This window comes from Pseudomonas sp. 31 R 17 (assembly GCF_900004915.1).
GTDB classification, from domain to species: Bacteria; Pseudomonadota; Gammaproteobacteria; order Pseudomonadales; family Pseudomonadaceae; genus Aquipseudomonas; species Aquipseudomonas orientalis_A.
Genome location: NZ_CVTN01000042.1, coordinates 1 through 115343, shown reverse-complemented (window position 1 = coordinate 115343; position 115343 = coordinate 1). Strand labels below are relative to the sequence as shown.

Annotated in this window: 97 protein-coding genes, 1 tRNA gene and 4 pseudogenes (1 of these 102 running past the window's edge); 62 read left to right on the top strand and 40 right to left on the bottom strand. The window is 58.3% G+C overall.

Features of this window, described 5'->3' with window-relative positions:
• The 9 genes and pseudogenes from BFP89_RS04450 to BFP89_RS29545 form a co-directional block, all read left to right on the top strand.
• Positions 1-869, top strand: partial view of an efflux RND transporter periplasmic adaptor subunit gene (locus BFP89_RS04450; RefSeq protein WP_065884368.1) — the 3' portion only. The gene continues 133 nt to the left of window position 1, outside the view; the window shows 869 of its 1002 coding nt (coding positions 134-1002); its start codon lies beyond the left edge, outside the window; it ends in the stop codon at positions 867-869.
• A 38-nt stretch (positions 870-907) separates the two neighbouring features.
• Entirely contained in the window at positions 908-1591 is a 684-nt protein-coding gene (locus BFP89_RS04445; protein ID WP_176718389.1) for an ABC transporter ATP-binding protein, read from the top strand.
• On the top strand, positions 1588-2733 hold the full coding sequence (locus BFP89_RS28865; protein ID WP_065884366.1) for an ABC transporter permease: 1146 nt from the start codon (positions 1588-1590) through the stop codon (positions 2731-2733). The genes BFP89_RS04445 and BFP89_RS28865 overlap by 4 nt, the downstream gene beginning before the upstream one ends.
• Positions 2730-3929: an ABC transporter permease gene (locus BFP89_RS04435; protein ID WP_176718388.1), complete on the top strand. Its 1200-nt coding sequence runs from the start codon at positions 2730-2732 to the stop codon at positions 3927-3929. Before BFP89_RS28865 ends, BFP89_RS04435 begins: the two co-directional genes overlap by 4 nt.
• Positions 3922-5838 carry a S9 family peptidase gene (locus BFP89_RS04430; protein ID WP_065884364.1) on the top strand — a complete coding sequence of 639 codons (1917 nt, stop codon included), beginning with the start codon at positions 3922-3924 and terminating at the stop codon, positions 5836-5838. Before BFP89_RS04435 ends, BFP89_RS04430 begins: the two co-directional genes overlap by 8 nt.
• Before the next feature lie 57 nt (positions 5839-5895).
• Positions 5896-7044, top strand: coding sequence for an SbmA/BacA-like family transporter (locus tag BFP89_RS04425; RefSeq protein WP_065884363.1), 1149 nt, complete (start codon positions 5896-5898; stop codon positions 7042-7044).
• On the top strand, positions 7041-8759 hold the full coding sequence (locus BFP89_RS04420; protein WP_065884362.1) for a hypothetical protein: 1719 nt from the start codon (positions 7041-7043) through the stop codon (positions 8757-8759). Before BFP89_RS04425 ends, BFP89_RS04420 begins: the two co-directional genes overlap by 4 nt.
• Positions 8752-9216, top strand: coding sequence for a toxin-activating lysine-acyltransferase (locus BFP89_RS04415; RefSeq protein WP_065884361.1), 465 nt, complete (start codon positions 8752-8754; stop codon positions 9214-9216). Before BFP89_RS04420 ends, BFP89_RS04415 begins: the two co-directional genes overlap by 8 nt.
• 200 nt (positions 9217-9416) lie before the next feature.
• Positions 9417-9663: pseudogene (locus BFP89_RS29545) on the top strand (NAD-dependent deacylase); the annotation flags it as partial.
• A gap of 12 nt (positions 9664-9675) precedes the next feature.
• On the opposite strand, the gene BFP89_RS04410 reads toward BFP89_RS29545, so the two are convergent.
• The 5 genes and pseudogenes from BFP89_RS04410 to BFP89_RS04395 all read right to left on the bottom strand — a co-directional run bounded on the left by BFP89_RS04410 (position 9676) and on the right by BFP89_RS04395 (position 15201).
• Positions 9676-10281, bottom strand: a complete 606-nt coding sequence (locus BFP89_RS04410) for a TetR/AcrR family transcriptional regulator (RefSeq protein WP_065884360.1) — start codon at positions 10279-10281, stop codon at positions 9676-9678.
• 17 nt (positions 10282-10298) lie between these two features.
• Entirely contained in the window at positions 10299-11519 is a 1221-nt protein-coding gene (locus BFP89_RS04405; protein ID WP_065884359.1) for a multidrug effflux MFS transporter, read from the bottom strand.
• Positions 11520-11737: 218 nt separating this feature from the next.
• Positions 11738-11842: pseudogene (locus BFP89_RS29230) on the bottom strand (transcriptional regulator FeaR); the annotation flags it as partial.
• Positions 11843-12060: 218 nt separating this feature from the next.
• Positions 12061-13686, bottom strand: coding sequence for a methyl-accepting chemotaxis protein (locus tag BFP89_RS04400; RefSeq protein ID WP_065884358.1), 1626 nt, complete (start codon positions 13684-13686; stop codon positions 12061-12063).
• 324 nt (positions 13687-14010) lie between these two features.
• The gene (locus BFP89_RS04395; RefSeq protein WP_065884357.1) at positions 14011-15201 is read right to left on the bottom strand and encodes an acyl-CoA dehydrogenase family protein; all 1191 of its coding nucleotides are present in this window, start codon (positions 15199-15201) and stop codon (positions 14011-14013) included.
• A 259-nt stretch (positions 15202-15460) separates the two neighbouring features.
• On the opposite strand from BFP89_RS04395, the gene BFP89_RS04390 reads away from it, so the two are divergent.
• Positions 15461-15988, top strand: a complete 528-nt coding sequence (locus tag BFP89_RS04390) for a flavin reductase (RefSeq protein WP_065884356.1) — start codon at positions 15461-15463, stop codon at positions 15986-15988.
• Between the two features lie 56 nt (positions 15989-16044).
• Here BFP89_RS04390 and BFP89_RS04385 read toward each other — a convergent pair whose 3' ends face one another.
• The 5 genes from BFP89_RS04385 to BFP89_RS04365 form a co-directional block, all read right to left on the bottom strand.
• Positions 16045-16986: a LysR family transcriptional regulator gene (locus BFP89_RS04385; RefSeq protein WP_065884355.1), complete on the bottom strand. Its 942-nt coding sequence runs from the start codon at positions 16984-16986 to the stop codon at positions 16045-16047.
• The gene (locus BFP89_RS04380; RefSeq protein ID WP_065884354.1) at positions 16987-17544 is read right to left on the bottom strand and encodes a cytochrome b; all 558 of its coding nucleotides are present in this window, start codon (positions 17542-17544) and stop codon (positions 16987-16989) included. It abuts the gene before it with no gap.
• A complete protein-coding gene (locus tag BFP89_RS04375; RefSeq protein ID WP_065884353.1) occupies positions 17544-18620 on the bottom strand; it encodes a catalase family peroxidase in 1077 nt (358 codons plus the stop codon). Before BFP89_RS04375 ends, BFP89_RS04380 begins: the two co-directional genes overlap by 1 nt.
• 259 nt (positions 18621-18879) lie before the next feature.
• On the bottom strand, positions 18880-19833 hold the full coding sequence (locus BFP89_RS04370) for a PDR/VanB family oxidoreductase (protein ID WP_065884352.1): 954 nt from the start codon (positions 19831-19833) through the stop codon (positions 18880-18882).
• Between the two features lie 66 nt (positions 19834-19899).
• On the bottom strand, positions 19900-21420 hold the full coding sequence (locus tag BFP89_RS04365) for an aldehyde dehydrogenase family protein (protein ID WP_065884351.1): 1521 nt from the start codon (positions 21418-21420) through the stop codon (positions 19900-19902).
• Positions 21421-21802: 382 nt separating this feature from the next.
• Here BFP89_RS04365 and BFP89_RS04360 point away from each other — a divergent pair, with 382 nt between their 5' ends.
• Entirely contained in the window at positions 21803-22435 is a 633-nt protein-coding gene (locus tag BFP89_RS04360; protein ID WP_065884350.1) for a TetR/AcrR family transcriptional regulator, read from the top strand.
• Here the strand turns inward: BFP89_RS04360 and BFP89_RS04355 are convergent.
• The 4 genes from BFP89_RS04355 to BFP89_RS04340 form a co-directional block, all read right to left on the bottom strand.
• Entirely contained in the window at positions 22419-23417 is a 999-nt protein-coding gene (locus tag BFP89_RS04355) for a LysR family transcriptional regulator (protein ID WP_256097314.1), read from the bottom strand. The two genes, BFP89_RS04360 and BFP89_RS04355, sit on opposite strands and share 17 nt — an antisense overlap.
• A 236-nt stretch (positions 23418-23653) precedes the next feature.
• A complete protein-coding gene (locus BFP89_RS04350; protein ID WP_065884349.1) occupies positions 23654-24958 on the bottom strand; it encodes an NAD(P)/FAD-dependent oxidoreductase in 1305 nt (434 codons plus the stop codon).
• A gap of 71 nt (positions 24959-25029) precedes the next feature.
• Positions 25030-25470, bottom strand: coding sequence for a Rid family hydrolase (locus BFP89_RS04345; RefSeq protein WP_003173919.1), 441 nt, complete (start codon positions 25468-25470; stop codon positions 25030-25032).
• A gap of 53 nt (positions 25471-25523) precedes the next feature.
• Positions 25524-26663, bottom strand: coding sequence for a tyramine oxidase subunit B (locus tag BFP89_RS04340; protein ID WP_065884348.1), 1140 nt, complete (start codon positions 26661-26663; stop codon positions 25524-25526).
• Between the two features lie 483 nt (positions 26664-27146).
• Here BFP89_RS04340 and BFP89_RS04335 point away from each other — a divergent pair, with 483 nt between their 5' ends.
• The 10 genes and pseudogenes from BFP89_RS04335 to BFP89_RS04290 all read left to right on the top strand — a co-directional run bounded on the left by BFP89_RS04335 (position 27147) and on the right by BFP89_RS04290 (position 39364).
• Complete coding sequence (locus BFP89_RS04335; RefSeq protein ID WP_065884347.1) at positions 27147-27653, top strand: nuclear transport factor 2 family protein; 507 nt, start codon at positions 27147-27149, stop codon at positions 27651-27653.
• Positions 27650-28750: an amidase gene (locus BFP89_RS04330; RefSeq protein ID WP_065884346.1), complete on the top strand. Its 1101-nt coding sequence runs from the start codon at positions 27650-27652 to the stop codon at positions 28748-28750. Before BFP89_RS04335 ends, BFP89_RS04330 begins: the two co-directional genes overlap by 4 nt.
• Positions 28751-29337: 587 nt before the next feature.
• A complete protein-coding gene (locus tag BFP89_RS04325) occupies positions 29338-30762 on the top strand; it encodes an APC family permease (protein ID WP_065884345.1) in 1425 nt (474 codons plus the stop codon).
• Positions 30763-30927: 165 nt separating this feature from the next.
• Positions 30928-32211, top strand: a complete 1284-nt coding sequence (locus tag BFP89_RS04320) for an aromatic ring-hydroxylating oxygenase subunit alpha (protein ID WP_065884344.1) — start codon at positions 30928-30930, stop codon at positions 32209-32211.
• Positions 32212-32688, top strand: a complete 477-nt coding sequence (locus BFP89_RS04315) for an aromatic-ring-hydroxylating dioxygenase subunit beta (protein WP_065884343.1) — start codon at positions 32212-32214, stop codon at positions 32686-32688.
• A gap of 502 nt (positions 32689-33190) precedes the next feature.
• A complete protein-coding gene (locus tag BFP89_RS04310; RefSeq protein WP_065884342.1) occupies positions 33191-34516 on the top strand; it encodes a hypothetical protein in 1326 nt (441 codons plus the stop codon).
• An 803-nt stretch (positions 34517-35319) separates the two neighbouring features.
• Positions 35320-35490, top strand: a pseudogene (locus BFP89_RS04305) (alpha/beta fold hydrolase); the annotation flags it as partial.
• Positions 35487-36683 (top strand): multidrug effflux MFS transporter, encoded by a 1197-nt coding sequence (locus tag BFP89_RS04300; RefSeq protein WP_065884340.1) that lies wholly within the window; start codon positions 35487-35489, stop codon positions 36681-36683. The pseudogene BFP89_RS04305 and the gene BFP89_RS04300, both read left to right, overlap by 4 nt.
• A gap of 122 nt (positions 36684-36805) precedes the next feature.
• Positions 36806-38113 (top strand): NAD(P)/FAD-dependent oxidoreductase, encoded by a 1308-nt coding sequence (locus tag BFP89_RS04295; protein ID WP_065884339.1) that lies wholly within the window; start codon positions 36806-36808, stop codon positions 38111-38113.
• Positions 38114-38119: 6 nt separating this feature from the next.
• On the top strand, positions 38120-39364 hold the full coding sequence (locus BFP89_RS04290) for an MFS transporter (protein WP_256097313.1): 1245 nt from the start codon (positions 38120-38122) through the stop codon (positions 39362-39364).
• 16 nt (positions 39365-39380) lie between these two features.
• On the opposite strand, the gene BFP89_RS28860 is transcribed toward BFP89_RS04290, so the two are convergent.
• Entirely contained in the window at positions 39381-39557 is a 177-nt protein-coding gene (locus BFP89_RS28860) for a hypothetical protein (RefSeq protein WP_176718387.1), read from the bottom strand.
• A 43-nt stretch (positions 39558-39600) separates the two neighbouring features.
• On the opposite strand from BFP89_RS28860, the gene feaR reads away from it, so the two are divergent.
• The 3 genes from feaR (at position 39601) to BFP89_RS04275 (ending at position 42583) form a co-directional block, all read left to right on the top strand.
• Positions 39601-40500, top strand: a complete 900-nt coding sequence (feaR, locus tag BFP89_RS04285) for a transcriptional regulator FeaR (RefSeq protein ID WP_065884338.1) — start codon at positions 39601-39603, stop codon at positions 40498-40500.
• Between the two features lie 217 nt (positions 40501-40717).
• A complete protein-coding gene (locus tag BFP89_RS04280; RefSeq protein ID WP_065884337.1) occupies positions 40718-41182 on the top strand; it encodes a DUF4440 domain-containing protein in 465 nt (154 codons plus the stop codon).
• Positions 41183-41251: 69 nt separating this feature from the next.
• Positions 41252-42583 carry a hypothetical protein gene (locus tag BFP89_RS04275; protein WP_065884336.1) on the top strand — a complete coding sequence of 444 codons (1332 nt, stop codon included), beginning with the start codon at positions 41252-41254 and terminating at the stop codon, positions 42581-42583.
• A 128-nt stretch (positions 42584-42711) separates the two neighbouring features.
• On the opposite strand, the gene BFP89_RS04270 is transcribed toward BFP89_RS04275, so the two are convergent.
• Both BFP89_RS04270 and BFP89_RS04265 read right to left on the bottom strand, forming a co-directional pair.
• Positions 42712-44196 carry an aldehyde dehydrogenase family protein gene (locus BFP89_RS04270; RefSeq protein ID WP_065884335.1) on the bottom strand — a complete coding sequence of 495 codons (1485 nt, stop codon included), beginning with the start codon at positions 44194-44196 and terminating at the stop codon, positions 42712-42714.
• 137 nt (positions 44197-44333) lie between these two features.
• On the bottom strand, positions 44334-44810 hold the full coding sequence (locus tag BFP89_RS04265; RefSeq protein ID WP_065884334.1) for a MarR family winged helix-turn-helix transcriptional regulator: 477 nt from the start codon (positions 44808-44810) through the stop codon (positions 44334-44336).
• 192 nt (positions 44811-45002) lie between these two features.
• On the opposite strand from BFP89_RS04265, the gene BFP89_RS04260 reads away from it, so the two are divergent.
• From BFP89_RS04260 to BFP89_RS04215, 10 genes are all read left to right on the top strand, one after another.
• Positions 45003-46127, top strand: a complete 1125-nt coding sequence (locus BFP89_RS04260; protein ID WP_065884333.1) for an amidase — start codon at positions 45003-45005, stop codon at positions 46125-46127.
• A gap of 1 nt (position 46128) precedes the next feature.
• A complete protein-coding gene (locus BFP89_RS04255) occupies positions 46129-46659 on the top strand; it encodes a nuclear transport factor 2 family protein (RefSeq protein WP_065884332.1) in 531 nt (176 codons plus the stop codon).
• A 91-nt stretch (positions 46660-46750) separates the two neighbouring features.
• The gene (locus BFP89_RS04250; protein ID WP_065884331.1) at positions 46751-47374 is read left to right on the top strand and encodes an NIPSNAP family protein; all 624 of its coding nucleotides are present in this window, start codon (positions 46751-46753) and stop codon (positions 47372-47374) included.
• A 416-nt stretch (positions 47375-47790) separates the two neighbouring features.
• Entirely contained in the window at positions 47791-48963 is a 1173-nt protein-coding gene (gene iacA, locus BFP89_RS04245; protein WP_065884330.1) for an indole-3-acetate monooxygenase, read from the top strand.
• A gap of 16 nt (positions 48964-48979) precedes the next feature.
• Positions 48980-49342: a hypothetical protein gene (locus BFP89_RS04240; protein ID WP_003232696.1), complete on the top strand. Its 363-nt coding sequence runs from the start codon at positions 48980-48982 to the stop codon at positions 49340-49342.
• A 19-nt stretch (positions 49343-49361) separates the two neighbouring features.
• Complete coding sequence (locus BFP89_RS04235) at positions 49362-50636, top strand: aromatic ring-hydroxylating oxygenase subunit alpha (RefSeq protein ID WP_065884329.1); 1275 nt, start codon at positions 49362-49364, stop codon at positions 50634-50636.
• A gap of 15 nt (positions 50637-50651) precedes the next feature.
• Positions 50652-51128 (top strand): aromatic-ring-hydroxylating dioxygenase subunit beta, encoded by a 477-nt coding sequence (locus BFP89_RS04230; RefSeq protein ID WP_065884328.1) that lies wholly within the window; start codon positions 50652-50654, stop codon positions 51126-51128.
• An 11-nt stretch (positions 51129-51139) separates the two neighbouring features.
• The gene (locus BFP89_RS04225) at positions 51140-51880 is read left to right on the top strand and encodes an SDR family NAD(P)-dependent oxidoreductase (protein WP_065884327.1); all 741 of its coding nucleotides are present in this window, start codon (positions 51140-51142) and stop codon (positions 51878-51880) included.
• Between the two features lie 50 nt (positions 51881-51930).
• Entirely contained in the window at positions 51931-52890 is a 960-nt protein-coding gene (locus BFP89_RS04220; protein WP_065884326.1) for a PDR/VanB family oxidoreductase, read from the top strand.
• 11 nt (positions 52891-52901) lie between these two features.
• Complete coding sequence (locus BFP89_RS04215; protein ID WP_065884325.1) at positions 52902-53399, top strand: flavin reductase; 498 nt, start codon at positions 52902-52904, stop codon at positions 53397-53399.
• Between the two features lie 65 nt (positions 53400-53464).
• Here BFP89_RS04215 and BFP89_RS04210 read toward each other — a convergent pair whose 3' ends face one another.
• Complete coding sequence (locus BFP89_RS04210) at positions 53465-54340, bottom strand: LysR family transcriptional regulator (RefSeq protein WP_003173903.1); 876 nt, start codon at positions 54338-54340, stop codon at positions 53465-53467.
• Between the two features lie 114 nt (positions 54341-54454).
• Here BFP89_RS04210 and BFP89_RS04205 point away from each other — a divergent pair, with 114 nt between their 5' ends.
• The 6 genes from BFP89_RS04205 (at position 54455) to BFP89_RS04180 (ending at position 60382) form a co-directional block, all read left to right on the top strand.
• A complete protein-coding gene (locus BFP89_RS04205; protein ID WP_065884324.1) occupies positions 54455-55582 on the top strand; it encodes a muconate cycloisomerase family protein in 1128 nt (375 codons plus the stop codon).
• Positions 55583-55594: 12 nt separating this feature from the next.
• Entirely contained in the window at positions 55595-55885 is a 291-nt protein-coding gene (gene catC, locus BFP89_RS04200; protein ID WP_065884323.1) for a muconolactone Delta-isomerase, read from the top strand.
• Between the two features lie 41 nt (positions 55886-55926).
• Entirely contained in the window at positions 55927-56856 is a 930-nt protein-coding gene (catA, locus tag BFP89_RS04195; RefSeq protein WP_065884322.1) for a catechol 1,2-dioxygenase, read from the top strand.
• Positions 56857-57080: 224 nt separating this feature from the next.
• Positions 57081-57155: transfer RNA gene (locus BFP89_RS04190), tRNA-Lys, on the top strand.
• A gap of 55 nt (positions 57156-57210) precedes the next feature.
• On the top strand, positions 57211-59499 hold the full coding sequence (locus BFP89_RS04185) for a hypothetical protein (protein WP_065884321.1): 2289 nt from the start codon (positions 57211-57213) through the stop codon (positions 59497-59499).
• Positions 59500-59944: 445 nt separating this feature from the next.
• Entirely contained in the window at positions 59945-60382 is a 438-nt protein-coding gene (locus BFP89_RS04180) for an N-acetyltransferase (RefSeq protein ID WP_065884320.1), read from the top strand.
• A gap of 135 nt (positions 60383-60517) precedes the next feature.
• Here the strand turns inward: BFP89_RS04180 and deoC are convergent, their stop codons facing one another.
• Positions 60518-61201: a deoxyribose-phosphate aldolase gene (deoC, locus tag BFP89_RS04175; protein WP_065884319.1), complete on the bottom strand. Its 684-nt coding sequence runs from the start codon at positions 61199-61201 to the stop codon at positions 60518-60520.
• Positions 61202-61329: 128 nt separating this feature from the next.
• Here deoC and deoR point away from each other — a divergent pair, with 128 nt between their 5' ends.
• On the top strand, positions 61330-62088 hold the full coding sequence (deoR, locus tag BFP89_RS04170) for a DNA-binding transcriptional repressor DeoR (protein WP_065884318.1): 759 nt from the start codon (positions 61330-61332) through the stop codon (positions 62086-62088).
• Here deoR and BFP89_RS04165 read toward each other — a convergent pair.
• From BFP89_RS04165 to BFP89_RS29655, 5 genes and pseudogenes are all read right to left on the bottom strand, one after another.
• Positions 62085-63131: an aldose 1-epimerase family protein gene (locus BFP89_RS04165; RefSeq protein ID WP_065884317.1), complete on the bottom strand. Its 1047-nt coding sequence runs from the start codon at positions 63129-63131 to the stop codon at positions 62085-62087. The genes deoR and BFP89_RS04165 overlap by 4 nt on opposite strands.
• The gene (gene fucP, locus BFP89_RS04160) at positions 63128-64459 is read right to left on the bottom strand and encodes an L-fucose:H+ symporter permease (RefSeq protein ID WP_065884316.1); all 1332 of its coding nucleotides are present in this window, start codon (positions 64457-64459) and stop codon (positions 63128-63130) included. The genes BFP89_RS04165 and fucP overlap by 4 nt, the downstream gene beginning before the upstream one ends.
• Before the next feature lie 28 nt (positions 64460-64487).
• Positions 64488-65411, bottom strand: coding sequence for a ribokinase (gene rbsK / locus BFP89_RS04155; protein ID WP_065884315.1), 924 nt, complete (start codon positions 65409-65411; stop codon positions 64488-64490).
• Positions 65412-65653: 242 nt separating this feature from the next.
• Positions 65654-66379 (bottom strand): methyl-accepting chemotaxis protein, encoded by a 726-nt coding sequence (locus BFP89_RS29660; protein WP_370671202.1) that lies wholly within the window; start codon positions 66377-66379, stop codon positions 65654-65656.
• Positions 66380-66511: 132 nt separating this feature from the next.
• Positions 66512-67267 (bottom strand): annotated as a pseudogene (locus tag BFP89_RS29655) (MCP four helix bundle domain-containing protein); the annotation flags it as partial.
• A gap of 151 nt (positions 67268-67418) precedes the next feature.
• On the opposite strand from BFP89_RS29655, the gene BFP89_RS04145 reads away from it, so the two are divergent.
• Entirely contained in the window at positions 67419-68615 is a 1197-nt protein-coding gene (locus tag BFP89_RS04145; protein ID WP_065884313.1) for a multidrug effflux MFS transporter, read from the top strand.
• A 14-nt stretch (positions 68616-68629) separates the two neighbouring features.
• On the opposite strand, the gene xerC is transcribed toward BFP89_RS04145, so the two are convergent.
• On the bottom strand, positions 68630-69544 hold the full coding sequence (xerC, locus tag BFP89_RS04140) for a site-specific integrase (protein WP_065884312.1): 915 nt from the start codon (positions 69542-69544) through the stop codon (positions 68630-68632).
• Positions 69545-69652: 108 nt separating this feature from the next.
• The gene (locus BFP89_RS04135) at positions 69653-70465 is read right to left on the bottom strand and encodes a M949_RS01915 family surface polysaccharide biosynthesis protein (RefSeq protein WP_065884311.1); all 813 of its coding nucleotides are present in this window, start codon (positions 70463-70465) and stop codon (positions 69653-69655) included.
• A 412-nt stretch (positions 70466-70877) separates the two neighbouring features.
• On the opposite strand from BFP89_RS04135, the gene arnC reads away from it, so the two are divergent.
• The 12 genes from arnC to BFP89_RS04080 all read left to right on the top strand — a co-directional run bounded on the left by arnC (position 70878) and on the right by BFP89_RS04080 (position 83920).
• Complete coding sequence (gene arnC, locus BFP89_RS04130) at positions 70878-71912, top strand: undecaprenyl-phosphate 4-deoxy-4-formamido-L-arabinose transferase (protein ID WP_065884310.1); 1035 nt, start codon at positions 70878-70880, stop codon at positions 71910-71912.
• The gene (arnA, locus tag BFP89_RS04125; RefSeq protein ID WP_065884309.1) at positions 71909-73900 is read left to right on the top strand and encodes a bifunctional UDP-4-amino-4-deoxy-L-arabinose formyltransferase/UDP-glucuronic acid oxidase ArnA; all 1992 of its coding nucleotides are present in this window, start codon (positions 71909-71911) and stop codon (positions 73898-73900) included. Before arnC ends, arnA begins: the two co-directional genes overlap by 4 nt.
• Positions 73900-74784, top strand: a complete 885-nt coding sequence (gene arnD, locus BFP89_RS04120; protein ID WP_065884308.1) for a 4-deoxy-4-formamido-L-arabinose-phosphoundecaprenol deformylase — start codon at positions 73900-73902, stop codon at positions 74782-74784. The genes arnA and arnD overlap by 1 nt, the downstream gene beginning before the upstream one ends.
• Positions 74781-76436: a lipid IV(A) 4-amino-4-deoxy-L-arabinosyltransferase gene (arnT, locus tag BFP89_RS04115; protein ID WP_065884307.1), complete on the top strand. Its 1656-nt coding sequence runs from the start codon at positions 74781-74783 to the stop codon at positions 76434-76436. Before arnD ends, arnT begins: the two co-directional genes overlap by 4 nt.
• Positions 76433-76780 carry a 4-amino-4-deoxy-L-arabinose-phosphoundecaprenol flippase subunit ArnE gene (gene arnE / locus BFP89_RS04110; protein WP_065884306.1) on the top strand — a complete coding sequence of 116 codons (348 nt, stop codon included), beginning with the start codon at positions 76433-76435 and terminating at the stop codon, positions 76778-76780. The genes arnT and arnE overlap by 4 nt, the downstream gene beginning before the upstream one ends.
• Complete coding sequence (gene arnF, locus BFP89_RS04105) at positions 76777-77190, top strand: 4-amino-4-deoxy-L-arabinose-phosphoundecaprenol flippase subunit ArnF (protein ID WP_065884305.1); 414 nt, start codon at positions 76777-76779, stop codon at positions 77188-77190. Before arnE ends, arnF begins: the two co-directional genes overlap by 4 nt.
• Positions 77187-78566, top strand: coding sequence for a UDP-glucose dehydrogenase family protein (locus BFP89_RS04100; protein WP_065884304.1), 1380 nt, complete (start codon positions 77187-77189; stop codon positions 78564-78566). The genes arnF and BFP89_RS04100 overlap by 4 nt, the downstream gene beginning before the upstream one ends.
• 3 nt (positions 78567-78569) lie before the next feature.
• On the top strand, positions 78570-80192 hold the full coding sequence (locus tag BFP89_RS04095; protein WP_065884303.1) for an ArnT family glycosyltransferase: 1623 nt from the start codon (positions 78570-78572) through the stop codon (positions 80190-80192).
• A 290-nt stretch (positions 80193-80482) separates the two neighbouring features.
• Entirely contained in the window at positions 80483-80659 is a 177-nt protein-coding gene (locus BFP89_RS28855; RefSeq protein WP_122464181.1) for a hypothetical protein, read from the top strand.
• Positions 80660-80822: 163 nt separating this feature from the next.
• On the top strand, positions 80823-81530 hold the full coding sequence (locus BFP89_RS04090) for an HPP family protein (RefSeq protein WP_065884302.1): 708 nt from the start codon (positions 80823-80825) through the stop codon (positions 81528-81530).
• A 131-nt stretch (positions 81531-81661) separates the two neighbouring features.
• Positions 81662-82765 (top strand): enoyl-CoA hydratase/isomerase family protein, encoded by a 1104-nt coding sequence (locus BFP89_RS04085; RefSeq protein WP_065884301.1) that lies wholly within the window; start codon positions 81662-81664, stop codon positions 82763-82765.
• Positions 82766-82768: 3 nt separating this feature from the next.
• Positions 82769-83920 (top strand): acyl-CoA dehydrogenase family protein, encoded by a 1152-nt coding sequence (locus BFP89_RS04080; RefSeq protein ID WP_065884300.1) that lies wholly within the window; start codon positions 82769-82771, stop codon positions 83918-83920.
• 1051 nt (positions 83921-84971) lie between these two features.
• Here BFP89_RS04080 and BFP89_RS04075 read toward each other — a convergent pair.
• The 5 genes from BFP89_RS04075 to BFP89_RS04055 are packed head-to-tail and all read right to left on the bottom strand — an operon-like array spanning position 84972 to position 90530.
• Positions 84972-85745, bottom strand: coding sequence for an enoyl-CoA hydratase (locus BFP89_RS04075; protein ID WP_065884299.1), 774 nt, complete (start codon positions 85743-85745; stop codon positions 84972-84974).
• Between the two features lie 11 nt (positions 85746-85756).
• Positions 85757-86884 carry an acyl-CoA dehydrogenase gene (locus tag BFP89_RS04070; RefSeq protein ID WP_065884298.1) on the bottom strand — a complete coding sequence of 376 codons (1128 nt, stop codon included), beginning with the start codon at positions 86882-86884 and terminating at the stop codon, positions 85757-85759.
• 9 nt (positions 86885-86893) lie between these two features.
• Entirely contained in the window at positions 86894-88078 is a 1185-nt protein-coding gene (locus BFP89_RS04065; RefSeq protein WP_065884297.1) for an acetyl-CoA C-acyltransferase, read from the bottom strand.
• A 13-nt stretch (positions 88079-88091) separates the two neighbouring features.
• The gene (locus BFP89_RS04060; RefSeq protein WP_065884296.1) at positions 88092-88859 is read right to left on the bottom strand and encodes an SDR family NAD(P)-dependent oxidoreductase; all 768 of its coding nucleotides are present in this window, start codon (positions 88857-88859) and stop codon (positions 88092-88094) included.
• Positions 88860-88880: 21 nt separating this feature from the next.
• The gene (locus tag BFP89_RS04055) at positions 88881-90530 is read right to left on the bottom strand and encodes an AMP-binding protein (RefSeq protein WP_065884295.1); all 1650 of its coding nucleotides are present in this window, start codon (positions 90528-90530) and stop codon (positions 88881-88883) included.
• 204 nt (positions 90531-90734) lie between these two features.
• Here BFP89_RS04055 and BFP89_RS04050 point away from each other — a divergent pair, with 204 nt between their 5' ends.
• The 4 genes from BFP89_RS04050 to BFP89_RS04035 all read left to right on the top strand — a co-directional run bounded on the left by BFP89_RS04050 (position 90735) and on the right by BFP89_RS04035 (position 100079).
• Positions 90735-91793, top strand: a complete 1059-nt coding sequence (locus BFP89_RS04050) for a tetratricopeptide repeat protein (RefSeq protein WP_065884294.1) — start codon at positions 90735-90737, stop codon at positions 91791-91793.
• A 134-nt stretch (positions 91794-91927) separates the two neighbouring features.
• Entirely contained in the window at positions 91928-93430 is a 1503-nt protein-coding gene (locus BFP89_RS04045; protein ID WP_065884293.1) for an ATPase domain-containing protein, read from the top strand.
• Entirely contained in the window at positions 93427-95097 is a 1671-nt protein-coding gene (locus BFP89_RS04040) for an ATP-binding protein (protein WP_065884292.1), read from the top strand. The genes BFP89_RS04045 and BFP89_RS04040 overlap by 4 nt, the downstream gene beginning before the upstream one ends.
• A gap of 161 nt (positions 95098-95258) precedes the next feature.
• Complete coding sequence (locus tag BFP89_RS04035; RefSeq protein WP_141689032.1) at positions 95259-100079, top strand: hypothetical protein; 4821 nt, start codon at positions 95259-95261, stop codon at positions 100077-100079.
• 24 nt (positions 100080-100103) lie between these two features.
• Here BFP89_RS04035 and BFP89_RS04030 read toward each other — a convergent pair whose 3' ends face one another.
• From BFP89_RS04030 to BFP89_RS04010, 5 genes are all read right to left on the bottom strand, one after another.
• Positions 100104-100481: a response regulator gene (locus BFP89_RS04030; RefSeq protein WP_017528049.1), complete on the bottom strand. Its 378-nt coding sequence runs from the start codon at positions 100479-100481 to the stop codon at positions 100104-100106.
• Positions 100482-100559: 78 nt separating this feature from the next.
• Complete coding sequence (locus tag BFP89_RS04025; protein WP_065884290.1) at positions 100560-101753, bottom strand: hybrid sensor histidine kinase/response regulator; 1194 nt, start codon at positions 101751-101753, stop codon at positions 100560-100562.
• Complete coding sequence (locus tag BFP89_RS04020; protein WP_065884289.1) at positions 101747-102346, bottom strand: chemotaxis protein CheB; 600 nt, start codon at positions 102344-102346, stop codon at positions 101747-101749. The genes BFP89_RS04025 and BFP89_RS04020 overlap by 7 nt, the downstream gene beginning before the upstream one ends.
• Positions 102343-103173, bottom strand: coding sequence for a CheR family methyltransferase (locus tag BFP89_RS04015; protein ID WP_170827544.1), 831 nt, complete (start codon positions 103171-103173; stop codon positions 102343-102345). Before BFP89_RS04015 ends, BFP89_RS04020 begins: the two co-directional genes overlap by 4 nt.
• A complete protein-coding gene (locus BFP89_RS04010) occupies positions 103174-106671 on the bottom strand; it encodes a response regulator (protein WP_065884288.1) in 3498 nt (1165 codons plus the stop codon). It lies immediately after the preceding gene.
• 236 nt (positions 106672-106907) lie between these two features.
• On the opposite strand from BFP89_RS04010, the gene BFP89_RS04005 reads away from it, so the two are divergent.
• A complete protein-coding gene (locus tag BFP89_RS04005; protein ID WP_065884287.1) occupies positions 106908-107267 on the top strand; it encodes a response regulator in 360 nt (119 codons plus the stop codon).
• A gap of 110 nt (positions 107268-107377) precedes the next feature.
• Complete coding sequence (locus BFP89_RS04000) at positions 107378-108778, top strand: DUF1254 domain-containing protein (RefSeq protein WP_065884286.1); 1401 nt, start codon at positions 107378-107380, stop codon at positions 108776-108778.
• 82 nt (positions 108779-108860) lie between these two features.
• Here BFP89_RS04000 and BFP89_RS03995 read toward each other — a convergent pair whose 3' ends face one another.
• The gene (locus BFP89_RS03995; protein WP_065884285.1) at positions 108861-109355 is read right to left on the bottom strand and encodes a hypothetical protein; all 495 of its coding nucleotides are present in this window, start codon (positions 109353-109355) and stop codon (positions 108861-108863) included.
• A gap of 267 nt (positions 109356-109622) precedes the next feature.
• Between BFP89_RS03995 and BFP89_RS03990 the strand changes: the two genes are divergently transcribed.
• The gene (locus BFP89_RS03990) at positions 109623-110315 is read left to right on the top strand and encodes an aspartate/glutamate racemase family protein (protein ID WP_065884284.1); all 693 of its coding nucleotides are present in this window, start codon (positions 109623-109625) and stop codon (positions 110313-110315) included.
• On the opposite strand, the gene BFP89_RS03985 is transcribed toward BFP89_RS03990, so the two are convergent.
• From BFP89_RS03985 to BFP89_RS03975, 3 genes are all read right to left on the bottom strand, one after another.
• Complete coding sequence (locus tag BFP89_RS03985; RefSeq protein ID WP_065884283.1) at positions 110312-110824, bottom strand: GNAT family N-acetyltransferase; 513 nt, start codon at positions 110822-110824, stop codon at positions 110312-110314. The two genes, BFP89_RS03990 and BFP89_RS03985, sit on opposite strands and share 4 nt — an antisense overlap.
• 85 nt (positions 110825-110909) lie before the next feature.
• Positions 110910-112049, bottom strand: a complete 1140-nt coding sequence (locus BFP89_RS03980; RefSeq protein ID WP_065884282.1) for a glycerate kinase — start codon at positions 112047-112049, stop codon at positions 110910-110912.
• Between the two features lie 97 nt (positions 112050-112146).
• Positions 112147-113247 (bottom strand): sugar diacid recognition domain-containing protein, encoded by a 1101-nt coding sequence (locus tag BFP89_RS03975; RefSeq protein ID WP_065884281.1) that lies wholly within the window; start codon positions 113245-113247, stop codon positions 112147-112149.
• Positions 113248-113407: 160 nt separating this feature from the next.
• Here BFP89_RS03975 and BFP89_RS03970 point away from each other — a divergent pair, with 160 nt between their 5' ends.
• On the top strand, positions 113408-114718 hold the full coding sequence (locus BFP89_RS03970; RefSeq protein ID WP_065884280.1) for an MFS transporter: 1311 nt from the start codon (positions 113408-113410) through the stop codon (positions 114716-114718).
• Positions 114719-115343 lie beyond the last annotated feature (625 nt).

Sequence of the window (115343 nt, the reverse complement as noted above, 5' to 3'; positions counted from 1 at the left end):
TCTGGGTATTTTCTGCGCAGCCTCAACCTGTGCCTTTGGCCGATAAACGCGAGGTCGGTACACCGGACTCAGTGGAAACGGCCCCTGTACCCGGTGCGGCCAGGCAAATCACCGCTGCAGGTTTTATCAAGGCCGATCAGTTGGCGACGGTTTCCGCCGAGGTGACCGGAACCTTGAAGAAAACCTATGTACAACGCGGTGACCGGGTAAAAAAAGGCGATGCCATTGCCGCTTTGGATACGGCGTCCTTGAGCAGCCAACTGAAGTTTGCGCAAGTTCAACTGAAAGTCGCGCAGAACAACGAGCATCAAGCGCGTGAGCGCTTGCCTCTGGCAGAGGCGCGTTTCCGGCGCATTGAGTTGTTGAAGGACGAACAAGTGGTTCCACCCCAGGACTATGAGGATGCCAAGTCCGAAGTCACCGAGCGCCGTGCGGAGGTGCGGCGCTATGGGCTCCAGGCTGAGTCTGCGGCGATTGATATCCAGGGTCGCCAGATCGATTTGGAGCGCGCGACCATCCGTGCCCCATTCGATGGAATCATTGTTTCCCTAGATGCTGCGGTGGGTGAGGTGGTTTCACCGGTTTCCGCTGCCGGCGGCTTCGCCAGAACGGGCATTGCGACATTAGTCGACACTCGACACTTTTATGCCGAGGTCTGGGTGCCTGAAAAGTCCCTGGGGAAACTCGAAAGCCGGCAACGTGTTTCAGTCAAACCCGATGCGTTGCCTGAGCTCGCGGTGGGCGGCAGTGTTGCCTATATATCGCCACTGGTTGACGAGCAACGGGCTGCCGTACTGGTGCGAATTGCCCTGGAGCAAGCCCCGCAAGCCTACAAACACAACATGTCAGTACACGTTGATTTCTTATAAGGAATGCTTTTTTGCAGACGCCCTCAGACGATGAAATCGTGCTGCGCCTCAACGGTGTGGCGCGTGCGCATATCAAAGGTCGCGAACGTATCCGCGTATTGCAGGGCCTGGACCTTGAGGTGCAACGTGGCGAGATGGTCAGCATCATGGGGCCTTCCGGTTCGGGCAAGTCCACGTTGCTGGACGTCATCGCCGGGGTGATCCCGTCTAATGAAGGTGTGGTGGAGCTTGCCGGTCATCGCATGGACGGTAAAAGCGAGTCACTGCGCACCCAGATACGCGCTGCCCATATCGGTTTTGTTTTTCAGTTCTACTGCTTGATTCCGGCTCTGACAGCGGAGGAAAACGTCATGCTGCCGCTGCACTTGTGGAAACTGTCTCGCAAGGAACGGGCACTGCGCGCCGATGCTGCATTAGAGGTGGTGGGCATGACCCATCGGCGGCGTCACCTTCCGGGTGAGCTGTCTGGCGGTGAGCAGCAGCGCATCTCGATTGCCCGTGCAATTGCAGGCAATCCGGACGTGCTGTTATGCGATGAGCCGACCGGAGACTTGAATAAAGAGACTGGCCTGGAAGTGATGGCGATCATTGAGCAATTGAGTCACCACTATCGCAAGGCGGTCGTTGTCGTGACCCATGATCCGAATGTCGCGGCATTAGCCGACCGACATTTGAGGCTGCAAAATGGCGTGCTGGTTGATGACAGGCCGAATTTGCGATGAGCGCCAGACTGACCTATATCTGGCGAGGCTTGCGTGGACATCGCGCGCGCTTTGTCCTAGTCGTGGCCTTTATCGCGTTTGGCATGTTGCTACTGCAGTTGGGAGCGGCGCTTGATAACGTCTTTTCCACGCCGCAGCAGGCTCAGACGGACCGAAGGTTGCTGGTTGTCAACGGGCTCAGCCCGCAGATGCCGCTGCCCGATGTGTATTTGGGACGTATTGCCGACCTCGAAGGGGTGGCCGCGGTTACGCACGTCACTTGGGTCGGTGCCTATTTCCGTCATCCCAGTTGGGTGGTGCCTGCCCTGGCGGTGGACAGTGCCAGTTTTCTTACCTTGAATCCCAGCTTACAGGTGGCGCCCAACCAGCTCGCCGAATGGCAACGCACGCGCGATGGCGTGCTGGTGGACCAGCGTTTTGCACAGTTGTACAAACTTGCCGTGGGCGATCGCCTGCCACTGCAATCCAGCGTCTGGGCTATAGATAATGGCGGCCTGCTGGATTTGCGCATCGTGGGAATTGTCATTGATAACACGCCTGAGAACCGTCCAGGACTGTATCTGCATTACAACTTTTTTGATTCCAGCCGCCTTGAAGGCAAGGGCTTGACCAGTTACTTCCTGATCGAGCCGAGTCAGGAGGCCGATGATGGGGCGCTGTCTCAACGGGTCGACGTCCACTTCAGCAACGATAGTATGCGCGGCACGACACAAACGGCTTCCCTGCAGGTGCACATGCGCCAGTTCACCGCGCGCCTGTTCGACTTCGGGCGCGCCATCGCTTTCGTCAGTTACTGCATCTGCCTGTTATTGGCTATTTTGCTGGCGGCCAATCTCTACGTGATCACGCAAAAATCCCTGGCCGATTATCAGATTTTTTACCGGCTCGGATTTTCTCGGCGCTGGGTAATCGTCACCGCGTTTTTTCAATTAACCAGTTACATCGTGTGTGGCGTGTTAGTCAGCATTCTGCTGGGGATTGCTATCCAACGCCTTATCGTATGGTTGCCCGTGGCGGTGCCGGGGGAGATCAGCCTTCATCCGGCGGACTATCTGCGGCTCTTGGCCGTGGGCGGTGTGTTGACCGTGGTCTGTACCGCACCGGCGCTCAGCCGCTTGATCCGCAGAGGTTTTTCCCAATGACTCGCGCTGGACAAACCGCCGCAGCGACTTCGACGTTGAGTAAAACCTGGGTGCTGGTGGTGATCTACCTGCGTCAGTTGCTGCGCAAACCGGTGTATCTGGCGGCAATAGTGCTCAGCTTTACGGTGGTCATGGCGGCCGTGGTCATGACATTCGCCGTACGTGAAGGGTTGCGTGCGACGCTGGATGCCAGTAGCGAACCCGGCTGGTATTTCATGATCAATGCGCACGCCAATACGGAATTGATGAGCCAGGTCACGCGAGCACAGGCACTTAACCTGGAGCAATTACACGACGCCGACGTTGCGCATGTGCGTGGTTATTCCGCGGAGTTGGCGATGCTTACCCGCCAGAAGGCCGACGGGCGCGATAAGGAGCTTATCGTGCGCGGCGTGACTGACGGGGCGTTCAGTCTGGTCAATCCCCTCAGCGGTGCGAACTATGCGCGGATCATCGAAGGTCGAAGGTTCCAGTCCGACAAAAATGAAGTCATCGTCGGGGCCAGTCTACGTAACCACTACCCGGATTTTGCTGTCGGGCACAGCATTCTGTTGAAAGGACAGCCGTGGAAAATCGTCGGTGTATTCACTTCGGGAGGCTCCGTTCGCGAGTCGGAGTTCTGGAGCGACTTGGTTCATCTGCGCACTGATTACGGCCTGGCGCCGGTCTACAGTGTCATCGCATTCGGCGGGCCGCCGGCGTCGGCGGCCAGATACAACGCAACGCTTGCAGACCTGGAAAAAGACACGCTGACCATACGCGACAGCCGTGAGCACTATGCTGGGCAGGCGCAGGACTTGATTGATCTGGTCATGTACTTTGGCCTCGCATTCGCGGTACTCGTCGGCATTGTGGCGGCCACGGGCGTGGCGGCGTTGATCGAGTCTTTATTGATGGACAATGCTGACGATTTGCGTGTGCTGGCGTTGATCGGCTTCGGCCGTGAACGCCTGATCGCCCACCTCGCGCTGATTGGGTTGCTTGGCTTCGCCGGTGGTGTGCTGGGCCTATTCATCTGCCTGTTGTTGTTCTCCGGCATGACGTTTACCACTTACAGCCAGTCCAGGGAACTTGCCTTTTCGATCTCTATCAATCGAGAGGTCATAAGTGCTTCACTCGCCTATTGCGTCCTACTCGGTATGGCTGCCGCCGCCTTGGTGATTCCACGTTTGCAACGTAGGGCCCGGCATGAATAGTCGCTTATCTTGCGTACCTTTGATCCCGCGGGCGTGCATTTTTGGCAACCCCGCCAATGCCCATCCGCAGATTGAACCCAATGGCCTGCGCCTGGCTTGGCTGGCGCCGCAGCATGGCGTGGTGAATATATGGGTCGCCCCCATCGACAGGTTGCACGACGCCCGGCCAGTCACGAATGCAGGCACTCGCGGAGTCGGTCTGTATGCCTGGACTTATCTTCCAGAGCATCTTGTGTATCTGCACGACGCAGAAGGTGACGAGAATTACCACATCCATTGCGTCAATCCCGAGACTGGGATCGACCGTGACTTGACGCCTTTCGCTGGCGTACGTTCGACGATTGTCGCCATAAGTCGTGAATGTCCGGGCCAGATTCTGATCATGTGCAACAAGCGTTCGCTTGAGCATTTCGATCTGTACAACCTGGACCTGCAGAGCGGTCAGTATGTGCATGCGCTGGAAAACCCAGGGTTCATTTCCTTTGTGCTCGATGGTTTGTATCAGCCTCGTTTTGCGACCCGCTTAGCCGATACCGGCGAGCTTGAGATTCTTCGTTATCAGGGCGCGCAAGGGTGGTCGCCGTGGTTGAGTTTTCCAATCGAGGACGTGCGCGTATCCAGGGCACTGATGTTGGCCAAGGACGGAAAGCGGCTTTTTCTGCTCGATAGCCGCCAGCGAGATACCGCCGCCTTGACCTGCGTCGACCTGGAGTCGGGCCACGTGCAGGTGATAGCAGAGGACGCTGGAGCGGACATTTGCGACCTGCACTTCGATCTGGTGACCCAGGAGCCCATCCTGTACGGCGTTACGCGTGAGCGTCGGCGTTACACGGCACTGAATGCCGATATACAGGTGGATATCGACTTTCTGGCAGCCTCAGGCATCACCGATTGGCAGTTGATCAATCGCAGTAGGGATGATCGCTTATGGATCATTTCCACTTGCATCGATTGCCGGCCGCCGACGATTCAACTGTATGACCGCAATACTCGATTGCTGACGACGGTGATGAGTGCCGAAGCGTATTTCGACACCTCGACACTGGTTCCCATGCAGTGCGTCAGCTTCCGTGCACGAGACGGTCGCGCCTTGATCGCGTATCTCACGCGTCCACCTGCAACCACCGCTTGTGGCCCGATGGTGCTGCTGGTTCACGGTGGACCTTGGACTCGCGATGAGTACGGATTCAATAGCTACCATCAATGGCTCGCCAATCGCGGCTACAACGTGATGAGTGTGAACTTCCGTGGCTCCACCGGGCTGGGCAAAACCTTCATCAATGCCGGTGACGGCGAGTGGGGGCGCAAGATGGACGATGACTTGCTCGACGCAGTTGAGTGGGCGGTATGCGAAGGCGTCGCCGACCCGATGCGCGTGGCGATCATGGGCGTCAGTTATGGGGGCTATGCCGTTTTAGCGGGCATGACCCGTAGTCCTGATCGCTATGCCTGCGGCGTCGACCTCTGCGGGCCCACCAATCTGGAAACCTTCATCGACTCGATCCCTGTCTACTGGGCGAGTCTGCGGTCCGCATTCATACAAGCCATCGGTGATCCGCAAACCACAGCAGGCCTTGCACTGCTGCGAGAGCGCTCGCCGATTCATCATGTGCACACACTCAGTAAACCGCTGCTTGTGGGGCATGGCGCCCATGATGTGAGGGTGCGTCGAAACGAAAGCGATCAACTGTGCGAGGCCTTGCGCGCCAACGATATCCCCGTGACTTATCTGCTTTTTCCTGACGAGGGCCACGGCCTGCAACGGCCGGGCAACATGCTCTACTTCAATGCCGTCGTCGAAACGTTCCTGGCGCGGTATCTCGGTGGGCGCGCAGAGCCGATCAGTGACGAAGAACGCAGCAATAGCAGTGCTCAGTACCTCATGCAAGCGGAGGACGATTGCCGATAGGGATCGGCTGCAAGACCCATAAAAATATAACGATGAAGTACTAACCGAGATTCCCCGATGGATCAAAATATCTTTAACAAGGATGTGATGGCCTTTAATCAAAGGCATTTCCTGCGCAACACGCTCTCTGTGCTGTCTTTGTACTGGAACAGCGAAGAGAAAGTCTTTGCCTGGTGCGCTTCAGTTTCATTGGTTGTGCTCTCGCTGCTCGCCGTTGTGACGGCGTTGGCGATCAACGAATGGTACAAGCACTTTTACAATGCTGTTCAGGACCATGACGCGGCAAAATTCTACCGCCTGGTGTTGGTGTCGCTGGCCATCATCTCGTTTTCCGTCGCACGATCCGTTGTGATTACGTATCTGGTCGACGTCTTTGCACTTAAATGGCGCCGCTGGTTGACCAACCACTATCTTAGCGAATGGGTCGTCACCTCGAGTCGGCCTGACCACGTAGAGCATTGTGTCGATAACCCTGATCAGCGAATCGCCGAAGACATCAATAAATTCACCTTTGAAACCATCGACCTTGCCTGTGGCCTGATTTACACGCTGGCGAGTGTCATATCGTTCAGTGTGGTGCTGATCGGCATTTCGGGCGATGCAACGTTCGCGGGCATTACTATCCCGGCCTACATGTTCTGGGCTGCTATTTTGTATGCACTGGTGGGTACCTACATCAGCCAGAAAATCGGCTTCAAACTGGTGTCGCTCAGTAGCAACCAACAGCGTTCCGAGGCGGACCTTCGTTATTTTCTAATCCGCTTTCGCAATGCGTCGTCTATTCCCGAGGCCGGCACCCGTCGACACGCCGAGAAAAATCATCTAAGCGAAAAGCTTGAAGTCAGCCTGGCCAATATGCGCCTGACCATTGGCGTAAAAATGCGTTTGTCGCTTTTCACCGAAAGTTACAGCCAGCTGTCTCTACTGTTCAGCAGTTTGTTGGCTGTGCCGCGTTTTTTTTCCGGCAGCATCATGTTCGGCGATGTCATGCAGATCAACTCGGCTTTCGGCAACCTTTGCGAAAACCTGAGTTGGGTGATTAACGCCTATCACCGGCTTGCCGACTGGAAAGCCACCACCGATCGACTGATTTCATTTGATGGCGCCCTTACATCGGCCTCAGTGGCGGGGTGTTATCCAGGTTTTATGGGCGGCTCAAGCGTCCTTCCCATCAATGAGCCCATCCGGGAGGGTGCCCATTCATGATAGCCAAGCAATTGAAGGACCTGCCGGAGGTGTTTGTGCCCTTCGAAACGATCAGGGCCGATGGCGGTGAAGTCATTTATCGTAATGGTGAAATCGACTGCGGCCTGAGCGATGCCGAGTTGCTTTCTGAATACAGCTATATCGTCAGCGAGCCACCTCACGCCGCTGATTACGCCCTCGACAAGAAAGTTTTTTTTGCCGAGCGCTACGGCGGTGATGGCTTGTTGAATAACGGCGGCGGCGGGCGGTGTGGTTTCGATGGGCGCTTTCATTCAAAAGGTATCGGGCCTAATCCTTTGGTCGGGATCAGGCCACCGGACGGTTATGGCAACTCGCATGCCAATGGCTTTCTTTCACTGAATACGGCGGTGTATGAGTCGATTTGGGCAGAAATCATTCATCTTGCGCTTCCCTATGGCGCCGTTAGATCCGTGGCAATCATCGATCTGCGTGTGGAGTTTGAAGAGCCCGATGAACGCCATCCACGCGGCTTATTGGTCAGGATGCCTGCCGTGCGGCCGGCTCACTTCATCAGAGCCATTTATTACAAGGAAAAAAAATTCGACGAACTGAGCGAGGACGCCAAACGCGTCAAGGCCGCGGTGAACAAGTTAGTCGCGTTTTTACCGCAATCGAGTCTGACTCAGCCGTCTGAAAGTCTTACGGAGCGACTGGGCACAGGGCTGGACGAGCTGGCGAAGCGCTACGCCCGGCAATTTGCAGTGGCTCGGGCAAAGCGAATTTTTCATCAAAGTATCAGCGCCTCCAATGTAACGCTGGAGGGCGCATGGATGGACCTGGCAGGGGCTACCGCGTTTTCGGAGCGTATGTGGTGGGAGGGCTTCACGGTCGGTCAATTCACGACGGAATATCTGCCGGCCCTCGGCAGTATTCAAGAGATGGGCTATTACCTTGGGAAGTACAAGGTTGTCAGCCCTGAAGCCGCACAAACCATGGTCGACACAGCGCTGGCGAGCTTTTCAAACGAGTATGAAGTAACGCTGTCACTCTACACGGCGGTGAGCGCTGGTTTCCCTTTGTCGCTGCTTGAGGATGTCGTGGCTGATCGATTGTTTTTGGAATTCTCGACGTGTTTGAGCGCGGTATTGGCGTTCGATACCTTTGAAGTGATTTCTCTGCACACCACCGCAGGCTGGCAGGGTTACGAGTATTGGGCCGCTCGGTTATATATTCAGTTATTGAAGAACAAGAGCACGGATGTCGTTCAGGATTTCAGTTGGGCGTGTTCCGATGTTGCGTTGGTCAGAAAAATGGTAGAGAGCTACGACCGTCTTTTTGAGCTGCTGTTTTCCAAGGCGCAGTCATTCGAGGTCAGGCATAACCATTTTGTTGCGTATATGGCGATGAATATCACGCGCTTGAACCGGCGTGCTTTTGTTTTGGAGCTGGCGCCGTTGCGGCAAAAAATAGCCGCGGTTAACCGTGCAGACCCTGACGCCTATCCACGATTATTTAATCAGGCCGTCAGTGCAGCAACGCTCGCTTTTTGCGATGAGCGCGACTTCACCACTGTGTTTTGGGCCAGTGGGAAAACCATCATCCGATTTAATGCGCTGGATGGACGCTTTTACATCGAGAACGAGAGCGGGATGCAGATGCACGCCCATGGGCTGCATGAACTGGACCTGCCAGCGGATGTGATCAACGACGCTGTGGCTTTTTATGCCGACGTGGAGGCGTTATTAAATGCGTAAAAAAGTTAAGGTTTTTACCCTTTGTCGAAAGCAAAGCTACGTCGATAAGGCCGCACTGATAGGGTTTGCCTGCTGGGTTGCGATGGAAAGCCAGGTGAAACGCGAGCTTAAGTTGATGGATGTCCGGGCATGGATTGTACCGGCCATCAATCATCAGCAAATACTGTTTTTCTTTGACGATTTTGATCGGCCGATTGGCTATATCACCTGGGCCAATTTAGCTCCCGATACCGAACAACGGTTGTTGAAAGCCCCTGATTTTTCGCTGCACGACGCTGAGTGGGATGAGGGGCGCCGCACGTGGATTATTGACTGTTGTTTTCTGGAGGGCAGGGCAGGGCATGCCGAACCGGAAATCCACCGATTATTGAAGGCTGAAGGGATTGATAAGATTTTCTGGACGCGCCGAGACGAAAACTACGTAGTGAAGGCCATTATTGAAAACGTGCTTCATTAAGCCCGGACGTGTCTACGAAAGCGCGCTGGACTACCGTTTACTAGTCGGCGGGTAAATACTCGTAAGGGCCAGGAGGGCAGTGATGGCGATGCAGTACGGGTCCCGAGTCCTATCTGCCATTCCTATATTTGTCGGCAACGAAATCGGGAATCAGCGTGAATGCTCGATGAGTCGTGATTAGGTGAACAGAAGCTAATCAGATGGGCGAAAGGAGTAAGGCTACACAAGCTCTTCGTGCGGCTCGAAAGATTGTATTTTTCACGGGGACAGGTATTTCAGCAGAGAGTGGCATTCCCACTTTCGGGGGATAAGCTCACCGGGCATTGGACAAAACATGATGTATTACACCTGCATGGAAGCTTGGCCACACCGATCTGCTTCGCATGCAAGCGTCCTGCGAATCTGATAAACGAGCAAACGGCGATCTCTTGTGAGTTCGAGTTAGTTTGCATGGATGAGTCACTCATGCGCCAGCTTCCCCACAGCCAGAGACAGCGAATCACCAAGAATGCGCCACAAAGCGGTAAGACGCCGACAGTAGGTGCCTTCACTACAGTAAATCAACTCGACATGAAGGCTGTCGATAACCGCGATATAAGCATCCTGGAACATTGAAATCTCGTTCGCCGACAATGCTGGATACCTGTTCTCAAGGCTTGCGCCAAAGCGTTCACGAAGGCGGTCCAGATAGGCTTCAAAGCCACTTGTAACCGATGCCTTTAATTCCGAAGGCGGAAAGAATGCCGTGCGCAGCAGGAAGCGCAGAGCAGCGGAAGACTCGTAGCGGTTTGAAAGATTGTCCGTGTACAGCTTGCCGGGCTCGTCATCATTCGCTGGAACGCTTGCAAACATCTCTTCGATATAGTGCCTCTCCGTCGCCAGCGCCAGATTCAGCACGGCGTTGAACAGATCATCCTTGCTCTTGAAGTGCGCGTATAACGACGGCTTGCGCATACCCGCCACGACAGCGATTTCATTGAGCGATGAGGCGTCGTATCCCCGCTCAGCGAAATGCACCAGAGCGATATCACAGATTCTGCTTGCCGAAGGGCTCAGCACTTTCATCGGGATGACCTTTTAATTCAATGATTTAACGCGGTGATGTGCTCGGCCCTGCCTTCGCGCACACTGACCCAGGTCAGCGCACCCACCATAACGGCGCAGACTATCAGGAATGCGCACCAGGCAGTGGCGCCATAGCTGCTCGCCCAACCGGTCAACGGTGTGGCGAAGGCCGAGATGCCAAGCTGAAACGCGCCGAGCAATGCAGCCGTTGAACCCAGGGCAGTGGTTTGCGAAGACATCACCAGCGTCATCAGTGAGGTTTCTGCAATCCCCAATCCAAGCAGTGCTACCGCAACACCGGCAGCCAGCCAGTACAAACTGGAACCAGATACTGCTGCGCCGTAGGCCATGACAGAACCTGCAAAGATGCAAAAAGCTCCAGCCGTTGCCATGCGGGCCAAACCGTACTTGCCCACCAGTCTGGTAGCCACGACGGCCCCTATGAGAATCGCGATGCCGGTTGCGCCAAACAGCGTACCGAACTGGGCAGCAGGCAGTCCGTATTCCTTCTGATAAACAAATGTAGCGCCGCCCACATAGGCAAAGAGAAAGAAGAACACGGCTGACAGCGCTAAGGCTGGCCTTAGAAAACGACCGTCTTTTGCGATGCGCGCATACGTGCGTATCGCAAGTCTCATATTCAATGGCTCGCGCTTTTGCATGGGGAGTGTTTCAGGCAAAACAGCCATCGAATTCACCGCCACCAGCGCACCGAGAACAGCCAGTACCAGCATGACGGCCCGCCATCCGAAATGCGCCTCAATGTAACCACCCAACCCCGGGGCGATGATGGGAGCAACACCTTGAATGGTCAGCAGCAGGCCAAAAAGTTTTGCTGCCTGAACGCCCTGAGTGACGTCACGCACCATGCTCATGATGACTACCAACGTCAAAGCACTGCCTATCCCTTGGGCAAATCGTGCCACGAGTAGCCACTCAAGGGTTGGTGCCGCTCCTGCAGCCAGCGCACTCAAACTGAACAGCAACAAGCCTGCTATCAGTGGACGCCGACGGCCCAAGGCGTCAACTACCGGCCCGAACAGCAATTGCCCAAGCCCCATTGCCAACAAAAAGACCGTGAGCGTCAGCTGAATGCTGGCAACACTGGTCGAATAATCAACCGCCATTTCGGGCAGGCTTGGCAAATACATATCGACGGCTGAGGGCCCCAGTGCAGCGATGGCGCCCAAAGCAATGGCAAACTTCAGTGAAGGATTGCCGAAATGACTCTTTTCCATAACAAACTCGTGATTTGCTTCCTACCGGAAGGTAGGAACATGGCGAGAAGTTAACGAGAACCCGGAGGCAAGGTCAAGCCGTAATTTTCTTAGCGGCCAGGCATCATCGCCAGCGCTCCGCGCAAGGCATGCGCACGTCAGTGTTTTAGGCTTCAGTTCAAAGTGTTTTTTTCAAGAAGCGGCTGAAAATGAGCGGGATCTGTGAAACATTATTTTTAAGCGATCGAGGTAAGCGACTCAGTTCGCAGAAACGGGTTGGCCCAATCGATCGCGCTGCGTTCGAGCCTGGTGCGCTGGATGTATCGACAGACGCTGTCACCTTGCGCACCAGCGATGGGAGCTGAGAGGGTGGCCATGTTGGCCCGCACGCCAACGGAACACTTAGCGCCAATGGCCGTAACTGTGTGGACGGGATCAGGGTTCAAATTGAACTCCGTGAGAGCCAGACTTGCCTGCGAACCAGGCACCTTGGTATATCAGGCAAACCGCGTCATCGCTCTCGCGGGCAAGCCTCGCTCCAACAGATGGCCTCCAATACCTCTTACAAGCGAAACCTTGACACCATGCTGTTCAGGTCTACCGCCAGGCGGGTCAACTCGCCGCTGGCGGCGCTGGTCTGGGCGGCGCCGTTGGAAGATTGCGTCGACAGGTCCCGGATGTTGACCAAGTTGCGGTCCACTTCACGGGCGACTGCAGCCTGTTCTTCCGCAGCGGCGGCGATGACCAGGTTACGCTCGTTGATCTCGATCACTGCGGTGTTGATGGTTTCCAGCGCCAGGCCTGCGCCTTTCGCGATGTTCAGGGTAGATTCAGCACGGTCAGTGCTGTTACGCATTGAACTGACTGCTTTTTGGGTACCGCCTTGAATGCTGCCAACCATGCGTTCAATTTCGCTGGTGGACTGTTGGGTGCGATGGGCCAAAGCGCGTACTTCATCGGCGACAACCGCGAAGCCGCGACCGGCTTCACCGGCCCTGGCCGCTTCGATAGCTGCGTTCAGCGCCAGCAGGTTGGTCTGATCCGCCAAGCCACGAATCACGTCCAGAACCTTGCCGATGTCGCGGGACTCTTCCGCAAGATTACCAATCAGATCGGCGGTGCTTTGCACATCCCCGCTCATGCGTTCGATAGCGTTGACGGTTTCGTGAACCAGATCCCGGCCATCGCCTGCTGACGCCGTCGCGTTTTTTGACGCCTCTGAAGTGCTCACTGCGTTACGCGCCACTTCTTCGACGGCGCTGGTCATTTCGTTGACTGCAGTCGCGGCTTGTTCTATTTCGTTGTCCTGCTGCGCAAGGCCACGGGCGCTTTCATCGGTAACTGCGTTCAGTTCCTCGGCAGCGGAAGCCAGTTGTGTTGCGGATCCGGAAATACGCATCAAGGTATCGCGCAGTTTCTCCTGCATTTTTTGCATGGCGAGCAGCAACCGGCCCGCTTCGTCAGTGCCATCAACCTTTATCGGTCGGGTCAGATTACCTTCGGCGATGGTTTCAGCCGCTTCAAGTGCCAACGCTATCGGTTGGGTGATGCTCCTGGTCAGCAGCCAGGCAAACAGCATAGTCAGTAGCGAGGCAATAATGAGGAGGCCGACAACCCAGTTGAACGCAGAGCTGTACTGGTCAGCAGCAGATTGATTGATGATAGCCAGCTGGCCGTTATTGAAGTCAGTAAGCTTATTCAACGCTACGTTGATCTGCTCAGCGTTAGCCGCAGACTCGGCGTTCAGCACGCGCGTTAGCTCCTGCAGATCGCCAGCCCGACTGAGGGTAACAAGGCGCGTTTCAATTTTGCGATATTCACCCATCAGCCGCATATAGTCGTTGTAGTCGGATTGCTCTACAGGGGATGAAATCAGTTTGGCGTATGCTGCCTGCAACTTGTTAAGTTGTTGGTTTTGTTCCTCAAGTAATTCGATGGTCCTGTTCTGAATATTCGGTTCGCGATCAGTCAACAGCCGATGCGATAAAACCCGCATGCGGACGCCCGTCACAGTGAGAGCATTCAGGGTCTGAAAGCTAGGGACGCCATTTATCGCGATGTCGTCGCCAGCTGCTCGGATCTTGCTCATCTGAGACAGGGCGAAGAGGCCGAGAATCAGCATGAGCGCGCCTATCAGGGAGAACCCCAGAAATGCGCGCGGAGCAATGTTCATTGTTCTTATTGTCATGGTTTTCCCAGAGCGTGGAATGTGCTCCCCGCAAGCAGCGGCGGATGGCCCAGCGCATAAGTTTTTATCGGTCGCTTGATGACACACTTGAGCGAAAACAGCTGTGTACCGCATATTAAAACTGATATTGCCCACTCACCAACTTGCACACATCGATTGATGTTGGCCCGATGCAGCCCGATTGCGACAATCTTCAACCCAAATGACCTGAACGCGATTTTCGTTAAGTTGGTAGAGACTCGCTAACAAGGCTGCATATTTCTCCTACAGAATCAGCTCTAGAGGCTGCGGCAGCGTGGCAGAAGCTGCTGTGCATAATGGTGCTCAAGGATAGGGGATGGTCGGTTCGATGCCGGCGAACACCGCGCCAGCGCCGTCGTAAGTCGCTTCGCCGAGGAAAGCATGCTGTGTCACTACCATGGAGTCGCGTACGATCCATTGCAGACGATTGTCATTGAAGATGGCTGCAGTCCCAGCCAGTCGATAAGCCTTCATGACTACGTCCGCTCCGGTATGAGCGGCATGGGTAGCGCTGAGGCGCAATAAATTTGTCTGCTGCAGGGTCACCGGATTACCGGCCAAAAGCGAGGCCCATACAGCTTCGGCGGATTCGTAGAAAAACGCCTGGGCGCTTCGCAGCATCGCTTCTGCCTTACCCAGTTCGCTGCGGTAATAAGCTCGATCACCCAAGCGCGGGGCACCGGTGACAGTCTTGGTGCTGCCCGACATTGCGATCACTAAATCCAGTGCTGCGCGTGCCAACCCAAGGTTAACGGCGGCGTGAACTTGCGCCTGGTAGGAAACGGACGGGTAATAATAGAGGGGCTCGTCAATTGTGGAGGCACTGCCACGCACGAAAGTCCACTCGCGTTGGATGTTCTTTTGGTGCAATTTGAGGTCATGGCTCCCCGTCCCTTGCATCCCGACAACATTCCAGTTGTCGACGATCTGTACTTCGCTTGCCGGGAACACAGCGGTCAGCGGTTTGCCTGCCGTCGGTCCTCGACCGTTGGCCGATGTGCCACCGATGCCTACACCAATCCAGTTGGCACCTTTGCACCCACTAGCAAACCGCCAGTGCCCGCTGACTTCCCAGCCATTTTCAGTCTCTTTGGCGGGTTGTAGAGGGTAAAGGCCGCCAGCATAGACCTGGTCTGGCCCGTTGGCATAAATCAACGCTTGGGTTGTCGGGGGGAGTGCCGCCAGGTAGATGTTGGCTGAGCCGAACGCGGTCACCCAACCGACCGACCCGTCAGCTTCGGAAACCCGCTCTACGATGCGCAGGAACTCGGCTGGAGGCAGCGCGTCGCCACCGAAACATTTGGGAGTACTGGCGCGGAAGATACCCACTGCTTTCATTTTTTCGATCATGTCTAAAGGGACGTGGGAGCGTTGGTTAAACTCGCTGCGACGCTCGGCAATCTCCGCAATCACATCATCCAGGGAAATCGCCTTGATGCTGATTGGGGCGCCTTTACGTGTGTCACGATCATCGAAATTGTTTTTGCTGTTCATGTTTATTGTTCTCTGGCCAGGGTGATTGCATACACGTTCAGAATGCGTGGGCTGATAAGAAAAAATCAAATTCGGAATATGAATAAGCTAAATAATCTGTGGGAATTATCTGTCGTGCTATGCGCCTCTAATTGGGAGGGCATTTAAGGGCGATGGCTATTCCTGCTGTCAATAGTGCGTATGAGTAAAGCGAATTTGACCGGATGAACAATCCGTCTCAACATGGATTCACCCAGTCAATAATTACAAGGTGAAGGTTATGGTTAGCGATCAATCAAAACAACATTTTCGGCAAGCGCTGTCATTGTTGTCTGCGGCGGTGAATATCATTACTACCGATGGACCCCATGGTCGCTTCGGATTAACTGCGAGTGCGGTCTGTTCGGTCACTGATACGCCCCCAACATTATTGGTTTGCATCAACCGTAACAGTTCAATTCATGACGCGTTGCTGGGCAACAGGGCGTTGTGCGTAAATATACTGACCGGTGATCTGGAGGGTGCTGCGCGACAGTTTGCTGGTATGACCGACCTGCCGCCTGCTGAACGTTTTACCGGCCAGGATTGGCGGACAGGCTCCTCGGGCCTGCCGGTGTTGAACGATGCCCTAGCAAGCCTCGAAGGAAACATAGTAGATATCAAGGAAGTCGGATCGCACTCGGTATTATTTGTCGAAATTAACCAAATTCAGGTCCGTGAAGAGGGGGAGAGTCTGATTTACTTTGGGAGAAACTTTCACCGTCTGGGGCGGGCTGCAGCCGTCAACGTACAGACGTCGGCATCCTGAATAATTGCAGTTCCCCATTCGTGGGTGACAGGGTTTATAAAGAATGCTCGCACGCATCATTTGATATGAACTCCAGTAGGGCTGCCGGAAGCAAACAGACTAATGATTAACCCGCGCAGCCAGGTTATCCCGGCATCCGATAGGAAACGGCTATGGCAATAAAGTCCCACCGAGATGGCTGGCAATTCGATGGGCAGACTCAGCAGCCGATAGCGCTGGTTGTGGTTTAGCTGCATGGCAATGGCACGCGGCAGAATCAATGCCAGATCAGTGTTGGCGACGATTTTCGGGGCAATCGTAAAGTTAGGCACTTTCAGAGCGATTTCGCGCGCAATGCCGGCCTTTCCAAATGCTGCATCGGCGGTTAGGCCATGGCCGGTAATATTGCTCGAAACGTCAACATAGCGCAGGGCGAGTATGTCCTGAACGCTCAATTCATCTTCCTGAAAAGGATGGCCGTCGCGCAACAGACAAATGAATTCGTCGTCTAGCAGGTTTTCGTGAATGCACTCTTCACCAAGTTCTACCAGATAGCCTATCGCGATATCTACATCACCTTTGCGCAATGCCATAGCCAGTTGCTCTATAGGCATTTGACGTACATCCAGGCGTACTTTCGGCGCCTCGCGCGCTAGCACTTCCATCACCGTCGGTAGCACATAAAGTTGCGACATATCCGACATGGAGATGCGAAAAGTACGATCCGCTGTTTTCGGTTCGAAGTTCGAAAACATCATTAATGCGCTTTGAATAATAGTCAGCGCATGTTCAATGGGTCCGTGCAGGCGAATAGCTGCGTCAGTCGGCTCCATCGACGTTGCTGTTCGTACGAACAGCGGATCGTCAAACACATCGCGTAGTCGACGCAGTGCGTGACTGACGGCGGGCTGGCTGAGGTGTAGGCGTTCGGCCGCGATTGTCAGGCTGCGGTGTTCCCAAATAGCCACAAAAGTCCTGAGAAGATTCAGATCGATCGTGGCCATGTTGATGTGCGTCATTTATTTACCACGAGCCTTACGCGTGATGCTGGAAAAGACGCCGTCGCGGTATATCCAGGCATGTATCAGCGCTGCGCAAAGATGTCCTAACACGAGCAGAAACAGAACCCAGGCGAATAACCCATGTGCGGCTCGAAACCAAGCGTAAAGCGCGGAGCTGACAGGAGCAATGGGTGGAAGGTTCCAGCCCGCGAACATGGTGACAGGCCAGTTTCCGGCAGAGAGCGTCGCCCAACCGAGCAGTGGCAGGCAGAGCATCAGCAAGTAGAGCAATAGATGCGAAACATGCGCCGCCATTGCCTGCCAGTACGGTACGCTGACAGGCAATGGCGGGGTGGCGCTTAAAAGCCGATTGCCTAGACGCAGGATAGCCAAAAGAAGAATGGCGATTCCCAGAGGCCTATGAAGATCAATGAGCCAGGGACGCAGGCTCAGAGAAGACATCATGCCTACACCTATAAATAGCATAGCCAGGATAAGGACAGCCATGAACCAATGGAGAAGCCGTGCCGCGAAGTTGAAACTTTGCACACCGGTGTGCTTCTGCTGGGTATGCATTATTTGATTTCCTGTTTGCCAACCGCGTCAGTGGCTTTACCAAAACCGATTTCTCGTAATCGGGCGTTATAGGACTGGGAGTAAATACCCGCACGGGCTGCAAGCACCGGATCGTCTGAAAGTGCTATTCCTGATGGTACAAGCGTCGGGTCAAAGTTAATGTCACGACATGCCCCATGAGTTTGCTCTACCACCTGGTTGACCTCTAACGTCCCAGCGATTACCTCCTTGCGGTTGCTCGGCCATGGTTGAGAAGGGTCGTTCACCGGATCTCCTGCCTCGGCCAGTTGGAATACCAGATCCCAGTACAAGGGTGCTATACCCACACGCTGAGTTATTTCATCAAACAGGAAGTCATGACTGGCTTGCGCATGAGCCTCTTTGCTCAACATCTCTACCGCCGCATGGGGGCGCATGGACCAGCGCACAGGTTGACGTTTTCCATCCGCTGCAATAAGTACGAAGGCGTTGATGGAATTATATTCGGTTCCTGCAAAACTGGCCGGCCAAGTCGCGTTCGCCTCTCGCTCTACAGACTTGCGAGCCTCTGGATATTTTTGAAAAAACGCGGCCACCTTGTCCGGGGCTGGTTGTCCAGTGGCAGCCACCGGTTCAAAGGCTTCGACCTGCGCCAGGAAACCTTCGGCATCCCGAGTCGCGAAGTAGGGTTCGTTGTTGAGCTTCATTCGCCACTGTGACTTATCGTCGCCTACCAGCATGAGTGCCATGCTGACGGTCGCCGTCGAATTGTCCGCCGCATGCGGGTCCACGGTGCCGATTGAAAAACGCCCGATGGCGGGGATGTTGGCCGGTAGAAAAATACGTGAGGTCGACAGAGGGACGGCCGCGCCGCTCGCATGAAAAGTCCCACTGAAACACATACCCTTACCGTGGGCCCGTCGATAGCCTGGTGGAAAATTATCCAGGGAGTCACCCAGAAACTCTTTTGTGGTAACGCCGGTGCCTAAAAATCCTCCTGCCCAGGCAAAAACCAGCACAAGAGCAGTCGCGATACTGAATATGCCCAACAACGGCACTCGATATTTCCATAAACCCTGAAGGTTATTCTTAAGCATAAAATTCTCAGCTGCACGTTGTCAGGCAGCGCTGGATTGAAACTGCCGAATGGATAGCGCCAACACTAGCCGGCGCAAAGCAGTAGTCATGTGTAAGACAGAGGGATTTGAACCGCCGATACGGCAGGGAAAAATCCCGTGGGCTCAATGGGTTTGCTTGAGCGGTAACGCATGACGAACCCTGCGCCATAGCCTGTGTGTCATTACATTGCTGAGCACGCCCAAGGCAAATCACGCCGGCGATGCGCCGCTTTTGACGTTATATGTCCAGCACCAATCGTGGAGATTTTGATCGTGAACAGCAAACCAATATCGTATCGTTCGCCGCTTTTTCATCAGCAGTGAGATACACATCGCGATGGTCTGGTTCACCCTCTAAAACATCACAGAGGCATGTGCCACAAACACCCTGCTCGCAGGATATTTCGATATCAATACCTACTTCAGCCAGTGCTTGATAAATGGTCTGCCCGGTCATGACATTGACGGTTTTACCGCTGCGCGCCGCCACAACCTCAAAACCAGACCCATTGGTATCAATGTCGGCCTGAAAGTATTCGCGGTGAATGTGTGCATCAGGGTAGCCGAGTTCGAGAGCATTATTGATAACCCACTTCATAAAACCTCCCGGTCCACATGTATAGATGTGAGCCGTGTCCTGGCTGCCTCCTAATACGCGTTTGAGGTCCAGTTTGCTTTCAGGTTCATCGTCGAAGTGCAGCTGGACGGCTTGGGAAAATCCGGAGAGCTCCAACTCTTCAAGAAACGCACTTCGGCTACGTGAGCGTGCGCAATAATGCATTTCAAACGCCTTGCCCCTGGCTTCAAGTGCATAGGCCATGGCCAGCATCGGTGTGATGCCAATACCCCCTCCGAGCAGGATTGAACGTTCGGCATTCAAGTCCAGCGGGAAATGGTTACGAGGCAGGCTTATGTTTACCCTTACGCCTTCAAGCAATTCCTGATGGACTGCAATGGACCCACCCCTGGATTGAGGATCTCTCAATACCCCAAGGCGATAAATGCCTGCGTCAGCGGGATCGCCGCACAACGAATATTGGCGGATCACATTTGAGGGTAGGTGCACATCAATATGGGCACCGGCCTCAAAGGTCGGTAAATTGCCGCGGTCTGCCCGCGCCAGCTCGATGACGACCACATCATCACCTTGCAGCACTCGTTTAAGCACGACTACGTTTAGGAGTTCATTCATCGGGTAATACCTGTACGCACGCGGGAAGACAATTCATATTGATGGTTTAAAAAAGCTCGCCAATCTTCATTCAGCCTGATCAAAAACACGCATAACACCGGCCTTGAGTGACGTGTGGGCGAGTAAGCCTTCTTCACCCAATTCATGACCTGCGCCTGAATCCTTCATGCCGCCGAAGGGGAGGCTGAGATCCAGCACATTGTGGTTATTGATCCAGATAGTGCCTGCCTTCACGCCGCCGAAGAAGCTCGTGATCCGATCAACGTTTTTGGTCCAGATACTGGCACCCAAACCAAATGAGGTCGCATTGGCGCGCTGGATAACCTCACGGTCGTCCTTGAAGGAAAAGGCTGTTAGCACCGGCCCAAAAATCTCCTTTTGGGATGTGATGCTGTTGTTTGTAAGGTCGGTCAAAATGGTAGGCTGAATATAAGCGCCAGGGCTGTTGATCGTTTCGCCCCCACACAGTAATTCTGCACCGGACTCAAGGCCCTGGTGGATCATGCTCATCACCTTGTCGCGGTGGGCGTGATGCACGAGTGGACCCATCTGCGAACTTAAATCCAGACCCGGGCCAATTTTGATGGTCCGTGCGATTTCAGCGACTCCCGCAGTGACTTCGGCGTAGTGGCGTTCGTGGACGTACAGCCGAGAACCTGCGCAGCAGTTTTGACCATGATTGCCGAAAATAGCCCAGGCAGCGCCGGGAATAGCGATGTTCAGATCGGCATCTTCGGCGATGACGACCGGTGACTTTCCGCCGAGTTCAAGCGTGTACTTTTTCATCAGGGGCGCTGCTATTGCGGCGATTCGTTTCCCTGTCTCGGTCGAGCCTGTAAAACTTATCTTGTCCACGCCAGGGTGCTCAACAAGCGCCGCACCCACTTCATGACCCAGGCCGGTAATGACATTGACAACTCCAGGTGGAATACCAGCTTCATTACACAGCTCCGCCATGCGCAAAGTAGTGAACGGGGTTTGTTCAGCGGGCTTGAGAACAATAGTGCACCCCGTTGCAAGAACAGGCGCCAATTTCCAGACCGCTTGGCAAAGCGGCACGTTCCACGGGGTAATTGCTGCGACGACACCCAGTGGCGATCGTTTTGTGAAACCAAAGAATTTTTGATCCGGCAGGTAAGGAACGGACAAGTCCAGGGTTTTTCCAGAGATTTTGGTGGACCACCCGGCCATATAACGCAGCGTATAGACCGACAGGTCCGCATCGAATGCGCGAGTGTTTCGAATAAGGCGGCCACTGCTGAGCGTCTCGAGTTCAGAAAGCTCCTGAGCATTTTCCGCAATCAAATCAGCGAGCCGCAGCATCAAAGCTTCACGTTGATAGGGTCTCATTCTGGACCAGGCGCTGTCTTCAAATGCCTTGCGTGCAGCGGCCACTGCCAGGTCGACGTCAAATTGGTCTGCCTGTGCGATTTGACCTAATTCAAGACCGTTACTAGGATCGGCGATAGAAAAGTATTTTTCTGAATGCGGGTCCCTGAACTCACCATTAATGAAGATTTGGGTACGTTTGCCGATCCTGGATTTAGCCCCAGCGGTGAGGTGTTCGTAGTTATTTGCCAATGTCATGATCGAATGCCCATTGTTATTGTTTCAGGGGCCGCTATCGTACTAGCGGAATATAAAGGAAATTAATATCCCGCACCGTCAAGAGTTGGACAATGACAGCAGAGGTACCTATTGTTGCCCTTGCTGCAACAAAGGCGAATCATCCAGGTGGTGCGTCCAATGTCTCACTTGCGTGTAGGGCGGATTGGTTTTTGCTGATCGTGCCCTAGGTCGTGGACCGCGACTGCACTAAGCTGAGACGATGACGATATCGGGTAAAAAAGTGGTGCATCTAACCGGACCGGTATATCTGGCCTGTATGGATACAAGCAAGTATGGGCTTTAAGGCGAATTAAGAGTGTTGTATAATTTCTGGAATTTTTAGGTAAAAAGGAAATTCTTAATGAGGGTTGCTAAAAACAATCAAAAGACTGAAGAGAAACGTACGGCTATTTTGGTCGAGGCAAGGATGGTATTTCTCGACTCGGGAAATGCTGGATTCAGTATGAGAAGCGTGGCTAAAAAAGTCGATATGTCGCTGAGTCATCTTCAATATTTTTTTCCGACCAAAGATCAACTATTTTTGGAGATGGTCAGGTATACCGTAAATGACTATCTGAAAAATTATAAACTCATAATGATAGAGTCCTATAATAGTCCCGAGCAACAGATGTGTGCTGTGTTGGATTATTTGTTTAGCGATCTCATGCGACTGGATGTTACAGCTATCTTCGTCGAGCTCTGGGGGATGGCACTCCGGGATGTAGAGGCGCGCCTTTTTCAGCGTAAACTGTACAGAGTCAATAGGCGAAAATTTTCGACAATCCTTACCAGGGTTTACCCTGACGCATCGCGTGAGACCATCAAACGGGTCGCAACCCAGGTGCTGTTACACATCGATGGCATTATGGTGCTTTACATGGTGGATTGGCCGGATGCGCAGAATTATGAGCGAATAGTTCAAGACGCTAAATCCATCATATGGAGAATCATGGAAAATATCGCTCAGAAAAAAGAGACTAGTCAACTGCCGTAGCTATGGCATTTTTCCGAACCAAGAAAATCTTATTGGGATTTCTGCTGGTGCAATCACGAATGCGCCGAATCTGTGCGTTTATCGCCATTGCCAAGTAATGCACCAAATCACGCGAAAGAGGGGACAGCTTCCTGGATTGGCGCGAAATAATTTGTACTTGTGTTACATTCAAGGCGTGATAATCGATAGGAATAGCTTTTAATGTGCCGTTGCATAACTCATCAATGACGGGAAAGTCACTGAGTATTGTCGAGGCTATGCCATTGCGCGTGAGGTCCAACATTATCTTCAGTGAGTTTGAAGTAATGTAAGGCTGGAAGTGAGCGCTGCTTTCACTTTGCAACTGATCAATAATCCCTCTGATCCGGTACTCAAGCGGGGGGAGAACAATATCTTCGTCAGCCAGGTCTTGAAGACTGAGTATCGATCTGCCCGCCAGCGGATGGTCGGGGTGGACAATAGCTCTCATGGGTTGATCGAAAGAATGGAGCCTATTGATGTTTGCGGTCTTGGTAGGGGAAAACACCAATCCTATGTCTGCTTCGTCTTCAGCGACCATTCGCTCAACTTCGTGAGAGGGCGCAATCAACAGCTCAGTGTGCGATTGTCGGTTAGCTTTGAAAAATTGATAAAGCTCACCTATGGCCTGAGTGCTAAGCAGTCCTTCGCCCACCGCAATACTTGTTCTATTTAAATATCCTTCTTTGAGTTGGCCGAGTTTTTTCAAAAGTAGATTGTGATGACCCATACGCTCAACATAATAATCAACTGCAGCCTGACCAGCGGCGGTCAGGCAGATCCTGTGAGTACCTTCTTGTATGAGCTGAATACCGAGATCGGACTCCAGTTTTGCAATCTGGCGACTGATGGAGGAGACGGCGAGCTCCAGCTCTTCGGCCGCCGCGCGCATGGTTCCCAATCTGGAGCTTAAATACAGATACTTGAAGCGTTGATCTTGAAGCTCAGTTTGGGAATTCATCATGGGTGCCTCGCACGGTTCGCATCATCAAGTTTTTATTATGCTGACGAATCTATGCTAGTGAATGCCGGGAAGCAATACCGTGGGCTAGTTTTTTTGGTCAGTGACCTACAATATTTTTATAGCTTTTTGATCTAAGAAGGCGTTTCTGTCTGCACCGAAATTTGCGGTTCCAGATTGCACGTTTAACGTTCTATGGGACGCTTGATTGCTGAGGTACCCCTGATTTCCTGGCTTGATCAGCTGTGCTGGCGCTTGAGGTGATACGGTGCGGGATTAACTATGGGTGTGTCGCCAGTGACGAGATCAGCGACCAGTTGTCCGGCTGCTGGAGAGGTGCCAAAACCATGCCCTGAGAATCCGCAAGCAAGCGTCAAGCCCGGGATTTTATCCACGGGGGATATCACTGGGAGGCCGTCCGGCGTTACATCGATCATGCCAGCCCATTCGAGCTCTATGGTGGCTTTTTTAAAAGCGGGCCAAGCTTCAGTGAGATTGCGTAATGCAGCCCGATTCAGTCCGTGATTGACGTTTGGGTCTATTGTCCGTCTCTGCTCGAAAGCAGAGGGACCTTGGTCAGAACTGCGTCGCGACAGGGCCAGTTCTGTCATGAACTCTCGTCCCAGGGAAAGATTCATGTTTTTCCATTGGGAACGCAGTGTGGAAAAGTAGTGATGCCCGATCAGCAAGCTGTCAGGTACGATCGGCACCATGAAAGCTCCCCGGTTCGTAATGATGTATCCGCCGTCCTGGTGTTTGCGAAAAGAGATATCTGGAGTGCCTACTGCGACTTCAGTCATGCCCTCTATCGTCAGAGGAGCGGTCCGAAGGACTGAGGCGACTACCGGTAACGTCAAGAGGGGAACACCGCAGGCAGCCAGAAAGCGTCTCGACCACATGCCGCCGGAAAGGATTACGTTATCGCACCGCACTTCCCCCCGCTCGGTTACAACACCGCTTACTCTGCCTGCCGACATGGATAGCGCTCGCACCGCGCAGTTCTCCACGATGATAACGCCTTTTGCAATAGCCGCCCGTGCGATGGCACTGCTGGCAAGAGTAGGCTCTGCTCGGCCATCAGAGGCTGTATAAATTCCGCCTGCCCAATCGACGGTGCACCCTGGAGAAAGATCAGCGATTTCTCTCGCCGTGACCAGGCGTGAGTCGAGCGAGGCATCAGCGACTGAGTTCAACCATTCTTGATGTGAAGCCATTTCTGAGGCTGAACTGGCGGTATACAAAATACCGGTCTGTCTGTAGCCAACATCGGCATTGAGCCGTTGCGCCATGGTGCCCCAGAGTTTTTCTGCAGCGATTGAAAGAGGGAGGTCCAGTTTGTCCCGCCCCATTTTCCGGATCCAACCCAGATTTCGCGAGGATTGTTCGCCAGCAATTCTGCCTTTTTCAAGTACTGTGACGGGTATGCCACGTTCTGCCAGCGACAATGCCGCGGTGAGTCCGATAATGCCCCCTCCGATCACCACCACTGTCGTGGAGGCAGGAAGAACGACAGAAGTCTGAACGGGAGAGATAGAGGGGGCCAAGTTTCTTATCCTTGATGTTGTATACGTTATCGAAAGTGCACTGAATCGCTACGCCCTGAGGCTGCTAAGTGTCACGTATTATTATGAGTAATCGTGATTTCTTTGACATCGGCCTTTGAAACCCCGCGATAGGCGGTGACTTCAATTTCAACTTTGTATATCTCAGATCCAAGGGGAGGGCTGGTCAGCGTCAGCGTTGGATTAATGCCTCGCATTTTTTCTGCGTAGGTGGCCATTACGATATCTATGTCCTTCGCAAACGGTATGAACACGCGCGCGGCAACGATATCGCCAAGCGAAGCGTCAACGGCCGAAAGGGCATGTTCTATATTGGCCAAGACTTGAAGGGTCTGCTCAGCCGGGTCTTCGGGCATTTCCTTTGTGGCGGGATTGCGGCCGGCGGTATTGGATACGAAAATCAGATCGCCGACGGCGATGAGGCGCGAATAGCTACCCAGCTCCTCAAACTTGGATCCGGTTTTAACTTTAATAACGTCGATAACTTCTTTCATGTGGAGTGTCCGATATTCAATGAAGACTCTGAAGGCGCGCTGGCCGTGCGGGCTTAACTTAGCGTTGGGGTTTCCCAGAGATTAAGTTTGACGCCTATGCCTTTTTCGCAGGCGTTGCGATAAATAACGGTGCCCCACGCAACATCTTCTACCGGCATACCGCCGACCGACATAATGATGATTTCATCGTCGTTTTTGCGGCCGGATGCTTCACCGACAACAATCTTGCCCAGATCCTCGAGCTGGTCAGGTGACATTTTTCCTTCGTCGATCAGATCCAGGAATTGGATGCCCACTACTGGCACGATGTTGTGCACTGGCTTGGGATTTTCTTCATGCCATGCCTGGTAGAGAGAAGGATTGTCCAGAACCTTGCGGATGTCGGGTGACTGCATGCCTTCATCGATACTCGTCAAGGCGGGCATGGACAGGAACGTACCAGGGCTTACCCATTCACGCTTCACCACAGGATAGGCAGAGGCATCACCAATTGCTCCGGAATTGCAGAATGTGACGATGTCACAGTCGCGTACCACAGCTTCGTTGGTGTCAACCACATGAATGTTGACAATCTGCGGAAAAGTCTCACGAACCCACGATGTAAACGCATCGATATTTTTTTGGCCGCGTCCCTTGACTTTAACTGTGTCAATCTCAGGACATTCGGCAACGAATGCCGAAAGTGAGGTCTTCGCCATCACACCTGGACCCAGAATGCCAACAACCTTCGAATTCTTTTTGGCCAGATGGCGGGCGCCTACGCCAGGCACGGCGCCTGTTCGATAAGCAGAAAGAAGATTCGCTGACATGATTGCCAGAGGAGCGCCTGTATCGGCATCGTTGAGTACGAACAGAAGGATGGAGCGGGGGAGGCCCTTCTCTCGATTCGCGATGTTGGATCCGTACCATTTCATCCCGGCTGTTCGAAATTGACCGCCAAGGTACGCAGGCATCGCCATGAAGCGTCGATCGGGAGTAGGTTTGGGCATGCCCGGAAAAGGTGAGTCTTCGGGAAATACCACCACAGATCCGTGGGAATTGTTATTGGGACCTGCCATCCGGTAGTCACCGTGGTACATCAGGGAAAACATTTCTTCCATCGTGTCAACGCAGGCTGCCATATTGGTGACGCCCGCCTGAATCATGTCCGGTTCGGAGAGGTAAATGAAATCAATATTAGGTAAGTTGTGCATAGTCGTTGATGCTCATTTTGAAATACTGCTCTTGCCGCTGATACGAACCTTTCTCAGCGGAGACGTGATCTGACCGGTTGCGCTTTAACCTTCAACGCCGTTGTCATTCTGAATCGAACGGTCCAAATCGCAGGGCCTTCGAATAATCGGGTGAGCCATGGCGGTTATGCGCTTTTTTCAACGCTTAACTGCTCCAAATCAGCCTTGGAGCATTCGCCATGAGTTCTGGCGCTCAAGCTAAGCTAGGTAACAGACCACCCTTATCCTACAGTTCGTTTTTTTGAACTCGATGACATTCGAGGCGACACTTGTTGTGGTAATGACAACGCTTGCGCTAGCAGGGTATAGCGGCTATTCCGGTCAAGCACCGATCAACATCATTGCCTAAAAAGCAACATGATTCTTGGTTGCTGTGATTGTGGTCCGATTTCTATGTCAGTAATTTCCTTGTCTTGTTTTTGCAGATTCGACAGGAGCCTTTTCATGATTTCCCCCATTTCTGACATTTCCCTGCTGGAAGAGCGTATTCGGGTACTTGAGGCCGAATCTGCGGTTCGCCATTTACTGAATCGGTATATGTTTTTGTGCGACGTTCCCGGGCCTGAAACACGTGAAATCGAGCTGGGCCAATTGTTCTGCCAGGATGCAGTTTGGCAGGGGGTCGGATCTCGGTATGCCCTTAAGTTTGGTCGTGTAGGCGGACGCAAAGCGATAGTGGCGATGCTCATGAGTTACCTGCCGCCGGCTCCACACTTTCTGTCAAATATGCACTTTCTTTCCGGTGAGCAGATATCTGTCGATGGTTTTCAAGCCAAAGGCCGATGGGTAATGCAGCAACTTAGTCGCTACGAATCTGGCCAATCAGGATCAATTGTCGCCGCCCTCAGCGTGGAATTTCTCTGGGAGGCAGACGCCTGGCGCATCTCCTCTTTTTCAACTGAACGCGTTGATGCCTTTCGTCTCGAGAATGTCCAGGGGGCGTCACTGTGAGCCCGCTGGTCATTGAAGGTTGCATCGGGGGGCCAGGTCGGACGGTCGCCATCAAGGATTCTTTGGATGTGGCAGGTTGGCCAACACGGTGTGGGAGCCGTGCTTTCGAACACGCCCCGCCAGCCCAAGACCATGCAACTGTTGTGAAGGCGCTTCTCGACGATGGTTGGCAAATCATTGGCAAGACTGTGCTGCATGAGCTGGCTTTCGGTGTGACCGGTATCAACGAGTGGGCTGGAACGCCAGTTAATCCACAGGCACCGGATCGGATACCTGGTGGGTCTTCCAGTGGCTCAGCGGTCATCGTTGCTCAGGGAAATGTGGATGTGGCATTGGGTACTGATACAGGAGGTTCTGTGCGCATGCCGGCTGCCTGCTGTGGGGTCTTGGGTCTCAAGCCATCGTTCGGTCGTTTGAGTCGTCACGGTGTGTATCCGGCTTCCAGTTCTCTTGATGTTGTAGGGCCCATGGCTCGTGATCTCGAGACGATCGTGGCTGCGATGACGTCAATGGACTCAACTTTTTCGGCGCATAAGCCTCTCGGGAAATTTCGGGTAGGTTTAGTCAATGTCTCTTGCGATCCGGCGATTGAGCAAGCCATACGGGACGAGATGAATCGTCGCGGCTGGGCCTGGGAAGTCGTCACGCTGCCGCTTCTTGATCAGGCATTCGAAGCTGCATTGACCGTCATTAATGCTGAAACGTGGGCTGCTTATGGTCATTACACCGGCCAGGCTTTACTGGGTGCCGATATTGAGGCGAGGTTACTGCGTGCGGCCAATACTGATGCCGTAGCCGTACAAGCTGCGGATGCGGTGCGCATGGCATTCAGCGAACAGGTAGACCATTTACTGGAGCGCTTCGATACACTTGTCCTTCCGAGTTTGCCTCGTCTGCCACCGCTATTGGTTGATGTATGCAAGGGTGAATCGGTGATCGATCTGACGCGCTTCCTCAGGCCGTTCAACTTGAGCGGGCACCCGGCATTGAGTGTGCCAATTCCCTATCCGGGTTCCTCCATTAAAACCAGCCTGCAACTCATCGGAGCAAAGGGTGACGATGCACGTCTGTGTGCCATTGCTGGTGCGTTCCTTTGAATAAATCAGCGTTTGTCATCGAGCGCAGCAAGCACGCGGGTCAGGCGGTGCAATCAAAAAGTGACTCAGTTCCTTCTCGGGCGACCAAGGACCTGATCAGGGATGTCACCCAAAAGGTTGCAGCGTTGCAATCTGTACAACGAATGTCGCTTACGGTGTCATCGTTTTCGTGGCGAAGTACTGCAAGGATACCGGTAGGCCGTACACCCATATGAAGCCGGCTACCTGTGATGCGCAATCTACATCGCGCCGACAATTAGAAGGATACGCTTGAACCAGATTCAATCCGATTGCCAAGGCCAGGAATATACACTGGACATTGATGCCTCGTTGAATAGGCGTCATGAATCGTGTCATCGAAGACAAGTGATTGGTTTGAGTTTCTGAGTACCCGCCTTTTGGCAAGATAAGAGTTTGGTGAACTTGGCAACGAGTGAAGAGCGATATAAAGAATAACCAGGCTGCGGTTTTCAGGGGCAGCGGGCAGGTATCGCTTGCGCTTGAGGAGCGCTCGCGTTGGTCCGCAAGGACGCTGCTGCATCGATTTATTTCCGTTATTCATAAAATAATTAGAGTGGAGAATTGGGATGACAGAGCTATCCGAACCCCTATCTGCAGATGTGCCTGCAGGCGGCCAGCAATTAGAAGGTAATCTAAGTGCTTATAAAATCGCGTTATTGGTGATTGCAGCCGCAGGACCGTTAGGGGCGGTTCTCACCGCGGCCCCCATCGCTTTTGAGCACGGTAATGGCGCTGGCCTTGCCGGAGCATTCCTGCTGGCGGGAATTCTGATGATTTTTTTCTCGATAGGCTATGGCGAATTAATCCGGGCGGTCCCGGGGGCCGGCGCATTTTACAAGTACCTCACGGTGATCTTTGGACGGGGCGTAGGAGCGGGGGCGGCATGGGTTGCCTTAGCCTCTTATCTGGCGATTACTACGGCGATTGCTGTGGCGTCCGGGTATTACACGAATATGACCATGCAAGGGTTTGGTATTGATATCGGCTGGGCAGCATGGACCGTCTTATACGTGGGGGCGATTTGTTACCTGGGTCGGGCGAATATTGATTTTGCGGCAAAGATCCTCGTGCCTTTGGTGCTTGCAGAGTTTTTTGTGCTTTTTCTACTGGGTATTTCCATATTCTTGGATAAAGGTCTTAACGCCTTCCCGGTTCAAGCCATCTCGGTAGACGCAATAATGTTGCCGGGGCTGGGGGTTGGGCTCATGGTGGCGCTGGCATCATTCCTCGGTGTCGAGTCCGCCGCGCTTTATGCGATGGAAGCCAGGAAGCCAGCAAAAACCATTCCGCATGCCACTCGTTTGGCGGTCGTTTTGGTAGGCGTCGCCTACTTGATCATTATCTGGCTGATCATCGGTGAGGTTGGGTTTGACTCCATCAAGGACGAGGCAGCAATAGCGAAGGGCGGGTTGGTCATCAATTTGTTCACGACTCGTTTGGGTAGCACGATGGCGACAATTGTTTCCCTCATGCTGTGCACCAGCAACTTTTGCTGTTTGTTGTCACTGCATAATGCTGCGACGCGGTATGTTCAAGTTTTGGCCAAAGACAGGCACTTGCCGAATGTTCTTTCACATGTTCATGAAACGAAAAAATCTCCAGCCAATGCAAGTCTTCTTGTAACCGTGCTCGTCGCGCTGACCATTATCGTCTCTTCCTCCCTGGGCTATGACGCCTTTGTATTTTTGTTTCCCGTAACGGTGGCATTGTCGACGCTTGGATTGATAGGGCTTCAGACATTTGTCACATTGGGGGTCGTCGTTCACTTCAAAAGAGCCAACGATAAACGGTATTTTAAAACGTTACTCAGCCCGCTCATCGCACTGGCTGGGCTGAGTACTGCCGTTTATCTCATCTACGATAATTACGGCATGCTAACGGGCAGTGAATCTGCCTGGGTCAATGGCACTCCATTACTTCTGGTTGTCTTATTTATCTACGGGATAATCAAGGGGCGCATCAGGAAAGCTGACTCGTCCGGGATCAAATGATATAGGCCATGCCTACACCGCCGTTAAGCTTGATCCAGGTGGATTGACGCTTGTTGTCTTTAAAACAATAAACCTCTCGCGGTCGGCGGTTGATGAGGTGTGGGTGCGGGCTTAAGGTTATTTCAAAATAACTCTCGTCACATTGCGATAGAAAGGTAATTAATTGTGAGCGATTTAATTAACGTTGTCGGGCTTGATATGGAGCCCGCAAGCTTGGTCAAGCACGACCGCGTGCACACGTCGTTGTACACCGATGCCAAGCTGTTTGACATGGAACTGGAAAAGATTTTCTACAGTACCTGGGTCTGGGTCGCGCACGTCAGCGAGATCCCGGAGGCGGGCAGCTACAAAAGCACCTACATCGGCAAGCAGCCGGTGATCGTGGTGCGCGACCGCAAGAAACAGGTCCATGTGCACCTCAACCGCTGCCGCCATCGCGGCGCTACGGTATGCGAACACAAGAAGGGCAAGACCAACAGCTTTGTCTGCCCATATCACGGCTGGAGTTACGCGCTGGATGGTTCACTGCGTGGTGTGCCGAGCCCTGAAAGCTACGGTGATTGCCTCGATAAGGGCGAGCTGCCTCTGGTCAGCCTGCGTGTTGAAGAATATGCGGGCATGCTGTTTGCCACGCTCAAGGATGACATCGAACCACTGGTCGACTTCCTCGGGCCTGCCAAGAAATGGATCGACCTGTTCATGAAACAGGGCGCCGGTTACCCGATCAAGGTCCCAGGCGAGCACCGTTTCCGTTTTCCGGGCAACTGGAAAATCCAGTTGGAAAATACCACAGACGCCTACCACTTCCCGCTGGTGCACAAGTCATTCCTGGCATCGGTAGATGAGCAAACCCTTAAACTTTTCGACTTCGTTGAAGGGCCGGGTTACGTCGAAGACCTTGGTAACGGGCACAGCGTAATGGTGATGATCCCCGACTTGGTGGATCTTGAAGCCGATCTCGACAAACCGATCCCGGAGCGCTTCGAGGAGCTTGCTGCGCAATTGCGCGAAGACGGTATCGAAGAGCAGCAAGTACGCCGTATTGTTCGTGCTGTCGGTGGCTCGGGTTTCAATCTTAACCTGTTCCCCAACGTTGCCTGTTCCATGGCGTTTTTTCGCGCGCTGCAACCGATATCGGTGACAGAGACGGAAATTCATCACTCGGTAATCACCATGGACGGCGGCCCGGCTATAGCCAACCGCTACCGCCTGCGTTTGCATGAGCACTTCCAGGGGCCGATGGGCTTTGGTACTCCGGACGATTCCGAAGCCTGGGAGCGTGTGCAGAAAGGCGCCAGTGCTGGCGAAGACCTGTGGATCATGTTGAACCGTGGTCTGCCGGGTGAGAAACCGACCGAAGACGGGCTGGTCAGCGACGTAAGCGCCGAGACCGGCATGCGCGCTGCTTACCAGCAGTGGAAAAAGATGATGACGGCAGAGACTAAGTAAATGAACCTGCAATTACTGAATCAAGTCACCGCTTTTATCTGGGCTGAAGGCGACATGCTCGACCATGGCGAATTCGACACCTGGTTGAGCCTGTGGAACGAAAAGGGTACTTACATTATCCCGATCAATCCCAAGGAAGAAGACTTCGAAAACACCCTCAACTACGCCTATGACGATCATCACATGCGTCAGTTACGAATCCAGCGTCTGACCGGGGGTGATTCGATTTCCACCAGCCCGCAGCCGCGTACCGTGCGCACCCTGTCACGTTTTCGTGTGCTGTTCGAAAGCGATGAAAAAGTGACGGTCCGTTGCGCGCAAAACGTGCGCGAGTTCCGTAAGGACTCGCTCAAACATTACAGCGCGGACATCGTCTACGAGCTTGAACGCGCCAGTGACACTTTCAAGATTCAGCGTAAGTTGATTCGTTTGATCAACGCTGACGACGCGCTCGCCGGGATAGGTTATATACTTTAAGTTAACAGTTCGGGTGCCGGAGACGAGGGGTGTCCGTTCTGTTTCTGCCGGCTATAAGAGCGGTGCCTTCTGACACTCGCCAAGCGTTTTGATTGGAAGGCACTTTGTCGGGATTGAACAGTGTCTGCTGAGAGTGTCGGTTATAGATTTAAATATCAGTCTCTGTAGAGGCGGGTGTTTTCCGTTGGGTCAGCATAGTTGAATTTTTAGCCCTTCTTATACTTGGCACATGCGCTACAGAAAAAGCACGTCAGACTCGATTCTTGTACGGATAATAATGCTCATGCTAGGCCTGCTGGAGTGTTATTAAAGCAAGCTGTCGCGAGGAGGTGAAGATTTAAAAAACGCAACAGATATTTAAAGCATAGACTGCGCAACTATTAATCGGTAGCTCGCATTGACTACCCAAACGACTGCAGAATCCTGGCGGCATTTAAATGCAGGTGAGGAATAGCCCATTTAATGTATCGCTTAACCCAATAAAAAAAATGGAAATGCAACCATGCGTCGATATTCCCTGCTTCACCTTTGTACCCTCGCTGCACTGTTCAATGCAACAACTCCCGCGGGCGCTTACGAGCTTTTTTCCCGAGATGACACCCATCTCAATGCTAACCTGGATGCAGTTTTTGGCGTTTTCCACAGTCGTGAAAGTTATCCAGCCTCTGGCCGGTTAACACAGGGAGCCTCCTCATGGAGAGAGGGCTACATCAAGTATGGCATGAGCGGCGATCAGGGATTGCGAGGCGCAGGGACGGCCTATGGTGCCTTCTCACTGGTCAGTTCGGCCACTTGGGGGGACGGGGACGCTGCAGGCTACACTGATGGATCTGAGCGCACCACCAAGATTGAAGATGCTTATTTGGGATGGCGCTCGGGCAACCTGTTTGAAGTCCTTGGCAAAGACGGCATCGACTTTTCATTCGGTCGACAGAATATTGCAGTGGGCGACGGCTTCCTTATTCAGGGCGATGCCTTCAGTGCAGGTCGCGGCCTCGGCGACGGGCAGTACAATCGTGGAGGTGCTTTCTACGTGGCTGCCCGCAAAGCGTTCGATAAGACAGCCGTGTTGCGCATTGGCGGTAAAGAGGGCTGGCGTGGCGATCTGATGTGGCTTAAATCCGATAACCCCTCTCAGGCCAATACCGAGATGTACGTCGGTACGCTGGAACACGTGGCTGCAGCCGGTACGGTTGGCCTGACGTACATCAACACCACGAAAATCGCTGAACAGTACGCTTCGCCCCTGCAGCTTGAGCGTGACGGCATGAAGACCTACAGCGTGCGCGCAGTGGGTAATGCGGGCGTGGAAAACCTGTTTTTGTCGGGTGAATACGCCAGGCAAAACAAACCGAATGCGACGAATGAGGACGCTTGGTATCTGGAAGCAGGGTGGACCTTTGCTGATGCTCCGTGGAAGCCGAGCGCCAGCTATCGCTACAGCCGCTTTTCAGAAGGTTATGACACCTTGTTTTATGGGACGGGGCGTGGCTACGGCACATGGTTCCAGGGTGAAGTGGCCAGTAACTATGCCGGCCCCTTCAACAATAATGCTCGTATCCAGAATGTTACGTTCAAGGTCAATCCTTTGGAAAGCCTGACCCTCGGAGCCATGTACTTTAATTACGACACCATCGATCGTAACGTGCGTAACACCGATGGTCATGAAATCGACCTGTATGCCGAATGGCGCATTAATCAGCACTTGACCGTTTTGCCGTTGTTAGGCATCTACCAGCCAGACAAGAGCGCAGAGAAGGGGGGGACGCAGTTGGGTAACAACGATACAAATGTGTACACCCAGCTGGTGTTTGCTACGACATTTTGATACCTGGCAGGTGACCGATGTCACCTGTTTTTGTTCCTCGCCGTTTAGAAAAAGTTGTATCCCTAAACACGCCATAGCCCACCGTCGGATCGCCGAGTTTTGCCTGGCAAACGTTCTGTACTTTTTGCGAGGTCTAGCTTGATCAAAGAAAAGCATGACGTAAATAACGCAGTCAGTAATGGAAACCGGCAGAGCGTTTCATCCGTGCGCCTGGAATAGTTTCCACTTTCGCTCCTTGGTGGAGCTGCCCTCGTTCCCGAGGGCACGCTTTTTAGACAGCCACTCTTTTTGAGCGGTTCTTGGCCGCTTTATTCTGGCGTTGCGTTTCCCAAGACTATTTCGTCTGGAGCACTCACGATTTTAGTCCCATCGACTTTCCCGACAGCGTCGCCGCGACATCGAGCATCATTTCGCGCCAACGCCGAGGGCCCGCTCGAAGCTTGATGTCCGAAATTTACAATACCGTCACCAACCGCACGTCGATACTCGACCTCGAGAGCGAGGGAGCAGCCGATACCCCTTCAGTCGGGAATAATAATGTCCACTACCACAAACATAGACTTTCTCTACTTGTCCGAGCCCGTATCGTTTCGATCGTTTCTGATTTGACCCAAACCTCATGCCACTGTAGGAGCGAGCTTGCTCGCGAAGAACTCAAATGCACCGCGTTCATACAGGATGCCCGCGTTATCGTTGACGCTCTTCGCGAGCAAGCTCGCTCCTGCGCAGATTAGCGGAGCGAAGCTATGCACTCAGTCAGCAGTTTCTTCACCACTCGAGCAGGCCTGAACCTGCATGTCCTGCGCTCGGACTTTTTGCCGGCGGCGACCCTGCAAGCCATGTGTGACTGCAATGCGCAGGTGCGCACCGCCGAAGTCGCGGACGCCAGCCATTATGTGCACGACGACCAAGGCGCGGTCTTCAACCGGCTGGTCATTGAGTTTCTTCACCGCCTCGCGATTTCCGGTCGATGAACCCGCGGGCACGCCTGATTGTATTGCTCTCATCATTGACGGCCTTCGGGCCGTTTTCGATTGACACTTACCTGCCCAGCTTCCCGCAAATCGCCGAGGACCTGTCGACCAGCACTGCGCAGGTGCAACACACCATCAGCGCGTTTCTCGCCGGGCTGTGCCTGGGCATGTTGTGCTACGGCCCGTTGTCCGACCGCTATGGCCGGCGCCCTCTGCTGCTTGGCAGCCTGGTGCTGTACGCGGCAGCGACCCTGGGTTGCCTGTTTGCCGGCAGCGTCGAACAACTGATTGCCTGGCGCTTTTTCCAGGCGCTCGGTGGCGCGGGCGCGCTGGTACTGGCGCGCGCCGTTGCCAGGGACATGGTCGGCCTGGTGGAGGCCGCCAAAGTGCTGTCGTGGATGCACGTGTTGACGATGATGGCGACGCTGGTCGCGCCGATGATCGGCACCTGGCTGGTGCTGATCCAGGGTTGGCGCACGATCTTCGCGACCTTGTTCATCCTGTCCAGCCTGTGCCTGTTGCTGGTTACCCTGACGCTGAAGGAAAGCCTGCCGATACAGGATCGCGGCGCGTCCGTGACGGCGGCTTTCGCGGCCTACCTTGCCATTGCCCGCCAGCCCAGGGCGGTGGCGCTGATCCTGTGCATGGCCTTGGGCTTTGGCGGCATGTTCGCCTTTATCACCGCGTCGCCTTTTGTCTACGTGGTGTACTTCGGCGTCTCGCCGCGGGTATTCAGCGCATTGTTCGCCCTGAACATCCTCGGCATCATCCTGGTGACCTTCATCAACGCCCGCTGGGTGGGCCGTTTCGGACCGCAACGCATGCTCGGGGTGGGCACGGTACTGGCGAGCGGGGCAGGGCTGGCGATGATGCTGGTCGGCTATACCGGATGGGGCGGGCTGGCGAGCATCGTGTGTTGCATGATGCTGTACATGGGCGTGACCGGTTTGATCGGCGCCAACTGCATGGCCAGTCTGATGATGCTGTTTCCACGCCAGGCCGGCGCGAGCGTGGCGCTGGGGATTTCGGTGCAATTCGCTACGGGGGCGCTGGCCAGTCTGTGGGTCAGCCATTTGGCTGATGGCAGCGCCTGGCCGATGTGCCTGGTGGTGGGGTGTTGCGGGTTGGGCGCGTTGGTTGCTTATGGTGTGACCCTTCGCCTGCCTGCCCGGGCGGTCGCCGTGACGGCTTGAGCCAACTTGCCGATGGGTTGTCAGCCCTGACCAAGAATTCGGCAATATTGGACATGCCAGCCAGGCCAATCCGTTCCACACTGTGGACGTGATAGGCCCTGATAATAAAAAGGTAGGCTGGTATGTCGTTGTCTCTGGAAAACCCTTCCTCGTACTACACCATGACCCGTAAATACGACCTGCATTATCGGGATCTCGAAGGCGATATCGAGGCTGAGGTCGTGATCATCGGGGGCGGTTTTTCGGGTATCAACACGGCGCTGGAGCTGGCCGAGCGGGGTATCACCAACGTGGTGGTGCTGGAAGCCAATTACATGGGCTTCGGCGGTTCGGGTCGCAACGGCGGCCACGTGATGGCGGGCATCGGTCATGATCTGGAGAATATCGAAAAGGATGTCGGCCCCGAGGGGCTCAAGGCAATCTTCGAGATCAGCGACATGGGTGCGAGCCTGATCAAGCAGCGCATCGCGCGGTATGACATCCAGGCGGATTTCCGGCACGGTTATGGTTACCTGGGCTTTAACAAGCGTCAGGGAAAGCTGTTGCAGTCCTGGGCCAAGGACTTCCAGAGCCTGAACCCGGATCAGGAAATCACTTACCTGGAAGGTTCCGAGGTGCGCAGCATCGTCGGGTCCGATATCTACACCTGCGCGCTCAAGCATATGGGCAATGGACATATCCATTCGCTGAACCTGCTGCTGGGGCAGGCTCAGGCATTCACTGAAATCCATGGCGGCAGGATTTTCGAGCAGTCCCCTGTGCTTGAGGTGAACTATGGGCCTCAAGTCACCGTGCGAACCGCAAAAGGGTCGGTCAAGGCCGACAAACTGCTGTTTGCGTGCGGGGCCTTCCTTAACAAACTGGACCGCTCACTCGACAACTCCACCATCAACGTCTATGCGTTCAATACGGTCACCGAGCCGCTGAGCGACGAAATGATCGAGCGCATCAGCCCGATCCGTGGCGCCTTCAGCGATATCACGCCAATCATTGATTATTACCGGATCACCGCGGATAACCGACTGATGTACGGCACCGCCGGCATGCTGCTTGAGTATGTCCCGCTGGACCTGAAGGCGTGGAACCACAAAAAGATGTTGAGGCTGTTTCCCTACCTTGCCACCACCAAAATAGATTTGGCATGGGGTGGCCCGATGGATTGCTCGTTGAACCTCTTTCCGCAGGTCGGCACGCTGGATGAGTATCCGAATGTGTTCTATGTGCAGGGCTATTCCGGGTTCGGGGTCACACCCAGCCAGGTGATCGCCAGGGTCATCGCCGACGGCATGAGCGGTGGCTCGCCAGCCTGGGACGCGATGAGTTCAATTCCGCGCAAGCGTATTTTCGGCAAGGATCGTTTAAGGGCAGTGCTGTGCTCTCTGGGCAAGGTTTCTCGCCAACTCAATGCCTACCGTGTAGGCCGTCGTTAAGCAAACGTGGGCTTCTGTTCATCAAGCCGGGATACCTCAATGAAAATTACAAAAACAAATCCGATCGATAAAACTTCCGTCTACCTGTGTGCAGGGCTGGTCTCGGGGGCGGGCGCACTGTTATTGAACGTGTTGCCGGTGCTGTTTGGAGCGTTTGCCGAGCGATTCGGGCTGGGCGAGCACCAACTGGGTAACCTCGCCATGGCCATGAACCTGGGATTCGGCGCGTTCGGGCTGGCGTCATTGCTGTGGATTCACCGGCTCAGCTGGCGGGTTATTTCGGCGTTGTCGTCGGCGCTGGTGGTGGGCGCGATGTTGTTTGTTTTGCGCGAGCCTTCCTATGAAATGCTGCTGGTGATCATGGCCTTGGCGGGTGCCGGAACAGGCGCCTTGTACGCCCTGGCCATGACGATTTTCGGTGACAGCTCTCGGCCCGAACGTGCGTTTGGTTTCAAGCTGGGTATCGAGACGGTACCGGGCGCCTTCCTGCTCATCCTGCTGCCAGTGGCGGTGGCGCCGGTGTGGGGCTTTGAAGGCATGTTGATCACCATCGCCCTTGCCATGGTGGTGATGGGCATTTTGCCGCTGCCTTGGGTGCCGCGTCGCAGCGAGCGCCAATTGGATGCGTCCGATGCTGCTGTGCAGATTGCCAGTACTGAGAGTCGCGCCATCGTGTGGTTGAGTCTCGTGGCCAGCCTGGTGTTCCTGACCGGCATCATGTCGGTGTGGGCGTTTCTCGAACTGATGGGGAAAAAGTCCGGACTGAGCTCCGATACCATCGGGATTGTGCTGGCGCTGGGCTTTTTGATCAATGCAGGCGGTGGTTTCATCGCGTCGGCAATCGGCCTGAAGATAGGGCGCTTCATGCCGGTGGCGGTTATTATCCTAGCCGAGTTGCTGGGCTTGGTGGCGCTGGCGCAGTTTTCCTCTCTGACGACCTATGTCGTAGGGGTCATTTGCTTCCTGTTTTCGATCAGCTTCGTGCTGGCTTATACCTTTGGCGTCATGGCCGAGTTCGACCTGTCGGGCAAGCTTGTCGCGTTGGGCGCACTGTGCCTGTCTCTCGGTGCGGCATTCGGGCCGGCTATCGGCGGGTCCCTGATCGAGGCGTTTGGCTACTCAGCGGTATTGGTGTTCTCTGGAGCCTGTTCGGTTGCGGTCCTGGCCATCTATGGTGCTGCGGTGTTGAGAGCTCAGTTGGCATTCAATCGCGCCAGGGGTTCAGACACCGCAGTCATGTCCAGACTGTGAAGCAGACCACCACCTGTTATTCAGCGCGCGCCGCGCTGCTGCGCTGAGCCTCGACGAACGCCCCCAGGCGTTCGCTGGCATCGGCATTGTTTGGCAACAGCAGACAAACAACGGCCTTCCGGTTGATTTGTTTGCGAGTTGGCGCGCTCTGTGCTTGGCCATTAAAAGTAAGCTTTTTTGTTACCTGAATCACGTGAAAAGCGCACTAATAGTGGGCGTATCCCTGGGAGAATATGATGAATGGTCAAGCGTTGTCGGCATGGAACGAAAGTGTAAACGAGGCTTGCGGTCGTTTCGAAACGCGCTATGACCATTGCCAGAGCCTTTTCATCGGGGAAATGAAACAAACACTGGTAGGCAGCACGGCTGTCGCTCACATCCGCAGCAATGCCCATGTGATTGCCATGGATAGTCGGTCAAGCGTGCGCGATTCAGTGGGCCGGTGTTTCCTTGTGTTACAACAGCAGGGTTCAATGGCCATTGAGCTGGGGGACAGGGTGGTTGACCTGCGGGCGGGTGACCTTGCTTTGCTCGACTTTTCCGAGGGGGTAAAAATGACCCCCCAGGGGTTGTTTTCCCATGTGTCGATCCCTCTGCCGCGTGAGCTGTTCAAAGGCCTGGAGCGCGCCCGCTTCGGCAAACTGTCGACCACGGGGGTTTGTGGTCAACTGCTTGGCACGCTGGTGCGTCAGGTCGCTGGAGGCGAGCTGGCTCAGTGGTCTTGCCCGCAGGATGGCGACGGCGTGCAACGAGCCTTGGTTGCCTTGCTTGAGTCGGTGCTGGAGTACCGCGCCAGCGACCACTCGCCGGGGTGGCAGTTGCATGAAGTGCAATCGGTCATCCAGCAGCGGCTCGACTCACCGCGGTTGTCGCCGGCGTCGTTGTCCGAAGAACTGGGCATTTCCAACCGCCAGCTCTACCGGCTGTTCGAGGCCAGTGGTGACAGTGTTTGCCGGTACATTCTGCGTGAGCGGCTGTTGAAGGCGGCGCAGGATTTGCGCGACCCCGTTTGCTCGCATCGCTCGATCACCGAGATCGCCAGCTATTGGGGGTTTGCCGACTCGGCGCATTTTTCCAAGACGTTCAAAAAGCAGACGGGGCTGACACCGAGCACCTACAGAAGTTGCGGGCAGTGAGTCCGGGTTCAGCGAGCCGTGCGGATATGACTGCTTTCGTGTCGCATCCGCGCGGCTTTTTGTCGTACGCGATATGAGCGCAACCTGGCATTAATTTGCAAAATGCTGTCCAGCACGTCCAATCAATCGGCGCCCGACTGCATCAGAATTTCTGTGTGCCAGCTTAGAAACCGGCCTACAGCGATCTGATCCATTCATTCATTGAAACGGGTGCTTCATGACCAACAAAATATCGTCTTCCCTTGTGCTTCTGGCTGCTCTGGCCTGCGGCTTTCCACACGCGCACGCGCAATCGTCCGAACCGTTGCAGAGCATCATTGAGAACAAGCTGAACGGCATTGCCGCCAGCTGGCCGAAGAAAGACGCCAAGACAGTTGTCGAGCAGGTCTACACCGAGCAGACCCAGATCACCGGCGAAGGGGTAGCGGAGCTTTATCAGGGCAAGTCGCAGCTTACCGGCCTGGTTCAGCACCTGATGGCGGGCTCCAGGAGCACCGTCATCCATCTCAACCGGTTGGTGCAACTCAACGATGAGTCGGCCTACACCTGGGTGACGTGGGACGTGACTCCGGCCGGCAACGAGGCTCCTTTCAAGATGAAGAGCCTGTTTGTCTGGAAAAAAGAGCATGGCAATTGGTTCATCGTCGCCGACATGTTTGCCAACGGTGCAATCGCTCAGTAACAGAGGCGTGGTCAACAAAATAATAATAACGGTTTGCCGCAGTGCGGCACGCCAGGGAGCGCGCACGTCATGAAACCAGGGTTGACGAATGTAATAGGGCGTTGCGTCTGCATCGCGGGGAGTCTTTGGTGCACTGTCGGGCAGGCCTATGTGCTGGTCGATGAGCCCGACCGCACGTTGTCGCTGGATGTGAGTTCCACCGTTGGCGTTTTTCACAGCCAGAAAAATTATCAGCAATGGGGTAATCGCGCGCCAGCGCATTCCAGCTGGCAGGAGGGCTATATCAAGTATGGCTTGAGTGGCAGTTTGACCAGCGATGACCTGGGCTCGGTGTTTGGTACGGTGAACCGAACCGCTTCGGCGACGTGGGGCGATGGCGATGCCGCAGGTTTTACCAATGGCACCGAGCGCACCGATAAATGGGAAGAAGCTTTCGCCGGCTGGCGCTCGGCTGAGATTTTTCCGGCGCTTGGCAAAGACGGCGTGGAAGTCTCCGCCGGCCGGCAGGCGATCCTGCTCGGTGACGGTTTTCTCGTTGCCGGTGATGGCATCAGCGCCGGCAGGGGCGTTGCCGACAACCGTTACAATCGCGGAGGCGGCTATTACATCACGCCACGCCGTGCGTTCGACCAGACGTTCTGGTTGAAGCTCGGTGGTCAGCAGGGGGTGCATGGCTCGTTCGGCTGGTTCAAATCGGACAATCCGATCCAGGCGAAAGTCGAGATGGCGTTTTCCACTCTTGAATACACCGCCGATATAGGGACGGTTGGCCTGACGTATCTGCATGGGCTCGAGGTCGATCGGAAGTTCGCGAGCGGTATTCAGGCGGACCGCGATGGCATGGATGTCTACAGCTTGCGCGCTACAGGAAACGCCGGTGTGCCTGGGCTGTTCCTGTCGTCGGAAATCGCTGTGCAAAACACCCGGCGGGGTAATGCCAAAGCTGGTTATGTCGAGGCGGCATGGACCTTTGCTGACCTGCCGGGCAAGCAGACACTGGGGTATCGCTTCAGTCAGTATGGCGTCGAGTGGGACTCTCTTCTCTATGGCTTCAGCCGTGGTTACGGTACCTGGTTCCAGGGCGAAGTAGCCGCCAACTATGCAGGACCCTTTGGTGCCAATATCAAGATCCAGCAAGTGTACTGGCGCGCACAACCTTACGAGACACTCGCGGTTAATGTTCTGGCTTATGATTTTCGTAACCAGCGTACCCGTGGCGCCATCGACAGTTCGGGACGTGAGTTGGATTTCATCCTGGACTGGTCGGTGACACCCACTATCACGCTGTCGCCCATGCTGGGTCTCTACGATCCGCGCAAAGATGCGGACCATGGCGGTGTGCAGTTGGGGGATGACAAGCTCAACGTGTATAGCGCGGTGTTGATCTCGACCCGGTTCTGATTGTTCAGCCAGCAGTTGAGTACGGCGGGGCGATGCGTGTCTGCCGTACTCGTTCACAAATAATGTTGGATCTCTACCTATCAGGTAGATAGATATCTGCTTTTTATCTGCCCTCAAGTTCCTTCGTGTCAGTAGCGGATGATCACCGATTTCAGCTCGGTATAATCGTCGATAAACGCACTGCCGAACTCACGTCCGACACCCGACGCCTTCATCCCGCCAAACGGCACGCTGGGGTCGACGAAGGTGTGCATGTTGACCCACACCGTGCCCGCTTCGATTTGCGGGATCAGGCGCAAAGCCTTGGACAGGTCGTTGGTCCAGATACTGGCGGTGAGGCCGAACGGGCTGTCGTTCATCAGCTCGACCAATTCTTCTTCATCGTCGAAGGCGAGCACGCACACCACCGGGCCGAACGTTTCCTCGTGCAGCAGCGGGTCGTCCTTGCCGGTGGCCACGATCAGCGTCGGTTCCACGTAGTAACCGGTGCGGTCCACGGCACGTGCGCCGCACACCACCTGGTTGCCCTGCAGGGCACGGTCGAAAAAGCCGAGGATTTTGTCGAAGTGCGGCTTGTTCGACAGCGGGCCGAACTGGGCGTGTTCGTCCAGGGGCGAACCGATGACCATCTGCGACAGCATCGCGGCCATCTTCTGCGTCACTTGCTCGACGAGGGAGCGGTGCACGAACAAGCGCTCCGGGGAGGCGCACACTTGGCCCTGATGCACATAGGCCGACTGCACGAAGCGCGCCACGGCGTCATCGACGTTGGCATCGGCCAGCAGTGCTGCCGCGTTCTTGCCGCCCAGCTCCAGAGTCACGCGGGTCAGGTCGGCGGCCATGGCGGCCTTGCCCACGGCAATGCCGGTGGGCACCGAGCCGGTGAACGACACCTTGCGCACCTGCGGGTGTGCAATCAGTTGCTGACCAACCTGGCCGCGGCCGTTGACCACGTTGATCACGCCCGCCGGAATCCCGGCTTCGATCGCCAGTTCCGCCAGGCGCAGCAGGGACAGCGGCGTGTATTCGCTGGGTTTGAGCACGACGGTGCAGCCGGTGGTCAGCGCGGCGCCGAGCTTCCATACGCCGATCATCAACGAGAAGTTCCACGGCACAATGGCCGCCACCACGCCGACCGGTTCGCGCAGGGTGTAAGCGCTGTAGTGCTCGCCGTCCATGGACGGAAACGACGGGGTCATGGTCTGGCCGCCGATTTTGGTGGCCCAGCCAGCGAAGTAGCGCAGGAACACTGCGCTCTGGCCCACTTCGATATGCCGCGACAGGTTGATCGATTTGCCGGAACTCACGGTTTCCAGTTGCGCCAGTTCTTCGCCGTTGGCCTCGATCAGATCGGCCAGGCGGTTGAGCAGCACGCCGCGTTGGTAAGGCGTGACCTGTGCCCAGGCGCCCTTGAAGGCGCTGGCGGCGCTGTCGACTGCCAGGCTCACATCCTCGGCCTTGGCGTCACGCAACTGCGCGACGGTCTCGCCGGTACCGGGGTCGACAACGCCGATGCGCTGCGCCGACGCGCTGATGTGCACGGCGCCATCGATGAAGTTGGAATGGTCGCGGCCCAGGAAAGCAACGACTGAGGGCAATAAGGCAATGTGCATGGCGGCGCTCCAATGAAGGGGTCGTCGCGCCCGTCGGGCGCTCGAAAGACCTCTGCATTAAAAGCCGATACACGGCTGGCTGCTTGTTCGAGCCTGCCAGGCAGTTGGCGATGCGCGACAACTGTGTCGCGGCTGGCCTAGGGTTCGCCGAGGTTGTCGAACACCGTTTCGAGCAAGCGGCTCAGGCGCTGGATCTGCGCTTCGGTCATGCCGGTGAAGCTACGTTTGAATACGTCACTGGTCGCCACCTGGATACGTTCGATCGCTGCGCGGCCCTCAGGGGTGATTCGCACCTGGGTGACCCGGCCGTCGTCCTCGCAGGGTGCGGTGTCCACCAGGCCATCTTCCTTCATGCGATAGACCGTCTTGGTGATGGTCGATAGCTTGGCGATCGCATGGGTGGAAATCTCGGAAATGCTCGACTGGCCGTTCTCCTTGAGGATCAGCAGCACGCGCCAACGCGGGATATCCAGGCCGATTTTCTTCAGCGCCTTTTCCATGTACTGGCTGTAGCGGCCATGCACCATGGCCAGCCAGTAGAAAGGAAAGTCTTCCTTGTGAAAGTTTTCGCTGGCGGGGTCGTAGCGGTTTGCGATTTTTTTTACAGAAGTCATGGCGTGCTCATGTCAGAGGAGGCGAGTAATCATAGACTTTTCTCGTGAAATCGGCACGGTTATTGACGAGGCGTGGCCAGGCCGAGGTTGCAGAAATATAATTGACAATTCACGTAATATTCGGTGAGTGTAAAAAAACAGAGGACGCATCGGGCGTCCCCATTGCGCAATTCGCACTGAAGGTGATCTGACATGACCCTGGTGATTGAACAGCTTTCCCTTGGCTGCGACGGCCCGACCGTAATGGTCAAGGACACCATCGATATCGCCGGCCTGCCAACGCGCGCATCGAGCCAGGCGCTGGCGGATGCCGCGCCGGCCACCGCCCACGCCGATGTGGTGCAGGCCTTGCTGGACAAGGGCTGCCGTCTGGTGGCCAAGACCAGCCTGCACGAGCTGGCATTTGGCACCACAGGCATCAATCGCTGGGCCGGCACCGCGCCGAACCCGCGTTTTCCTGGGCGTATTCCAGGCGGATCCTCCAGCGGCTCGGCAGCCGCCGTGGCCGCCGGGCTGGCGGATTTTTCCCTGGGCACGGACACCGGCGGTTCGGTGCGCATCCCCGCGTGTTGCTGTGGGGTGTTCGGCTTTAAGCCGACGTTCGGGAGGGTCAGCCGCCGTGGCGTGATGCCCACGCACAGCAGCCTCGACTGCGTCGGCCCGTTTGCCGCGAGCCTGCCGATGCTGGTCACGGCCATGCAGGCGATCGACACGACCTTCAAGCCCGTGCCGGCACCCGCTGCACCGCGCTTGGGCATTGTGACGGTGCAGGCGAGCGCGGCAGTACAGCACGTGATCGACGCGGCCGTCGCCGGCAGCCAATTGCCCAATGAACCCTTCACGCTGCCCAGCCTCAAGGCGGCCTATGACGCCGGCATGGTGGTGATCAATCGCGAGACCTTCGATGCGTGCGGGCATTTGCTGGACACCGGCAAGGTCGGCGCCGACATCGCCGCGCGCCTGGCCGCCGCCGGTAACACCACGGCCACGGCGCTGGCCGAGGCCGAGCAGGTGCGCGTACGGTTCACCGCCGAGGTCGATGCCGCGCTGCAGCAGGTCGACGTACTGGTGTTGCCAACCATGCCGGACTTCCCCTTGACCCTGGCCAATGCGGCCGACACCCAGGCGGTGCTGGGCATGACCGCTTTCGTGCGGCCGTTCAACCTGTCGGGGCACCCGGCGCTGAGCATCCCGTTGGCCAGCGCCGAGGGCCTGCCGGTTGGCCTGCAACTGGTGGCGGCCAAGGGCGCAGATGAGCAACTGCTGGCCATCGCTGGCCGCCTGCTTGAACGTCTGTACGCCGGGTATGAGGCCTGAGATGAGCATAACCATTCCCCGCGAAGACCTGGAACAACGCCTGCGCCGTTTTGAAATCCAGGACAGCGCGCGCGCCTGCATGAACCGCTACATGGTGCTGTGTGACGCTCTGGACGCTCACACACCGCTCGACGAACTGGCCGGCCTGTTCACCCGGAATGCGGTGTGGGAGGGCAAGGGCGCCAAATACGCCCAGAGCTTCGGCGGCTATCGCGGGCGCGCAGCCATTGCCGCGATGTTCGCCGGCTACATGAAAACCCCGGCGCACTTTGCCCTCAACGTGCACTTCCTCACCAGCGAACTGATCGAGGCGCGGGACGACGCCGTGGTCGGCAGTTGGGTGATGTTGCAGACGTCCACCTTCGCCAGCGGCGCCTCCCACCTCAACGCCGCGCGTCTGAGCGTGCGCTTTGCCGAGGAAGACGGGCAGTGGCGCATGGCGCATTTCCAGACCGAAAACCTGTTCAGCCGCCCGGTGCAGGCGTGGAACAGCGACGCCGAGCTGCCGGTGCCCAAGCCTGCCGCACAGTGAGCGATAGCGCTCACGAATAACCCCTGACTTTCATGTTCCGCGACTGCCGATAACGGCGGTCGCGCTGTGCGCGTGGCGCCTGGAGATTGCTGTGAAACTGTTCGAATTGTTGACCTTCACCCTGCGTGTACGCACCGTGCCGCAAGCCTTGCCACGGCTGGACCAGAGTTTGCGCGAGGCGGGCGAGGGCGTGCATTTGATGGGCTGCTGGGTATCGGAAATCGGCGCGCAGAATCGTATCGCGGTGCTGCGCGGGTTCGACGATGGCGACTGTCGTGAACGCGAACGCGAGCGCTATCTGCTGGCGTCCGATGGCTTTGCGATTGGTGAATTCCTGCTTGAACAGCAAGTGGATGATTACAGCGCTTTCGACTTTGTCGAACCGCTGCCTCCCGGGGTTCATGGCCCGTTCTATGAATTGCGCGAATACAACCTCGTGCCCAGCGGGCTGGTACCGACGCTGCGTGGTTGGGGCAAGGCCGTGGAGCGGCGCACCGGGCCGGACTATTCCCAGGTGTATGCCGCGTTCTATGCCACCAGCGGGCAGATTCCGCGCTATTTGCACATCTGGCCCTACAGCTCGCTGGAACAGCGCCTTGAAGTGCGCACCCGCGCCGTGGCCGAAGGCGCCTGGCCGCCGGAAAATTCCGCGCCGCAACTGTTGCAGATGCATTCCACGGTGTACCTGCCGGCGCCGTTCTCGCCGCTGCGCTGAAAAAATTGCACAGAGCACCTCCTGTAGGAGCGAGCTTGCTCGCGAAGAACTCTCGGACACCGCGTTTATCCAGGTGGTACACGTCATGGGTGAGGTTTTTCGCGAGCAAACTCGCCCCTACATTTTTATTTTTTTAAAAATAAAATTTTGAATTTATTAACGATAATTCTATTTAAAACAATGAGTAATATTGATTTCATCCAGTATTTACGCAAATTAATGCGTGATTAGTATTGTTTTTAAGCGTGACAATTCAATTGACAATTCATGTAATAAAGCTCAAATTCACCCCAACGGCACCCACAAAAACAAAGGTAACCACTATGCCGATCCATCGCCCTCGTTACGCCCCGCGTCCCCGCTCGACGCTGAATTCCCGCCCAGCCCAATACCGTTCCTGACAACGGAGTCAATCTATGCATTCGCTTAAAAAACCAGCGGTTGATACGGTGAACTCGCTTGCCAGTGGCCCCGCCTTCGAAGCCTTGCTGGTCGATGTGCGTGAACGTGCCCGAGCCGGTGAGTTCGACCGCCAGCGCCACATTTCCCAGGACGTGATCGAGGCCTTCAAGCAGCACGGCGTTTACCGGGCGCTGGTGCCCAAGCGCTTCGGTGGGCTGGAGTGTTCGCCGGCCGAGTTCTGCCAGGTGATCGAGCGTATTGCCCAGGCCGACGGCTCAGCCGGCTGGGTTGCCAGTTTTGGCATGAGCCCGGTGTACCTCGCGGCGCTGCCGCTGGAGAGCATCGCCAAGGTGTATGCCAACGGTCCGGACGTGGTGTTCGCCGGCGGAATCTTCCCGCCGCAACCGGCTGAGGTGGTCGAGGGTGGTTTCGTCGTCAATGGCCGCTGGAAGTACTCCAGCGGTTCCCTGGGGTCGGACATCGTCGGCGTCGGCATCGCCCCGAAAAGCGGCGACACGTTTGGCCTGCCGCGCATCGCGGTAATGCCGCGCAGCGCGATCCGTATAGACGAAACCTGGGACACCGTCGGCCTGCTCGGTACCGGCAGCCATGACCTGGTCGCCGAAAATGTGCGGGTATCCGAGGAGTGGACCTTCGTGCGTGGCGGCCTGCCGAATCTGGACGAAGCGTTCTTCCGCTACCCATCGCTGTCATTCGCGACCCAGGTGCTCTCGGTGGTCAGCCTGGGCGTTGCCCGTGCGGCACTCGATGCCCTGGCCGACATGGCCAGTGGGCGTGTCTCGGTCACTGGCGCCCCGGCGATTGCCGATCGGCCCCTGGCCCAGGTCGACATTGCCCGTGCCGAAGCCGAGCTGCGTGCCGCGCGGGCGTTTTTCTACGAATCCATCGACCGCGCCTGGGACTACGTCCTGGCCGGCGACGCGGTGCCCGTGGCCGCGACCAACCTGCTGCGGCTCTCGTCGACCCATGCCACCCGCGTTGCGGCTGACGTGGCGCGCACCGCGCAGATGCTCTCGGGCATGAGCGGCGTGTACAAAGACAGCCCGCTGGCCCGCTGCGTCAACGACGCCCAAGTGGTGACCCAGCACGCCTTCATGGGCGACATCACCTATCAAAACGCCGGAGCCATGTTCTTCGGCAAACAGCCTTTGCCTGGCTACCTCTAACCGTCGAGGAAATAAAATGAGCGATAAAAAGACCTTGCGCGTGCTGTTCTGCATGGGCATCAACCAGAATTTTTTCGATGCCGCGCGCGACGAGCAATTGCAGGTGTGGGCAGCGTTCAGTGCAATGTGGAACGGCATTCACGACCTCGCCGGCGTCAAGGTGCTGGGCAACATGGATGACGACCAGAGCATGGTCGGGCCTTCCGATGGCTTCCCCTGGACCACCTACCTGCTGGCCGACGTGCCGGACATCGAGACCGTGCATGCCGCCTGCAACCTGTTTCGCACAACACCCGTGGGAGATGGCCCGTACAAGCTGTGGCGCTACACCAAGGTCGAAGCCCGGGTTGGGCGCGAGCTGATCATTCAGCGTACTTGATGCCGACGAGGACACTCCCATGAGCAAGCTGATTCCCGCAGTAAATCTTGAGGTCGACCCCGCCGACCTGGTGCATGCCGATCGCGTCCACACCTCGATGTACACCGACGCGCAACTGTTCGACGCCGAGCTGGAGAAGATTTTCTACAGCACCTGGATCTGGGTCGCCCACGCCAGCGAGATCCCCGACAACGGCAGCTACAAAACCACCTATATCGGCAAGCAGCCGGTGATCGTGGTGCGTGACCGCAAGAAAGACGTGCACGTGCTGCTCAACCGCTGCCGCCATCGTGGCGCCACCGTGTGCGAACACAAGAAAGGCAAGACCAACAGCTTCGTCTGCCCGTATCACGGCTGGGGCTACGCGCTCGATGGCTCGCTGCGCGGTATTCCGCACCCGGAAAGCTACGGCGATTGCATCGACAAGGCCGAGCTGCCGCTGGTCAGCCTGCGCACCGAAAGCTATGCCGGCATGATCTTCGCCACGTTCAAGGACGACATCGAGCCGCTGGAGGACTACCTCGGCGCGGCGAAAAAATGGATGGACCTGTTCATGAAACAGGGCGCCGGCTATGGCATCAAGGTTCCGGGCGAACACCGCTTCCGTTTCCCCGGCAACTGGAAGATCCAGCTGGAAAACACCACCGACGCCTACCACTTTCCGTTGGTGCACAAGAGCTTCCTGTCGTCGGTGGACGAGCAGACCCTGGCGCTGTTCGACTTCGTCAAGGGCCCCGGCTACGTCGAGGACCTGGGCAACGGCCACAGCGTGATGGTGATGATCCCGGACCTGATCGACCTCGAAGCCGACTTGGACAAACCGATCCCCGAGCGCTTCGAAGGCCTCGCGGCCGAGTTGCGTGACGAAGGTATCGAAGAGCAACAGGTGCGGCGAATCGTGCGTGCGGTCGGCGGCACCGGCTTCAACCTCAATCTGTTCCCCAACGTCGCCTGCTCGATGGCGTTCTTCCGGGTGCTGCAACCGATCTCGGTGACCGAGACCGAAATTCACCACTCGGTGATCACCATGGACGGCGGTCCGGCCGTGGCCAACCGTTATCGCCTGCGTCTGCATGAGCACTTCCAGGGTCCGATGGGTTTCGGCACGCCGGACGATTCCGAGGCCTGGGAGCGGGTACAGAAGGGCGCCAGCGCCGGTGAAGACCTGTGGATCATGCTCAACCGCGGCTTGCCCGGCGAGCAGGCCAGTGCAGACGGGCTGGTATCCGATGTGAGTGCCGAAACCGGCATGCGCGCGGCCTATCAGCAGTGGAAAAAGATGATGTCGGCCTGACCCTTGGAGAACCTTATGAACCTGCAATTACTGCAAGAAGTGACCGCTTTCATCTGGCAGGAAGGCGACATGCTGGACCACGGTGAATACGACGGGTGGTTGAAGATGTGGACCGACAAGGGCACCTACATCATTCCCATTGACCCTCGGGAAACCGACTTCGAGAACACCCTCAACTACGCCTACGACGACCATCATATGCGTGAGCTGCGGGTGCAGCGCCTGACCGGCGGCGAATCGATTTCCACCAGCCCGCAACCGCGCACGGTACGCATGCAGTCGCGGTTCCGGGTGTTGGCCGATGACGGCGTGCAGGTGACGGTGCGCTGCGCGCAGAACATCCGTGAGTTCCGCAAGGAAAGCCTGAAGTTCTACAGCGCCGACCTCACCTACGAACTGATCCGCTGCGACGGTGGTTTCAAGATCCAGCGCAAAGTGGTCAGCCTTATCAACAGTGACGATGCCCTTGCCGGTATCGGCTACATCCTTTAAGGAGCGCCGACATGAACCAGATCGCATTGGTGACGGGCGCGGGGCAGGGCCTGGGGCAGCATTTCTGCGCAAGCCTGCTGCGGGCGGGGTACTCGGTGGCGATCACCGACCTCAACCTTGACGCCGCGCAAGCCTGCGCCAAACAGCTGGACCCGGCCGGCGAGCACACGCTTGCGCTGCAACTGGACGCCGGCAGCAAGGCCGATTTCGAAGCGGGGCTGGAGCAAGTGCTGGTGCGCTTCGGCGCGCTGCACGTGGTGGTCAATAACGCTGCCGTGACCAAGACCACGCCGCTGATGCAGATCAGCCCCGAGGAATTCGACGCCGTGGTGGGGCTGAACCTGCGTAGCGTGTTCCTGGGCTGCCAGGTGCTGGGGGCGTACATGGCCGAAACCGGCTACGGGCGCATCATCAATATGGCGTCCCTGGCCGGGCAGAACGGCGGCACCGCGACCGGCGCGCATTATGCCGCGAGCAAGGGCGGCATCGTGACGCTGACCAAAATCTTCGCCAAGGAATTTGCCGCGCGCGGGGTGACGGTCAACGCGATTGCCCCAGGACCTATCGAATCAGCGGCGGTACGCGCGGCGATTTCGGCCGAACGCCTGCCGGGCCTGCTGGCGAATATTCCGGTGCAGCGCCTGGGCGATGCGGATTTTCTCGGTGACTTGATTGTGCAGTTGGCACGGCCCGAAGCCTATTTCACCACCGGGGCGACCTGGGACGTGAATGGCGGCCTGTTCATGCGTTGACTGATACCGGCCGCCACGGCGGCCTTTGCGAACTCCATGGAATAACGGCCATGACTGAAGAACTGTTGGACGTAGTCGTGCGCAAGCGCGAGCTGCAAGGGGACGGCGTTGTCGTCCTGGACCTGACCCGCCGTGACGGCGCGCCGCTGCCGGTGTTCGATGCCGGTGCGCACGTCGATATCCATATCGGCCCTGGGCTGGTGCGCCAGTACTCGTTGTGCAGCAACCCTGCCGACCCGAGCCTGTATCGCCTGGGCGTGCTCAAGGACCCGGCCTCGCGCGGCGGTTCGGTGGGGGTGCATGACACCCTGCTCGAAGGCCGCGAGGTGCAGATCAGCGTACCGCGCAACCTGTTTCCACTGGCGCCCGAGGCGCGGCGTTCGGTGCTGCTGGGTGGCGGTATCGGTGTCACGCCGATGATCGCCATGGCCTATGCGTTGCACGCGGCCGGTCAGGCCTTCGAGCTGCATTACTGTGGGCGTGAGCGCGGGCGCAGTGCGTTCCTCGCGGAGCTGACCAGCGCACCGTTTGCCGCGCAGGTGTTCACCCACTTCGATGATGAAGGGCCCGAGCAGAAGCTCGACCTGGCCAAGGTGCTGGGCAAGGGCGAGGCCGGCGTGCACCTGTATACCTGCGGCCCCGCGGGTTTCATGGACTGGGTGATCCAGGGCGCACGTGAGCAGGGCTACGACGAGACGCATATCCACAAGGAGTATTTCCAGGTGGAAGTGGACAGCTCGGGTGGCAGCTTTGAAGTGGTGGCCGCCCGCAGTGGCAAGACCGTTCAAGTGGCGCAAGGGCAGAGCATTCTTGACGCGCTGGCGCAGGTCGGCATCAAGATCGAGATTTCCTGCGAGCAGGGCGTATGCGGTACTTGCCTGTGCGATGTGCTCGAAGGCGAGCCGGACCATCGCGACGTGTACCTCACGGACGATGAAAAGGCCGGCAATGACCAAATTCTAGTGTGCTGTTCACGAGCCAAATCCAAAAAACTCGTGCTGGATATCTAAGGGGAACGATCATGGTAGACGTAGGCAGCTTTCGTAATGCAATGGCCATGTTGGGCGGTGCCGTTTCGGTCATCACCACCGATGGCGTGGCGGGCCGGTTCGGTTTTACCGCCTCGGCAGTGTGCAGCGTGACCGACTCACCGCCCACGCTGTTGGTGTGCATGAACCGTTCCTCTCACTCCAACGAGCATTTCAAGCGCAACGGCGTGGTGTGTGTGAACACCCTGTGCGGCGATCATCAGCAACTGTCCGGCGCTTTCGCCGACCGTACATTGAGCATGGATGAGCGCTTCGCCGTCACGGGTTGGACCACCCTTGAAAGTGGCGCGCCGGTGATGCTCGACGCGCTGGTGAATTTTGACTGCCGGATCGTGCAGGTCCACGAAGTGGGTTCCCACAGTATTTTCTACTGCGAGGTGCAGACCATTCGCCAGAGTGGCGCGGAGGAGGGCTTGGTATATTTCAACCGCGCCTATCACCGCCTGGGTGAAGCCTCCAAGGCTTGCTGAATACCACGTTCGCTGGAGGGGCAAACGGCAGGCAGCCGGGGTCAGACAACCCCGGCCAGAGGGACTCAGATCAATTCTTCCACCAAGTGCAGGCAATGTGTAAGCCCCGGCGACTTGTCATTCACACGCCGGCTCAGAATGATCGGCGAAGTCGCGGTGGCTTCAACAATTGGCGTATAGCCGATATCCGCCCGGTGCAGCACTTGCACCGAGGTCGGTACCAACGTCACGCCCATGCCGGCACCGACTAGGCCAATGGCAGTCTGCAATTCGTTGGTCCATTGCGCCACCTTGAGGCTCAGGCCATGGGCGTCGAACAGCGCGATCACATGGTCTGCATAACTGGGACGCGGGTTGCCGGGGTACAGCACAAAAGGCTCTGTGGCCAACTGGGCGAGGGTGGCTGGTGCGGCCAGCAACGGGTGGCCGGCGGGCAATACGGCGACTAGTCGATCTTCCACCAGTACGCGCTGGACGATGGCCGAGTCGTCGATGCGGATTCGCCCGAACCCCACATCGATCCGCCCGGCCTTGAGCGCTTCGACCTGTTGTAAGGTGGTCATCTCCGACAGCCCCAATTCCAGCTCCAGCGCCTCGTGGGTGCGCAGCATGCGAATCAGTTCCGGCAACACGCCATACAGGGTCGACGGCGCAAAGCCGATGCCCAGCCAAGTCTTCTCGCCCTGGCCGATGCGCCGCGTGTTGGCGCACAGCGTGTTCAGCTGTTCCAGCAGCACATTGGCATGCTCATAAAAAAACCGTCCGGCCTCGGTCAGCCGCAGCGGCCGGCCGCGTTCGAGCAGAACAACCCCCAGCTCATCCTCCAGTTGCTGGATCTGCCGGCTCAAGGGCGGCTGGGCGATGTGCAGGCGTTCGGCGGCGCGGGTGAAGTTCAGGGTTGCCCCCAGCGCTTGGAAATAACGCAGGTGACGTAGTTCCATGATCACTCCCTCCATACCCTAAGGGTATTGTTCGAGACCCATTCTATATTGGATGCCTTGAAAAATAGGGAACAGAATCGGATCAAATCTAAAAAGAACTCAACAGGTATCGCCATGCCCATTTGCGCCATAGAGTCGATCGAGACCATCATCGTCGACCTCCCCACCATCCGCCCGCACAAGCTGGCGATGCACACGATGCAGAACCAGACCCTGGTGATCATCCGCGTGCGCTGCGCCGACGGTATTGAAGGCATTGGCGAGTCCACCACCATTGGTGGCCTGAGCTACGGCAATGAAAGCCCCGACAGCATCAAGGTCAACATCGATCGCCACTTCGCGCCGCTGTTGATCGGCCAGGACGCCAGCAATATCAATGCAGCCATGTTGCGTCTGGAACGCAGCATTCGCGGCAACACCTTTGCCAAGTCGGGTATCGAAAGCGCCTTGCTCGATGCGCTGGGCAAACGCCTGAACCTGCCGGTCAGTGAACTGCTCGGCGGCCGCGTGCGCGACGCCTTGCCGGTGGCCTGGACCCTGGCCAGCGGCAACACCGAAAAGGACATTGCCGAGGCCGAGAAGATGCTCGACCTGCGCCGCCACCGCATTTTCAAATTAAAGATCGGCGCCGGTGAAGTCAGCCACGACCTGGCTCATGTGATCGCGATAAAAAAAGCCCTGGGCGACCGTGCGAGTGTGCGCGTCGACGTCAACCAGGCGTGGGATGAAGCGGTGGCCCTGCGCGCATGCAAGGTGCTGGGTGACAACGGTATCGACCTGATCGAGCAACCGATTTCCCGCAATAACCGCGGTGGTATGGCGCGGCTCAACCTGTCGAGCCCGGCACCGATCATGGCGGATGAATCCATCGAATCTGTCGAGGACGCCTTTAACCTGGCCCGCGAAGGCGCGGCGTCGGTGTTCGCCCTCAAGATCGCCAAGAACGGCGGCCCCCGCGCGGTGTTGCGCACGGCGGCAATCGCCGAGGCGGCGGGCATCGGCCTGTACGGCGGCACCATGCTCGAAGGCGGTATCGGCACCCTGGCGTCGGCGCATGCATTCCTCACGCTGAACAAACTGGCGTGGGACACCGAACTGTTCGGCCCATTGCTGCTGACCGAGGACATCCTCACGGAGCCGCTGGTGTACCGTGATTTCCACCTGCATGTCTCCACCGCACCGGGCCTGGGCCTGGCCATCGATGAGGAGCGCCTGGCGTTCTTCCGTCGTGACAAACACTAAGAGGCGCCTGCCATGTTGTTCCATGTGAAAATGACCGTGAACCTGCCCCTGGACATGAACCCCGAGCGCGCGGCCAGCCTCAAGGCCGATGAGAAAGCCTTGGCGCAGCGTCTGCAACAGGAGGGCAAATGGCGCCACCTGTGGCGTATCGCCGGGCATTACGCCAACTACAGCGTGTTCGATGTCGACAGCGTGCAAGACCTGCACGACCTGCTGATGCAACTGCCGCTCTACCCCTATATGGCCATCGAAGTGAATGCCTTGTGCCGGCACCCTTCGTCGATCCATGAAGACGACCGTTAAGCCTGTCACGCACCCAATAATTACAAGATGAGGAATGCACCATGTCCATCCGACTGTCCCAGACCGCTCACGCCCAACAGTTTCTCGAAGAAGCCAGCGGCAAACTTAACGACGCCGGCAACCCGCGCACCAAAGCGTTGGTGTACCGGATTTTGCGCGACACCGTGAATATCATCGAAGATCTGGAGGTGACTCCCGAGGAATTCTGGAAGGCGGTCAACTACCTCAACGAACTGGGCAAGAACCAGGAGGCTGGGCTGCTGGCGGCCGGGTTGGGCCTGGAACATTACCTGGATATGTTGATGGACGCCGCGGATGTCGAGACCGGCAAGACCGGTGGCACCCCGCGTACCATCGAGGGCCCGCTTTACGTGGCCGGTGCGCCGTTGTCCAAGTACGAAGCGCGCCTGGATGATGGGACCGATGCTGCCGTGCCGCTGTTCATGCAAGGCCAGGTGCGTGATACCGACGGCAATCCACTAGCCGGCGCGATTGTCGATGTGTGGCAAGCCAATACCGGCGGCACGTATTCGTGGTTCGACCCGACGCAATCGGAGTTCAACCTGCGTCGACGCATCGAAACCGATGCCCAGGGCAACTATCGTTTCCGCAGCATCGTGCCGTCGGGTTATGGCTGCCCGCCGACCGGGCCGACCCAACAGTTGCTTGATCAACTCGGGCGCCACGGGCAGCGGCCGGCGCATATCCACTTCTTTATCTCGGCCCCGGGTTATCGTCACCTGACCACGCAGATCAACCTGTCGGATGACCCGTACTTGCACGACGATTTTGCGTATGCCACACGCGATGAACTGATCGCCGAAATCCGCTTCAGCGACGATCAGCAACTGGCGCTGGAGTTGGGCGTGCAAGGGCGCTTTGCGCGGATTGATTTCGACTTTGAGCTGCAGGTGGCCGTTGCACCGGTAGAGCAGAAGCGCATGCAGCGCGTTCGTGCGCTCGAGGATTGAGCGCGGTAGGGCAGGTGAGTCTCTGAGTGTTCGGGATTACGGTGTATCGGTCAGTCTATTCAGACCGCAGCGGTGCAAACACATCCAGTTGCCTCTGGCATTGCAGCCGGGGGGGGGGAGTTACACCAATATTTTCGAACGGGAGTAATCTCTGTATGCGTCATGAGCGGCAACGTTTTCAGCCTACACATTCGTTCGTTGCGAGTAGACAATGTGCGCTCTGTTCCGGGGTAGTTCAGCGGTAGAACACTCGGCTCTTAACCGGGTGGGCGCTGGTTCGAATCCAGCCCCCGGACCCACTACATCGCAGGGTCAGAAGGACATATGTCCAGGCACGATAGGGAATCGGATGCAATGGCCGGCATAAACGCCGGTTATGCGGTCTTTCAGTTATCTCGAGCATTGACCGCATCGGGTCTAGACACTGTGAAAGCGCGTGAACGGATTGAGCGCTGGCAGCAGGTGGTCGAACACATGGTGCGGGGCACCGCGCTGTATGGCTCGCGTATACCACTCGTGGATGTGCCTGAATGGGTCACACTGGAGGTAGTCACGGGTGGTTTTGCCACTGGACAGTATCTGGCCAGTGGTGCGCTGACCGAGTACGAACGGCGGCTGGCCGCCTCAATCCCAGGCATCCGCCCTGGTTTTGAACGACTTGATCTCAACACCTGGCACCTTACGGATGAGGGGATCGAAGCACTGCAAAAGCAACTGGTGAACAGCGACTATCGGATCGATGTACCAGAAGAGGCAGCGCTACTGTACGTGGCCTGGCTGTTGGGACAGCAGCGCACGGAGGAAGCACGCAGACTGATTGAGTCGATCGCACCTTTTTTTGAGCAACTGCGTTTCTTCCCATTGGCTTCTGACGGGCTACCGCTCGCGGCGGTGGAAGTGCAGATCTTCGATGTCGGCGATATCAAAAAGCTGCTTTCAAAACTCCCTGCGCAGCAGCGTCTGGCGGTGCAAAAACATGTGGTCGTGACTCGGTTGCCTTTCTACGATGCAGCTATCTCGCTCTTCCTCTTAACGTACCAGGATGATTGGCCTTGCCGGCAATATCCTGAAGGCTGGCTTGAGCAGGCGAATGCGCTAAGTAGTCAGTTCGATGCCACCGGTAGCAATGACATCCTCAACGTTGAACCTTTCAGGGGCCGGGTAGGGGAGTTGTACGCGTTGCTAAGGCTCTGCTCCCGTGACCCAATCTCGCTGACAGGGCGTCAAGTCGGACGTATTCGGCGGATCGTCAATGATTTCGTGTGCAAACATGGTCATCCTGAATCCGAAGATCATCTACAGAGCCGAGCCATGCAGCGCCATCAGGTGGCCGCGCCCGAGCATCATCTGATCGCCAAGGCGGTTTCTGAGCGTCTGACCAGCTATACGAACTCGGAAGGCATCTCTGATTTTTCGTCCCTGTTGGAACCGATTACCAATGAGGAGGCGAAGGCATATTCGCTGAAAACCGGTGTCGCCATTCCACCAGCAGTTCGCCGACGCCTCGAGCGCTGTCGAAAGGGAACCATCAGTCAGTTGATTGACAAGGGATTGATCACATCTGGGGATACCGTGGCGCGAGTACTGCCAGCGATGACGGCCGAAATCTGCAGTGCTGGATTTCGCGATACGACACTGCGCATGTTGTCTATCGCAACGTATCGTGCTTTTCGGCGACGCCGTTCATTGCTGCTGCTCAACCTACAGAGCCAAGTCAAAATCAGTGAGTTGCCTTGGGTGGCGGCCGTTGAAGGTGAACGAGAGGCACACGCTGTCGCCGTTGAGGGAGCCAGACAAGCCTTGATCGAATCCTCGGCAACAACCCTCGCTGCTTTCCCTCAGGCAATCCTTCCGAACAAGCTACTTCAGGAGTTTGGTTCGCTTGCTGTCACGGCGAAGCTGGATCTTCCTTTTGTGGAGGAGGTCGCGGCGGACATTTTCATGGGAACCTTTTCGAATAAATTCGTGGAAGCAGCCAGGCGAGCGGCCTCGTTGATAGATGGCACCCTTTACGCCCATTATTACGACATCGACACGAACCAACTGGCGATCCTTCCCGATAAGCCGAAATCAAAGAGCAGAAACTATTTCCAGCGTGAATTGGATACCAGTGATGCATTGGCGAACCTGTGCGCACAGCGGGCTAATGCACCCTTGGGTGGACGGCATTCAGCAACCAACGGCAGGATCATCGAGCAACAACAGATTTTGACGACGCAAAACCTTTCGCTTCTATTTGGTGATCTCGGTTTGAAAGCGCTGCTACATCATCGCTTGGGTTCACTTGCTCAGGAGTGCTTTCAATGGATATGCATGCGGCAGCAGATGAAAATCAAGTTCTATCACTCTAGCTTGGTGATGCTCAAAAATACCGCTTATGCCTGGCGCCAGATGGTGTTTTATTTATCCATGCAGGATGACGCCGAGAGGCGTTGCGCAATCGATAGCATCGAAGCTCATTTCGCGGCTCAACCCATTGCATTCCGAGAGAGATTTCTACCGGCAATTATGGGGTTGCGTGTGGCAGCTTCCGGGCTCCCGTTGACCCTGAACCGCCAGAAAAGTGAGGGGGCTCAGGTTTTTCTCGGATGGACCACCGAACGACATTGGTTGTTACCGCCGCAAACGAATGACATCAGTTAACCGCTCGGCTGTATCGATGAGGCGTGCTTGAACGCCTCAAAAGCGATATCTGTTATCTGGCTGGAGTTCTTGTACAGACGGGTAAAACTTTCATGCATACATCAGGGATCGAAGTCAGGAAGGACGTCCAACGATAAGAGCATGGACGTCTGCAAAAATCGGAACGTGGTGGCGCGTGACCTCAAGCACAAGTATAGAAAGTTCCACTCTGACACGTAATTTAACATAATATACATTATGCGAACCGTTATATACGGAGACGGAGTGCTCTGGCGGTCAGATTCCAAGGCCGGGAATCCCTCTCCGATCCCTGCAACGATGCCCTGGCACGATTTGCTACGCACACGCTACGTTCTCTGTTCGGGTCTCGGCATGCCCAGCGGTTTTCTGCATAATTACAAGTTTTGCAGTGAGCTTGTCTGCCAGCACTCCAATGGAATGAAAGATGATTAGAAAATTCGAGCATGACGACACGGAACGCGTTCTGGAAATCTGGTTGAGCGCATCAATCAAGGCCCATGACTTTATTGATGCTTCGTTCTGGCAATCCCATGTTGCAACGATGCGTGAAGTTTATATCCCGGCATCAGAAACGTTTGTCATCGAAGACAAGTCCCAGGTTCTGGGTTTTTGTAGCTTGCTGGATGACCAACTGGCGGCATTGTTTATAGATCCTGATCACCAAGGCATTGGCCTGGGCAAGCAATTACTTGGGCATGCTAAAACGTTGCGCAGTGAGTTAAGCCTGGCGGTTTACAAGGAGAATGCGCCCAGTTTTACCTTTTATCAGCCACAGGACTTTGTGCTGCTCAAGGAGCAGATCGACTTGCAAACAGGCCATGCTGAATACCTGATGCACTGGCCATCGGACCGTTTTTTTTGACGACTGACGAACATCGTGCTCCGCCGATATTGACTTCAATCACGGCGCCCGCTCATTTCATCTCGGCCGAGGGTTGATTTATATGCCAGAAAACGATAACTCAACTAAATGACTATTTAGTTGAGTTATAACGCTTCAATAACCACTCGCCGCCGTCATCGCCCCGCCCACAATCGCAATCCCTGAGCTGCTGCCCAAGCGTGTGGCCCCGGCCTCAATCATCTTCAACGCAGTCGGATAATCGCGCACGCCACCAGAAGCCTTCACCCCAACCCCGGCACCCACAGTTCTACGCATCAGTGCCACGTCTTCGACCGTAGCTCCGCTTCGACTGAACCCGGTGGACGTCTTGACGAAGGCCACACCCAGGTCACGGCAGATCTCGCAGGCTTGAACCTTCTGCTGGTCGTCAAGCAAGCAGGTTTCCAGGATGACCTTTAACGGCACGGCGCCGCAAGCCTGGTGGACCAGTGCGATGTCTTCGCGCACGGCGTCCAGCAGCCCGTCCTTCAACCAGCCGATATTGAGCACCATGTCGATCTCCCCTGCCCCGGCGGCAATCGCCTGTTGGGCTTCGAACGCCTTGGTATCGCTCAGGCCGGCGCCGAGTGGAAAGCCGACCACGGCGCAAATCACCACCCTGTCGTCGGTCAGGCACGAAGCCGCGTAAGGCACCTGACCGGAATTGACGCACACCGAATAAAAGCCATGCTCGCGGGCTTCCTCGCACAAGGTGCGGATCTGTGCCTGGGAGGCGTCGGGCGCCAGTAATGTGTGATCGATGTACTTGGCCAGTGCGGCGGGTGGGAGACTGTTCATTTAATGGGCCCTTGCCTGTATGTTGCCAATGATAATGAGGCGCTTGTCACAGCGCTCACCTTAATTAGTTACAATAATAACAAATAATGTTACTTATTTAACACTAACAATCAAGCCCTGGAAGACTCGTGGACAGTAGAAAAGCCGAGCGATTGAAGCTTATCCAACAAGCCCTGCAGGACCAGAACGCCATTCACCTGAAGGAAATGGCCGCACTGCTGGACGTTTCCGAGATGACCCTGCGCCGCGATCTCAACCACTTCAGCGATCACCTGCGGTTGCTGGGTGGCTATATCACCCGCATCGGCAATGAGAGCGGCGATTACCGGGTGGCCGAGCAGGACACCCGCCACGTCGAGGAAAAACGCCGCATCGGCAAACTCGCCGCCGCGTTGATCCAGGCCGGCGATACGGTATTTTTCGACTGTGGTACCACCTCACCTTTTGTCGTTGATTTCATCCCCGATGCGCTGGAGTTCACTGCGGTGTGCAGCTCATTGAACGTGCTGCTCAAACTGCAGAACAAACCCAATTGCCACATCGTGTTGTGCGGCGGCACCTTTCACCGCAAGAACCAGGTCTTTGAAAGCAGCGCCGAAAGCAGCATCCTCGATAGCGTGCGCCTGACGTGGGCCTTTGTGACCGCGGCCGGCGTCAGCCAGGCGTTTGGCGTAACGTGCTTCAACTTCAATGAAGTCGAGGTCAAGCAAAAGGTCATGCGCCAGGCTCAGCAACGCGTATTGCTCGCCGATTTCAGCAAGTTCGACACAGTGCGCACTGCGCACTTCGCCGCGCTTGAGGACTTTCAGTACGTGGTCAGCGACAAGAAAATCCCCCGCAGCTATAAGGACGTCATTCAGGCCAGTGGCGCGCAACTGCTGGTTTAATCCAGCAACCGTTGTCGTTCCTGCGCATTCAAATACCCGGTACTGACACTGAATGAAGCGCTGGCTCCGGCCGCCAGCGAACGCACATGGCCTTTGGCTTTCTCGGCGTTATAGCCCTCGGGTTCACAGGTAGACGGCAACACGAACGCCGCCACTTGTTGATCTGGCGTGTGCAGGATCCAGCGTGCGGCGTGCGCAAATTGCTCGGGACGGTAGCGGGTGTAGAACGCCGCACCGCTGGGATGATCCAGCAGAAAATGCGCCTGGCCCTTGGCGTCTGTGCCAATTCCGTCGAAGAAAAACACGATCTCGGGGTCGTACAATGCCGGCTGCTCCAGGCAGGCCAATTGCGCAGGCTGCTCGGCCAGCTGCTCCATATAGGCACTCCATGCCGGCGTCGGCTTTACATGGTCCGGCACGCTGGCACGCAGACGCTGGCGCTGCGTGCCCAATGGCTCAACAAAGCGGGCGCCGTCCACGTACGCGTAGTTCATGTGGGCCATGTACATCAGGTCCATGGGCTTGCCGGCCAGGTTCGTTACCTGCATGTCGATATCGAACACGGCCGAATCGGCGCGCAGCGTCACGCTGGGACTCGCTCGGTAGCGATCGCCGAATCCCTTGGCATATTCATACGAGCCGCCCAGGCGTACAACGCCCTCGTCCACCTCCAACCAGGCCGTATCCATGGGCGCGCAGGGCATTTCGCCGTGCAAGGCATGCGTGTCATCCGGCGCGGGGCAGCCGTTGCGCAGCAGGCCACTGTGAAACATGAAGCAGCCGTAAGTATCGATTATCGTCGGACTGGGCCGAGGTTGCTCGAACAGGTTGCTCATGGTCAAGTCGCAACCGTCGAACACGGCTGACCAGATCATCTGCCCTTGAAAAGGCAGTATCACCAGTCGCCCACGGCTATTCTCCAGACTCACCGCCAGCACGCCGGACGGATAGACCCAGGCACTGACCTTGAAGGCCGACGATTGCAGGAGGATCTTCTCCTGCTCGGCAAACACCGCAGGGTACAGCGCGATATGTGTATTCATGAGGCTACCGCCCTGGTCGCGCCCACCGGTAAGGTGCCGGATTGGCGCATGCACTTGAGCGCATACATCACGATCACAATGAAACACAGCAACGGCACGCTGTAAGCCAGTTGCATGTTGCCGCCGCTGGCGTCGGACAACAGGCCCTGGAAGATCGGAATCACCCCGCCGCCGACGATGCTCATCACCAGCAATGAACCGCCGACGCCGGTGTCTTCACCCAGGCCATCGATGGTCAGGCCGTAGATGGTCGGCCAGCAAGGTCCGAGGAAGATACTCACGCCAACCGCTGCATACACCGCCGAAATGTTCGGCACCAGAATGGTGTAGGCCAGCAGCACGATGCACAGTACCCCGTAGATCGCGAGTACCTTGGCGGGGTGCAGGCGGCGCATCAACAGGTTGGCGATCAACTTGCCGACAAAGTAGGCGGCAAACGTGGTCAGCAGAAACCACGAGGCGCTGCGTTCATTCATACCGCCCATTTGCATGGCCAGGCGAATGGTGAAGCTCCATACGCCGACCTGTGCGCCCACATAAAGAAACTGCGCCAATACGCCAAAGGTAAAGCGCGGATTACGCCACAGCCGCCCCAGGCTTTGACCCAGGCTGCCAGGCTTGCTGCCGGCGGGCTTGTTGCCCTTGCACGCAGGGAACCGCGTAATGGCGATCAGGATAAAGATCAGCACCAGCACCGCAATCATCCATTTGTAGGGCAACAGCGTGGACTGGATCATTTGCAACTGCTGCACCGCTGCCTCGGAGGCGCTCATCCGAGCCAGTTGTTCAGTGGTGGCGTCGGTGTCCTTGAACATCACGAAACTGCCCACATACACCCCTGCCATGGCACCGAAGGGGTGAAAGGTCTGCGAAATATTCAAGCGCCGGGTCCCGGTTTCTCGGGGTCCCATCAGTGTCGAGTAGGTATTGCAGGCGGTTTCCAGGAACGACAGCCCAGCGGCGATCACAAACAGCGCCAGGAGGAACATGCCGTACTTGGCCGTGGAGGCGGCCGGGAAAAACAACAGGCAACCCAACATGTATAGCAGCAGCCCGATCAGAATCGTGCTCTTGTAGCTGAAACGACGCACCACCATCGCGGCCGGAATAGCCACAAAAAAGTAGCCCAGGTAAAACGCCGACTGCACAAAGGCCGTCTGGAAATCACTCAGCAAAAATGCTTTCTTGAAGTGGGCGATCAGCACGTCGTTCATGCTCGCTGCCGCAGCCCATAGGGCAAAGATGCTGCACAGCAGGATAAAAGCGAACCAGGGCGTGCGGTTCAGGTAGAAACCGTCGGGTGTCTGTTGCAGCGCAGGTGTGTTCATTATTGTTCTCCGGGCTGGGCTGAGGGTGTCAGCGCTGTTGTTGCTCAAAGCGATTGAACGTTTCACTGTCGGGATAGGAACTCTGCGTACCCAGCCCCATGACCGAGCAGGCGGAATACGCCACCGCCCGCTCCATGGCCTGGCGAATATGGCGGTCGCGGTTCCAGTGGTGAATGAAACAACCGATAAAGGCATCTCCGGCACCGGTGGTGTCGCGGGCTTCAACCCGTACCCCCGGCACCTGGAACTCGCCCTCCTCCCCCACGTACAGCGCACCGTGTTCGCCGAGTGTCACGATCACGTGGCGGATGCCGCGGGTCACCAGGCTACGGGCGGCGGTCCGGGCCGATTGCGGCGAGTCCACAACGTGGCCGCTGATCAACGCCAGCTCCGATTCGTTGGGGATCAGGAAGTCAAGGTGCGCCAGGTGCTCACGACTCAAACCGGCCAGGGCCGGTGCAGGGTTGAGGAGCACCGCGATACCGTGCCGGTGAGCGAATTCGATGGCGTGGTAGACCGTTTCAAGATTGATCTCCAGCTGCAGCACGATCAGCGTGCATTCGCGAAGGTCGGCGGCAGCCGCCTCAATGTCCGCCGGCAGCAAATGCGCATTGGCACCCTTGACGATCAAAATGCTGTTGTGAGAGTCGGCCCGAACAAAAATCGGCGCGACGCCGCTGGAAACGCCAGGCACGCGCTGCACATAACGGGTGTCGATACCAAAGCGCTGGAAGTTGGCCACTGTGTTGTCGGCAAACATATCGTCGCCGACCTTGCTCAGCATCAGGACATCAGCCCCAAGCTTGGCGGCAGCCACCGCCTGGTTGGCCCCCTTGCCGCCGCAACCCATGGCAAAGCCAGGCGCTTCAAGGGTTTCGCCCTGAACCGGCATGCGGTCGATATAGGTAATCAAATCCACCATGTTGCTGCCGATGACTGCGATCTTGCTCATTGCTATTCCACCTTGTTACGGCTGGACCAGGCAGGCCATGCCGCTCTTGTTTTGTTATTTAAATAACATAAGGTGTGAATATTCAATCTTTTTTTTACGCGAACGATTCAAGTCATCGTACGAACAGGCACGGACGATGGTCGGGCATCAAGCGCCGGGACGCGACCTTGAGCCGTTGCTGAATGATAATTTCACGCAAAAAAAAACCGGCCCACCAGGAGCCGGCCAAGAAGACGCCTGCGTTACAGTCTGAACCGATCCACGGACTGCGACAGTTTGCTGGCCAAGCCAGCCAACTCATCGGTGGTCGAGGCGGTATCGCCAATCACGCGACTATTGCTTTGCGACATGCCGGCGATCATCTCCACCTGGTGGGCGATCTCGTTACTGGCCAAACTCTGTTCACTGATGGTGCGGGAAATATCATTCACCAGCTCCGTGGTATTGAGCGTGGCCTGGAGGATCTCGCGAATGGCGCGTTCCACGTCGGCCGTGACGGCCATGCCCTTGTCGACTTGAGCAACGCCCTCCTCCATGCTGGTCACCGCTTCACGGGTGTTCTGCTGGATACGCCCGACCATGCTGGCGATTTCCTGGGTCGAGGCGCTGGTGCGCCCTGCCAGGCTGCGCACTTCGTCGGCCACCACGGCGAAGCCGCGGCCCTGCTCGCCGGCGCGGGCGGCTTCGATGGCGGCGTTCAGGGCCAGCAGGTTGGTTTGGTCGGCGATGCCCTTGATCACCTGGATAATGCTGAAGATTGCTTCGGATTCTTTGTCCAGGGTGCGGATCACCTGGGCCGATTGCTGGGCCGAACGTGCGATGCCGTCCATGTCGCTGACCACTTGATGAATGATCCGGCCGCCGTCCTTGGCCAGGGTTTCAGCCTGGTTGGCCATGTCCAGCGCCTGCCCGGCATGACGGGTGATTTCTTCGATGCTGGCGGTCATTTCACTCGCGGCGGCGGCCATGGTGCTGGCGGCCTCGCTTTGCTGCTGGCTGCTGCCCGCCACCTCATGACAGCCCTGGCTCAGGCGTTCGCTCACGCCATTGACGTCATGGGCATTGCTGCGTACCACGTCGATCATGCCGCGCAAATCGCGCTGCATGGTGGCGAGGCTGCGGATCAGCGTACTGGCTTCGTCCTGGTTGCGCGGCTCGACAATCGGTTCGCTCAGGTTGCCGCGGGCGATGCTGTCGGCAATGCGGCTGGCGGTGCGCAGCGGTCCCATGATGCTCATGATCACCCAGCGTCCCTGGGCCAGCAGCAGCAAAAGGCTGGCGCCCAGGACCACGCCCAGGATCCAGTTGGCGTTGCTGATCGCTTGCCGGGTGCCGGTGCTGGTTTGCTGGGTATGGGTTTCGATCAGCTCACTCAGCGTGGCCATCTGTTCCTCCAGCCGGCTGAACGCTGCATTGAAGGTCTCAAGCTCCCCACGCGCCGCCTCGGGGTTGGCCAGGGCCAGCGCGACGATGCGCTCGCCGGCGCTGACGTAAGTCTCCAGGCTGGGTTTGATTTTTTCCAGGCTGGCCTTGATGGTGGCGTCCAGCGGCAGCTGGAAATTATCCGCCAGCATCTGTCGGAAGTGCTCGGCATGCTCCTTGAGCGAGGCACTGACGTCGGCCGGCGTGCTGGTGCTTTTGCCCAGCCCCACCAGCATGGCGGACAACACATCGGCACGCAGGGCGTCGTGCATCATGTCGGCTTCCATATGGTTGCGCAGCACCGTCATGCTGACCTCATTGTCCTGCACGGCGGCGCCCATCCGGGAATTTCCCAGGTAGCCGGCCAGGCTCATGATCAAGGCGGTCAGCAGCCCGGTCGCAATCAACAGCATCAAGCGTAGTTTGATCGTCATCTGGTATCCCCATACCTGGACCGCCGGTTGGGAAACCAACCGTTCGAGCGCGTCATTAGTACCGTTATCGGCAAAGGCCTCGGTTAGTGAAGCCCAAGTTTGCGGATCTGTGCCAATCCCTTAAGCTGGGCGTCTTTGCCCGGACTTGCCCATGCCTAGAAGCATCGCCCACCTCGCCCTGCTGTTGGGCTTGATCACCGCCGTCGGACCGTTTGCCATCGACAGTTACCTGCCGGCGCTGCCAACCCTTGGCGCCAGTCTCAACGCGTCGCCGGCCGCCGTGCAGATGAGCCTGACCGTGTTCTTCATGATCATCGGCGTGTGCCAGCTGTTCTACGGCCCGATCAGCGATGTCTTTGGGCGTAAATTGCCGATCTATGCAGGGTTGGTGATCTTTACCGTGGGCAGCATCGGCTGTGCGTTGGCCCCCAGCATCGAAGTGCTGATCGGCTTTCGCGCGGTGCAGGCCTTTGGCGCATGCGCGGGGATGGTGATTCCACGGGCGATTGTCCGCGACCTGTACACCGGCCATGAAGCGGCGCGCCTGATGGCCTTGTTGATGCTGGTGATGAGCGTTTCGCCGATCCTTGCGCCACTGGCCGGCAGCCTGGTGATTTCGCTGTGGAGCTGGCGCGAGGTATTTGCCGCGTTGGCGGTGGTGGCGATGCTGTGTCTGGTGATGACGATCGTGCAACTGCCGGAAACCCATCCGCCGGAGCGGCGTCTGGGCAAGACCCTGGGCAGTGCATTCGGCAGCTACGGCGCCCTCCTCCGCGATCCGGTGTTCACCGGGTTGTCGGTGGTAAGCGGCTTCGGCCTGGCCACGTTCTTCGTGTTCATCGGCAGCGCGCCCTTCGTGTACATCGAATACTTCGGCCTGACGCCGACGCAATTCAGCCTGTGTTTTGCAGTGAATGCGGCCTCATTCTTTGCCATGAGCCAGCTGACGGCACGCCTGAGTGCGCGCTTTGGCCTGCCACCGCTGATTCGCTGGTCGGTGATTGCCGTGGCAGCCGTGATGGCGCTGCTGGCGACCACGACACTGTGGGGCAATGACCTGGCCTTGATGATGACCCTGCTGTTTATCGGCTTCGGTTTTCTCGGCCTGTTATTACCGGCGGCCGGCGTGTTGTCGCTGGAAGACCATGGCGCGGTGGCAGGTTCGGCATCGGCCCTGCTGGGCGCGATTCAGATGGTCACCGCCGCTGTCGCCATGACCCTGGTGGGGCTGTTTGCCGACCATACGCCCGCGCCAATGCTGGTGGGCATCGCGCTGTGCGCGACCGCCGCCATGCTTACCGTGCTGTGGACGCTGCGCCGCTTGCCGCCGCACCTGGCGAGCGCCTGATCGCCGCGTAACGCCTACAAATCAAACCGGTCCACCGCCCGCCGCCGCTCGTTGTCGTCACGTACGTCATAGCTGGCGGTGGTCTGGATATTGGTGTGATGGGCCAGCTTTTGCGCAATCGACAGGTCATGTTCCTCGATCACCCGCGTGATGAATGAGCGGCGAAAGTCATGGGGCATGATCTTCACGCCCACTTGGTCCCCACGCTGGCGGGCGATGTAGTAAATCGCGTGTTTGGTGATACGTTCCCGGGTGATATGACTGCCGCGTCGAATGCGGTTGAACAGGAACGTGTCGTCCTCTTCGCCTTCCTTGAGTTGCCCGCGACGGAACTCCAGCCAGGCCTGCAGCTTGGCGAATGCCCAGTCCGGCGCGTATTTGACCAGTTCTTTGTTGCCCTTGCCGATCACGCGCAAGCTGCGCTGCTCGAAGTCGATCTGCGCCAGGTCAAGGTTGACCGACTCCGATTTGCGCATGCCCGAGCCGTACAGGAGGCCGATGACGGCGGCGTCGCGCAGGCCCTGGGGGCGTGGGTCGGCGGCGCAGACTTCCATCATTTCGCGGATCAACGTGCGGCGCAGGTTGCGTCCCTGCCCCAGCCGTGTACCGGACGCGGCCTTGACCGAACGCATCTTCAACAGATGTTCCTGGCTGATCAGGCTCATCCGCCACGCTTCATTCATCACCCCGCGCACGGCATTCACATACAGGGACGAGGTGTTCGGCGCATAGCCGTCCTCACGCAACGCGGCGACCAAGGCAATCACCTGTTCGGGCTGCAGCAGGTGCCAGTCGATGTCTTCCAGGTTGACCTCGTCAAGGCCGAGGCGGTCGGCGGCGTCCTGCAGCACGTAACGCATGGTCAGTTGGCTGGAGGGCGCTAGGCGGGTGAGGTAGAGGGTCAGCGGGTTGCGGATGGACTCAGTCAAGGTAGATCAGCCTTTGGATTAAATATCACGAGCAATCCATTGATTAACCGTAATATTTATTGAATTGGCGAAGGCCGAGTCTAGCGCAGTCCCGGCCCTGCCATCAAATCAGGGCGCCACCTCTTCTTCTTCGGCGGATGGCTGAGGTTGAGCCTGGGATTGGCTCCAATCGGCGTCCTGTTTCTGCATCAGGGCAAACCAGTGGAGGCGCATGAAGGTCAGGTAACTGTCCGGCGCCTTGGCAAAATCCTTCTCATCGGCGTAGCAGCCTGGCAGCGGCAGTTCGGTGCCCTGCTCCTTGTACTGGCTGACCAGCGCCTGCTGGGCGGCCACGCTGCAATCGGTCGGCAACGGCATGCCACGCAGGGCACCGGCGTCCTCGTCCCACCAGGCTGCGCCGTAGCGGTCAACGCCGCGCAGGCGATACTTCTCCGACTTGCCGACATGCATGATCAACTTGAATTCATTCGGGCTGACGTCGCTGGTACAGGTGCGCGAATAGCCAACGGTCGCCTGGGTAGTGCCGTCACCCAGCAGGTCGGTGACCTGGGTAGCCGCCCTGTCAAAGTGCAGCCTGGCGTCGAACTGGCACTGGCGTACGTCGTCATAGAGCATCCACACGCGCTTGGGATGCTCGCCCGCCAGCAGGTATTGGGCCGCGTAGACAAAGGCCGACTGAGTGCCATCGTCGTCCCGCTCGCCGACCTGTTCGGCCAGCACCAGCAGGTTCTTGCCCTGGCGGTCGTCCCAGGTATAGGCGGCGACTTGCTTGCCACGCACTTCGACACCCTCGGGTACCTGATCAATGTTCGCCAGGGCCACGCCTTCATCGGCCCGCACGGCCGTGACACAGGCGACGCATACCCACAATCCCATCAACACCGGCCGCAACTGGCCGCGTAAAAGCTGCACGCTATTCATCCGAGTACCCTGGCAAGAGATGGCTTACTTTACCGGCACTTGAAGGGCAATGCAGAGAAGATTGTTGAATAGATACACAGCGCCCGTCACGGGCGCTGCCCACGTGAACCAAATACTCGGCGGGCTGTTCCTATCTGCCTGAAAATTACAAGGTTTAACACCTTGGCCACATAGCTGAACCCTAGCTGTCTACCTGTCAAATAAACGAGTTTTTCATCCGCCTTTCATATTCGTTGAACATTTTTGCGCTTAACCTTGTATGCAACACTTCAGAGCAATCCGGGGTTAATCGACTAAGCTGTTGATTACGCTTTATCTTTATCGCCGCTTTGTCATCTGCGGGCTGTAGTTTTGCCCAATAAACGCTGCTGTATTTCGCGCTCCAAGTTGCTCCAGCCGAGGTCTTGAATCTTTGAAACCCTACCCTATTCATTGCGTATCGATCGTTATTCCGGTCTATAACGAGCAAGAGAGCCTGCCCGAATTGCTGCGCCGCACCACGGCCGCCTGCAAACAGTTGGCCTACGAATACGAAATAATCCTGGTGGATGACGGTAGCCGCGACGATTCGGCGCAGTTGCTCGAAGACGCCGCCGCCGAGGACGGCAGCAACGTGGTCGCGGTGATCCTCAACCGCAACTACGGCCAGCATGCGGCAATCATGGCCGGTTTCGAGCAGTGCCGGGGCGAAGTGGTGATTACCCTCGACGCCGACCTGCAAAACCCGCCGGAAGAAATCCCGCGCCTGGTGGAACAAGCCGCCCTGGGCTACGACGTGGTCGCTACGGTGCGTAACAATCGCCAGGACTCCGCGTTCCGTCGCTGGCCTTCGCGCCTGATCAACCTGGCCGTGCAGCGCTCCACCGGCGTGGCCATGACCGACTACGGCTGCATGCTGCGTGCATACCGCCGCACCATCGTCGACGCGATGCTTGCCTGCCGCGAGCGCAGCACCTTTATCCCGATCCTGGCCAACGGCTTTGCCCGTCACACCACGGAAATCCTGGTGCACCACGCCGAGCGCGAACACGGCGAATCCAAATACAGCGCCATGCGCCTGATCAGCCTGATGTTCGACCTGCTCACCTGCATGACCACCACGCCGCTGCGCCTGCTGTCCATCGTCGGTTTCAGCCTGGCGGCGCTGGGCGTGCTGTTTGCCATTGCACTGATCGTCATGCGCCTGGCCTTCGGTGCCGGCTGGGCGGGTGACGGCCTGTTCGTGCTGTTTGCCGTGCTGTTCGTGTTCACCGGTGGCCAGTTCATCGGCATGGGCCTGCTGGGCGAATACCTGGGCCGCATGTACAGCGATGTGCGGGCCCGCCCGCGTTTCTTCATTGAAAAAGTGCTGCGCAACCAACCGGCAGCACCGGCTCCCGTGGTCGTCGTTGATGGCCTGGTGTCTTCCCATACTTCTACTTCTACTTCCGATCAGGTCCAGTCATGAGTTCAAAAGCCGTTGTATTCGCCTACCACGATATTGGCTGTGCCGGTATTGAAGCCCTGCTCGATGCGGGTTACGACATCGCTGCGGTGTTCACCCATGCCGATGACCCCAAGGAAAACAACTTCTACGGCTCCGTCGCCCAGCTGTGTGCCCGCAACGGTATCCCGGTGCACGCCCCGGAAGACGCCAACCACCCGTTGTGGGTCGAACGCATCGCCAAGCTGAACCCGGATTTCATCTTCTCCTTCTACTACCGCAACCTGTTGAGCGAGCCCCTGCTGGCCACCGCCCGCCACGGCGCGTTCAACCTGCATGGTTCGCTGCTGCCCAAATACCGTGGCCGCGCACCGGCCAACTGGGTGCTGGTCAACGGTGAAACCGAAACCGGCGTGACCCTGCACCGCATGGTCAAGCGTGCCGATGCCGGTGCGATCCTGGCCCAGCAGACAGTCAGCATCGAGCGCAGCGACACCGGCCTGAGCCTGCACGCCAAACTGCGCGATGCGGCCAGCAACCTGCTGCGCGACGCCCTGCCGCAACTGGCGCTGGGCAAACTGAGCGAAACCGCCCAGGACGAAAGTCAGGCCACCTGCTTTGGCCGCCGTACCGCCGCCGATGGCAAGATCGACTGGAAAAACCCCGCCGAACAACTGTTCAACCTGGTCCGCGCCGTGACGCAGCCTTACCCCGGTGCCTTTTGCGCGGTCGGCGAGCACAAGCTCATCGTGTGGCAGGCCGAGGTGGTCAAAGGCAACGAAGGTTTGGCGCCGGGCCGCGTAATCAGCGTCAACCCGCTGCGCATTGCCTGTGGCGAAGACTCACTGGTGGTCAAGTTCGGCCAGCGCAACGACAACGGCCTGTACCTGACCGGCCCTTCCCTGGCCGATGAACTGGGCCTGGTGGACGGTTCCGTGCTGCGCGGCGCCGAGTCGGGCCGCAAGCCACGCCGCACCCGTGTGTTGATCCTGGGGGTGAACGGCTTTATCGGTAACCACCTGTCCGAGCGCCTGCTGCGCGACGACCGTTACGAAGTCTACGGCCTGGACATCGGCTCCGACGCCATCGAGCGCCTGCGCAGCCACCCCAACTTCCACTATGTGGAAGGCGATATCAGCATCCACACCGAGTGGATCGAGTACCACATCAAGAAGTGCGACGTGGTGCTGCCGCTGGTGGCCATCGCCACCCCGATCGAATACACCCGCAACCCGCTGCGCGTGTTCGAGCTGGATTTCGAAGAAAACCTCAAGCTGGTGCGTTACTGCGTCAAGTACAACAAGCGCGTGATCTTCCCATCGACTTCCGAAGTCTATGGCATGTGCCAGGACCAGTACTTCGACGAAGACACCTCCAACCTGGTGGTCGGCCCGGTCAACAAGCAACGCTGGATCTACTCGGTCTCCAAGCAGTTGCTCGACCGCGTGATCTGGGCCTACGGCGACAAGGGCCTGAAATTCACCCTGTTCCGTCCGTTCAACTGGATGGGCCCGCGCCTTGATCGCCTGGATTCGGCGCGTATCGGCAGCTCCCGTGCCATCACCCAATTGATCCTGAACCTGGTGGAAGGCACGCCGATCCGCCTGTTCGACGGGGGTGAGCAGAAGCGTTGCTTCACCGACATCGCCGACGGCATCGAAGCCCTGGCGCGCATCATCGATAACGAAAACGGTGTCTGTGACGGCCAGATCATCAACATCGGCAACCCGGAAAACGAAGCCAGCATTCGCCAGTTGGGCGAAGAGCTGCTGCGTCAGTTCGAAGCCCACCCGCTGCGCCACAACTTCCCACCGTTCGCCGGTTTCCGCGACGTGGAGAGCAAGGCGTTCTACGGCACCGGTTACCAGGACGTGGCCCACCGCAAGCCAAGCATCGACAACGCCAAGCGCCTGCTGAACTGGGAGCCGACCGTGGAAATGAGCGAAACCATCGGCAACACGCTGGATTTCTTCCTGCGTGAAGCCATGCTTGAAATAGCGGATAAAAAGTAATGCAGGCAGGCCTTCGCATCGACGTCGACACCTACCGTGGCACCCGTGACGGTGTGCCGCGGCTGCTCGAGTCCCTGGACGAAGCCGGGGTCAAGGCGACGTTTTTCTTCAGCGTCGGGCCGGACAACATGGGGCGCCACTTGTGGCGCCTGATCCGCCCGCAGTTCCTGTGGAAAATGCTCCGTTCCAATGCCGCCGGCCTGTATGGCTGGGACATCCTGCTTGCCGGCACCGCCTGGCCGGGCAAACCGATTGGCCGCGACCTGGGGCATCTGATGCGCCAGGCCAAGGCCGCCGGGCATGAAGTCGGCCTGCACGCCTGGGATCACCACGGCTGGCAGGCCAATACCGGGCGCTGGAGCGACGCACAGCTGGTCGAGCAGATCCGGCGCGGCGTCGACACCCTGAGCGACATCCTTGGCGAGCGTATCGACTGTTCGGCGGCCGCCGGTTGGCGCGCCGATGAACGCGTGGTGCAAGCCAAACAAGCCTTCAATTTTCGCTACAACAGCGATTGCCGGGGCTCCAGCCTGTTTCGACCAACCCTGGCCGATGGCAGCGCGGGCACCCCACAAATTCCGGTGGACCTGCCGACCTTCGACGAAGTCGTCGGGCCGGTGGTGGCTGCCACAGACTTCAACCGTTTCATCCTGGATCGGTTCAGCGCCTCGACGCTGAACGTCTACACGATCCACGCAGAAGTAGAAGGGATTCTGATGGCCAACGATTTTCGCCAGTTGCTCGCCCAGGCAGGGCAGCGCGGCATCGATTTCAAACCCCTGGGCGAGCTGCTGCCTGCGGATGTGACCACCCTGCCCCAGCAACAGTTGGTACGTGGCGCATTGAGCGGCCGCGAGGGCTGGCTTGGAGTACAGCAGGCATGATCCGTCGCTGGGCATTGCCTCTGCTTTTGTTGGCGTTCGGGGTGGTTTACCTGTTACCGCTGGCGACCCACGGGCTGTGGATTCCCGATGAAACCCGCTACGCGCAGATCAGCCAGGAAATGCTGCTGACCGGCAAGTGGGCCGCGCCGCACTTCATGGGCATTCGCTACTTCGAAAAACCCGCCGCCGGCTACTGGATGATCGCGCTGGGCCAGGCGATCTTCGGGCAGAACCTGTTCGGAGTGCGTTTTGCCTCGGCCTTGAGCACCGGGTTGAGCATTCTGCTGGTTTATCTGGTGTCACGGCGCTTGTGGAACGACCCGCAAAAAAGCCTGGTCAGCTGCGTGCTGTACATGAGTTTCGTCAGTGTGGCGATGCTGGGTGGCTACGCCAACCTGGACCCTCAATTCACGTTCTGGGTCAACCTGACAGGCGCTGCCTTGTGGTTCTGCTTCGACAGCACTACCCGTCGTGCTCGACTGGGGGCCTGGGCCTTGTTGGGCCTGGCCTGCGGCATGGGTTTCATGACCAAAGGCTTCCTGGCGTGGCTGCTGCCGGTATTGATCGCCCTGCCCTATGCCCTCTGGCAGAAACGTTCGGTTGAACTGTTCAAGTTCGGCCCGGTGGCCGTGGCCGTGGCGATCCTGGTCAGCTTGCCCTGGGCATTGGCCGTGCACCTGCAAGAACCGGATTACTGGCACTTCTTCTTCTGGCATGAGCATATCCAGCGCTTCGCCGGTGCAGATGCCCAGCATGCCGAACCGTTCTGGTACTACCTGCCGTTGCTGATCGCCTTCACGTTGCCGTGGGTTGTGCTGTTGCCGTCCACGCTCAAGCAGGCATGGTCGGACAAGCGCCTGCCGAAAACCGCGTTCCTGCTGCTGTGGCTGCTGATGCCCCTGGCATTCTTCAGCCTGGCCAAGGGCAAGCTGCCCTCCTACATCATGCCGTGCCTGCTGCCCCTGGCATTGCTGATGGGGTCGACCCTGAGTGACAAGCTCGCTCAAGGCCGGGGCCGGGTATTGCGCATCAACGGTTGGTTGAACCTGGCGATCGGTGTGCTCGTGCTGTTGGCGCTCATCTGGTTCCAATGGAAAAAGCCGCTGTACGAACCCGGTGAGGAAACCCTGAGCCTGGTGCTGGTATTTATCGGCGTGTTCGGCTGGATCCTGGCCAACCTGCTGCAGGCGTTACGCCCGGTGAAACTGTGGGCCGCGCCGCTGATCGGCAGTGGCTTGCTGGTGGTCTTGTTGCCCGCCGCCCTGCCCCATTCGGTGGTTTATAACAAGACGCCGGACCAGTTCATCATCGATCACGCCGAAGAGCTCAAGCCCTCCGTTGCGCTGTTGAGCAACGACCTGGGTGCGTCCGCAGCGCTGGCCTGGCGGCTGAAACGGCCCGACATCACCCTCTACAACACCTCTGGCGAGGTGAAATACGGGCTGGCCTACGCCGATACCGCCCAGCGCCTGGTTGACCGCAATCAAATCCAGGCCTGGATGGCGCAAACCCGCCGCAGCGGTGCGGTGGGCGTGGTGATGCGCGTCAACAGCCAGGGCGAGAAGGAAGAGCTCGCACTGCTGCCTCCGGACGGCCAGCGGTATGCCCAAGGCAATATCGTGATTCTGATTTTCCCGCAGGTCGCGCCATGATCACCTTGCTTCTATTGCTCACGGCCTGCCTGCTCACCTGCATGGGCCAGGTCTCGCAGAAGTTTGCCGTGGAAAGCTGGCGTGACGTGCCCGACGGTTGGGCGCTGAAGTTGCGCTCACCCTGGTTGTGGTCGGCGCTGGTGTGCCTGGGCCTTGGCTTGCTGGTGTGGTTGCTGGTGCTGCAGCGCCTGGAAGTGGGTATTGCCTACCCGATGCTCAGCCTGAACTTTGTGCTGGTCACGCTGATGGCGCGCTTTGTGTTTGCCGAGCCCATCGATGGCCGCCACTGGCTGGGCGTGGTGCTGGTCATCGCGGGTGTCGTGTTGTTGGGGCGCCAGGTATGAGCCGGACACGCGGTTTCGCCCTGGCCCTGGGCAGCGTCGGCCTGGTCAGCGCCGCCCAATTGGGCATGCGCTGGAGCATGACGCAGCTGCCGCTGCCGGATCAGTGGCTCAACGCCTTGAGCACCGGCAGCATCGACCCCAGCGCTCTTTGCGTGGTGATCCTGGCGATCATCGCTTATGCGCTGTCGATGCTCTGCTGGCTCGGCGCGCTGAAGCACCTGCCCCTGGGCCGTGCCTATTCGCTGCTCAGCATCAGCTACGCGCTGGTGTACCTGCTGGCGGCCTGCCTGCCGGTCTTCAACGAACACTTTTCGCTTTCGAAAACCCTGGGGGTGGCGTTGGTCATCCTCGGCGTACTGGTCATCAACTCTCGTCGTGCTAGCACCTCAAGTCCCAGGAATACCCCATGAAAATCAGTGTATTTGGTAGTGGTTACGTCGGCCTGGTACAGGCCACGGTCTTAGCCGAAGTCGGTCACGATGTTATTTGCATGGACGTTGACCAGCGCAAGGTCGAGTCGCTGCAGAAGGGCCACGTGACCATCTTCGAGCCCGGCCTGGCGGCCATGGTCAAGGAAAACCTGGAAAGCGGACGCCTGCATTTCACCTACGACGAAAAACTTGCCGTCGAGCATGGTGAAGTGTTGTTCATTGCGGTGGGCACGCCGTCGGATGAAGACGGTTCGGCCGATCTCAAATATGTGCTGTCGGTGGGTGATGCAGTCGCCCGCCATCGCGTGGCACCGGTGATCCTGGTGGAAAAATCCACGGTGCCGGTGGGTACCGGCGATACCCTGCGCGACCACATCCGCAAGAACCTGCGCGCCGCCGGCCGTGAGCTGCAATTCGATATCGTCTCCAACCCGGAATTTCTCAAGGAAGGCTCGGCCGTGGCCGACTGCCGCCGCCCGGACCGCATCATCATCGGCTGCGAGCGCGAAGAAGTACGTGAGGTGATGCGCGAACTGTACGCGCCGTTCAACCGCAACCATGACCGCATCATCTTCATGGACCTGCGCAGCGCCGAACTGACCAAGTACGCCGCCAACTGCATGCTCGCCACCAAGATCAGCTTCATCAACCAGATTGCCGAACTGGCCGAACACCTGGGCGCCGACATCGAAGCCGTGCGCCTGGGCATTGGTGCCGACTCGCGCATCGGCTACCACTTCATTTATCCAGGTTGCGGCTACGGCGGCTCATGCTTTCCCAAGGACATGCGCGCCCTGATCCACAGCGCCAAGCAGGCCAACTGCTCCAGCGACCTGCTCGAAGCCGTCGAAGCGATCAACCAGCGTCAGAAAGGCAAGCTGTTCGAGCGCATCAACGCGTTCTTCAAGGGTGACCTGCGCGGCAAGACGTTCGCCTTGTGGGGCCTGGCCTTCAAACCCAATACCGACGACATGCGCGACGCGCCGAGCCGCGTGCTCATGGAAGCCCTCTGGGAGGCCGGCGCCAACGTACGTGCATTCGACCCCGAAGCCATGCAGGAAACCCAGCGCATCTATGGCGATGACCCGCGTTTGATGCTGATGGGCACGCCGGAGTCCACCCTGGGCGGCGCCGATGCGCTGATCGTCTGCACCGAGTGGCAGCAATTCAAGGCGCCGGACTTCGACCTGATCCACCAGCGCCTGAAAACTCCGGTGATCTTTGACGGGCGCAATCTGTACGACGGCGAGCGCCTGACGCGCAAGGGCTTCAAGTATTTCCCTATCGGCCGTGGCGACTCCTGCGACTTGCCGATCCCCCAGCAAAACTGGATGCCACAGGCCAAGGCAGGCTGATAAGTGAACAACGCTCACCCGCCCCTGCTCAATCCGACACTCCGTCTACAGTCACTGGGTTTGGGGCTTCTGGCACTGGTGCTATTCATCGCCGGCAACTGGCACCAGGCAATTATCGGCTTCGACTCGCGCTTCGTGGTATTTGCCCAGGAGATGCTGCGCCATGGCCCGAGCTTTTTTCCCACCACCTACGGCCAGCCGTATGCGGACTACCTGGCCACCTCGACCCTGCTGACCTGGTTGTTGTCCCTGCCATTGGGCGAGGTCACCAGCCTCACGGCCTGGCTGCCCAGTGCTGTCGCCTCGGCGTGCATCGTGGTGCTGGTGTATCGACTCACCGCGCCCTACTCCCAGCGCTGGGGCGTGCTGAGCATCGCCATGTTGCTGCTCAGCAGCACCTTTATCAGCGAAACCCGCGCCGTCTCCCTGGACCAGATGCTGGCGGCGGTGACGCTGACCGTGTTTTACCTGGGTTATGCCCATGATCATTTCTCGGCGGCCAAGCGCCTGCACTGGGTGTTTGCGCTGTTGATGCTCGGTTTTGCGATTCGCGGGCCGATTGGTCTGGTCATCCCTACCGGAGTGCTGTGCAGCTATTACCTGATCAACCGTCAATGGCGGCAATTGTTCAGCTTCGGGCTGTTGGCGCTGGCGTTGCTGGCGGCGTGTATCGGCCTGTTGCTGCTGCTGGCCAAGCTCAGCGGTGGCGAAGACTTCCTGCATGAAGTGATTCGCATGCAATTTCTGGGGCGCATGGATGGCAGCGAAGGCTCCAGCGGCGTGCTGTATTACTTCACCAGTTCCCTGGGCAACTACGCACTGGCCTACCCGGTGGCGCTTCTGGTCTTGCTGGCCGTGATGAGCGGTGGCCGCCGAGCCGCGGACCCGGCGCTGAAGCTGGTGCTGTACTGCGCGGCGGCCGGTGCCTTGGTGATGCTTGGCTTGTCGGTGCCCCAGGCGAAAAAGGCGCGTTATATCCTGCCGATGCTGCCAATGGCCGCGATCATTGCTGCGTATCCGTTCCAGGTCGCCCAGGGCCGAGTGTTCAGCGGGTTGCGCGGTTTGATGCTGGTGCTGTGGACGCTGCTACCTGCGCTATTGGCGGTCGGCCTGATCGCGGCGCGACGCCGTTACCCGGAACTGCTGGCCGATCTGGGGCTGATGTTCGGCCTGCTGGCGGTACTGCAGGGGCTGGCGGTGCTGGCACTGTTCAAGGCGCGACTGCGTGCGGTCGGTCCGGCTTTCGTTGCGGTGGCGGCGGTCTGGACGACTTACATCTCAGTGGTCGAACCCCTGGAGCGCAGCCTTTACGACACCCGCACGTTCACGCTGGCGGCCAAGGAGCAGATCCTGCAACAACCGGCACCGCTGGTGTTGCATGCATTGGGCAAAGACGCAAAAGCCATCAAGTTCATGGTCAACTTCAATTGCGACAAGGTCCCGCTGTTTACCCAATTGCCCGTTGAACTCCAGCCTATTCAGGCGCCGGCCTGGCTGGTGATGAGCCAGGAGGACTTCCAGAACCTGACTGACCCGCGCTTGCGTTCCCTCACGCCGACGCTCACTGGGGCATTCGATAAGACGCCTTATGTGTTGCTCCATCTGGAAAAAAACGCCTCTCCTTGAGCATGTTTCCAACGAGCTCGTAAGACATAACGCCCACTAATAAAACAGTGGGCGTTTTTCATCAGAATCACCGAGAAAACACCTACAGAGCTTTGCGTAAGAGCCGGGGCACTTTGCCTTCCGACGCCTGGAACCCGACTGTAGACTCGCTTGCCAAGTGCACTAATTATTTACCACTTGCTTCAGGCGCTGTCTGGCACAGCGCGGGTAGCGAACCTGCATCACAACAAGGAGTCAATGCCGTGCGAGAGGATAGGCTGGCTGTAGCGGCGCCGAGGCTGGATCGGCTGATGGGGTTACGCGACGCGCTGGTGGCGCTGAAGGGCCCGCTGGCTGACGAGCCAGGTATGCAGGAGAACCTGCACAAACGCTTGTTCAACGAAGAACTCGATAGCCTTGTGCTGGGCAAAATCAGCACCCCCTCTCCGTTGGGTGCCGCTCGAACACCGTTCGGCGAAGCCTCTTGAATACATAATTTTTGCATTCAACCCTCATTAATATGCATTGGCGTCGCTGCAACCCAGTTGGCACACTGCACGCGTTCCTCCCCCAATAACGTTGGAACGTTCAAGGCTTTCCAGGGAAACCAGGCAGGCCTTTTTTTCGCCCCCCGTTTCAGGACCTTTTTCAATGCTCGCTCGCTGGTTACCTGCCGCCATCAATACCCGTCCCGCTGAATGGAGCCGCGCCGCCATCGGCATGGCGTTGGGTGCCCTGTTCAGTGTGTGGGTGTGTGGTCAGGTGTTTGGCATGGACGTCGCCCTGCATCTGCTGGGCCCACTGGGAGCGTCGGCGGTGCTGCTGTTCGCCGTGTCGTCGGGGGCATTGGCGCAACCCTGGTCGATCATGGGCAGTTACCTGTGTGCGGCCGTGGTGGCGCTGCTCGTGGCACGCGTGTTGGGACGCACCCTGGGCAGCGCTTGCCTGGCGGCGGGCATGACCGTTGTGCTGATCTGCTGGCTGCGTTGCCTGCACCCGCCGGCCGGTGGCCTGGCGATGACGCTGGTATTGGCCGACCCGGCCTCCATCGCCCTCGGCTGGCACGAGCTGGCACCGGTCATGCTCGGGGCCGGTGCGCTGCTGACGTGCGCGCTGGCCTACAATAACGCCACCCGCACGCGTTACCCCAAGGCGCCTGCCGCACCGCTGCCGGTGGTGATCGGCAGTACGCCAGCGACCGACCCGGCCATCACGGCGGCCGACCTCAAGCTGGCGCTGGCCGATATGGAGCAGTTCTTCGACGTCGAGCCCACGGCGCTGGAGGAATTGATCCATACCGCCGAAGACCACGCGCGACGCCGCAGCATCGGCGAGGTCCTGGCCGGCCGCGTGGTTTGACGCGCTCTGCATAAATGCAACAACGACCTGCATGATTCCGGGTTGTACGCGGCAAATTTGCGCTGGTACGATCAGGCGATGGTTCGCCCCCGAACATCTTGATAAAGAACAATAAAAGCAGGGAGTTAGTGATGACTGCTCAGGTGTCCCCCGAAGCAAGCCACACCCATATTCAGCAGCAGGAAATACTGAGTGAGGTGCGTAACCATATCGGTTACCTCACCCTCAACCGCCCCGCCGGTTTGAATGCCATCACCCTGGACATGGTGCGGCTGATGACAACGCGGCTACAGGCCTGGGCCGATGACCCGAGGGTCTACGCCGTTGTGCTGCGCGGCTCCGGCGACAAGGCCTTCTGTGCCGGCGGCGATATCCGTTCCCTTTACGACAGCTTCAAGGCCGGCGACACCTTGCATGAAGACTTCTTCGTGGAGGAATACGCACTTGACCTCATCCTCCACCACTACCCAAAACCCGTACTGGCATTGATGGACGGCTTCGTGCTCGGCGGCGGCATGGGCCTGGTGCAAGGCGCCGACCTGCGCGTGGTGACCGAGCGCAGTCGCCTGGCCATGCCGGAAGTGGCCATCGGGTATTTCCCGGATGTGGGTGGCAGCTACTTCCTGCCGCGCATCCCCGGGGAGCTGGGGATCTACCTGGGCGTTACCGGCGTGCAGATCCGTGCGGCGGACGCCCTGTACTGCGGCCTGGCGGATTGGTACCTGGACATCGCCCGACTGACCGAGCTTGCGCAAAGGCTCGATAGCCTGCAATGGCGCGATTCTCCCCTCAAGGACCTGCAAGGCGTGCTCGCCCAACTGGCCGTGCAGCAATTGCCTGATCCGCCGCTGGCGGCCTTGCGCCCGGCGATCGACCATTTCTTCGCCCTGCCGGACGTGCCAAGCATTGTCGAGCAACTGCAGCAAGTCACCGTCGCCGACAGCCACGACTGGGGCCGGGCCACCGCCGACCTGATGCAGACCCGCTCGCCCCTGGCCATGGCTGTCACCCTGCAGATGTTGCGCCGTGGGCGCCACCTGCCGCTGGAACAGTGCTTTGCCCTGGAGCTGCACCTGGACCGCCAGTGGTTCGCCCGTGGCGACCTGATCGAAGGGGTCCGCGCCTTGATCATCGATAAGGACAAAAAACCGCAGTGGAATCCGCCAACGGTGCATGCGCTGGACGCCAGCCATGTCGAAAGCTTCTTCCGTGACTTCGCGCAGATTGAGAAATAAGCCATGCAAGATCTTGAATACACAGAAGAACAAGTGATGATCCGCGACATGGCGCGTGATTTTGCCCGTGGTGAAATCGCACCCCATGCCCAGGCCTGGGAAAAGGCCGGCTGGATCGACGATGCGCTGGTGGCCAAGATGGGCGAGTTGGGCCTGCTCGGTATGGTGGTCCCGGAGGAATGGGGCGGCACTTACGTGGATTACGTCGCCTATGCCCTGGCCGTGGAGGAAATCTCTGCGGGTGATGGTGCTACTGGCGCCTTGATGAGTATCCATAATTCAGTGGGTTGCGGCCCGGTCCTCAACTACGGCACAGACGCACAGAAGCACACCTGGCTGGCCGCTCTCGCCAGTGGCCAGGCCATCGGCTGCTTCTGCCTGACCGAGCCCCAGGCCGGTTCCGAAGCCCACAACCTGCGCACCCGCGCCGAACTGCGCGACGGCCAGTGGGTGATCAATGGTGCCAAGCAGTTCGTCAGCAACGGCAAGCGCGCCCAATTGGCCATTGTGTTTGCCGTGACCGACCCGGAGCTGGGCAAGAAAGGCATTTCGGCGTTCCTGGTGCCCACTGACACCCCGGGATTTGTGGTCGACCGCACTGAACACAAGATGGGCATTCGGGCGTCGGACACCTGCGCCGTCACCTTCAACCAATGCGCGGTGCCCGAAGCCAACCTGCTCGGCGAGCGCGGCAAAGGCCTGGCCATTGCCCTGTCCAACCTGGAGGGAGGCCGTATCGGCATCGCCGCCCAGGCCCTGGGCATCGCGCGGGCCGCCTTTGAAGCGGCCCTGGCCTATGCCCGGGATAGGGTGCAGTTCGACAAAGCGATCATCGAACACCAGAGCGTGGCCAACCTGCTGGCCGATATGCAAACCCAACTGAACGCGGCACGCCTGTTGATCCTGCACGCCGCGCGCCTGCGCAGCGCCGGCAAGCCATGCCTGTCCGAAGCATCCCAGGCCAAGCTGTTCGCCTCGGAAATGGCCGAAAAGGTCTGCTCCAAGGCGATGCAGATTCATGGCGGGTATGGGTATCTGGAAGACTACCCGGTGGAGCGCTACTACCGGGATGCGCGGATCACGCAGATTTACGAAGGCACCAGCGAGATTCAGCGCATGGTCATTGCCAGGGAACTGAAGCACTACCCACTCTGACTGACACACCGTGGGCAAAACTGTGGGAGGGGGCTTGCCCCCGATGGCGGCGGATCAGTCAATATCCTGGTTGACTGTTACACCGCTATCGGGGGCAAGCCCCCTCCCACATTGGATCTGCTGTGTTGTTGAAGTCTGGGTTACCTGCATTGAATATCGGCGCCTGGCCGATCATGCAGAACTACCCGCTCTGCCTGGCACACCGTGGGCAAAACTGTGGGAGGGGGCTTGCCCCCGATGGCGGCGGATCAGTCAATATCCTGGTTGACTGTCACACCGCAATCGGGGGTAAGCCCCCTCCCACATTGGATCTGCTGTGTTGTTGAAGTCTGGATTACCTGCATTGAATATCGGCGCCTGGCCGATCATGCAGAGCTACCCGCTCTGCCTGGCACACCGTGGGCAAAACTGTGGGAGGGGGCTTGCCCCCGATGAAGGCGGATCAGTCAATATCCTGGTTGACTGTCACACTGCAATCGGGGGCAAGCCCCCTCCCACATTTGGATCTGCTGTGTTGTTGAAGTCTGGATTACCTGCATTGAATATCGGCGCCTCGCCGATCATGCAGAACCACCCGCTCTGCCTGGCACACCGCGGGCAAAACTGTGGGAGGGGGCTTGCCCCCGATGGCGGCTGACCAGTCAATATCCTGGTTGACTGTCACACTGCAATCGGGGGCAAGCCCCCTCCCACATTTGGATCTGCTGTGTTGTTGAAGTCTGGATTACCTGCATTGAATATCGGCGCCTGGCCGATCATGCAGAGCTACCCGCTCTGACTGACATACAGGGGGCAAACTGTGGGAGGGGGCAAGCCCCCTCCCACATTTGGATCTGCTGTGTTGTTGAAGTCTGGATTACTTGCATTGAATATCGGCGCCTCGCCGATCATGCAGAACCACCCGCTCTGCCTGGCACACCGTGGGCAAAACTGTGGGAGGGGGCTTGCCCCCGATGGCGGCGGATCAGTCAATATGTTGGCTGACTGTCACACCGCAATCGGGAGCAAGCCCCCTCCCACATTTGGATCTCCATGGAATGTGAGAATCTCGTTATTTGTCCTTGAACGCCGGCGTGCGCTTGGCCACGAACGCTGCCATCCCTTCTTTCTGGTCCTGGGTCGCAAACGCTGCATGGAATACGCGCCGCTCGAAACGTACGCCTTCGGACAGGCTCACTTCAAATGCGCGGTTTACGCTTTCCTTGACCATCATGCTGATCGGCACCGATTTACCGGCGATCAGGGTGGCGACTTTCAACGCTTCGTCCAGCAGTTCGTCGGCGGGCACGATGCGCGCGACGATGCCGCAGCGTTCCGCTTCCACCGCGTCGATGAAGCGCCCGGTCAGGCACATTTCCATGGCCTTGGCCTTGCCCACCGCCCGCGTAAGGCGCTGGGTGCCGCCCATGCCAGGCAGTACGCCAAGGTTGATCTCCGGCTGGCCGAATTTGGCGCCGTCACCGGCCAGAATAAAGTCGCACATCAGGGCCAGTTCGCAGCCGCCACCCAGGGCAAAACCGTTCACGGCGGCAATGATCGGCTTGCGGCGGTTGGCCACGCGGTCGCTGTCGCTGAACAGGTCGTCCAGGTAGATCTGCGGGTAGGTCAGCTCGGCCATTTCCTTGATGTCGGCGCCGGCGGCGAAGGCTTTCTTCGAGCCGGTCAGCACGATGCAGCCGATCTGCGGGTCGGCTTCCAGGCCATCCAGCGCCTGGTTCAACTCACTGACCAGTTGGGCGTTCAAGGCGTTCAGCGCCTGCGGGCGGTTGAGGGTAATCAGCCCGACGCGGCCCTGGACTTCGAGCAAAATGGTTTCGTAACTCATGTATCGGCTCCTTAAAGATTGCGTGAGATGACCATACGCTGGATATCGCTGGTGCCTTCGTAAATCTGGCAGACCCGCACATCGCGGTAGATCCGCTCCAGGGGGAAGTCGCTCAGGTAACCGTAACCGCCCAGGGTTTGCAAGGCGGCGGAGCAGACTTTCTCGGCCATTTCTGACGCGAACAGCTTGGCCATGGACGCCTCGACCAGGGCTGGCTTGCCGCTGTCGCGCAGAGCCGCCGCGTAATGCACCATCTGCCGGGCAACGGCAATCTGCGTGGCCATGTCCGCCAGGCGAAAGGCGACGGCCTGATGGTCGATCAGGGCCTTGCCGAAGCTTTCACGCTCACGGGCGTAATCACGGGCCGCTTCAAACGCCGCACGGGCCATGCCCACCGATTGCGCGGCAATGCCTACGCGCCCGCCCTCAAGGTTGGCCAGGGCGATCCGGTAGCCCTCGCCCTCCTCGCCCAGGCGGTTGGCGAGCGGTACCTTGAGGTCTTCAAACAGGATCTGGCAGGTATCCGAGGCGTGCTGCCCCAGCTTGTCCTCGACCCGCGCCACGCTGTAGCCCGGCGAATCGGTGGGCACGATAAACGCACTGATGCCGCGCTTGCCCGCCGCCGGGTCGGTGACCGCAAACACAATCACCACGCCGGCGTTCTGCCCCGAGGTGATGAATTGTTTGCAGCCGTTGAGCACGTAATGATCACCCTCAAGGCGTGCGCGGGTTTTAAGACTGCTGGCGTCGGAGCCGGCCTGGGGTTCGGTCAACGCAAAAGCGCCAAGCATCGCCCCGCTGGCCAGGGGCTTGAGGAACTGTTCTTTCTGCTGGTCATTGCCGAACTTGAGGATCGGCACGCAGCCCACCGAGTTGTGCACGCTCATGATGGTCGAGCAGGCGCCATCGCCGGCGGCGATTTCTTCCAGGGCCATGGCGTAGGCCAGGTAACCGGTGTCGCAGCCACCCCATTGTTCCGGCACCAGCATGCCGAAAAAGCCCAGTTCGGCCATCTCACCGATGGCCTCCCGGGGAAAGCGATGGTCGCGGTCCCATTCGGCGGCGAACGGTTTCAAGCGTTCCTGGGCAAATTGCCGGGCCGCGTCGCTGATTTGCAGTTGTTCGTCATTAGGCAGCATGGTCAGTCCTTAATACAGGCATTCAACGGCCATGGCCGTGGCTTCACCGCCGCCGATGCAGATCGCCGCAACGCCGCGCTTGAGGCCTTTCTGGCGCAGGGCCGAGAGCAGCGTCACCAGGATGCGTGCACCCGAGGCACCGATCGGATGGCCCAGGGCACAGGCGCCGCCGTGCACGTTGACCTTGTCGTGGGGAATCTCCAGTTTGCTCATGGTGACCAGGCTGACCACCGCGAACGCTTCGTTGATCTCGAACAAGTCGACATCCTCCAGGCTCCAGCCGGTTTTGCCCATCAACTTGCGGATCGCCCCAACAGGCGCGACCGGAAACAGCCCCGGTTCATCGGCAAACGCCGCATGCCCATGAATCACCGCCAGGGGTTTGAGGCCGCGCTTGCTTGCCTCGGATTCGCGCATCAGCAACAGCGCCGCCGCGCCATCGGAGATCGAGCTGGAGTTGGCTGCGGTGACCGTGCCGCCTTCGCGGAACGCCGGTTTCAGGCTGGCGATCTTGTCCAGCCTGGCCTTGGGTGGTTGTTCGTCATGCAGGATGGTTCTCTGCTCTTTGCCGACAGTGACCTGCACCGGGACGATTTCAGCGGCAAAACTGCCGTGGGTGATGGCTTCCTGCGCACGCGTCAGGGAGGCAATCGCAAAGGCGTCCTGGGCTTGGCGGGTAAACCCGTTGTGCTCGGCGCAGTCTTCGGCAAAGGTGCCCATCAGGCGGCCCTTGTCGTAGGCGTCTTCCAGGCCGTCGAGGAACATGTGGTCGAGGACCTTGCCGTGCCCCATGCGATAGCCGCTGCGGGCGCGGTCGAGCAGGTACGGCGCGTTGGACATGCTCTCCATGCCGCCGGCGATCACCACGTCGACACTGCCGGCGCGCAAGGCATCGTGAGCCATGATCGTCGCTTGCATGCCCGAGCCGCACATCTTGTTGAGCGTGGTGCAACGGGTGGATTTGTCCAGCCCGGCGCCCAACGCTGCCTGGCGTGCCGGTGCCTGGCCGAGACCTGCGGGCAGTACACAACCAAACAACACTTCGTCGACGGCGTCGGTGGCGATACCGGCGCGCTCGACCGCCGCACGAATCGCGGCGGCACCCAGTTGCGGTGCGGTCAAGCCCTTGAGGTCGCCCTGGAACCCGCCCATGGGCGTGCGCACGGCGCTGACAATAACGATAGGGTCATTCATGAATGATGCCTCCTTACCTGGCTGCCATGCGCAAGGCGCCGTCGAGACGGATCACCTCGCCATTGAGCATGCTGTTTTCAATGATATGCCGCACCAGGGCCGCATATTCGACGGGTTTGCCCAGGCGTGGCGGGAACGGCACGCCGGCGGCCAGGGCCTCGCGTACCTGCGGGGTCATGCCGGCCATCATCGGGGTTTCAAAGATGCCGGGGGCGATGGTCATCACGCGGATACCGAAACGTGCCAATTCGCGCGCGGCCGGCAAGGTGAGACTGGCAATCGCGCCCTTGGAGGCGGCATACGCGGCCTGGCCGATCTGCCCGTCGAACGCCGCCACCGAGGCGGTATTGATGATGACGCCGCGTTCGCCATCGGCATCCGCGTCGGTTTCAGCGATGGCCGCAGCGGCCAGGCGCAACAGGTTGAAGCTGCCGATCAGGTTGACGTTGATCACCTGGGCAAAACTGGCCAGGGCGTGTGGGCCGTCCTTGCCGAGAATCTTCTCGCCACGCACCACACCGGCGCAGTTGACCAGCCCGTGCAAACCACCAAAGGCGGCAACCGTGGCGTGGACGGCGGCTTCCGCCGCCGCTTCCTGACTGATGTCCGCCACGGCGCTGCGGGCGTTGTCGCCAAGCTGGCTGGCCTTGGCGGCAACGGCGTCGGCGTTGAGGTCCACCAGCATGACCCTGGCGCCCGCCGCGATCAGCATGTCAGCGGTGGCCGCGCCGAGACCGGAAGCGCCGCCGCTGACCAGGAATACCTTGTTTTCAATCTGCATCACTGTTTCCTTTTGAAAGGGTCACGCCACGGCCGCCTGGGCCTTGGCGATTTCCTGATTACGCAAGATGAAGCGTTGCAGTTTGCCGCTGGGGGTCTTGGGCAAGTCGCTGACGAATTCGATTTCCCGCGGATACGCATGGGCCGCCAGGCGCTGGCGTACATGCAGGCGCAATTCTTCGGCGAGCTCCGGGGTGGCGCGGTATTGCTCGTTGATCACCACAAAGGCTTTCACCAGCTCGGTGCGCTCCGGGCAGGGTTTGCCGACCACGGCGGCTTCGATCACGGCCGGGTGTTCGACCAGCGCGCTTTCCACGTCGAACGGCCCCACGCGGTAGCCGGAGGTGGTAATCACGTCGTCACTGCGCCCGACAAAACTGATACTGCCGTCCGGGTTGAGCTCCACGGTATCGCCACTGAGGTAATACTTGCCGACAAAGGCTTTGGTTTTCACACCGTCGTAGCCTGCGAACCAGCACATCGGCGATTGCTCGCGGTCGATGGCTAGAATGCCGGGCTGACCGGCAGGCAATTCCTGGTGGTTGTCATCCAGTACCACGATGCGATGCCCGGGCGAAGCGAACCCCGCCGCGCCGACATGCACCGGATGCGCCAGGCCGTGGTGATTGCACAGCACCATGCCCAGCTCGGTTTGCCCGTAGTGGTCGTGAATGGTCACGCCGAGGTTGTCGGCGAACCAGCGAATCACCTCGGGGTTCAAGGGCTCGCCGGCGCTGCTGACGATGCGCAACCGGCCCTTGATCGAACGGGCGAACTGCTCGCCGCCGGCAATCAATAGGCGATACGCGGTGGGCGAACCGGTCAGGTTGGTGATGCCGTACTTGTTGATGACCCGGCAGGTGCTTTCCAGGGTGAAGGGGCCATCGTAGAAGGTAATCGGATGCCCCATGGACAGCGGCCCGGTCACGCCAAAATAGATGCCGTAGGCCCAGCCCGGATCGGCCACGTTCCAGAATGCGTCTTCGGGGCGCAGGTCCACCGCGTCGCGGGTATAGGCCTGGAATGCGACAATCGCCTTGAGCGGTACCGACAGGGCTTTGGACGGCCCGGTGGTGCCTGAGGTGAACATCAGCAAAAAGGGCTCGTCCGCCCCCAGCAGTACGGGCTCGCAGGTATTGGAATAATGGGGCAGTTCGGCCCAGAAGCTGAAATCGCCGCGCACCAGGCCTTCGCCTTTGGCGCCGGTGACCGTCACGATGGTCGGGCAGCCCTCCACGTCCGCGAGCTTGGGTCGATTCACCGCATCGGTGACCACCAGGGCGGCGCCGGAACTGTTCAGGCGATGCTCGATGGCCTTGGGCCCGAATGCGGTGAACAAGGGTTGATAGACCGCGCCGATACGCCAGGTGGCCAGGACCACCACCAGCAGTTCGGCCGTGCGCGGCAACAAGCCGGCGACTTTGTCACCGCGCTTGATGCCCTGCCCCAGCAGGAAATTGGCAAAGCGTGCGGCCTGGTCCTGCAAATCGGTAAAGGTGACCGTGGCGCTGCGCCCGTCCTTGCCCTCCCAGAACAGCGCAATACGCCCGGGCAGTGCGTGACGGTCACAGCATTCCACACAGGCGTTGAGGGCCTGCAGGTTGCCGGCCAGCGTCATGTCGACGGTGTGCTGGTAATCGAATTCGGTGGTGGCGGCCAGGTAATCACGCATCGCTTCGGTTCCTTGTGTGTTTTTGTTTTAAGGACACTTCCAAACCAGGTCAATCGCCTGCAAATAGTCGCTCCACAGCGCTGCCACCAGCAATGGTCAAAGCCGCCAACATGGCTGACTGGTTTGGCCAATCCGGTTTGACACTCGCCGTGCACTGGCCGAAGCTTGCGACTTTGTACCCGTACCCTGCCTTCGGACGCCTGCATGTCAAAGTCACGCCGTTACTCCATCATCGGCCTGTGCGCCCTGTTGTCGATTGTATTGATCACCTGGTTTTTCTCGCGCACAACGCCCGTGACCGCGCCCCCGGCGATTGCCCAGGGTTATTCCAAGGCCTTGAAGCAGGCGCGCAATGGCGAGCCGGGGGCGGCGCGGGTGTTGTATCAACAGCTGGGGCGGCCGGACCTGTCACCTGAACGGCGCGCCGCGCTGCATGCCGAGCTCCCCAACTACCCCAGCCCCCAAGCGCTGAAGCTGGCGGATAAAGACCTGGCTGATGCCTCGCCCGTGGTGCGCGAAGCGGCGATCCACAGCATTGTCGGCCTGGTGCCGAGCGGCCAGCGCACCTTGCTGCTCGGGCCGGTGCTGGAGGACCCCGAACAGCACGTGCGCTTTGCCGCCGCCAACGCCCTGCTCGGCCTGTCGCCGGATACGTTGGGCCTGTATTTTGGCCCGCTGCAGCAAGTGCTCGACGAATTCGCCAAAACCCTCAAGGCCCGGCCCGAGACCGCCGAAGGCTGGATTCAATTGGCGCGTCTGTATATCCACAGCGCCCTGCTGGCGGATGCGCAACATGCGCTGCAGCAGGCCATGCGTTTGCAACCGGACAACCTGCAAGCGGTGGTGGCGCAGATCGAGCTGCTGGATAAACAGGGCAAGACCGACGAATCGCGCCAGCTGCTGGCGCAGCAGTTGGCGGCGCACCCTGAGTCGGCCTACCTGCAACACGCCCTGGGTATGTGGCTGCTGCACCATGGCGAGCGCCCCTATGCCTTGCTCGGTCTGTCCAAGGCGGTAGAGCTTGAGCCGGACAATCAGGATTACCGCTTCGACCTGGCCACCACGTTGCACGATCAGGACGAGCTTGAGGCGGCCCAGCGGCAGTTGGAAGACATCGTCCAGCGCCACCCGGCCAATCGAAAAGCGCGTGTGTTGCTGGTCAATTACTGGAAAGAAAGCGGCCAATTGCAGAACGTCCAGGTACTGCTGGCACAGCTGGAGCAGCAGAATCCGGATGATCCGGCGCTGCAACAGGGGCTGTGATGGCCCTGCAAAAACCTGTAAAAATTGGCAGGTTGCTCACAAATAACTTTGAACCGCTACAGGCCAGCAGGGTCAAGTGAATATGACGCGTCCAACGGCGCGCACCCAATTCGTACGTGACCTGAGGGCACTTCTTGTCTACATCAACTTCGCTCTTAAGTGAAAAGGCAGCCACCGGCATCGATGGTCTTGATGACATTCTTTCCGGGGGCCTCTCACGCAGCCATTTGTTTTTGCTGGAAGGCGAGCCTGGCACGGGCAAAACCACGGTCGCCCTGCACTTTTTGCAGGCCGGCGCGAAAAACGGTGAAAAGTCGCTGTATATCACTTTGTCCGAAACCGAACGTGAGCTGCGACAGGGTGCCAAGTCTCATGGCTGGGACCTGGACGACAACATTCATATCTTCGAGTTGACCCCGCCGGAAAGCCTGCTCAACGCCGAGCATCAGCAGAGCCTGCTGTACTCCTCGGACCTGGAACTGGGCGAAGCCACGCGGCAGATTTTCGAAGTGGTCGAACGCGTCAAGCCCACCCGCGTGGTGGTCGACAGCCTGTCGGAGATCCGCCTGCTGGCGCAAAGCTCCCTGCGCTATCGCCGGCAGATTCTGGCGATCAAGCACTACTTCGTGCGCTATGACGCCACGGTGCTGCTGCTCGACGACCTGACCACCGAATCCCTCGACAAAACCGTGCACAGCGTGGCCCATGGCGTGATTCGCCTGGAAGAACTGACGCCCAGCTACGGTGCTGAACGTCGCCGTGTGCGGGTAGTGAAGTACCGGGGACAGAAATACCGTGGCGGCTTTCATGACTTCACGATCATGGGCGACGGTGTGCACGTGTTCCCACGCCTGGTGGCGGCCGAACATCGCGGTGGCTACACGCGCCAGACCATGAGCAGCGGTATCGCCGAACTCGATGCCTTGATGGGCGGCGGCGTCGAGACCGGCTCCAGCAGCCTGATCCTCGGCCCGGCCGGCACCGGCAAATCGCTGATTTCCATGGTTTTCGCCGCCGCTGCGGTGGCGCGAGGGGAAAAAGCCGCGCTGTTCATCTTTGACGAAGAGATGGGCCTGCTGTTCGAGCGCATGAAGAACATGGGCATCGACCTGGCGGCGCTGCAGGCCACCGGCAACCTGCTGATCGAACAGGTCGACGCGGCCGAGCTGTCGCCTGGTGAATTCTCACACCGGGTACGCCGCTGCGTAGACGAAGGCGGCATCAAGACCGTGGTGATCGACAGTATCAACGGCTACCAGGCGGCGATGCCGGAAGAGAACGCACTGATCCTGCATATGCACGAACTGCTGCTGTACCTCAACCGGCGTGGCGCTGCGACCTTCATGACCGTCGCCCAGCATGGCCTGGTCGGCGATATGCAGACCCCGGTAGACATCACTTACCTGGCCGATACCGTGATCCTGCTGCGCTACTTCGAAGCGCTGGGCAAGGTGCGCCGGGCCATTTCCATTATCAAGAAGCGCACCGGTACCCACGAATCGACGATTCGCGAATACCGCATCAGCAGCAATGGCATGACGGTCGGCGAACCGCTGGATAACTTCCAGGGCGTGCTGCGCGGCATTCCGATCTACATGGGCGCCGGCTCGCCTCTGCTCAAGGAAGAGGGAGTGTGACGTCCCTGTCCCCGGTGTTTGAACGCGCCATTATCCTCGCGCCTTTGGGCCGCGACAGCTCGTTGGCGCTGATGATGCTCAATGAAGCCGGCTACCAGGGTATGGTCGTCGGCAATCTCATCGATTTGTGCGAAGCGTTGAACGAAGGTGCCGGCCTGCTCATTGTGGCGGCTGAAGCCTTGCGTGGCGTGGACCTGGAACCCCTGCTGGAGTACCTGCACCAGCAACCTGCCTGGTCCGACCTGCCGATCGTGCTGATGACCCATCACGGCGGCAGCGAGCAAAACGGCTCGTCGCACCTGAGTGGGTTGCTGGGCAACGTCACCTTCCTTGAACGCCCGTTCCATCCTGTGACTCTGATCAGCCTGGTCAGTACCGCCCTGCGCGGGCGGCGGCGGCAGTACGAAGCACGGGACCGCCTGCTCGACCTGAGTGCCAGTGAGTTGCGCCTGCAACGCACCCTGGAGTCCCTCGAGCAGCAGGTGGAAGAGCGTACCGCGCAACTGCGCAGCAATGAAGAAGCCTTGCGCCAGTCGCAGAAAATGGAGGCCGTCGGCCAATTGACCGGCGGCATCGCCCATGACTTCAACAACATGCTGACCGGCATCATCGGCAGCCTGGAATTGCTGCGAAGGCGTGTAGCGCGGGGCAAGCTGGACGATCTGGACAGCCTGATCGACCTGGGTGTCACCTCGGCCAACCGTGCCGCCGGCCTCACCCACCGCCTGCTGGCGTTCTCGCGCAGGCAGTCGCTGGACCCGAAACCCGTGGAGATCAATCAGCTGGTCAGCTCCATGGGCGAATTGCTGCAACGCAGCATCAATGAAAGCATCTCCCTGCAAATGCGCCTCAGCGACAGCCTGTGGACGGCCGAGGCCGACCCCAATCAACTGGAAAGCGCCCTGCTCAACCTGGTGATCAATGCACGTGACGCCATGCCCGGCGGCGGTATCCTTACCGTTGAAACCACCAACCGCCACCTCGACAGCGTATTCACCGCCGCCTATGGCACCTTGAGCCCTGGCGATTACGTGGAGTTGAGTGTCAGTGACAACGGTTGCGGCATTCCTGAAAGCGTCATGGGCCGGGTGTTCGACCCGTTCTTTACCACCAAGCCCATCGGCCAGGGCACCGGCCTCGGGCTGTCGATGATCTATGGGTTTGCCCGTCAATCCCGTGGGCACGTCACCCTGCACAGCGAAGTCGGTACAGGCACTACTGTCAGCCTGTTCCTGCCCCGCTTTGTGGGAGAGGTCGTCGCTGACGCCGTGGTAAACCCGGCCATGCTGCCCTTCGCCAATGACGGTGAAACGGTGCTGATCGTTGAAGATGACCCGGCTGTCCGGGTGCTGGTCAGCGCCGTACTGAAAGAGTTGGGCTATGCCTTTGTCGAAGCCGGTGACGCCACCACTGCGGTGCCGATCATCGAGTCGGAGCAGCGTATCGACCTGCTGATCAGTGATGTCGGGCTGCCCGGCATGAATGGCCGGCAGCTGGCGGAAATCGGTCGGCAGATCCGCCCTGATCTCAAGGTGCTGTTCATCACCGGTTATGCGGAGCATGCAGCCGTACGTGGAGGGTTCCTGGACCCGGGAATGCAGTTGATTACCAAGCCCTTTACCTTCGATTTGCTGACCGCCAAGGTGCGAGAGATGATTCGGGCGTGACGGCCTGAACCTGCTGCGGTGCAAGGTCGCCTGCTTCGTACGATTTACTTACGCAAAGTTGAGGCAAAATTGGAATCGAGCTGACGTTCAGGACACCAAGAGACTACGCCTGCCCTGCAGAAAAGGCCTGGCTATTCTCTGGATTCCGAGCGAGGCCCTTGATGACGCTGACTGTAGATCGCACTAATCCGAACGTCGTCTCCCCATCTTCAAACGAAAACCAACCCGTTGCTACCCCACTCTCCTCCCGGAGAGCGCCGAGCGACCAATCGGCGCAAGCCAGAGGCGACGCTGAGCTTGCTCTCCTGTACGCCGACGGTTTAGTGCGAGGTGCGCAGCCAGGTCGGCCTTATCCAGGGCCCAGTATGATTGGGCCAATACCGCTGCAGTCGACATATGGCCAATATCGTCAACAGCTCAAGGCGCTTCTTGATGGCCCGGACTTTACGAGCTGGGCGAAAGCGCAAAATGTCGATTTGTCCAAGCCCATCAAGCTATTGCCACCGAGAGGAGGCAAACCTGGCTACGCGGTCCTGAGTGTCAAGTCTGTACCGACCGCCTCCGGCGGAATCGCAGGCACTGCGCGCAGGCGGCTGGCGCTGGAGTCTTCGCTGAAATATTTCGGGGAATCCACGCTAACACATGTACATACGCTGCCTCTGTCTTGGCCGCTCATCATGCAAGCTACCGAGCAGCTGGCGAATGGCGCTTTTTACGTCAACGTGGATAACGGACACTCAGCCGACTTATCTGCAGTGGCCAGCTTCTACGGAGAAACCGTTCCTGCCACCCGGGAGAGCGCCGCCGAGCGTGCTGACCAGCTAAGGCAAAGTAATGCCTTCGGCGAGGCGGTACACCGTCGACTCAACGCTGACGACGTCTTGGAGAGTCAGAAACAAGCGGCGGATATCAATAATCTGTACGTGTTTCGTAATGCACCTGATGGAAAATTCCTCGAAAACTTCGAGGATGACCACGCACGCGCGGAGCGCGACACCCGGTTACCGAAGTCCCACATCAATTACCGTAATCCGACGCAGCACAAAGAGCGTATCAAGAGGCTCTTGGCGCAAAGCCTCCGGGAAACCATGATGCCGATCGATTACAAGTCTTCCTATCGGCAGGAAAATGGCTTGGAGCCTGGCGAAAAAGTCAGTCTGATGCGTTTTATTGCAGACAACGGCTGGCCAGTGCCTGCCAGCCTCAAAGAATTCAAGGATCTTGGGATCAACGTGACCGCTGCGGTGCCAGCCACCCCGTCACACGGTAATTTCAGCGGCGCACTGTCCTGGCCGGTTCCGTTAAGCCAACAGGATCAGGCAAAGCTTTATTTCCATCCTCTACAGATATTGCCAGGGGTCGAGGAACATGGGCTTTTCAACGTACTGACGCGTAACCAGACCTGGGATAAAACCACACTGTCGCAGCCTCGCCGGATCCTTGAAAGCATCCTATCGTCACGCTTGGGCAAGGCGATCGGCGAGCAATTGCAACGGGAATTCGGGGCGCTCACGACGCCCGACTCAAGCGCCGACTGGTTGCTCGCCGCGCTTCACGCTTCGCTCGACGAAGCGTCCATCGTGAACGGGACAGGCACGCGCAATACGGTGGCAGGCTTGCAATTGGATGAACCGGCGTACTACGGCGTGCCGATTTGCGAAATGGTCGGGAAGTTAGCTGCGCACCTGCAGGTTCAGGGCAAAGCAAGCGGTGAATGCGCGCGAGCCGCAGCGCATTGTCTGTTGTCACGGCGGGCGCCGGCTTATCTGGTTAACGATATCCCTGCCCGCGTCACGTCCAGCTGCCACTCCTGGGTCAGTCTTCAGGTCGCTGTAGCGCGGTTGGAATTCAAGGCTCCCGGCTCGACTGCCTTGATGAGCTACGGCCAGGTGATGAGCCTGGCGACCTCGCCCCCCAACAGCCTGGAAGAGCAGGCCATCGAATATCGAGCTCAAACCAATGCGCTGAAAGACTGGGGCGTCGCCCAAGGCCTGATTCCTGTAAATCCCCAGGACCAATACACCACAGTCCAGATGGACGCAGTGCGCTTGGCGTTTGCCGAGATGATGAAAGAGATAGGCAGTGCATCGACAACCTTGGCCGCCCCCATGCCTTTACGACATGAGATGGCCAAGGAGAATTTGCGCCAGGAGTATGGCGACAATATTGACTACGAACTTGAATGTTTCTATTCCACCAAAGATGACAAGGGGTTTCACTCGCTGATAGATCTTTACCTGAGACGCGGCACCGGTGGGGATCTTGTCGCAGGTTGGTCGTCAAAGGATGCGCGACTGCCCACGAGCCTGATACACCGCGCCAATGACTTGCCGCCGATCAACCTTATGTTCGATCAGGTATTCGACGATTACGCAAAAGATATGGACAAGGCCACTGCTGTACAAGTGAAGCACCTCATTGCCACACTGCCGCTTCAAGATCGAAAAATCATTGAGGTTGGCAAACTCGCTATATTCAAGGACATCGAGATCACCATTGGCAATTATGGCAGCGTCACGAAAGTGCAATTACCTGGCAAGCAAGCAGTAATGTTACGCGTCGTGTGCAACGGGCAGCGATATACCTACGAAGTTGACCTTGCGCAAAACAGGATCACGCAGCGGCAAGATCTGAACGACGCAACGCCAGGGCTCACGAGGGACCGCCAGAGTATGCGCGCGGGACATACTTATCATGAATATCCAACCGTCACGCCCACGGGTAACTTTGCAGCTACGGTCACCCACGAAAAACCCGCCATCGAATCGATCCCTGACAGCTTTGCCAGCGAGCGCTCAGCCTACATCGCTGCCGCATTGGTGAAAAACGCAAATATTCAAGGTTTGAAAACGCAAGCCAAAGGACTGTCAACGTTTGAAAGCAGGCAGCACTTTTATCAAAATTTCGCGAACCTCACCCTCAATCTGGTGCCTTTCTACTCTGCCATCAAACACTTTCAGGAAGGAAATATCGTTGACGGGTTGGTGGACCTCGCATTCGATGTGCTTAGTGTTGTGGTCGCCGTGGGGGCCACAGCCAAAGGGATCAAGGCTCTAAAGGCTGGCACGTCAACATTTGCCACTGGCATCAAGACGACGCAGATTGTCGGGCGGGCGGCCGTTGGCGTACTCAACCCGCTGGACGGTATCGGCAGCGCGGCAGCCAGGGCAACCAACCATTTAAAGCGTGGCCTGCTTTTCGAATACAAAATGCTCACCCAGGGCGCGGACGTCGGCGAACTGTTCAAGGGAGTGAAAAACATCGACGCTTCGGCAGTCGGTACGTTCAGATACAACAATGAATTCATGGAGGGACCTTCGGTTTTCAAACACGATAACTGGTACGCCTACAATCCGGTTACCCGCCAGCCTTACGGCCCTCCGCTGAGCGATTTCATTCCTTCCATGCGTTTGAACGGCAAGGCGTTGGATAACTGGACGCGAGCAACCGACCCGGTCAAGCAAATTGATGATGCTGTTGAAACGACCTGGAAGCGTACGGTCGCGAAGTACCGTGACACTGCAGACACGACTGCGTTTGAGCAGGGTTATCAATTTGGCCTGCCATCAAGTGTGCCGGGGCTGAAGGCTTCAACCACGCTTGAAGACTTGATGAAGCTTGCCGCAAGGGACGATATCACCGCCCAGCAAGTCGGGATTCTGGTTAAACGCTACGACGAGATAGCACTCAAGTTTGGGCGACAAGGCTCACGCCGGTTCTTTGATTGCATTGAACCTCACTTCGGCACCTTCCAGCCCATGCCGCAAGTTGTTTATCTCAGCCAGACAGGCCAGTTATCAAGGGGCCAATGTGCCGCGCTTTCGCGCGTTATGGCGAGCGCCGTTGCAGAAGGAAAAGAAGCTCAGTTATTGCAAAACATGATGGACGCCGCCGCTTTCCCCAAGGCTCCCGAGTCGAGGGCATTCATGCAGCGTCTGCACGATCTACAAAAGAAAATCGACCTACCCACCTTGTTTCGAGCAAATCAACCTTTTGAGCAGCGGTCATATCGAAACATGGTCACGCATCTAAGTGAGGCAAGCGCTTCCAAATCCATCATGATCGACTCTCCCGGTCATGCAATGGCCGCGGGCGTAAGAATCGATGACTCTGGAAAGACCTTCTATTTTTATGATCCCAATCATGGTCTGGCAAAATTCTCCAACGCCAAGGCCATGGAGGGGGCATTGCACAAGGTATTCACTGACAAGCAACTGGGCAAACACTATAAAACCCACAGCGTTGACCCGCATAAACTGGAGTTTAAAGTGTTTGACCATAATGATGCCTGGCAGCGCGTCGTCACGGTGCAGAGTTCGCAGATAAAAGCATTTTATGAGGCGCCCATTCTAAATCCAACTACACAACCCATCCGGTATTTGCCACCACCGGTCAATGTAGTGCGTCACCCGATCAAAATAAAACCGCAGGCTACGCCCAATGATGTGCAGGCCATCGTCAATAGCCATGTCAACCTCACCGATGTCGGCGGACATAAAAAAAATATCTATTCAGGCCTGGTCTTTCGTGGAGATATGCGACCGCCGTTGAAAGCCGACGCAGCCGAGGCCGGGATATTTGAAACCGGATTCACTTTACGTACGCCTATCAGTGATGTGCGAGAGGTCAACGGCACTCGAGGCGGGTTTGGCGGAGGGCGTGATGCCCTCGACCCTGACGGGCGTGGGATTTCAACGTCGGTGTATTACGACAACAGTGGCGCCGGTGCTTATTATTATGGTGGGCACAAGGGCGGCCATACGTATCTTGTGGATGGCCGGAATATGGAGGGTTTCCATTTATATGCCAATCGGCATACGGTAGAACATCCAGCAAACAGGGCGGTTAATTTAAGTCCCTGGGAGATAAACTACGGTAGCGATATTCCCGGCCACCGCATCATTGGCGCTTTCGACTCATCCGGCAGTTTTATTTCCAATCCCGGGTATGCCGCGAAACAGGCAAACAAAGTGACAGCCTGATCCCAAGACAGAGGGTACGGGAGATCACGCCAACAGGCGCTGGATATGCTCCTGCAGCGTATCCAGGTCGAACGGCTTGGCCAGAATCGGCGCATTGCGCGTAATCGGGCTGTTGCAGTCGAGGATTTCCTGCGGGTAGCCACTGATAAAGATCACTTTCAACTCCGGCCTCACCTTGAGCGCCGGCTCGGCGATCTGCACGCCGGAAATGCCACCGGGCAGGCGGTAATCCGTGACCATCAGGTCCAGGTGCGGTTTGGTGGCGAGAATTTCAAAGGCTTCTTTGCCATTGACGGCTTTCAATACCCGGTAACCCAGGCCGGCCAGGTATTCACCCAGCACAAACATAATGGATTCGTCGTCTTCGACGATCAGTACGACATCTTGTGCATCTTCACTCATGGGAAGCCTTCGTCCAGTCAGTAGCTGGTGTTACGACCATGGGGTCACGTAGAGGTTGCGTCGAGCTGACGATTGATTTCATGCCGTTTCCTGGAGTGGCAGACAGACCCGAAACAACGCGCCCTCGCCTATCTGGCTCTCGACCTCGATGGTGCCGCCATGGGCCGCGACGATCTGTTCGGAGATGAACAGTCCCAGGCCCAGGCCGGCCGCCGCATGGCTGACGGAAACCCGCTCGAATTGCTGGAAAATGCGCTTCTGGTTGTCTTCGCTGATGCCGATGCCATGGTCGCGCACTTCCACGCAGGCCTCGCCATGTTCTGCATACACCCGCACTTCGATCGGGCTCTTGGCGCCGTAGCGCAAGGCATTGGTCAGCAGGTTGGTGACGACCTGCTCGATGCGAAACTCATCCCAATTACCCTCGACCGGCTCGTCAGCCAGCAATTGCATCGACGATTCGGCGGCGGCGACTTGCGGCTCGAAGTTATGCACCAGGTTGCGCACCAGTTGCGCCAGGTCGAAGCGCGCCGGGCGTATCGACAGCTTGCCGGTGCGGATGCGCGACACATCGAGCATATCTTCGATCAGGCGGATCAGGCTCTTGATCTGGCGCTCATCGCGGTCGACCATCGCGTGCATCTTGTCCAGGGTAAAGGCCGCCGCGTTGTCCCGGGCCAGGTGCATCTTGCGCAGCTGGGTTTCCAGAATCAGCCCGTTCAGTGGCGTACGCACTTCGTGGGCGACGATCGACATGAAGTCATCGCGCATGCGCACCGCCTGCTCCAGCTCGGCCTGGGTGGCCTGCAGGCGCGTGAGCAGCAGCTCCTGCTCGCGGCGGCTGCGCTCCAGGGCTTCGACCTGCAGCTTCATCGCCTTGCTCTGGCGGTACAGGTCGACGAATACGTTGACCTTACTCTTCACCGCGTGGATATCCAGCGGCTTGTGCAGGAAGTCCACCGCGCCGCTTTCATAACCCTTGAAGGCGTAATTGAGTTCGCGGCCGGCGGCACTGACAAACACAATCGGGATGTTTTTGGTCTTTTCGGTGCCGCGCATCAGTTCGGCCAGTTCGAAACCGTTCATGCCAGGCATCTGCACGTCGAGGATCGCCATGGCGAATTCATGTTCCAGCAACAGGGACAATGCTTCGTCGGCACTCAATGCCTTGAATACCTGGCGGTCTTCGCGCTTGATCAGCGCTTCGAGGGCCAGCAGGTTTTCCGGCAGATCGTCGACGATCAGCAGTTTGGCCTGGACAGTACTTAACATGGGGAAGGTTCCAGGGAAGCCAGCAATGAGCCAATGCGGCTCAAGGAAAGAATATGGTCGGGTGTGTGCAGCGCCAGCGCGGCCAGGGGCATCACGGCAATCCGGGCCTCGACGGGGTCTTGTACAACGGTCGTGCCGCCCGATTGCTTGACATAAGCCAACCCGCGCGCGCCGTCCTGGTTGGCGCCGGTCAGCAGGATCGCGAGCAGGCCTCTTGCGTAGGCATCGGCGGCCGAGGTGAAGAGAAAATCGATGGCCGGCCGGGAATGGTGCACGCGGTCCTCCTGACTCAACGACAAGCTGCGGTCCTGTTCCACCGACAAATGATAGCCGGGACCGGCGAAATACAGGGTGCCCGCCTCGATCGACTCCTTGTCCCGCGCCTCCTTCACCGGAATGCGCAAGCGCCGCGCGAAGACCTCGGCCAGCTGGCTGCGACGCTCATCCGGCAGGTGCAGCACCGCAATGATCGGCAGGCCGAACGTGTCCGGCAACCCGCCAAATATACTCAGCAGCGCCTCCACGCCGCCGGCGGAAGCGCCGACGACGATGGCTTCAATCCCGTAAATCGGGGGGCTGGCGGCATCGCTCATGATTTGCGGTAGATCCGTTCCTGTTTGACCAAGGGTTCGAATTGCTTGCTGTAGGCTGAAAAATCCAGGGTTTCCTTGCTGCCCAACACCAGGAAGCCGCGATGACACAGCGACTCATGAAACAACCCAAACGCCCTGTCTTGCAAATTTTTATTGAAGTAAATCAGTACGTTGCGACATGAAATTAATTGAGTTTCTGAGAATACACTGTCGGTCGCCAGGCTGTGGTCGGCGAACGTGACGTTCTCGCGCAAGGTCTTGTCGAAGATCGCATTATCGTAAGCTGCGGTGTAGTAATCGGCAAATGAGCGCTGGCCACCGGCCTGCTGATAGTTAGCGGTGTAGGCACGCACGTTCTCCAGGGAGAAGATGCCCTGCTTGGCTTTGTCCAGCGAGGCCGGGTTGATGTCGGTGGCGTAGATGATGGTGCGTTCGAGCAAGCCTTCCTCGCGCAGCAGGATCGCCATGGAGTACACCTCCTCGCCGGTGCTGCAGCCGGCGATCCAGATCTTGATCGACGGATAGGTCTTGAGCAACGGCACGACTTCCCGGCGAATCGCCAGAAAGTGCGACGGGTCGCGAAACATCTCGCTCACCGGGATGGTCAGGAACTGCAGCAATTGCATGAACGCCGCCGGATCGTGCAGCACGCGCTCCTGCAGCGCGGAAATGGTCGCACAGTCGAACTGGCGCAAGGCATGGGCCACGCGCCGCTTGACCGACGCACCGGAATAGTCGCGAAAGTCGTAGCTGTACTTGAGGTAAATCGCCTCGATCAACAGGCGCAGCTCGATGTCGCTGCTTTTGTCCAAGAAACTTCGCTCCACTTAAATGCGTTCCATCTTGGGTAACCACACGCGAATCAACGAGAACAGACGGTCCAGATCAATCGGTTTGGCCAGGTAATCGTTGGAACCTGCCGCCAGGCAACGCTCCTGGTCATCTTTCATGGCCTTGGCGGTGACGGCAATGATCGGCAGCTTTTTCCAGCGCGGGTCCTGACGGATCAGCGCGGTCGCTTCGTAGCCATCCATCTCCGGCATCATCACGTCCATCAGTACCAGGTCGATATCATCGACCTCATTGAGCTTGTCGATGGCTTCACGGCCATTGCGCCCGATCACCACCAAGGCGCCTTTATGCTCCAGGGCACTGGTCAGGGCAAAGATATTGCGCACATCGTCGTCCACCAGCAGGATCTTGCGCCCTTCGAACACCTTGTCACGGCTGCGCGCGGTCTTGAGCATCTTCTGGCGGTCATGGGACAGCTGGGATTCGACTTTGTGCAGAAAGAGTGTGACCTCATCAAGCAGGCGCTCCGGGGACCGCGCGCCCTTGATGATGATCGAGCGCGAATACTTGCGCAGCTCGGCTTCTTCGTCGCGTGTCAGGTTGCGCCCGGTATACACGATCACCGGCGGGAACGAGCAGATATCCTCGGTGGCCATGCGCTTGAGCAGCTCGTTACCGAGCATGTCCGGCAGCTTGAGGTCGATGATCATGCAGTCGTAGACGTTGGTGCGCAGCAGGTCCAGCGCCGCCTGGGCGTAACCGACATCGGTGATTTCAATGTCATCGTCGCCGATCAGGCGGGCGATGCTGTCACGTTGCAGGTCGTCGTCTTCCACCAGCAGTACGCGCTTGACCTTTTGCGTCAGCTTGGCTTCCAGGCGCGCGAACACGTCCTTGAGCTCTTCCCGGGTGGTGGGTTTGACCGCGTAACCGATGGCGCCCATGTGCATGGCGGCTTCGACGCGGTCTTCCACGGAGATCACGTGCACTGGAATGTGCCGGGTATTGGCGTGCTCCTTCAGACGCTGCAGCACGGTCAAGCCGGAATGATCCGGCAGGCGCATGTCCAGCAGGATCGCGTCGGGGATGAATTCTTCGGCCAGGCTGTAGCCTTCGTCGGCACCGTGGGCGACCAGGCAGTTGTAGCCCAGCTCGTGGGCCAGGTCGAAGAGGATGCGCGCGAAATTCGGCTCATCTTCCACCACCAGGATGGTGCGGGTGGTGAATGGCGCTTTGTCGCGGTCATCGGCAAAGCGCGGGATCGGTTCGGCATCGGCCGCCGGCAGCGACGCAACCTTGACGGGCACCGGCGCCGGTACCGCCACGGCTTGGCGCGGGGCTTCGATCGGCGCGGCATCTTCGCCGCGTTCGACGTACTGTTCCGGCAATACCAGGGTAAAAATGCTGCCCTTGCCCGGTTCGCTGGTCACGCTGATGTAGCCACCCAGCAAGGTTGCCAGGTCACGGGAAATGGACAGGCCCAGGCCGGTGCCACCGTAACGGCGATTGGTGGTGCCATCGGCCTGGCGGAAGGCTTCGAAGATGCTTTCCTGTTGGTCCTGGGCGATACCTATCCCTGAATCGCGTACGGTAAAGGCGATGCCCTCCCCCGGCGCCCGGGATACCGACAGGCTGACCTGGCCCTGTTCAGTGAACTTGATGGCGTTGGACAGCAGGTTCTTGAGAATCTGCTCCAGACGCTGGCGGTCAGTGAACAGCAGGGTCGGTGAACCTGCCTGCACATCGATCTGGAAGCCCAGCTTGCGATCCCTGGCCAGCGGTTCGAACATGCCGCGCAGGCCGTCCACCAGGCGCTCGACGCTGGAATTCTCCGGACGCACTTCCAACTTGCCGGCTTCTACCTTGGAAATGTCGAGAATGTCATTGATCAGGTTGAGCAGGTCATTGCCGGCCGAATAGATCGACTCGGCAAACTTGACCTGCTCGGCACTGAGGTTTTCCTGCGGGTTCTCGGCCAGCAACTTGGCCAGGATCAGCGAACTGTTCAGCGGCGTGCGCAGCTCGTGGGACATGTTGGCCAGGAATTCGGACTTGTACTTGCTGGAGCGTTGCAACTCATCGGCGCGGACTTCCAGTTCCAGCTGGACCCGGTTGAGTTCGACGTTCTTGCGGTCCATGGCGTCGCGCTGTTCGGCCAGGGTCTGGGTCTGTTCGGCCAACTGTTCGTTGGTCTGCTCAAGCTCCGCCTGCTGGGTCTCCAGGTGCGCCTGGGACTCCTTGAGGATGCGCGACTGTTCCTCCAGCTCCTCGTTGGCGGTCTTGAGTTCTTCCTGCTGCACTTGCAGCTCTTCGTTGAGCTGCTGGGTCTCGGCGAGGACTTCCTGCAAACGCTGGCGATAACGTGCGGCTTCGATGGACGTACCGATATTGTCGGCGATCAGCTCCAGCAGCTCGACGTCGCGCTCTTCCAGCGGGCGCAGGAAGCCAAGCTCGATCACGCCGTTGACGCGGTCGTCGTCGCTGGTCGGCACCACCAGTACGCTGCGGGTGGCGCCCTCGCCCAGCCCCGAGCAGACCTTGAAGTAGTCCACCGGTACGTCGTCCAGGCGGATCAGGCGATCGAGCTGGGCGGCCTGCCCTACGATGCCTTCGTCGCTGTAGATCGACTGTTCCAGCTGCGCCTGTTCGCGGGAGAAGCCGTAGGTGGCGACCCGCCGCAGGCCACCGTGCTCTTCGCGCACATACAACGCCCCGACGGCTGAGCCCATGTATTGAGCGAAGAACTGCAGGATGTTGCGGCCCAGCAGGTTCAAGGTCAGTTGGCCAAGCACCTGTTCGGCCAGTTCGGTTTGGCCATTGCGCAGCCAGGCCTGCTGCTCCAGGCGTTTGGCGATCTTCTGTTGGGACGCGAGGTTTGCGCTGTAGCTACTTGAAAGCGCTAGTAAATTCTTTCTGCCAATGTACGCCAGGAAACCACTGAGGCCGAGGACGAACGCCAGGTACAGCGTGACGCTGAGCACCGTGGTGCGGGTCACTTCCTCGTTACGGGAGATGCGGAACTGTTGTTCCATCGATACCGCGTCTTCATATTCCTTGCGAATCTCGTCGGTCAGGCGCTTGCCCCGGCCCGCCTTGACGGCACCACGGAAATCGCCACTGCTGCGCTGCAGCTCAATCATCGACTGCGCGTAGTTGTTCCATTCGGCCTGCAGGGCTTCCAGGCGCTTGAGGCGGTCGACCTGCTGCGGGTTGTCGGCCACCAGCTCCTGCAAATTACGCAGGTCGGCAATGATCCGCGGCTTGGCCACTTCATAAGGGTCGAGGAAATGCTCGTCACCCGTAATCAGGAAACCGCGCATGCCGGTTTCCAGGTCGACCGTCAATTTGGACGACTCATTGAGGTTGTTGATGACCCGGTCGGTGTGCTCCACCCACTGGATCACCGACAGTAAATAGGTGATCAGGCACACGAAAAACACCGCGCTGAGCACGCCCACACTCAATGGCAGGGCCACGTTACGGCTCAGGAGTTTACTGAAGCTCTTTTCATCAACTGACGACGCGGGAGTCATGGGCATGCCTTGGCCAAGTGCGGAAAAACCGGGAGTTTGCCCCAAAGTGACGATCAAGACCATTTTTCTGGGACGTTTTTGTACAGATTCCTACAGCAGAACAGGCTATTCTGCCTGGTCTTTTGTACTGCATTGTTTTAACGCCCTGGGAACTTGTGGATAGCCCGCGCTTACTCAAGTACAGGCCTGTGAGAATGGCCAGCGTTAAAACTCGTCTTTTTTGGGAAAGCCTTTTTATGTCCGCAAATGCCTCCACCATCCTTGTTGTCGAAGACGACGCTATCGTGCGCATGTTGATTGTCGATGTGCTCGATGAGTTGGAATTCACGGTGCTTGAGGCTGCTGACGCCGAGGCGGCCCTGTTGATCGTGCAAGACACGGCTCAAGTGATCTCCCTGATGATGACCGACGTCGGCCTGCCCGATATGGACGGCAAGCAACTGGCGGCCAGGGTACGCGAACTGCGCCCTGACCTGCCCATCCTGTTCGCCAGCGGCTATGCCGAGAACATCGATGTGCCCGCCGGCATGCAGGTGATTGGCAAGCCGTTCTCGATCGACCAGTTGCGCGATAAAGTCAAATCGATGTTGCCCTGAATATCCAGTGTCCTTTTGCAGGTTTTAACGTGACGTCCGGGAAAGAAAACAGGAAACTCAGCGCCTGCATCTCCCCGTCAGTCAAAAGAACCCTGGAAGGACGCAACAACATGATTGGACAACCTGCGCGCCTGGTGTTGGCGAGCCTCTCGATACTGCTGAGCACCGGCGCCTGGGCCGACTTTACGGCCACCCCTGCCGAAGCCCGGGCCATTGCCAAGCAAGCCTACTTGTACGGCTATCCCGTGGTTGAGATGTACAAGACGCTCTACACCCAGGCCGTGGACAAAGGCGGGGCCAATTTCAAGGCACCGTTCAATCGCATCGGCAACAGCGCGCAGGTGTTTACCCCCAAGGACACCGCGTTCACGACCCCGAACGCGGACACGCCCTACTCCTTCGTCTGGATGGACCTGCGCAAGGAACCGCTGGTGCTGACCCTGCCCAAGGTCGAAGACAACCGCTACTACTCGGTGCAGTTGCTCGACCTCTATACCCAGAACATCGCCTACCTGGGCACGCGCAGTACCGGCAACAACGGCGGTCACTACATGATCGCGGGGCCTGACTGGAAGGGTCAGCAGCCCGTCGATATCGACCGAGTGGTCTACAGCGAAAGCAATATCGCCTACGCCTTGTATCGCACGCAGCTGTTCGATGAAAAAGACCTGGGCAAGGTCAGGCAAATCCAGAACGGCTATAAAGTGCAGCCGCTGAGCAGCTATGTGAAACAAGCGGCCCCGGCCAAGGTGCCGAAGATCGAGTGGCCCAAGCCGATGGCGAACATGAGCGACAGCCCGCAGTTGTTCCGCTACTTGAACTTCATGCTGGCCTTCGCTGCGCCCCAGGACAGTGAAAAAGACCTGCTGGCGCGCTTCGCCACGATAGGTATCGCCCCCGGCGCACCTTTCAAGCTGAACCAACTGAGCGCCGAGCAGCGCAAAGCGTTGGAGGACGGGATTGCCGATGGCAAGGCCGAGTTCGCCACGTTCAAGAAAGACAAAATCGACACCCATCAAGTCTCCAGCGGCGAGCTGTACGGCAGCCGTGACCGGCTGAACAACAATTACCTGTACCGGTACGCCGGCGCCAACCTGGGGATGTTCGGCAACTCCACCGATGAAGCCGCTTACTTCACCTGGTTCGATGACAGCGAAGGCAAGCCGGCCAACGGTGCACGTCGCAGCTACACCGTCCATTTCGCCAAGGACCAACTGCCGCCGGCCGATGCGTTCTGGTCGCTGACCATGTACGACGCCAAGACCAAGTTGCTGGTGCCGAACCACAAGAAACGTTACCTGATCAACTCACGCATGCTGCCCGGCCTGAAACTGGACGCCGACGGCGGCCTGACCCTGGCCCTGCAGCATCATGAGCCACCGAAGGCCGAACAGAGCAACTGGCTGCCCGCTCCGACCGGGCCGTTCTTCGCGGTGCTGCGTATTTACCTGCCCAAGCCCGAAGTCACCAGCGGCCAATGGCAGTTGCCGCCGTTGACGCCGCTCAAGTAACCCTCCCGGGAATCCATGCACGGCGGGTGGCAATTGACCTACGCTTCCCGCCACGCCAAATGGTCATTTGAGCGACTCGCCCTCAGCCGCGTTCGCGGGGGATCAGGCTCTGCAACTGCGCCGCCAGGAAATTGGCGTCGAATGTGAAGGTGTCCGGGTCTTTCAGGCCATTGGTCTTCTTCCAGAGCCAATCGTTTTTATCCGCAGGCAATACCAGGGAGACGCTGCCGTGCCGGGCAGCGGTCAGGCCCATTACCGCCACACGGATATACCCGTCCGTCCCCATCACCTCCGGCACGAACTCCACGCTTTTACCGGTGATCAACACAGTCAACTTCTCGGTCTTGAAGGTCGATGTGTCCACGGGCACGCTCGGCCCACTGGCGACATAGGCTTCACGATGCACCTCCAGCAAACCGGCGCTCTTGACCGGTTCCAGCCACTGTTCGACTTGCTCGAACAACTCGCCCAGCTTGTGTGCCCAACGCGCCGACTGCACATCGAATTGCTGTTTTTTATGGGTTTCGCTCTCGGCGTAACGACGAAGCATCTCGCCCAGTTGCTGTACATCGTCCATTGCGGATCTCCTTGGGTGAGTCAGGTTGCGAAGCCCGATCATCGCAGATACGGCTGCCTGGCGTACGAGTTAAAGCTGATTGCAGTGGGTTCGGCAGCAGGCAGCTCACAGGCCTGATCTCCCCGTAAACATCGGCGCTTCCAACAAGCGAAAATGAGTCCACTTAACCCACACTGAACTGCTCCGGTGAATTGGCCGGCAACTGCCTATGACTCATCCACTTTCGGTGGGTATGGTGACGTGACATTCCCCTGTCCGGAGCATCGCATGCGCACCATCGGCCTTATCGGCGGCATGAGCTGGGAGTCCAGTGCCGAGTATTACCGCATCATCAACCAGCAAGTCCGCGACCGGCTCGGCCCGCTGCGTTCGGCGCAGCTGTTGATGTACAGCGTGGACTTCGGTCCGGTGGAACAGGCCCAGCACGCCGGGCGCTGGGATGATGCCGCGCAGATCCTGGAAGACGCTGCGCGCCGTCTGCAGGCAGGCGGCGCCGAGTGTGTGGTGCTGTGTACCAACACCATGCACCGGGTGGCGCCACGTATTGAGGCGGCGGTGTCGATTCCCTTCCTGCATATCGCCGACGCGGCCGGGGCTGCGGCCTTGCAGGCCGGCACCTTGACCGTGGGCTTGCTTGGCACTGCATTCACCATGGAACAGGACTTCCTCAAGGCCCGCCTGATCGCGCAGGGCCTGACCGTGCTGGTGCCGGATGCGGATGAACGCAAGGACGTGCACCGGATCATTTATGAAGAGTTATGTGTGGGGGTAATCAGCGACTCATCACGCGCCGTCTACCAGCGGGTGATCGAGTCCCTGGCCGCACGCGGCGCCCAGGCGGTGATTCTCGGCTGTACGGAAATCAGCCTGCTGATCAAGCCCGAGCACAGCGACCTGCCGCTGCTGGACACCACCGAGTTGCATGCGCGGGCTGCGGTGGCGTTTGCGCTGGAGGATTAAACCGGCTTGCGCAGGCGCGCCATGCTCAGGGTATCGACGAACACACCGTCACGCAGGGCGTAGTCGCGCAAACGCCCTTCGACCTCGAAGCCGAATTTACGATACAGGTTGTGTGCCGCTTCGTTGTCGGCGTACACCGTGAGTTCTACGCGGTGCAGGTTCATCCAGTTGTCGGCCACGTCCAGCGCGGTCGTCAACAGCTTCGAACCGATGCCCCTGCCCTGCCATGCCGTCGCCACGCCCATGCCGAAGGACCCCACATGCGCCTGGCGTACGCGCAGGTACTGTTCCAGCCCCAACTGGCCAATCACTTCGCCGCCGTGCAGCGCCACCAATTGCAGTCGGCGCTCGTTATCCATCACCAGGCGTTTGCGCCACGCTTCCACCGACTGGAAAGGCATCTGCAGCACCTGGCGGCATACCGCCGGTTCGTTGTAGAGCGCCGCGACGCCCTCAAGGTGGGCCTCGGTGAAGCGCTGGATCACGATAGGGAGGTCAGGCGTGTGCATTGTGTTTCATCCTTTGAAAGGCACGTGGCCGACCAGTGTAGGAGCAAAGTAGGCGCCCTGGCGAGCCTCAACCTTGCGTGCACATTCAGCCTCGCAGCGCTGTGCGCCAAAGCCGGGCGATGTCCGCCGCGCGCTCGCGCAACAGTCGCGGCGCCTCGCTGCACGCCTGCTCCAGGCTCATCGGCGCCGATGGCAAGGCAAACGCGGCATCCACGCCGTGGGCGTACATTTGCTCGTAGCCATCGCCCAGGGTTCCGGCAATCACGATCACCGGGACCTGGTGATGGCGCGCGATACGCGCCACGCCAAACGGGGTTTTACCGCGCAGGGTCTGGGCGTCGAAGCGGCCTTCGCCGGTGATGACCAGGTCGGCACCGCGCACGGCGGCGTCCAGTCCGACCAACTCGGCCACCACCTCAACGCCGGCACGAAACTGTGCACTCAGAAACGCCTTGGCGGCAAACCCCAGGCCACCGGCGGCGCCGCTGCCGGGTTCGTCGCGCACGTCTCCGGGCAGCACTCGCGCGCAGTGGTCGGCAAAATGACCGAGAGCGGCATCCAGCTGTAGAACCTGCTCGGGAGTGGCGCCTTTCTGCGGGCCGAAAATCGCCGAGGCGCCATGGGCCCCGCACAACGGGTTATTCACATCCGCCGCGATTTCAAAGCGCACCTGAGCCAGACGCGAATCGAGGTTTTCCAGGCTGATGCGGGCCAGGCCTGCCAACGCCAGGCCTCCAAGTGCCAGCGGCTGATCCTGGGCATCGAACAACTGCACCCCGAGCGCTTGCATCGCACCCGCGCCGCCATCATTGGTTGCACTGCCACCAATTGCCAGAATGATGCGTCGGGCGCCCAGATCAAGGGCCGCGCGGATCAGTTCGCCCGTGCCATAGGTGCTGCTGGAACACGCATCGCGCTGGCCCGGCGCAACCAGCTGCAGGCCACTGGCCTCAGCCATTTCGATGATCGCGGTGTGGCTGTCGGCCAACCATCCCCAGTGCGCCTGCACCGCAGCGCCCAGCGGCCCGCGCACGGTCTGGCTGCGCAGCTGCCCGTTACACGCAGCGAGCACTGCCGCGACCGTGCCTTCACCGCCGTCCGCCATCGGGCATTGCACCAACTGCGCGTCAGACCAGACCTGAACCAGGCCATCGGCAATGGCCTGGGCGACCCGTTCGGCACTGAGGCTGTCCTTGAACGAGTCGGGGGCGATGATGATTTTCATGGGCGTTCTCCGTTTTTTATAACGCCCATGCTGACAGTTGGCACCGCCGCTGACGCCAGTCCGCTGCACAAGTGCGGGTGAGGTTTGTTGTTCATTCTTACAAAGCCTGGGGCAACAACTGCACGCCCAGGTACAGCGCAAGCATGCCGTCCAGGGTCAGCGGGTCGACGCCGCTCAGTTCGGCGATCCTTTCCATGCGGTAGCGCAGGCTGTTGCGGTGGATGCCCAGGGCGTCGGCGCAGGCCTGGCTTTGCCCGTCGTGCTCGCACCAACTGCGCAGCGTGGCCAGCAGTTGGCCGTTGCTGTCCCTGGCCAGCACTTTGCGCAGTGGGTTGAGCAATTCGTCCAGGGCGTCATCGTTGCGGTGGCGCCAGAGCATGACCGGCAGGCGATAGCTGTTGTGGAGCAACAGGCGCGCGTGGGGCAGGATATCGCGACCGTAGGCCAGTAAGTCACCGACGCGGCGATAGCAGCGGCGCAGGCCGGCCAGTCCTTGCGCCTGCCCGCCTACGGCCACCCGCAGGATATTCCAACCCAGGCCGTCGAGCTTTTCCAGCAGGCGTGGGTCGTCGACTTGCAGGGCGGCGGGACGGCACCAGAGCAGGGAAAACTGCGCGGAGCTCACGCACCAGCTGTCCGGATAACGCGACATCAGCCAGGCGCTCAAGGCTTCGGCCGACTGCCCCGCGCCCAGTTCAAACAGGTACGGCGTGCGCGCCAGTTGCGGCTTGAGGCCCAACTGTTGCGCTTCGTCGACCAGGCGCGGCGAGTCGCCCGTGTCGGCCAACAGCAAGGCCAGCAGATCGTCACAGCGCTGGCGTCGCCATTGCAGCTCGGCCTGCTGGTGCCGCTGGCTGACCAGCATTTCGGCGGTCATGCGCACCAGTTCGGCGTAGGTGCGCAACCCGTCCGGTTCGCCGGTGATACCCAGTACACCGATCAGGCGCTGGTCATGCATCAGCGGCAGGTTGATGCCCGGCAACACGCCCTTGAGGTGCTTGGCGGTCTGCCCGTCGATTTCCACCACGCGCCCGTTGGCCAGCACCAGTTGCGCGCCTTCGTGACGGGTGTTGATGCGCTCCGGCTCGCCGCTGCCGAGAATCAGGCCCTGGTTGTCCATCACGTTGACGTTGTAGGGCAGGATCGCCATGGTGCGATCGACAATATCCTGGGCCAGCTCATGATCCAGCTCGAACATGGGGGCTATTTTCCTCGAAACGGGTTGGTCAGCGGCACAGCGCAAGGCGGGCTTGACTGTGCGCGAGCACAAAGACAGTTGCCCATCGCCTCACCGAGACTGTTCAAGCGATCAACGTTACCCTCGCATCGCCAAAAATCATAATAAAGAGAGACTCGCCATGTCACAGAGCGCCGCTGCAGCACTGGCCACCGATGACGATAAAAACGCCATCTACAAGCGCGTAACCCTGCGCCTGATCCCCTTCATTTTTATCTGCTACCTGTTCAACTACCTTGACCGGGTCAACGTTGGCTTTGCCAAGTTGCAGATGCTCGACGCGTTGAAATTCAGTGAAACCGTGTACGGCCTGGGTGCCGGGATTTTCTTTATCGGCTACGTGCTGTGTGGCGTGCCGAGCAACCTGGCGCTGACCCGGTTCGGGCCAAGGCGCTGGATCGCGCTGATGATGATCGTGTGGGGCACCCTGTCCACGTGCCTGCTGTTCGTGACCACGCCGACGCATTTCTACACCTTGCGCCTGTTTACCGGTGCCGCCGAGGCGGGCTTCTTTCCCGGCGTGGTGCTGTACCTCTCGCAGTGGTTTCCAACCTTTCGCCGTGGCCGCATCATGGCGCTGTTCATGTCGGCGATTCCGGTTTCCGGCCTGCTTGGCAGCCCGTTCTCCGGCTGGATTCTCAACCACTTCGCGGCCGGCCAGGGCGGGCTTGCCGGGTGGCAGTGGATGTTCCTGTTGCAAGGCATCCCCACCGTGATCCTCGGTGCCCTCGCCTACTTCCTGCTCAGCGACAGCTTCGCCAACGCCAAGTGGCTCAAGCCCCACGAACGCGCGCTGCTGGAAGCTGACCAGGCCATCGACCTGGCGAACAAACCGAAAACCACCACCGACTCCCTGGCCGAGGTCTTCAAGAACCCGGCGATCTGGGCGTTCGGCCTGATCTACTTCTGCATCCAGAGCGGCGTCTATGCGATCAACTTCTGGCTGCCATCGATTATCAAGAGCCTGGGGTTCAGCGATAACCTGGTGATTGGCTGGCTCAGTGCAATCCCTTACCTGCTGGCTGCGGTGTTCATGTTGCTGGTAGGCCGCTCGGCCGACCTGCGCAAGGAGCGTCGCTGGCACCTGGTGGTACCGATGCTGATGGGCGCGATTGGCCTGGTCATCGCGGTGAATTTCGCGACCACCCCGGCGATCGCCATCCTCGGCCTGACCATCGCCACCATGGGCGCCCTCACCGGCCTGCCGATGTTCTGGCCGGTGCCCACCGCCATGCTCAGCGCGGGCGCCGCGGCCGGCGGGCTGGCGCTGATCAACTCCATGGGCCAGATGGCCGGGTTTCTCAGCCCCTACATCGTCGGTTTCGTCAAAGATGCAACAGGGTCCACGGACATGGCGCTGTACCTGCTGGCGGCGGTCATCGTCGCCGGCAGCGTGCTGGCGTTACGGATGACGCGCACCTTGAAGGTTTAAAACGCCCTATGGGGGCATAGGAAGCGCCCAAACGTAACCACGATGCGAAGCGAGCCGCTCTTGCTCTTGATCTGCTTTTGATCTTGATCTCAGGCGCCCCGTCAAACCACGCTGGCCGAACGCAGGCTTGAATCCGTGGGCAACCCGGCAGGACGCCGGGTTAGCCGCACTGGGCCAGGGATGGCCCATTGCGGCGGCCCACGGATTCAAGCCGGAGAGAGGGCACACCGAGCATTAGCGAGGTGCCGAGTGGTGGGGCAAGAGCGTTTTGCTTACTTTTGCGCTTTTCAAAAGTGAGCCGCTGTAAAAGCGGAACCACTAGTAGCCGTTACCGCAGAAACGGATATGTACTCGGTCTGATCCAACATCCTGGCCAGCCCAGAGGCCGCCATCGGGGGCAAGCCCCCTCCCACATTTGGACCGGAATCGACTCAACATCCTGGTTGGCTCTGAGGCCGCCATCGGGAGCAAGCCCCCTCCCACATTTTGGCCAGGATCGACACAAAATCCCGGTCGGCTCTAAGGCCGCCGCGCTTTTGATCTTGATCTCAGGCGCCCCGTTAAACCACGCTGGCCGAACGCAGGCTTGAATCCGTGGGTAACCCGGCAGGACGCCGGGTTAGCC

Bases quoted from the DNA above. Each gene is read 5' to 3' on its own strand.
- BFP89_RS04135 (WP_065884311.1), bottom strand. From the start codon at position 70,465: ATGAATAGCGTGCAGCTTTTACGCGGCCAGTTGCGGCCGGTGTTGATG.
- BFP89_RS04280 (WP_065884337.1), top strand. From the start codon at position 40,718: ATGACCAACAAAATATCGTCTTCCCTTGTGCTTCTGGCTGCTCTGGCC.
- catA (WP_065884322.1), top strand. From the start codon at position 55,927: ATGTCCATCCGACTGTCCCAGACCGCTCACGCCCAACAGTTTCTCGAA.
- BFP89_RS04435 (WP_176718388.1), top strand. From the start codon at position 2,730: ATGACTCGCGCTGGACAAACCGCCGCAGCGACTTCGACGTTGAGTAAA.
- BFP89_RS04205 (WP_065884324.1), top strand. From the start codon at position 54,455: ATGCCCATTTGCGCCATAGAGTCGATCGAGACCATCATCGTCGACCTC.
- iacA (WP_065884330.1), top strand. From the start codon at position 47,791: ATGCATTCGCTTAAAAAACCAGCGGTTGATACGGTGAACTCGCTTGCC.
- BFP89_RS04335 (WP_065884347.1), top strand. From the start codon at position 27,147: ATGATTTCCCCCATTTCTGACATTTCCCTGCTGGAAGAGCGTATTCGG.
- BFP89_RS04220 (WP_065884326.1), top strand. From the start codon at position 51,931: ATGACTGAAGAACTGTTGGACGTAGTCGTGCGCAAGCGCGAGCTGCAA.
- BFP89_RS28855 (WP_122464181.1), top strand. From the start codon at position 80,483: ATGGGGTTACGCGACGCGCTGGTGGCGCTGAAGGGCCCGCTGGCTGAC.
- BFP89_RS04260 (WP_065884333.1), top strand. From the start codon at position 45,003: ATGACCCTGGTGATTGAACAGCTTTCCCTTGGCTGCGACGGCCCGACC.
- BFP89_RS04070 (WP_065884298.1), bottom strand. From the start codon at position 86,884: ATGCTGCCTAATGACGAACAACTGCAAATCAGCGACGCGGCCCGGCAA.
- arnF (WP_065884305.1), top strand. From the start codon at position 76,777: ATGAGCCGGACACGCGGTTTCGCCCTGGCCCTGGGCAGCGTCGGCCTG.
- BFP89_RS04005 (WP_065884287.1), top strand. From the start codon at position 106,908: ATGTCCGCAAATGCCTCCACCATCCTTGTTGTCGAAGACGACGCTATC.
- BFP89_RS29660 (WP_370671202.1), bottom strand. From the start codon at position 66,379: ATGGCCGCCGCCGCGAGTGAAATGACCGCCAGCATCGAAGAAATCACC.
- rbsK (WP_065884315.1), bottom strand. From the start codon at position 65,411: ATGAGCAAGATCGCAGTCATCGGCAGCAACATGGTGGATTTGATTACC.
- BFP89_RS04420 (WP_065884362.1), top strand. From the start codon at position 7,041: ATGATAGCCAAGCAATTGAAGGACCTGCCGGAGGTGTTTGTGCCCTTC.
- BFP89_RS04030 (WP_017528049.1), bottom strand. From the start codon at position 100,481: ATGAGTGAAGATGCACAAGATGTCGTACTGATCGTCGAAGACGACGAA.
- BFP89_RS04270 (WP_065884335.1), bottom strand. From the start codon at position 44,196: ATGCACATTGCCTTATTGCCCTCAGTCGTTGCTTTCCTGGGCCGCGAC.
- BFP89_RS04020 (WP_065884289.1), bottom strand. From the start codon at position 102,346: ATGAGCGATGCCGCCAGCCCCCCGATTTACGGGATTGAAGCCATCGTC.
- BFP89_RS04430 (WP_065884364.1), top strand. From the start codon at position 3,922: ATGAATAGTCGCTTATCTTGCGTACCTTTGATCCCGCGGGCGTGCATT.
- BFP89_RS04310 (WP_065884342.1), top strand. From the start codon at position 33,191: ATGCGTCGATATTCCCTGCTTCACCTTTGTACCCTCGCTGCACTGTTC.
- BFP89_RS04400 (WP_065884358.1), bottom strand. From the start codon at position 13,686: ATGACAATAAGAACAATGAACATTGCTCCGCGCGCATTTCTGGGGTTC.
- BFP89_RS03980 (WP_065884282.1), bottom strand. From the start codon at position 112,049: ATGAAAATCATCATCGCCCCCGACTCGTTCAAGGACAGCCTCAGTGCC.
- catC (WP_065884323.1), top strand. From the start codon at position 55,595: ATGTTGTTCCATGTGAAAATGACCGTGAACCTGCCCCTGGACATGAAC.
- feaR (WP_065884338.1), top strand. From the start codon at position 39,601: ATGAATGGTCAAGCGTTGTCGGCATGGAACGAAAGTGTAAACGAGGCT.
- BFP89_RS04215 (WP_065884325.1), top strand. From the start codon at position 52,902: ATGGTAGACGTAGGCAGCTTTCGTAATGCAATGGCCATGTTGGGCGGT.
- BFP89_RS04425 (WP_065884363.1), top strand. From the start codon at position 5,896: ATGGATCAAAATATCTTTAACAAGGATGTGATGGCCTTTAATCAAAGG.
- BFP89_RS03990 (WP_065884284.1), top strand. From the start codon at position 109,623: ATGCGCACCATCGGCCTTATCGGCGGCATGAGCTGGGAGTCCAGTGCC.
- arnE (WP_065884306.1), top strand. From the start codon at position 76,433: ATGATCACCTTGCTTCTATTGCTCACGGCCTGCCTGCTCACCTGCATG.
- BFP89_RS04230 (WP_065884328.1), top strand. From the start codon at position 50,652: ATGAACCTGCAATTACTGCAAGAAGTGACCGCTTTCATCTGGCAGGAA.
- BFP89_RS04185 (WP_065884321.1), top strand. From the start codon at position 57,211: ATGGCCGGCATAAACGCCGGTTATGCGGTCTTTCAGTTATCTCGAGCA.
- BFP89_RS04380 (WP_065884354.1), bottom strand. From the start codon at position 17,544: ATGCATACCCAGCAGAAGCACACCGGTGTGCAAAGTTTCAACTTCGCG.
- BFP89_RS04395 (WP_065884357.1), bottom strand. From the start codon at position 15,201: ATGAACAGCAAAAACAATTTCGATGATCGTGACACACGTAAAGGCGCC.
- BFP89_RS04325 (WP_065884345.1), top strand. From the start codon at position 29,338: ATGACAGAGCTATCCGAACCCCTATCTGCAGATGTGCCTGCAGGCGGC.
- BFP89_RS04080 (WP_065884300.1), top strand. From the start codon at position 82,769: ATGCAAGATCTTGAATACACAGAAGAACAAGTGATGATCCGCGACATG.
- BFP89_RS04235 (WP_065884329.1), top strand. From the start codon at position 49,362: ATGAGCAAGCTGATTCCCGCAGTAAATCTTGAGGTCGACCCCGCCGAC.
- BFP89_RS04100 (WP_065884304.1), top strand. From the start codon at position 77,187: ATGAAAATCAGTGTATTTGGTAGTGGTTACGTCGGCCTGGTACAGGCC.
- BFP89_RS04010 (WP_065884288.1), bottom strand. From the start codon at position 106,671: ATGACTCCCGCGTCGTCAGTTGATGAAAAGAGCTTCAGTAAACTCCTG.
- BFP89_RS04050 (WP_065884294.1), top strand. From the start codon at position 90,735: ATGTCAAAGTCACGCCGTTACTCCATCATCGGCCTGTGCGCCCTGTTG.
- BFP89_RS04275 (WP_065884336.1), top strand. From the start codon at position 41,252: ATGAAACCAGGGTTGACGAATGTAATAGGGCGTTGCGTCTGCATCGCG.
- BFP89_RS04370 (WP_065884352.1), bottom strand. From the start codon at position 19,833: ATGAATGAACTCCTAAACGTAGTCGTGCTTAAACGAGTGCTGCAAGGT.
- BFP89_RS04240 (WP_003232696.1), top strand. From the start codon at position 48,980: ATGAGCGATAAAAAGACCTTGCGCGTGCTGTTCTGCATGGGCATCAAC.
- BFP89_RS04295 (WP_065884339.1), top strand. From the start codon at position 36,806: ATGTCGTTGTCTCTGGAAAACCCTTCCTCGTACTACACCATGACCCGT.
- BFP89_RS04000 (WP_065884286.1), top strand. From the start codon at position 107,378: ATGATTGGACAACCTGCGCGCCTGGTGTTGGCGAGCCTCTCGATACTG.
- BFP89_RS04055 (WP_065884295.1), bottom strand. From the start codon at position 90,530: ATGCGTGATTACCTGGCCGCCACCACCGAATTCGATTACCAGCACACC.
- BFP89_RS04025 (WP_065884290.1), bottom strand. From the start codon at position 101,753: ATGTTAAGTACTGTCCAGGCCAAACTGCTGATCGTCGACGATCTGCCG.
- BFP89_RS04345 (WP_003173919.1), bottom strand. From the start codon at position 25,470: ATGAAAGAAGTTATCGACGTTATTAAAGTTAAAACCGGATCCAAGTTT.
- BFP89_RS04355 (WP_256097314.1), bottom strand. From the start codon at position 23,417: ATGATGAATTCCCAAACTGAGCTTCAAGATCAACGCTTCAAGTATCTG.
- BFP89_RS04255 (WP_065884332.1), top strand. From the start codon at position 46,129: ATGAGCATAACCATTCCCCGCGAAGACCTGGAACAACGCCTGCGCCGT.
- BFP89_RS04390 (WP_065884356.1), top strand. From the start codon at position 15,461: ATGGTTAGCGATCAATCAAAACAACATTTTCGGCAAGCGCTGTCATTG.
- BFP89_RS03970 (WP_065884280.1), top strand. From the start codon at position 113,408: ATGTCACAGAGCGCCGCTGCAGCACTGGCCACCGATGACGATAAAAAC.
- deoC (WP_065884319.1), bottom strand. From the start codon at position 61,201: ATGAACAGTCTCCCACCCGCCGCACTGGCCAAGTACATCGATCACACA.
- BFP89_RS04090 (WP_065884302.1), top strand. From the start codon at position 80,823: ATGCTCGCTCGCTGGTTACCTGCCGCCATCAATACCCGTCCCGCTGAA.
- BFP89_RS04165 (WP_065884317.1), bottom strand. From the start codon at position 63,131: ATGAATACACATATCGCGCTGTACCCTGCGGTGTTTGCCGAGCAGGAG.
- BFP89_RS04410 (WP_065884360.1), bottom strand. From the start codon at position 10,281: ATGAAAGTGCTGAGCCCTTCGGCAAGCAGAATCTGTGATATCGCTCTG.
- BFP89_RS04415 (WP_065884361.1), top strand. From the start codon at position 8,752: ATGCGTAAAAAAGTTAAGGTTTTTACCCTTTGTCGAAAGCAAAGCTAC.
- BFP89_RS03975 (WP_065884281.1), bottom strand. From the start codon at position 113,247: ATGTTCGAGCTGGATCATGAGCTGGCCCAGGATATTGTCGATCGCACC.
- arnD (WP_065884308.1), top strand. From the start codon at position 73,900: ATGCAGGCAGGCCTTCGCATCGACGTCGACACCTACCGTGGCACCCGT.
- BFP89_RS04060 (WP_065884296.1), bottom strand. From the start codon at position 88,859: ATGCAGATTGAAAACAAGGTATTCCTGGTCAGCGGCGGCGCTTCCGGT.
- arnT (WP_065884307.1), top strand. From the start codon at position 74,781: ATGATCCGTCGCTGGGCATTGCCTCTGCTTTTGTTGGCGTTCGGGGTG.
- BFP89_RS04375 (WP_065884353.1), bottom strand. From the start codon at position 18,620: ATGCTTAAGAATAACCTTCAGGGTTTATGGAAATATCGAGTGCCGTTG.
- arnA (WP_065884309.1), top strand. From the start codon at position 71,909: ATGAGTTCAAAAGCCGTTGTATTCGCCTACCACGATATTGGCTGTGCC.
- BFP89_RS04405 (WP_065884359.1), bottom strand. From the start codon at position 11,519: ATGGAAAAGAGTCATTTCGGCAATCCTTCACTGAAGTTTGCCATTGCT.
- BFP89_RS04035 (WP_141689032.1), top strand. From the start codon at position 95,259: ATGACGCTGACTGTAGATCGCACTAATCCGAACGTCGTCTCCCCATCT.
- BFP89_RS04075 (WP_065884299.1), bottom strand. From the start codon at position 85,745: ATGAGTTACGAAACCATTTTGCTCGAAGTCCAGGGCCGCGTCGGGCTG.
- BFP89_RS04265 (WP_065884334.1), bottom strand. From the start codon at position 44,810: ATGACTTCTGTAAAAAAAATCGCAAACCGCTACGACCCCGCCAGCGAA.
- BFP89_RS04210 (WP_003173903.1), bottom strand. From the start codon at position 54,340: ATGGAACTACGTCACCTGCGTTATTTCCAAGCGCTGGGGGCAACCCTG.
- BFP89_RS04300 (WP_065884340.1), top strand. From the start codon at position 35,487: ATGAACCCGCGGGCACGCCTGATTGTATTGCTCTCATCATTGACGGCC.
- BFP89_RS04145 (WP_065884313.1), top strand. From the start codon at position 67,419: ATGCCTAGAAGCATCGCCCACCTCGCCCTGCTGTTGGGCTTGATCACC.
- BFP89_RS04340 (WP_065884348.1), bottom strand. From the start codon at position 26,663: ATGCACAACTTACCTAATATTGATTTCATTTACCTCTCCGAACCGGAC.
- BFP89_RS04360 (WP_065884350.1), top strand. From the start codon at position 21,803: ATGAGGGTTGCTAAAAACAATCAAAAGACTGAAGAGAAACGTACGGCT.
- BFP89_RS03985 (WP_065884283.1), bottom strand. From the start codon at position 110,824: ATGCACACGCCTGACCTCCCTATCGTGATCCAGCGCTTCACCGAGGCC.
- BFP89_RS04180 (WP_065884320.1), top strand. From the start codon at position 59,945: ATGATTAGAAAATTCGAGCATGACGACACGGAACGCGTTCTGGAAATC.
- BFP89_RS04225 (WP_065884327.1), top strand. From the start codon at position 51,140: ATGAACCAGATCGCATTGGTGACGGGCGCGGGGCAGGGCCTGGGGCAG.
- BFP89_RS03995 (WP_065884285.1), bottom strand. From the start codon at position 109,355: ATGGACGATGTACAGCAACTGGGCGAGATGCTTCGTCGTTACGCCGAG.
- BFP89_RS04385 (WP_065884355.1), bottom strand. From the start codon at position 16,986: ATGACGCACATCAACATGGCCACGATCGATCTGAATCTTCTCAGGACT.
- BFP89_RS28865 (WP_065884366.1), top strand. From the start codon at position 1,588: ATGAGCGCCAGACTGACCTATATCTGGCGAGGCTTGCGTGGACATCGC.
- BFP89_RS04315 (WP_065884343.1), top strand. From the start codon at position 32,212: ATGAACCTGCAATTACTGAATCAAGTCACCGCTTTTATCTGGGCTGAA.
- BFP89_RS04085 (WP_065884301.1), top strand. From the start codon at position 81,662: ATGACTGCTCAGGTGTCCCCCGAAGCAAGCCACACCCATATTCAGCAG.
- fucP (WP_065884316.1), bottom strand. From the start codon at position 64,459: ATGAACACACCTGCGCTGCAACAGACACCCGACGGTTTCTACCTGAAC.
- BFP89_RS04365 (WP_065884351.1), bottom strand. From the start codon at position 21,420: ATGACATTGGCAAATAACTACGAACACCTCACCGCTGGGGCTAAATCC.
- BFP89_RS04065 (WP_065884297.1), bottom strand. From the start codon at position 88,078: ATGAATGACCCTATCGTTATTGTCAGCGCCGTGCGCACGCCCATGGGC.